Source organism: Chromobacterium sp. INPA-IVC (genome assembly GCF_059047085.1).
In genome coordinates this window covers 225,684-341,026 of record NZ_JBTNLS010000001.1, presented here as the reverse complement: position 1 = coordinate 341,026, position 115,343 = coordinate 225,684, and the positions used below count along the sequence as shown (strand labels likewise).

General features: G+C 61.5%; 63 protein-coding genes and 1 pseudogene (2 of these 64 cut by a window edge). 23 read left to right on the top strand and 41 right to left on the bottom strand.

The window, feature by feature from the left end:
- The 4 genes from ACX17K_RS01340 to ACX17K_RS01325 form a co-directional block, all read right to left on the bottom strand.
- Nucleotides 1–430 carry the 5' portion of a MetQ/NlpA family ABC transporter substrate-binding protein gene (locus tag ACX17K_RS01340; RefSeq protein WP_347752645.1) on the bottom strand. The gene continues 380 nt to the left of window position 1, outside the view, so the window shows 430 of its 810 coding nt (coding positions 1–430); the start codon lies at nucleotides 428–430; its stop codon lies off the left edge, out of view.
- Between the two features lie 24 nt (nucleotides 431–454).
- Nucleotides 455–1,141, bottom strand: a complete 687-nt coding sequence (locus ACX17K_RS01335; protein ID WP_021476763.1) for a methionine ABC transporter permease — start codon at nucleotides 1,139–1,141, stop codon at nucleotides 455–457.
- Nucleotides 1,142–1,879 carry a methionine ABC transporter ATP-binding protein gene (locus tag ACX17K_RS01330; protein ID WP_166439269.1) on the bottom strand — a complete coding sequence of 246 codons (738 nt, stop codon included), beginning with the start codon at nucleotides 1,877–1,879 and terminating at the stop codon, nucleotides 1,142–1,144. It lies immediately after the preceding gene.
- Nucleotides 1,880–2,190: 311 nt separating this feature from the next.
- Nucleotides 2,191–2,940, bottom strand: a complete 750-nt coding sequence (locus ACX17K_RS01325; RefSeq protein ID WP_021476761.1) for an endonuclease/exonuclease/phosphatase family protein — start codon at nucleotides 2,938–2,940, stop codon at nucleotides 2,191–2,193.
- Between the two features lie 309 nt (nucleotides 2,941–3,249).
- Between ACX17K_RS01325 and ACX17K_RS01320 the strand changes: the two genes are divergently transcribed.
- Both ACX17K_RS01320 and ACX17K_RS01315 read left to right on the top strand, forming a co-directional pair.
- The gene (locus ACX17K_RS01320; RefSeq protein WP_493773362.1) at nucleotides 3,250–3,675 is read left to right on the top strand and encodes a LexA family protein; all 426 of its coding nucleotides are present in this window, start codon (nucleotides 3,250–3,252) and stop codon (nucleotides 3,673–3,675) included.
- On the top strand, nucleotides 3,672–4,934 hold the full coding sequence (locus ACX17K_RS01315; protein ID WP_493773361.1) for a Y-family DNA polymerase: 1,263 nt from the start codon (nucleotides 3,672–3,674) through the stop codon (nucleotides 4,932–4,934). The genes ACX17K_RS01320 and ACX17K_RS01315 overlap by 4 nt, the downstream gene beginning before the upstream one ends.
- Before the next feature lie 61 nt (nucleotides 4,935–4,995).
- Here the strand turns inward: ACX17K_RS01315 and ACX17K_RS01310 are convergent, their stop codons facing one another.
- The 10 genes from ACX17K_RS01310 to ACX17K_RS01265 form a co-directional block, all read right to left on the bottom strand.
- Nucleotides 4,996–5,934: an acyltransferase domain-containing protein gene (locus ACX17K_RS01310; protein ID WP_493773600.1), complete on the bottom strand. Its 939-nt coding sequence runs from the start codon at nucleotides 5,932–5,934 to the stop codon at nucleotides 4,996–4,998.
- A 67-nt stretch (nucleotides 5,935–6,001) separates the two neighbouring features.
- A complete protein-coding gene (locus tag ACX17K_RS01305; protein WP_493773360.1) occupies nucleotides 6,002–6,787 on the bottom strand; it encodes a 4'-phosphopantetheinyl transferase family protein in 786 nt (261 codons plus the stop codon).
- Complete coding sequence (gene panP / locus ACX17K_RS01300; protein ID WP_493773359.1) at nucleotides 6,784–8,547, bottom strand: pyridoxal-dependent aspartate 1-decarboxylase PanP; 1,764 nt, start codon at nucleotides 8,545–8,547, stop codon at nucleotides 6,784–6,786. Before panP ends, ACX17K_RS01305 begins: the two co-directional genes overlap by 4 nt.
- A complete protein-coding gene (gene fabD, locus ACX17K_RS01295; protein ID WP_493773358.1) occupies nucleotides 8,430–9,266 on the bottom strand; it encodes an ACP S-malonyltransferase in 837 nt (278 codons plus the stop codon). The genes panP and fabD overlap by 118 nt, the downstream gene beginning before the upstream one ends.
- 44 nt (nucleotides 9,267–9,310) lie before the next feature.
- Nucleotides 9,311–13,960, bottom strand: coding sequence for an SDR family NAD(P)-dependent oxidoreductase (locus tag ACX17K_RS01290; protein ID WP_493773357.1), 4,650 nt, complete (start codon nucleotides 13,958–13,960; stop codon nucleotides 9,311–9,313).
- A gap of 62 nt (nucleotides 13,961–14,022) precedes the next feature.
- Nucleotides 14,023–22,959, bottom strand: a complete 8,937-nt coding sequence (locus ACX17K_RS01285) for an SDR family NAD(P)-dependent oxidoreductase (protein ID WP_493773356.1) — start codon at nucleotides 22,957–22,959, stop codon at nucleotides 14,023–14,025.
- Nucleotides 22,952–37,639, bottom strand: coding sequence for an amino acid adenylation domain-containing protein (locus ACX17K_RS01280; RefSeq protein ID WP_493773355.1), 14,688 nt, complete (start codon nucleotides 37,637–37,639; stop codon nucleotides 22,952–22,954). The genes ACX17K_RS01285 and ACX17K_RS01280 overlap by 8 nt, the downstream gene beginning before the upstream one ends.
- Nucleotides 37,636–48,327: an SDR family NAD(P)-dependent oxidoreductase gene (locus tag ACX17K_RS01275; RefSeq protein WP_493773354.1), complete on the bottom strand. Its 10,692-nt coding sequence runs from the start codon at nucleotides 48,325–48,327 to the stop codon at nucleotides 37,636–37,638. Before ACX17K_RS01275 ends, ACX17K_RS01280 begins: the two co-directional genes overlap by 4 nt.
- A gap of 123 nt (nucleotides 48,328–48,450) precedes the next feature.
- Nucleotides 48,451–50,199 carry a fatty acyl-AMP ligase gene (locus ACX17K_RS01270; protein WP_493773353.1) on the bottom strand — a complete coding sequence of 583 codons (1,749 nt, stop codon included), beginning with the start codon at nucleotides 50,197–50,199 and terminating at the stop codon, nucleotides 48,451–48,453.
- Nucleotides 50,196–51,587, bottom strand: coding sequence for a cytochrome P450 (locus ACX17K_RS01265; protein WP_493773352.1), 1,392 nt, complete (start codon nucleotides 51,585–51,587; stop codon nucleotides 50,196–50,198). Before ACX17K_RS01265 ends, ACX17K_RS01270 begins: the two co-directional genes overlap by 4 nt.
- A 1,246-nt stretch (nucleotides 51,588–52,833) precedes the next feature.
- Between ACX17K_RS01265 and ACX17K_RS01260 the strand changes: the two genes are divergently transcribed.
- The 7 genes from ACX17K_RS01260 to ACX17K_RS01230 all read left to right on the top strand — a co-directional run bounded on the left by ACX17K_RS01260 (nucleotide 52,834) and on the right by ACX17K_RS01230 (nucleotide 60,961).
- Nucleotides 52,834–53,295, top strand: coding sequence for a ricin-type beta-trefoil lectin domain protein (locus tag ACX17K_RS01260; protein ID WP_493773351.1), 462 nt, complete (start codon nucleotides 52,834–52,836; stop codon nucleotides 53,293–53,295).
- An 815-nt stretch (nucleotides 53,296–54,110) separates the two neighbouring features.
- Nucleotides 54,111–56,957, top strand: coding sequence for a ribonucleoside-diphosphate reductase subunit alpha (locus ACX17K_RS01255; protein WP_493773350.1), 2,847 nt, complete (start codon nucleotides 54,111–54,113; stop codon nucleotides 56,955–56,957).
- 320 nt (nucleotides 56,958–57,277) lie between these two features.
- Complete coding sequence (locus ACX17K_RS01250; protein ID WP_493773349.1) at nucleotides 57,278–57,703, top strand: DUF6841 family protein; 426 nt, start codon at nucleotides 57,278–57,280, stop codon at nucleotides 57,701–57,703.
- Nucleotides 57,704–57,764: 61 nt separating this feature from the next.
- Nucleotides 57,765–58,160 carry a hypothetical protein gene (locus ACX17K_RS01245; protein WP_231155151.1) on the top strand — a complete coding sequence of 132 codons (396 nt, stop codon included), beginning with the start codon at nucleotides 57,765–57,767 and terminating at the stop codon, nucleotides 58,158–58,160.
- 14 nt (nucleotides 58,161–58,174) lie between these two features.
- A complete protein-coding gene (locus ACX17K_RS01240; protein WP_021476703.1) occupies nucleotides 58,175–58,396 on the top strand; it encodes a hypothetical protein in 222 nt (73 codons plus the stop codon).
- Nucleotides 58,397–58,441: 45 nt separating this feature from the next.
- A complete protein-coding gene (locus ACX17K_RS01235; protein WP_114062819.1) occupies nucleotides 58,442–59,524 on the top strand; it encodes a ribonucleotide-diphosphate reductase subunit beta in 1,083 nt (360 codons plus the stop codon).
- A 132-nt stretch (nucleotides 59,525–59,656) separates the two neighbouring features.
- Nucleotides 59,657–60,961 carry an ATP-binding protein gene (locus tag ACX17K_RS01230; protein ID WP_493773348.1) on the top strand — a complete coding sequence of 435 codons (1,305 nt, stop codon included), beginning with the start codon at nucleotides 59,657–59,659 and terminating at the stop codon, nucleotides 60,959–60,961.
- 208 nt (nucleotides 60,962–61,169) lie between these two features.
- Here the strand turns inward: ACX17K_RS01230 and ACX17K_RS01225 are convergent, their stop codons facing one another.
- The 12 genes and pseudogenes from ACX17K_RS01225 to ACX17K_RS01170 form a co-directional block, all read right to left on the bottom strand.
- A complete protein-coding gene (locus tag ACX17K_RS01225; RefSeq protein ID WP_493773347.1) occupies nucleotides 61,170–62,936 on the bottom strand; it encodes an ATP-dependent nuclease in 1,767 nt (588 codons plus the stop codon).
- A gap of 93 nt (nucleotides 62,937–63,029) precedes the next feature.
- Nucleotides 63,030–64,169, bottom strand: a complete 1,140-nt coding sequence (locus ACX17K_RS01220) for a protein NO VEIN domain-containing protein (protein ID WP_493773346.1) — start codon at nucleotides 64,167–64,169, stop codon at nucleotides 63,030–63,032.
- A 100-nt stretch (nucleotides 64,170–64,269) separates the two neighbouring features.
- On the bottom strand, nucleotides 64,270–65,340 hold the full coding sequence (locus ACX17K_RS01215; RefSeq protein WP_493773345.1) for a GTP pyrophosphokinase: 1,071 nt from the start codon (nucleotides 65,338–65,340) through the stop codon (nucleotides 64,270–64,272).
- 197 nt (nucleotides 65,341–65,537) lie between these two features.
- Nucleotides 65,538–67,496: a hypothetical protein gene (locus ACX17K_RS01210; protein WP_493773344.1), complete on the bottom strand. Its 1,959-nt coding sequence runs from the start codon at nucleotides 67,494–67,496 to the stop codon at nucleotides 65,538–65,540.
- Between the two features lie 6 nt (nucleotides 67,497–67,502).
- On the bottom strand, nucleotides 67,503–69,449 hold the full coding sequence (locus tag ACX17K_RS01205) for a hypothetical protein (RefSeq protein ID WP_493773343.1): 1,947 nt from the start codon (nucleotides 69,447–69,449) through the stop codon (nucleotides 67,503–67,505).
- Nucleotides 69,446–70,069, bottom strand: coding sequence for a hypothetical protein (locus tag ACX17K_RS01200; protein WP_493773342.1), 624 nt, complete (start codon nucleotides 70,067–70,069; stop codon nucleotides 69,446–69,448). Before ACX17K_RS01200 ends, ACX17K_RS01205 begins: the two co-directional genes overlap by 4 nt.
- Before the next feature lie 797 nt (nucleotides 70,070–70,866).
- The gene (locus tag ACX17K_RS01195) at nucleotides 70,867–71,622 is read right to left on the bottom strand and encodes a DUF1889 family protein (protein WP_493773341.1); all 756 of its coding nucleotides are present in this window, start codon (nucleotides 71,620–71,622) and stop codon (nucleotides 70,867–70,869) included.
- 104 nt (nucleotides 71,623–71,726) lie between these two features.
- Complete coding sequence (locus tag ACX17K_RS01190; protein ID WP_493773340.1) at nucleotides 71,727–72,440, bottom strand: hypothetical protein; 714 nt, start codon at nucleotides 72,438–72,440, stop codon at nucleotides 71,727–71,729.
- An 82-nt stretch (nucleotides 72,441–72,522) separates the two neighbouring features.
- Complete coding sequence (locus ACX17K_RS01185; protein WP_493773339.1) at nucleotides 72,523–73,098, bottom strand: Imm43 family immunity protein; 576 nt, start codon at nucleotides 73,096–73,098, stop codon at nucleotides 72,523–72,525.
- 3 nt (nucleotides 73,099–73,101) lie between these two features.
- Nucleotides 73,102–77,703 (bottom strand): RHS repeat-associated core domain-containing protein, encoded by a 4,602-nt coding sequence (locus ACX17K_RS01180; RefSeq protein ID WP_493773338.1) that lies wholly within the window; start codon nucleotides 77,701–77,703, stop codon nucleotides 73,102–73,104.
- 15 nt (nucleotides 77,704–77,718) lie between these two features.
- A complete protein-coding gene (locus ACX17K_RS01175; protein WP_493773337.1) occupies nucleotides 77,719–80,760 on the bottom strand; it encodes a type VI secretion system Vgr family protein in 3,042 nt (1,013 codons plus the stop codon).
- A gap of 170 nt (nucleotides 80,761–80,930) precedes the next feature.
- A pseudogene (locus ACX17K_RS01170) lies at nucleotides 80,931–81,094 on the bottom strand (IS3 family transposase); the annotation flags it as partial.
- Nucleotides 81,095–81,754: 660 nt separating this feature from the next.
- Here ACX17K_RS01170 and ACX17K_RS01165 point away from each other — a divergent pair.
- Nucleotides 81,755–82,204 (top strand): hypothetical protein, encoded by a 450-nt coding sequence (locus ACX17K_RS01165; protein ID WP_493773336.1) that lies wholly within the window; start codon nucleotides 81,755–81,757, stop codon nucleotides 82,202–82,204.
- Between the two features lie 113 nt (nucleotides 82,205–82,317).
- Here ACX17K_RS01165 and ACX17K_RS01160 read toward each other — a convergent pair whose 3' ends face one another.
- Nucleotides 82,318–82,845, bottom strand: a complete 528-nt coding sequence (locus ACX17K_RS01160) for a hypothetical protein (protein WP_493773335.1) — start codon at nucleotides 82,843–82,845, stop codon at nucleotides 82,318–82,320.
- 550 nt (nucleotides 82,846–83,395) lie between these two features.
- Between ACX17K_RS01160 and ACX17K_RS01155 the strand changes: the two genes are divergently transcribed.
- Nucleotides 83,396–84,064, top strand: a complete 669-nt coding sequence (locus tag ACX17K_RS01155; RefSeq protein ID WP_493773334.1) for a BRO-N domain-containing protein — start codon at nucleotides 83,396–83,398, stop codon at nucleotides 84,062–84,064.
- A 109-nt stretch (nucleotides 84,065–84,173) separates the two neighbouring features.
- Here the strand turns inward: ACX17K_RS01155 and ACX17K_RS01150 are convergent, their stop codons facing one another.
- The 3 genes from ACX17K_RS01150 to ACX17K_RS01140 all read right to left on the bottom strand — a co-directional run bounded on the left by ACX17K_RS01150 (nucleotide 84,174) and on the right by ACX17K_RS01140 (nucleotide 88,708).
- Nucleotides 84,174–85,478 (bottom strand): peroxidase, FMP-type, encoded by a 1,305-nt coding sequence (locus ACX17K_RS01150; RefSeq protein WP_493773333.1) that lies wholly within the window; start codon nucleotides 85,476–85,478, stop codon nucleotides 84,174–84,176.
- A 135-nt stretch (nucleotides 85,479–85,613) separates the two neighbouring features.
- Nucleotides 85,614–87,719 carry a multicopper oxidase family protein gene (locus tag ACX17K_RS01145; protein WP_493773332.1) on the bottom strand — a complete coding sequence of 702 codons (2,106 nt, stop codon included), beginning with the start codon at nucleotides 87,717–87,719 and terminating at the stop codon, nucleotides 85,614–85,616.
- A 509-nt stretch (nucleotides 87,720–88,228) separates the two neighbouring features.
- Nucleotides 88,229–88,708: a MarR family winged helix-turn-helix transcriptional regulator gene (locus ACX17K_RS01140; RefSeq protein ID WP_493773331.1), complete on the bottom strand. Its 480-nt coding sequence runs from the start codon at nucleotides 88,706–88,708 to the stop codon at nucleotides 88,229–88,231.
- Nucleotides 88,709–88,778: 70 nt separating this feature from the next.
- Here ACX17K_RS01140 and ACX17K_RS01135 point away from each other — a divergent pair, with 70 nt between their 5' ends.
- Together ACX17K_RS01135 and ACX17K_RS01130 are read left to right on the top strand one after the other, a co-directional pair.
- Nucleotides 88,779–89,315: a hypothetical protein gene (locus ACX17K_RS01135; RefSeq protein ID WP_493773330.1), complete on the top strand. Its 537-nt coding sequence runs from the start codon at nucleotides 88,779–88,781 to the stop codon at nucleotides 89,313–89,315.
- A 210-nt stretch (nucleotides 89,316–89,525) separates the two neighbouring features.
- Nucleotides 89,526–89,948 carry an SRPBCC domain-containing protein gene (locus ACX17K_RS01130; protein ID WP_463089892.1) on the top strand — a complete coding sequence of 141 codons (423 nt, stop codon included), beginning with the start codon at nucleotides 89,526–89,528 and terminating at the stop codon, nucleotides 89,946–89,948.
- A gap of 73 nt (nucleotides 89,949–90,021) precedes the next feature.
- Here ACX17K_RS01130 and ACX17K_RS01125 read toward each other — a convergent pair whose 3' ends face one another.
- Nucleotides 90,022–90,999: an alpha/beta hydrolase gene (locus tag ACX17K_RS01125; RefSeq protein WP_493773329.1), complete on the bottom strand. Its 978-nt coding sequence runs from the start codon at nucleotides 90,997–90,999 to the stop codon at nucleotides 90,022–90,024.
- A 603-nt stretch (nucleotides 91,000–91,602) separates the two neighbouring features.
- Here ACX17K_RS01125 and ACX17K_RS01120 point away from each other — a divergent pair.
- The 5 genes from ACX17K_RS01120 (at nucleotide 91,603) to ACX17K_RS01100 (ending at nucleotide 97,367) form a co-directional block, all read left to right on the top strand.
- On the top strand, nucleotides 91,603–92,049 hold the full coding sequence (locus ACX17K_RS01120) for a hypothetical protein (RefSeq protein ID WP_493773328.1): 447 nt from the start codon (nucleotides 91,603–91,605) through the stop codon (nucleotides 92,047–92,049).
- A 33-nt stretch (nucleotides 92,050–92,082) separates the two neighbouring features.
- Nucleotides 92,083–93,981, top strand: coding sequence for a GMC family oxidoreductase (locus ACX17K_RS01115; protein WP_493773327.1), 1,899 nt, complete (start codon nucleotides 92,083–92,085; stop codon nucleotides 93,979–93,981).
- A complete protein-coding gene (locus ACX17K_RS01110; protein ID WP_493773326.1) occupies nucleotides 93,974–95,110 on the top strand; it encodes a ferritin-like domain-containing protein in 1,137 nt (378 codons plus the stop codon). The genes ACX17K_RS01115 and ACX17K_RS01110 overlap by 8 nt, the downstream gene beginning before the upstream one ends.
- A 337-nt stretch (nucleotides 95,111–95,447) precedes the next feature.
- Entirely contained in the window at nucleotides 95,448–96,122 is a 675-nt protein-coding gene (locus ACX17K_RS01105; RefSeq protein WP_493773325.1) for a hypothetical protein, read from the top strand.
- 204 nt (nucleotides 96,123–96,326) lie between these two features.
- On the top strand, nucleotides 96,327–97,367 hold the full coding sequence (locus tag ACX17K_RS01100) for an RNA methyltransferase (RefSeq protein ID WP_493773324.1): 1,041 nt from the start codon (nucleotides 96,327–96,329) through the stop codon (nucleotides 97,365–97,367).
- Nucleotides 97,368–97,456: 89 nt separating this feature from the next.
- Here ACX17K_RS01100 and ACX17K_RS01095 read toward each other — a convergent pair whose 3' ends face one another.
- The 5 genes from ACX17K_RS01095 to ACX17K_RS01075 all read right to left on the bottom strand — a co-directional run bounded on the left by ACX17K_RS01095 (nucleotide 97,457) and on the right by ACX17K_RS01075 (nucleotide 102,674).
- Nucleotides 97,457–98,692 carry an aerolysin family beta-barrel pore-forming toxin gene (locus ACX17K_RS01095; RefSeq protein ID WP_493773323.1) on the bottom strand — a complete coding sequence of 412 codons (1,236 nt, stop codon included), beginning with the start codon at nucleotides 98,690–98,692 and terminating at the stop codon, nucleotides 97,457–97,459.
- A gap of 750 nt (nucleotides 98,693–99,442) precedes the next feature.
- Nucleotides 99,443–99,667, bottom strand: a complete 225-nt coding sequence (locus ACX17K_RS01090) for a hypothetical protein (protein WP_046155840.1) — start codon at nucleotides 99,665–99,667, stop codon at nucleotides 99,443–99,445.
- Nucleotides 99,668–99,893: 226 nt separating this feature from the next.
- Nucleotides 99,894–101,120, bottom strand: a complete 1,227-nt coding sequence (locus tag ACX17K_RS01085; protein ID WP_493773322.1) for a sugar MFS transporter — start codon at nucleotides 101,118–101,120, stop codon at nucleotides 99,894–99,896.
- 16 nt (nucleotides 101,121–101,136) lie between these two features.
- Nucleotides 101,137–101,811: a transaldolase family protein gene (locus ACX17K_RS01080; protein ID WP_493773321.1), complete on the bottom strand. Its 675-nt coding sequence runs from the start codon at nucleotides 101,809–101,811 to the stop codon at nucleotides 101,137–101,139.
- Entirely contained in the window at nucleotides 101,808–102,674 is an 867-nt protein-coding gene (locus tag ACX17K_RS01075) for a helix-turn-helix transcriptional regulator (RefSeq protein ID WP_231155130.1), read from the bottom strand. The genes ACX17K_RS01080 and ACX17K_RS01075 overlap by 4 nt, the downstream gene beginning before the upstream one ends.
- 326 nt (nucleotides 102,675–103,000) lie before the next feature.
- Here ACX17K_RS01075 and ACX17K_RS01070 point away from each other — a divergent pair, with 326 nt between their 5' ends.
- From ACX17K_RS01070 to ACX17K_RS01060, 3 genes are all read left to right on the top strand, one after another.
- A complete protein-coding gene (locus tag ACX17K_RS01070) occupies nucleotides 103,001–103,783 on the top strand; it encodes a M949_RS01915 family surface polysaccharide biosynthesis protein (protein ID WP_493773320.1) in 783 nt (260 codons plus the stop codon).
- A 180-nt stretch (nucleotides 103,784–103,963) separates the two neighbouring features.
- Complete coding sequence (gene nfsB, locus ACX17K_RS01065) at nucleotides 103,964–104,617, top strand: oxygen-insensitive NAD(P)H nitroreductase (protein WP_493773319.1); 654 nt, start codon at nucleotides 103,964–103,966, stop codon at nucleotides 104,615–104,617.
- Nucleotides 104,618–104,655: 38 nt separating this feature from the next.
- A complete protein-coding gene (locus ACX17K_RS01060) occupies nucleotides 104,656–105,111 on the top strand; it encodes a VOC family protein (RefSeq protein ID WP_493773318.1) in 456 nt (151 codons plus the stop codon).
- Nucleotides 105,112–105,122: 11 nt separating this feature from the next.
- Here ACX17K_RS01060 and ACX17K_RS01055 read toward each other — a convergent pair whose 3' ends face one another.
- The 3 genes from ACX17K_RS01055 to ACX17K_RS01045 are packed head-to-tail and all read right to left on the bottom strand — an operon-like array spanning nucleotide 105,123 to nucleotide 110,764.
- Nucleotides 105,123–106,511, bottom strand: coding sequence for an efflux transporter outer membrane subunit (locus ACX17K_RS01055; RefSeq protein ID WP_493773317.1), 1,389 nt, complete (start codon nucleotides 106,509–106,511; stop codon nucleotides 105,123–105,125).
- Nucleotides 106,508–109,636 carry an efflux RND transporter permease subunit gene (locus ACX17K_RS01050; protein WP_493773316.1) on the bottom strand — a complete coding sequence of 1,043 codons (3,129 nt, stop codon included), beginning with the start codon at nucleotides 109,634–109,636 and terminating at the stop codon, nucleotides 106,508–106,510. Before ACX17K_RS01050 ends, ACX17K_RS01055 begins: the two co-directional genes overlap by 4 nt.
- Before the next feature lie 3 nt (nucleotides 109,637–109,639).
- Nucleotides 109,640–110,764 (bottom strand): efflux RND transporter periplasmic adaptor subunit, encoded by a 1,125-nt coding sequence (locus tag ACX17K_RS01045; protein ID WP_493773315.1) that lies wholly within the window; start codon nucleotides 110,762–110,764, stop codon nucleotides 109,640–109,642.
- 302 nt (nucleotides 110,765–111,066) lie between these two features.
- Between ACX17K_RS01045 and fepB the strand changes: the two genes are divergently transcribed.
- Nucleotides 111,067–112,068, top strand: coding sequence for a Fe2+-enterobactin ABC transporter substrate-binding protein (fepB, locus tag ACX17K_RS01040; protein ID WP_493773314.1), 1,002 nt, complete (start codon nucleotides 111,067–111,069; stop codon nucleotides 112,066–112,068).
- 60 nt (nucleotides 112,069–112,128) lie between these two features.
- On the opposite strand, the gene ACX17K_RS01035 is transcribed toward fepB, so the two are convergent.
- Nucleotides 112,129–112,824 (bottom strand): hypothetical protein, encoded by a 696-nt coding sequence (locus ACX17K_RS01035; protein WP_493773313.1) that lies wholly within the window; start codon nucleotides 112,822–112,824, stop codon nucleotides 112,129–112,131.
- 163 nt (nucleotides 112,825–112,987) lie between these two features.
- The gene (gene entS, locus ACX17K_RS01030; protein ID WP_493773312.1) at nucleotides 112,988–114,262 is read right to left on the bottom strand and encodes an enterobactin transporter EntS; all 1,275 of its coding nucleotides are present in this window, start codon (nucleotides 114,260–114,262) and stop codon (nucleotides 112,988–112,990) included.
- 178 nt (nucleotides 114,263–114,440) lie between these two features.
- Between entS and fepD the strand changes: the two genes are divergently transcribed.
- Nucleotides 114,441–115,343: the 5' portion of a Fe(3+)-siderophore ABC transporter permease gene (fepD, locus tag ACX17K_RS01025; RefSeq protein WP_493773311.1), read on the top strand. 78 nt of this gene lie beyond the right edge of the window; the window shows 903 of its 981 coding nt (coding positions 1–903); its start codon is at nucleotides 114,441–114,443; the stop codon falls past the right edge of the window.

Genomic DNA, 115,343 nt, shown 5'->3' with positions numbered 1-115,343 from the left:
CGCGGGCGAAGTTGGACGGATCGTTAGGCGCGGCGATGGTCACGCCCGGCTTCACGTCCTTCAGCGACTTCAGCTTGCCCGGGTAAATGCCCAGCGGCGCGGTCGGCACCTGGAACGCCTCTTTCAGCGACAGCTTGTGCTCTTTGGCGAAGTTGTCGAGGTAGGGCTTGTGCTGGAACACGTTCACGTCCAGCGAGCCTTCCTGCAACGCCAGGTTCGGGCGGACATAATCGGTGAACTCCACCAGCTTCACGGCGTAGCCCTGCTTTTCCAGCTGGGGCTTGATCGACTGCTTGACCATGTCGCCGAAGTCGCCGACGGTGGTGCCGATGACGATCTGCTTCTTGGCCGGGTCGGCGGCCAGAACCTGGCCGGACAGCGCCAGGCCCACGATGGATGCGGCAACTGCCTTGATCACGAATCTACGCATTATTCTCTCCTTTAAATTTTGAAATCAGCGCTTGTCGAGTTTTGCCGCCAGGCGGTTGCCCAGCAGCTGGATGATTTGCACCAGCACCACCAGCAGCAGCACCATCGCCACCATCACGTCGGTCTGGAAGCGGTAGTAGCCGTAGCGGATGGCGAGATCGCCGATGCCGCCGCCGCCCACCACGCCCGCCACCGCGGTGTAGCTGAGGAAGCTGATGGTCAGGATGGTGAGGCTGGAGATCAGGCCGGAACGGGCCTCGTTCACCAGCACCTTGAAGATGATCTGGGCCGGACTGGCGCCCATCGCCTCGGCCGCCTCAACCACGCCGCGCGGAATCTCGCGCAGCGTCTGCTCCACCAGGCGGGCGAAGTACGGAATGGCGGCGAAGGACAGCGGCACCGACGCGGCCACCGGCCCGATGGTGCTGCCCACCAGCGCGCGGGTCAGCGGAATCAGCACCACCATCAGAATGATGAAGGGGAAGGAGCGCACCAGATTCACCAGCCAGCTCAGCACGCCGTTGACGGTGCGGTTGGCGAACATCTGGCCGGGCTGGGACAGATACAGGATCACGCCCAGCGGCCCGCCAAGCAGAATGGCGGCGGCCAGGCCTACGCCCAGCATCACGCCGGTCTCCAGAATGGCCTGCCAGATTTCCGGGCCCATGGATTGCAGGTTCTGCAGCGCTTCGTTCAGAGTTGCGGCATCCATTTACGCGGCCTCCAGCAGCGAGCGGGCCAGATCGGAATCGGCCTCCACTTCGCGATTGTTCACATCGACCACCTCCACCACGCGCCCCTGGTCCAGCACGGCGGCGCGATGGCAGATGCTGCGCACCACGTTCATTTCATGGGTGACAATCACTACGGTGACGCCGAAGCGCGCGTTGATATCCTGCAGGCAATCCAGAATGGATTGAGTGGTTTTCGGGTCCAAAGCCGAGGTCGGCTCGTCGGCCAGGATCACGTGCGGCCGCGGCGCCAGGGCGCGGGCGATGCCGACGCGCTGCTTCTGGCCGCCGGACAGCTGGGCCGGATAATGGTTGGCGCGGTCTTCCAGGCCGACCACGGCCAGGCACTCGGCGACGCGCTTTTCAATGTCGGCCTTGCTCCAGCCGGCGATCTCCAGCGGGAAGGCGACATTGCCGGCCACGGTGCGGTTGGCCAGCAGATTGAATTGCTGGAACACCATGCCGATGTTTTGACGAGCCGCGCGCAGCTCCTTGGGAGACAGGCTGGTCAAATCCTGGCCGTCGACGATCACCGCGCCGGCGTCCGGGCGTTCCAGCAGATTGATCAGACGCAGCAAGGTGGATTTGCCGGCGCCGGAGAAACCGATCAGGCCGAAGACTTCGCCAGCCTTGATGGTCAATGAGGTTTCCGCGACGGCGTCGAACCAGCCGCCCTCGGGGCGACGGAACCGTTTACGGATATTTTGCAGATGAATCATTCCAAACACTCCCAAAAGCATAAAGCCCACCGATTGCTGCGGCGGGCTTTGCTGTGGAAGTCTTCGGAATATTCCGGGAGACTTATGTAGACAGGTTTAGGTGTTGCTGGGTCTGTCTACCCACGCTTTAGCTGTTTTACGCCCGCAAGCTGTGTTCAAATCGGCGATAAATTTGATTGAGATTGAACATCTTTTTTCGCTTAGCGTCAACACCCTTTTGAAAAAATATAAGCAATCGTCTCGTTATTGCGAAAAATTCTTTGCAATATAATTGCAAGGAATTTTCATATTTCTCTTGGTTATATTTATCCCTACAACGGACGGATCTCCGCGCACAGCGGCAAATGGTCAGACAAACCGGACCACGGCCGCCCGCCCAACACCCTGGCCGACTCCACCTTCAGGCCGCGCACATAGATGCGGTCCAGCGCCAGCATCGGCATACGCGCCGGAAAGCTTTGCGCATGGCGGCCATGCAGCGTCAAAAACGCCTCCTCCAGACCCAGCTCCTGCCGCAGCAACGCGCTGGCCTCGCCGCGCCAGTCATTGAAGTCCCCGGCCAGGATCAGCGGCAGATGGTCCGCTATCCCCTGCCGCACGTAATCGGCCAGGCCACGGTATTGCCTGCGCCGATCGAAGGCCAGCAAATTGAAATGGCCGCACAGCGCCACCACCGGCTGCGGCCAGCCATCCGGCTGCAGCAAACACTGCAACACGCCGCGGCTCTCGAAACGATTGACCGAGATATCGCGATTGCACCACTCGCGGACATGAAAGCGCGTCAGCAAGGCATTGCCGTGATGGCCGTGCCGGTAGCTGGCGTTCAGCCCGTACACCGCGCGATGCGCCAGCCTGCCGGCCAAATAGTGGTGCTGCGGCTGGACAGGCCAGATCTGGTGGCGCAAAGCCCGCTCCAGGTTCTTGCCCTGCACCTCCTGCAAAAACAGCATGTCCGGCGACAAGTCCGCCAAAGCCTCGGCCATGCCGCCCACCTTCACATGCCGGTTCAGCGGGGACATGCCCTTGTGGATGTTATAAGTGCATATCGTGATACTTTTCATAGTATTATCAATGACTTGAAGCAATCATTCAGAGTTGAGCCTCAGCAAGAAAGCGCCCCATCGATTCATTAAAAATCAAATGCTTGTGCAGCGCTCTCAGCCTAAGCATGTGAACCAGCTTCCTATATTTTACGACACGCCCCGGCCTCCGATGCGAGCCTCTGCCGCGCGCCCGTCATTCGGAATAGACCACCTCGCCATGCAAGCTCAAACCGCGAGCGCATAAAGTCGCCGCTCGTCTAATTCCGCTTGGCAAACAGTCGCCGCCTATAGTAATTTGAATTTGTACAATTTCAAAAAAACAACCGCATGGACATTTCCCGCATGCCGACCATCCATCGCCAGCCATCCGCCATCCCCATGGCCGGGCACCCGGTGCGCGCCGGGTTTCCGTCTCCGGCCAGCGACCACATGGATAACGCCATCAACCTGCACGACTACCTGGTGGCCGACCCGCTGGCCACCTTCATGGTGCGGGTTCGGGGCGACTCGATGCGCGACGCCGGCATCCTGGACAACGACATCCTGGTGGTCGACAAAGGCCTGCCGCCCCGGCATGGCGATATCGTGATCGCCGCGATGGACGGCGAGTTCACCGTCAAGCGGCTGCACCGCAAGGAAGGCCAGTGCCTGCTGCTCGCCGCCAACCCGGCCTACCCTGCCATTGAGCCCGCGGATGGCCAGGAGTTGCAAATCTGGGGCGTGGTGACCGCCTGCGTGAGGAAGCTGAAGTGAGCGTTCTCGCCCTGGTGGACGGCAATAACTTCTACGCCAGCTGCGAGAGGGTGTTTCGGCCAGACCTGGCGGACAAGCCCATCGTGGTGCTCAGCAACAACGACGGCTGCGTGGTGGCCGCCAGCGCCGAAGCCAAAGCATTGGGCTTCCAGATGTTCGGCCCTTATTTCGAAATCGCCGGCCTGTGCCGGAAACACGGCGTCACGGTGTTTTCCAGCAATTACGCGCTGTACGGCGACATGAGCCGGCGCATGATGGCGATACTGGCCCAGCACGCCCCAAGCCAGGAAGTCTATTCGATTGACGAGTGCTTTCTGGATCTGGCCGGCGTGTCCGACACCGATGCGCTGGCTCGGCGGATGCGGGAAGACGTGCGGCGCCGCATCGGCATTCCGGTCAGCGTCGGCATCGGCCCCAGCAAAACGCTGGCCAAGCTGGCCAACCACGTTTCCAAGCGGGTGGCGGGCTGGGACGACGGCGTATTCGACTGGAGCTGGCTCTCCCCGGCCGAAACCGACGCGCTGATGGCGCGGCTGCCGGTCGGCAAGGTCTGGGGTGTCGGCCGCAGGCTGGCGGCCAAGCTGATCGACGAACATATCGATACCGCCCTGAAGCTGAAGCGCGCCGACCCGCGCTGGCTGCAGCGGAATTTCAGCGTGACGCTGGAGCGCACGGCGGCGGAGTTGAACGGCGCCAGCTGCCTCCGCCTGGAAGACGCGGCGCAGCCGCGCCAGCAGATCATCTCCAGCCGCTCTTTCGGCGAAAAAACCGCCGACCTCGCCGTGCTCACCGCCGCCGTCAGCCATCACATCGCCCGCGCCGGCGAAAAGCTGCGCGAGCAAGGCAGCGCGGCGCGGCTGGTCGGCGTCAGTGTGCGCACCAGCCCTTTCGGCGACGATCCCTACCACGGCTACACCATCGTGCCGCTGGTCCACCCCAGCGACGACACCATGGCGCTGGCCGGCGCGGCGCTGGCCGGGCTGCGCGCCGTCTACCGACGTGGCCTGCGTTACCAGAAAGCCGGCGTGGTGCTGATGGAGCTGTCCCCCCGCGAACAAGGGCAGGCCGACTTGTTCGCCGCCGCGCCCGACCCGCGCCGGCAACGGCTGATGCGGACGCTGGACACGATCAACCAAACCTACGGCCACGGTTGCGTCAAGCTGGCGTCGGAGGCGCTGACGCCCAATTGGGAAATGCGCCAGGACGTGCGGTCATCGAGATACACGACGCGGCTGGATGAGCTTTTAAATATCCGCTAAGCCGCGCGCTTCCGTTCTACGCGGCACTCAGCGCCTGATGTTTCCATTCCGGCCCTCTTCGTCAATCCACCCACTCCGCGCGCCAATGCTTGGGATCAAGAGTCTGGTATCTGGAAAACGGCGTGTAGACCGGCGCGGTTCTGGATTCGGTATCGCTGGCGAGCAAGTACTTGCAGTAAGTCGACAGCGAACCCGACGGGCTGACGTCGATATAGTTCCAACTACCCTTTCGCTCCAGCATGGCTATGGTCTCCTGGAAATAGATGGGCTCACGCAACACCGCATCAAAATGATCCTGATCGTAGCTGGCAAGCATGGTCTTTTTCTGACAGGAAATCACCGGCACCACCGGGCACCCCATTCCGCCCGGATCGTAAAGCCGGCGAATGGCCGGGCGCGCCGGATCGATGGCTGAGGAATGAAAACCGTATTCCACCGGCAGGCGGCTGACGATATGCTGGCCGGCGCGCAGATGCTCCTCCGCCAGCTGAATTTGCCGCGCATGCCCGGCAACGACGAAATGTTTATCGAATGCCACCGAGGCCAGTTCGCAGTTGCGGTGCAACACCGGATCCTGGCGATATAGGCTGGGCGACTCGAATACCGACAGCATCGCGCCCCGCTCGCAGCTTTGGGCAAGCGCCCGCGCGCAGGCCGCCAGCACGGCGATGCCTTCCTGAGGACTGATCGCGCCGCTGACCGCCGCGCTCACCAGTTCGCCCAGGCTGGCGCCCAGCAAATAATCCGGATACACGCCTCGCGCCAGCAAGGATTGAGTCATGGCGTATTCGAAACAGAAAATAGCCTGATTGGAGTGCAACGTGGCATCGAACGGCTGCAGCGCGCTGGCCCGCTCATTGAATACATAGGCGATGACGGAGCTGCCGATTTCCGCCTCCACCCAGCGGTCCAGGCGTTTGAGGCTGTCGCGGAACACCTGATCATGCGCATAGAGGTTCTTGCACATGTGAAAGTATTGGGAACCTTGTCCCGGGTACATGAAAACGGTTTTGCGTTGACTCATATAACAGCGGCTCGTGATTAAAAATCCATATTCGTCAAACAGCTCAATCTGAGCGGGCCAACACGGCCGCCTCGCAAGCCTGTTCGAAAACCAGGGGGCGCATGCGCCTGAAGAACAGCTGCGGCGGCCGGCCTTCGTGGCGCTGGCAACAGATGGCGGCAAGCTGGCCGTCGCAAGGTTGGAACAGGGTGAAATGCCAGCCTGTCGCCGCCTCTCCCGACGCCGCATCATGCATTTCGATGCGCCGGTCTCCCTTCATGCGAAATGCGAAGCTGTCCAGCGCCATGCTCAAGCCCAGCCCCATGGCTTTGACATAGGCCTCCTTCAAGGTCCAGCACGCCAAGTAGCCTTGACGCCGCCGGGAGGGCGGCAGCGCGTCGAGTTGCGCGATTTCCCTCGCATGAAAGCTGGATCGGCCAATCTCCACCATGTCCTCGCCGCGCGCCTCTGACTCCGTATCCACCCCCAGACGAACATCGCGCGCCACGGCGATCAGCACCAGGGAGCCGCTATGGGAGATATTGAAGCTCAGGCCCTCGTCATCCTTTTCCGGATCGGCAATGGTTGGCCGACCATGCGGGGTGGCGCCAAAGCGCCAGTCGGCCGGGGCAAGGCCGCTGTAGCGCGACAGCACGCAGCGCGCCAACGCTCGCGTCACCAAATACTGCTGGCGGTCGCGCGCGAAGTAAAACCTCCCCTCTTCCTCCCGCTCGCGCGCGCTGAGGATCTCCGCGCGATAGCGCTGCGACAACCGCGGCTCATCCTGATCGCAGGCCGCCATCCACACATGCACCTGCCCCGGAAGCAGAGCGAGCCGGGACAAGGTCATGATCGCGCCAAAGCCAGCAACGGAGCCAGCCGCGAGCTACTCAGGGCCAGCTCTCGCTGCTCCTTGAGCACTGCCAGCAGGATGTCCTCATTGGTAAGCGGATTGGCCAGCACAACCCTGAACACGCTGACCTGGTCTGGGCTCCAGCGCGTCGATGCCAGCCGCGTGCGCGAAACGAAGGAGCGTCCGGCGGCCCGCTGCCTCTCCTGGATATCGTCAGTCAACGCGTCCAGCGCCTGCTGCAAGCATTCCCGCCTCACTCCGTCCGCCTGTTCCAGCGCCCGCCGCGCGGCCGCAGGCACGTAACGGTAGGTCAACAGGCACAGTTGCGGCTCGCTGATCAATTCGAAATCTTCTTGCCGGCGGATCGCTCCGGCAAAAAATTTCGCCAGGTCGACGCTGCGGTCAATCAGCTGCTCATACCCCCGGCGTCCCAGAATGTGCAAATTGGCATGCAACAGCATCGCCATCGCGCTGCGCGAGCCTTCCAGAGTGTGCCGCCCCAGGTCCTTGGAGCCTTTGCGCACGATGTAGTTGGCATGCTGACTGATGGCTGAGACCAGCGTGGGGCGTTTGAAGAACACCAAGCCCGCGCCCATCGGCGCGTAAAGCTGCTTGTGGGCATCGATCACTACCGAATCCGCCCGCTCGATGCCTTTGAAGATCGGGCGCAGCCGGGTCGACATCAGGCTGGCGCCTCCCCAGGCGGCATCGATGTGGTAATGGCAGCGCTCCTGTTCCGCGATGTCCGCCAGCGCGTCCAGGTCGTCGACGGCCCCGGTTTCAGTCGTCCCCGCAATGCCGACAATGGCCAGCGGTTTGATCTTGCGCGCCCGCAGCCGCTCCAGGCTGGCCTGCAGGGCGTCGAGGCGGATGCGGTCCTCGCTGTCGGTGGGCACGGCGATCAGGTTGTCCTGGCCGATCCCCAGCGCATCGGCGGCTTTGCGCAGAGAATAATGGCCGCGCTCGGACACCAGGATCGCCAGGCCGGCATAGCCGTAATGCAGCAGGCCCGCAGCCAGGCCCGCCCGAGCGACGCCGGCGAAATCGCCGTCGGCAGCCAGCAGATTGTTGCGGCCCGCCCAGAGTCCAGCGATGTTGGCGGTGGTGCCGCCGGAGCAAAAGGCGCCCAGCGCGTGCTCGCCGCTGTGCAGCACCGGCGGGTAGAACGCATCGTCGAAGCCGTAGATCAATTGATGCAGCATGCCGAGCACCTGGCGCTCCATAGGCGTAAACGCGCGCGAGGTCTCCAGCTTCACCTGGTTCTGGTTCAGGGCCGTCATGATCTTCGCCAGCGATGGCAGATACGAGGGCAAAGCCGAAGTCATATGGCCGATGAAGCCAGGCGCGGCGGTTGGCATCGAATGGCCAAGCAAATGCGCTTGCAAACGGCCGACATGCTCGTCCATCGACATCGGCCATTCCGGCAAATTCGCCGAGGAGAACAAAGACTCCAGCGCTTCTGGACCGGTCTCGGGGCTGAACAAGGCCTGCGGGTTCTGGGCGATGAGCTGCTCCAGACCGCTTAACGACGCGTTGGCCATGGCATCCGGCCCAAACCATTGCAAGAAGGACGGCTCTGAGCCTGCCTCCGGCAAGGCTTCCGGCGCGCGGCTTTCCCGATGAAGGCGATCAAAATCGATCATGCGATCTTTTCCCCCAGTTTGGTCAGCACTTCGCCGGGGCCGGCCTCCTCGAATCGCGAGACCCCCGCGGCCCGCATCCATCGCACCGAATCTCGCCATTGCACCGAGCTGCATAGCTGCATCGACAAGCGCTCCACCAGGCTGTCGTCGCTGTAAGGAGAGGCATCGATATTGGACAGCACCGGCACTTTCAGCCGGGAGAAGCGAAATCCGGACAAAAAGTCGGAAAAGGCTGTCTTCAGCGGCGTCATGGCCCGGGAATGAAAGGCGGCGCTGACTTTCAGCGGCACATAGACAATGCCCAGCCGGTCGAAAGCCTGGTAGGCGCGGGCCAGGTCGGCCTGCGGACCGGCAATCACGGTTTGGGCGTCCGAGTTGTAATTGGCGATGTCGATTTCCGACACACCCGCTTCGGCGATGCTGTCGCGCAATTTTTCGATGGGGCAGTTGATCACCGCAGCCATCCCGCCTCCCGCCGCGCCGCTCATCAGCCGGGCGCGCTGGTGGACAATGCGCAAGCCATCCTCAAAGCCGAACGCGCCGCCGACCAGCAAGGCGTTGTATTCCCCCAGGCTATGGCCGGCCAGGTAGGCCGGCGGCGTCGGGTCCGCCTGGATCGCCTTGAGGTAATACAAGGTATTGACCACAAACAACGCCGGCTGGGTATACAGCGTATTGTTCAGTTGGCGTTGCGGGTCCTCCAGGCACAAGGTTTTGATGGAATAGCCGAGGATGTCGTCAGCCTTGCGCGTGTAGAAATCAAACTCATCGAACAGCTCGCCGCCCATGCCCTGCTTCTGGGAGCCTTGCCCCGGGAAAATATACGCTTTCATGTCAGACCATTCCTTTTCGATAGTGTCCGGCCGCCATTGGCGGTTCAAGCTTCCATCAGCGAACGCGCGCTTTTCTTGCCCGTTCGGGGCGCCGCGTCGGCGTACAGGCGTTGACAGTGGCCGATGATCTGGCCAAGCGACGGTTGCGCGGAGAGCATCAGCATGTGGCACAAGGCGTCCACTTCGATGAGCTCCGCATTCGGCATCTGCTTCAACCAGCCGCGCGCATAGTCGGTCTGCCCCAGGTCGCTGCGCTCGCCGCGCGCGAACAGATAAGGCTGCAGCAGGCCAAAGTAATTGCCGCCCCGGTTATGCAGATACAGGCAACGCACGCTTTCCGGCCGGGGCAGCGGCCGGATCTGGAACTGCCCGCCGTCATACGCCCCCTGAACCTCCGCATTGCGCCTGATCCGCTCGGCAAGCGCTTCAGCCGAAACGTCCTGGCTCAGGCGGCAGGCCCTGGCGGACAGGTCCTGCAGGAAAGCCTCGTCGCTGAGTTCGCTGTCGATCTGGTCTTGATGGATCATTTGCGCCAAGGCTTGCTCCATGTCGCCGCCGAAGGATGCGCCGATGGCGATGTTTGCGCTCTGCAGATACAGCGTCTTGGTGGAAACCGCGGCGCCGCTCATCGCCTGATCATCCAGGCTGTCCACCATCACCAGGCTGTCCACCGTCTCGCCCAACTCCTGCAATTGGCGCGTCACTTCGTAAGCCAGCGCGCCGCCAAGCGAATAGCCGCCAAGCGAATAAGGGCCTTGCGGCTGCTGCGCCAGAATCAGGTGGCAATAGTAGGCGGCCATGGCTTGCAAGCCCTGCAGCGGCTCGCGTTCGCTCATGTAGCCGCGGGCCTGGATGCCGTAGAACGGGCGCTCCACCTGCTCGGCCAGAGCCTGGTAAGCCTCCACCCCGCCTATTCCGGCGTGAATCCAGAATACCGGACGCCCGCTGCGGCCATGGTTGAGCGCCACCAGTTCGGGGTAACGCCGGCTTGACGCCGCCAAGGGCTTCGGCGTCGCGGCCACATCCGTCCGCTCGGCCAGCAGGCGAGCCACATCGTTCAGCGTCCGGCATTCCCGCAGCTCGGACAGGGCCAGCGCGCCGGCTTGCTGCTTCAGACGCTGGAAAAACAGCATGAAGGTGGCCGAACCCAAGTTGTAGTCCCCGAGCGAGCGTTCCGGGTCCCAGGTGCCGGGGGGCAGGCCGGTCGCTTCGCAGAGCGCGGCGATCACGCTCTCCAGTCCAGACCGCTCCTCGCGATCCGCCGCAGCGGTTTCCGGCGCGCCGCCCTCATGCGGCGCGGATCTCGGCGCCAGCCAGCATGGCTGTCGCTCGAAAGGATACAGGGGCAATACCAGCGGAGGCGCCGGCTCCGCCCCATCCCGCCGCCGCCAATCCATCTCAACGCCTCGCGCCCACAACTCCGCCAGCGTCGCCCACTGCCCTTGCCGCATGGCCTCGTCGATCCGTTGCGGATCGCCATCCTCAAGAGCCTCTCCGCAGCCGGCGAACGCGCCGATCGCCGCAGCGTCGCCCTGTTCGGCGAAAACCCGCAGCCGCGCCGTCATGTCCGCGAAATCCGCCGCCACCAGCGCCAGACGATGCGACATCGGGTCCCGCTGGCTGCGCAAGGCGCGGGCATATTCCGCCAGAGAAGCCATGCCTTCCGGCGCCTGCGCGTGGGCTGCCGCCAAGGCCCGCAACGACGCCGCGCTATTGGCCGACAGCGCGATCAGTTGCTCTCCGCCGTCAATCGCGCCGCCGCTTGAACGCGCGGGTTCCTGATACTCCTCGATGATGAGGTGGGCGTAGGTGCCGCCAGCGCCAAAGGAATCGATGGCCGCGCGCCGGGGCAGCGACCGCATGCGCCCCGCTTCGCTCAGTTCCGGCTGCGGCCAGTCGCGCAGCTGCGTTTGCAGGGCGAACGGCAATTGCGGCCAATCGATATCGGGATTGATCCGGGAGATGTCCGGAGTCGGCGCCCATTTGCGGTGCTTGAGCTGCAGCAGCACTTTGGTCAGCTGCGACATGCCGGACGCGGCTTCCGCATGTCCGATATTGGATTTGACGCTGCCGATGGCGCAGGCCACTCCCGCCTCGGCGAACACCTTGCCCAAGGCCCGCATTTCCACCGCATCGCTGATCGCCGCGCCATTGGCCGCGGCCTCGATATAGCTGATGCTGTTGGCGGCGATTCCCGCCTTGTCCAGATTTTCCTGAATCAAAGCCGCCTGCGCCTTGATGTTGGGCGCGGCGTACGGTCCGGCTCCGCCGCTGTGGCTGACATGGCTGGAACGGATGACGCCGAGGATGTGGTCCTTATCGCGCAGCGCGTCGGCCAGCGGCCGCAGCAACACCGCCCCGGCCGCCTCGCTTGGGAGATAACCGCTGCCCTGGCTGAAACTGCGGCTATCCGCTGAGTCAGCCAGCATATTGCCGGCGCTCAAACCGATATATTTCTTCGGGTGAAGCGACAGATTCACCCCCGCCACCACCGCGCCCGCGCACTCTCCGCGCAGCAGGCTCTCCCAGGCGTAATGCAAGGCGACCAGCGAGGACGAACACATGGTGTCCAACGCCAGGCTGGGGCCGCTCAGATCGAAAAAATGGGAAATGCGGTTGGCGATTGAGCTGTAAGAGGAGATCGACACCAGCGACTCGCTGAGCACATCGCTCTCGAATGCGCCGTATTGCTGATACATGGCGCCGACGAACACCCCCAGCCGGGATTGGTAGCGCTCAGCAATGCCTTGCCTCGTCAGCCCCGCGCTGTCGAACAGATGCTGCACCGTCTGCAGCAATAGCCGCGCCTCCGGCGCGATGATGGAGGCCTCCTTCGGCGTGAGCTTGAAGAAACCCGGATCGAAAGCGGCCACGTCCTCGAGAAAGCCGCCCCATCGGCATGGGCTTTTCCCCAAGGCGGGTTGCCGCTCGTAGAACGCGTCGGCGTCCCAGCGCTGCTCGGGGATGCCGCCAATGCCGTCATAGCCTTCGGCCAGGCGTTGCCAGAACGCCTCCACCGAGTCGGCGCCCGGATAGCGGCCGGCCATGGCCACGATGGCGATCAGAGGCTCTTGCTCCGCGACCGGCTGGGACGGCATGGCCTCGGGCGGCCCTTGCGGCTCTGCCGGCGGCAAGCATGCGATCCGCGGCTCAGGCTCCGACACAGGCTCCGGGGTCGCTTCGGCCTTGCCTTCGCCTTCCAGCCGGGCCAAACCGGATGCGTGCTCGTTGACGAAATAGGCAGTCAGTTCGTCCAGCGTCTGGTATTCGAAAAACAGCGTCTTGGGCAAGGAGCCGAAATCCTCCTCCAGCTTGGCGATGACCTTCATCATCATCACCGAATCGATGCCGTACTTGCTCAACGTCGCGTCGCGCTTGATCCGCTGCTCGGCCAAGCCCAGCTCGGCCGCCACCAGCTGGGTCAGGCGCTTCAGCATGGAGGATGCGGAAGCGCCGGCATCCGCCGCCGGCAAGCGCGGTTTCTGCGCAGGCGCAGGCACAGGCGACGCCTCGGCGCCGCCGCCCAGCTCGGCAGCCATCTGGCGGATGCGCCGGCCATCGCCGCCCACCACCAGAAGCTGCTCCTCGTCCAACGCCAACGCCCGGTAGAAGGCCTGCATGCCAGCCTCGGTCGGCAAGGCCCGCAGGCCGCTGTCCCGCCACATCCGCTCCACCTGCCGCGGATCCATGCGCATGCCGCCGTCCCGCCAATACGGCCAATTGATGGACACGCTGCGCCCGCTGCCCTCTCCCGCGCGCACGCGCTCGGCCCGCTGCCGCGCATAGCCATCCATGAAGCCATTGCCGGTGGCGTAGTCGGCCTGGCCGGCATTGCCCAAAACGCTGGACAAGGATGAGAACAAGGCGAAGAAGCGAAGCGGCAGATGGCGGGTGGCCTGATCCAGATTCAAGGCTCCGCGCACCTTGGGCTGCAGCACTTGCTCGAACTCGGCGGCGCGCTTGTTCAACAACAGGTTGTCGCGAATCAGTCCGGCGCAGTGGATGACCCCATCCAGCCGTCCGCACTGATCGATGATCCATGAGATCAAGCCCTCCACTTGGGCCGCGTCGGCGATATCGGCTCGGCGATAGCTGACCAGCGCGCCGCCGCGCGCCCAGTCTTCAAGCTGCTGGCGAATTTCATCGTCCATGCTGGAGCGCCCGACGAGGATCACCCGGTTATTCAATCCGCCAGCCCGGATATCCTCCAGCATCAGCCGCGCCAGCCCGCCCAGCCCGCCGCTGATCAGATAGACTTCCCCCGCCCGCCACGGCGCCGGGCTATCGGCCTTCAGGACGCGCTCCCGCCAGTCCAGCGCCAGACGCTGCTCGCCTCGATACAGCAGCTCGACATGCCGGTCGGCGGCGGCGGCGTTTCCTCTCAACTTTTCCGTCAGCGAGGCCGCGCTTTCCTCCTCGTTGACGGCGATCACCTGGCCGCGGAACGACGGATGTTCGCGGGCGATGGAGCGGAACAGGCCGGCGATGCCGGAGCGCAGGGTGAACTGCCGCTCGCTGACTACGACCTGCAGCAAAAGCGCCGGCGCCGGAACGCCGCGCAGAGCTTGCTGAGTCTGCTCCAGCAGGGCTAGCGACAGGCGTTCGAAATTCGCCGCGGCATCCTCCTCGCCCGCCGCGCTGAAATCATGGCAGTCGGCCTCGCTGAAACATGCGGCGAGCGCGGCGAATGGCACCCCCGCTCCATGGCAAACATAAATCTGATGTGTGGCGTGCTGCATTGTGGCTTCCTTGTTTTTCATAGATTGGCAGGCACCCAGCGAGGGCTCAGGACGATGAGCGCGTCGTCCTCATCCGTCGGCGCCGCCTTGGCGACCAGGCCTCGGGTCACCAGGCCCCGCAGCGACAGGCAGAGCCGGCCCTCCGCGTCATAGACGTCGACATCCGTCTTCAGCCCCAGCGCGTTGAACGCGGATTGCCGCCGCAATTGCGCCCACACCGTGCCCCGGCACGGAGCGAAAATGTCTATGCTCTGCACCGCGAACGGCAGGGCCAGCGTCGGCGCGTCCGCCTCTGCGTCGAACAGCGCCAGCGCCTGCAGCACGCCGTCCAGCAAGCCGGGATCGATCATATAGCGGGAATCGGCATAGGCCTGCGGGTCGGCCCGCAGGGACACCAGAACGCTGTCCTCGCGGCGGCCGGCCCAGTTCAGCGTGCGCAGCGAGGGCCCGTACTCCAGGCCATGCCCGGCCAGGCGGCGATAGAACTCGCCGGGGCTGAACGCCGTTTGCTCATAACCGGCGCGCAGCGCGTCCAGATCCAGCGCGGCGCCCTCCGCCCTCCGGGGGAATTCCGCGCTGCACTGGCAATGCACCACCTCCCCCTGCGCCAGCCGCAGTTGCAGCTGCTCGTCGACGCCTCGTTCCAGGTACAACGTCAGCGCCAGCGGCTGCGCGCCGTCTATCGGCGCGACCCAGGCCAGGTCCCGCAAGCGCACCGCTTCGCTCCCGTTCGCGCCGCGCCCCATGGCGGCGACGGCCGCGCAGCGCAGCATCTCCACCTGGGCCGCGGCCGGCAGCAAGGCGCGGCTGCTCACCAGGTGGTCGCGCAGAATGGCTTCGCCGCCGTCGAAATGCCCGCTATAGCGCACCCGGTCCAGACGGCTATGGTTTTCCTGCAGCAGCGGATGCAGCGCCGGCGCCGTAAACGGAGCCGGGATCAACGCGCCCGGCCCGGCGGAAGTCCGCCCGCCCAGGTCCAGCCAGAAAAACTCGCGGGCGAACGGATAACCCGGCAGGCTGACGCGGCGCGCGCCGCCGGAACCCTGCAAACGCTGCCAGTCCACCTGCAGGCCCTTGACCCACAGCGCCAACAATTTGTTGAATTTGCCCTTGGAGAACCAAAGCTCGACCGCGCTCCTCAGGTCTTCATCATCCTGCAACAGGCTGATCGCTCCGCGATGTTCGTCCACCACGCCCTGATGGCAGCCGCCCGCCGCATCCGCCCGTCCATCGACAAAGGCCTGCAGGATGTCCCGCAATTGGGACAGGCTGGCGGCGCAGAATGCCAGCCGGTGCTCCATGGCTTCCCGTCCCACTTGCAGGGTGTAGGCGATGTCCCGCAGGTCGAGACGGCCGCCGTCGGCCTGCAGGCGCGCCAGCAGTCTTTCAGCGCGCTGACGCAACTGCCCCGCCGATTGCGCCGACAGCAGGATCAACGCCGTTCCCGGCTCGGCCGGCCTGGACAATTCCGGAGCCTGGTATTCCTGCAGGATCAGGTGGGCATTGGCTCCCCCGGCGCCAAAGGAGGAAACGCCGGCGCTGCGGGGCACGGGCGACATCCGCCCATCCGCCTGGTCGAAGCCCTGCGCCCAAGGCTCGGCCTGGCGCTGCAAGCGGAACGGCGTGCGGGCGAAGTCGATGCGCGGATTGCTGCGCTCGCAGTGCAGGGAGGGCAGCAAGGTAGCATGCTGGAATTGCAGCAGGACCTTGGTCACGCCGGCGATGCCGGCCGCGCTCTCGCAATGGCCGATATTGCTTTTCACCGAACCGATCGCGCAGTACTGGCGCTCGCCTGCCGCGCCGCCGAACGCTTCGGTCAAGCCCTTGATCTCTATCGGGTCGCCCAGCGGGGTGCCGGTGCCGTGCGCCTCGATGTAGCCGATATGGCGCGGCGCGACGCCGGAGCGGCGCAACGCCTCGCCGACCACCTCGGCCTGGGCCGCCGGGTTGGGCACGGTGAAGCCGCTGGTGCGGCCGCCGGCGTTCAAGGCGCTGCCTTTGATGACCCCGTAGATATGGTCGCCGTCGGCCACCGCCGCCGCCAGAGGCTTCAGCAGCACCGCGCCCACGCCCTCGCCGTCGACGAAGCCGTCGGCATCCGCGCCGAAAGCGCGGCATTGATCGCTGTCGGAGAGCATGCCCATCAGCGACAGGCTCATATAGTGCGCGGGATTCATGATCAGGTTCACCCCGCCGGCGATGGCGCTGTCGCAGGAGCCGCTGAGCAGGCTGTCGATGGCGAGGTGAATCGCGCTCAAGGACGAGGAGCACGCCGTGTCCACCGCCAGGCTGGGGCCCTTGAAATCGAACAGATAGGACACCCGGTTGGCTATGGACCAGTAGCTGGCGCCGTTGACGTAATCGGCGTTCATCGCGCCGACGAATACCCCAACCCGATGTCCGCCGGACAAGGCCGCCGGGGTATAGCCCGCGTCCTCGATGCAGGCATGGGCCTGCTCGAGGAACAGCCTCGCCTGGGGATCCATGCGCTCGGCCTCGGTCGGCGAGATCTGGAAGAACAGCGGATCGAAGGCGGCGATATCCCGGATGAAGCCGCCCCATTTGCTGTAATGCTTGCCCCAGGTGCCGCGGCGCGGATCGAAATGCTGCCGCCAGTCCCAACGCTCGCGCGGAATCTCGCCGATGCAGTTGCGCCCATTCAGCAAGTTCTGCCAGAACTCGTCCAGATCGTCCGCCTGGGCGTAGCGGCCGCTGAGGCCGATGACGGCGATGTCGCAACCGCCGCCGCGCGTCGGTGCGGGCGGCAGAGGCGGAGGCTCAACCGCGAGCGGCGGCGGGCTCGACGGCAGGACAGGCTGCGGCGCCGCCAGGCCCAGCAAAGCCGACAGCTCGGCGCGATGGTTCTGCATGAAATGCCTGACCAGGCCGCGGATATTCTGCACCTCGAAGAACAAGGTATTGCTGACATCGGAGAAAGATTGGCTCAACGTGGCGACCAGCCGCACCGAGTAGATCGAATCGATGCCGTAACCATCCAGCGGCGCATCGACATCCAGGCGCTCGATCGGTATCCGCAGCTCTTCGGCGATCACGCGCTTGAAATAGAGCAAGCCCGCGTCCTGCAGGCGGTCGTCGTCCGCAAGCTCGGCCGCCGGCGCCGCGGCGACGGCGACGGCGACAGTAGGCTGTGGCCCGGCGACGGAAACGACGCTCGCCGCAGCCTGCCGCAAGGCATGGCGCATCATGACATTGCCGGCTTGAACCGTGACCTGTTCATCCGAAGGAATCAGCTGGGGCGGGTTGCTAGCCCGCTCGTTGATCTTGAGCAGGGCCAGCTCGGCCAGGTCATGGCCAAACAAGCGCCTCAGGGCCTCCATTCCGTCCTCGGGCTCGATGGAGGCGATGCCGTTGCGCGCCATCATTTCCCGGTAGCGCGGGGAAGCCGCCACGCCGGTATTGCCCCAATAACCCCAGTCCATGACTTTCACCCGGCTGGGCAGCTCCCGCGCCAGCTGTCTGGCCAACGCATTCTGGAACAGGCAGCCGGCGCTATAGTTGGCCTGCCCGGCCGGCGGGGTGAGGACCACGGACGAGGAGAAGAACAGCAGAAAGCCTGGCGGAGCTTCGCGCAGGGCGATGCCCAGGTTCAGGCTGCTGCGCAGCTTGGCGAAGTAAACCTCGCGCATGCCGGCCTCATCCATATTGGCCAGCGTGCTGTCGTCCAGCGACAAGGCGGAATGAATCACGCCGTCCACGTCGCCGAAGCGCTCGCGCACTTGGCGCAAGCAGCCTTGCAAGGACTCCAGATCGCAAGCGTCGGCCTGATAGTAGACCGGCGCGCGCCCCCATTCGGCGGCGGCGTCGATCTGCCGCTGGATTTTCGCGTCCAATGGCCGTCGTCCCAGCCACACCACCTGGGCGTTGTGCTGGCGGATGGCGTGTTCGCTCCAGGCGCCGCCCAGGCCGCCAGCGCCGCCGATCACGACGTAAGTCCCGTCTCGCCGCAGATAGTCATCCGGCCCCGGTGCCTCGAACTCGGTCTTGAGCCACTGCTTGACATGCCAGCGCCCGGCGCGATGGACCCGTTGCAGGCCGAGGGCATCGATCGGCTGCCGCAGGATATCGTCCAGGCTCGCGGCCCCGCCGCGCTCGATATCCACGCTGCGGACGCGCCAGCGCGGGGCCTCCTTGGCCAAAGCGCCCGCCAGGCCATGCGCCCCGGCCTGGGCGAAGCCGGCCGCCTGCCCGGCGAAATCGCAGCTCTCGAACTGCACCACGGTCAGTTCCAGCGCGGCGGCGGTCTGCGGCAGTTGCTGCAAGGCCTTGATCAGCTTGAACAACAACATGGTCCCGGCTTCCTGCGCGCGCAGCACGGCCGCCTGGTCGAAAACAGACAGCGGCTCGCCAGGTGCCAGCCAGACCAGCTTCCGGAACTCGCGCTCGCCTAGCAGCCCAGCCAGTTGCGCGACGCTGCTGTCGGCGTCGATCCGCAGCGCGCTCGCCTGCGGATGCCCGGCGGCCATCCGTTCCACTTCATCCGCGTCGCAGCCCAGCACCAACACCGGTCCCGAGTCAGCGGCCATGAGCATCGGTTCGGCCGGGGCCGGAGTCCATTGCGGCGTCAGGTAGATCTTTTGCTCCCCCTTGATGTCGGCTTGCCCGCGCGGCGCCGGCGGCGTGGACTTGGGCCTCAGGGAGCTGAACCCTTCAATGGCCACGCAGACCTGGCCCTGGCTGTCGCACAGGTCGATGTCGAACTGGGCGACGGCCTCGCTCGACGCCGGCTGGCGGCGCGCGACAGCCCACATGGTCTGTTCGCAGCGTTCGTACACCTCCAGGCGATCGATGGCGAACGGCAGCGCGGCGGCCAGCCCGTTGTCGACATCGCTCCGAAGCAGTCCGGCGCAGGCTTGCAGCGCGCCATCCAGCAACGCCGGCGGCAGGCTGAACGGCGCGAACTGGGTAGCGCTGCCGGCAGCCGGAAGCTGCAGCTTGGCCACCGCGTAGTCCTCATGGCACCAAAGCGCCGCGATGCTCTGGAACGATGGCCCGTACTCGTAGCCGGCCTGCCGGTAGCGCTGGTACAACTGCGCGCCATCCAGATGGCGGCTGCTGCCGGCCATCAGCGGCTCCAGCTCCAAACGTCGCTCCCGGCGCTCGCAATCACTGGCCCGCGCCTGGCTGAACACCCGCTCCGCCGCGTCGGAATCCACGCAGCGCAATTGCAAAACGCCGTCGTCCCCGGCCAGTATCTCGATGTCCACGCGCCGCTCGGCGCCGGCATGGACAATGGGCTGCAACCAGGCCAGGCGGCTCAGCCGCAACGCGGCCGGCGCGTCGCCCCGGCGGCTCAGCCCGGCCGCCGCGACGAACATTTCGATGGAAACCGCGGCCGGCAGCAATTTTTCGCCGTTTATCCGATGATCCGCGAAGAAGAACTCCTTGCCGTCAAAACGGCTGCTGAAACGCTGCAGGCCGATACGCGACGTATTGCTATGCACCAGCGGGTGCAGCGCCGTCGGCGACAACGGCGCCGGCCCGCCCCGCGCCGCCATCGCCGCCGCCGCTTCGTCCTCTACCCAATAGCGCTCCCGGGCAAAGGGGTAGGTCGGCAGGCTGATCTTGCGCGGATGCGGCGATGGGTGCGCAGCCAGCCAATCCACTTGCTGGCCCGCGACCCAGGCCCGGATCGCCGCATCCACGTCCCGGGGATCCACCGTCGCGCGCGCCTCCCCGCCCCGCGCAGAGCCTTCCAATGCCCCGGAACCGGCCAGGTCTCCGGCGAGGTACGCCGCCAAGCGCGTCCGCAACTCGCTAAGCGAGCCCGCCGCCAGGGCTAGCCGCTCGCTCATCGCCTCCCGGCCCAATTGCAGGGTGAAAGCGATTCGCGCCAGGTCGCCCTCGCCCAGCGCCGGATCCTCCAGCGCCTCCGCCAGCCGTTGCGCCGACTGCCGCAAAGCGTCGGCGGTTTTCGCCGACAACACGATGGCCGCCGGCCCGAAACGCGAGGCGGCTGGCGCATCGGCGGCAGGGACATATTCTTCGATCAAAAGATGGGCGTTGGCCCCGCCCGCGCCGAACGAGGAAATGCCCGCCAAGCGCCGCCGTTCGCGCCCGGCGCCGTCCAGGGCGCTCGGCCAAGGGGCGAGGCGGCGCTGCACGTAGAACGGACCGGCGTCGAAATCGATATTGGGATTGAGCTTTTCCGAATGCAGCGAGGGCGCCAGCTGCCCATGCTTGAGCTGCAGCAGCACCTTGCTGACTCCGGCGATGCCGGCTGCGCTTTCACAGTGGCCGATATTGGATTTGACCGAGCCGATGGCGCAGAACTGGGCATCCTGCGTATGCCGGGCGAAGGCGCGGGACAGCCCTGCGATCTCGATCGGATCGCCCAGCGACGTGCCGGTGCCGTGAGCCTCGATATAGCTCACCGCCCGGGCCGGCGCGCCGGCCTGCTCCAGCGCGGCGGCGATCACTTCGGCCTGCGCCAGCGGATTCGGCACGGTATAGCCGTTGGTCTTGCCGCCGTGATTCAGCGCCGAGGCCTTGATGACGCCGTAGATGTGGTCGCCGTCCGCGATGGCCTGGGACTTGCGCTTGAGCAAGGCCGCGCCCACGCCCTCGCCCGGCACATAGCCCTCGCCGCCTTCGCCGAAGCTCTCGCAGCGCCCCTTGGCCGAGGCGAAGCCGCCCTGGCCCAGCATCAGGTATTTATTGGGATGGATGGAGACATTGACCCCGCCGGCCAGCGCCATCGAGCACTCGCCTGAGCGGATGCTGCGGCAGGCCAGGTGCAAAGTGGTCAACGACGACGAGCACATGGTGTCCAGGGCGATGCTGGGCCCCTGCAGATTGAAGACATAGGACACGCGATTGGCGATGGACGCCGGATGGCCGGGCACCGCGAAGGGGTAGCCGCGCTCGGTGGACTGGGCGCCGAACAGCTGGTACTCCTGGTACATCACGCCGACGAATACCCCGACGTCGCGGCCTTTTCCGCCGCCCGGCGCCGCCGGCAGCGCGGCGCGGGTGTAGCCCGCATCCTGCAGAGTCTCGTAGGCGCACTCCAGAAACAGCCGCTCCTGCGGCTCCATGCCGATGGCTTCCCGCGGAGAAATGCCAAAGAATAGCGGGTCGAATTTGTCGACATCGTCGATGAAGCCGCCATGTTTGCAGTAGGTCTTGCCTATGGTGTTCTTCGCCGGGTCGAAGAAGCGGCTGTGGTCCCAGCGCTCGGCGGGGATTTCGCTGATCATGTCCCGCCCGTCGGCCAGACACTGCCAGAACTCCCGCATATTGCGCGCGCCCGGGTAACGGCCGGCCAATCCGATGATGGCGATCTCGTCGTCATCGTCGGCATGCGGCGGGGCAGGAACCGGGTGAAGTGTGTCCTCCGGCGCTGCCGCCGGCGCATCCTGCGGCAGCGCCTGGATCAGCGGCCGCAAGGTCTGGCCATGCTGCGCCAGGAAGTAGTCGGTGATTTCGCCCAGCGTCTGATATTCGAAGAACAGGGTTTTGGACAGCGGGCCGAACACCTTCTCCAGCTCATCGGTGAGGCGGATGATGATGATGGAGTCGATGCCGTACTGTTCCAGCTGCGCCGCGTCGTCTATCTCCGACGCGTCCAGCCTCAGCGTGGCGGCGAACAGGCCCCGCATATAGGCCAGCGCGGCCTGGCGGACATCGTCCGGCTCCTCCCGGCCGTGGTCGGCCGGCAGCGCCGCGGCCGAACGCGCGACAGACGCCGGGCGACTGGCCGGGCGCGAGGCCAGGCCCCGCAGCAAGGCCACCGCGTTTCCCTGCTCATCGAACAAATCGATGTCCAGGCTCATGGCGCCGGGCGCTTGAGCCCGCAGCCAGCCCCACAGCGATGTCGGCGGCGCGCTCAGCAAGGTGAAGCGCTCCAGCGCGAACGGCAGCGCCGCCTGCCCTTCTCCCTCATGCTCCAGATGAAAGCCCAGCGCCGCCTGCAAGGCGGAGTCGAACAGCCCCGGATGGATCAGGAAATCGGCGGGACCCGGCCTTGTATCCGCCGGCGCATCCAACTTCACCAGCACGCCGAAGTCGCCTATCCACAGCCGCCGCATGCATTGATGGCCCAGGCCGTAAGCCAGTCCCATCTCAGCCAATGCCGGATAGCAATCATCGCCCGCCAGCTCTCGGCTGGCTCTGCGCTGCAGCGCGGCCACATCCAGGCGCTCCGCCTGGCCTTCGGGCGCGCCCAGGCGGGCTTGGCAATGCGCCTGCCGCTGGCCGGCCGGATCCAGCGCGCTCACCTCCAGCAAACCCTGCCGCGAATCCTGAGTTTGCAGGCTGACCTCCAGCTCAAGCGCCCCCCCATCGCCCCATAGCGGCCGCAGCCAGGCCAAGCCCTCCAGTTGAAACGGCGTCGCCGCGTGCCCGGCCGCGCGCAAGGCGCGGCTCATCAGCTCCGGATACATCATGCCGGGCAGGATTGGCCGGCCGCCGAGCTGATGGTCACGCAGGAAGAATTCATCCCCGCTCAATGCCAGTCGGAAACTGGGCGACGGCGGCGCGGCCGGAGCGGCGTCCTCTGCCCAATGACGCTCGCGCTCGAAAGGATAGCCAGGCAGGCTGATGCGCCGCCCCGGGCGGCAGGCGGCCAGCTCGCGCCAAAGCAAGACCGCGCCGTCGGCCCAGGCTCTCGCCAGTTCTTGCGGCGTCGCGCTCCGCGCGCGCTCCAAGTCCCATGCCTCGACAGCCTGGGATGCCCCTCTGAACCCTTGCGGCGGCAGCGCCTCCGGGTTATCCGCATAGGCCTGCAGCGCCTCCAGCAATTGTTCCCGGCTGGCGGCCAGCAAAGCCAGCCGATGCGGCATGGCCTCTCGTCCCACCTGCAGGGTGTAGGCGATATCGGCGAGCGCCAGTTCCGGCCGGCTTTGCAGATGCTCGAGCAATTGCCGGGCCACGAGAACCAGCGAGCGGGGCTGAAGCGCGGACAGCAGAATCAATTGGATATCACGGTCATGCATGGATGAAGTCCTCGGAGAATTCCTCGAATAACAGATGCGCATTGGTGCCGCCGATGCCGAACGAGCTGAGCCCGGCCAGGCGCGGTTTGCCGTCCTGGCTGGGCCAGGGAACGCTGTCCTGCAGCAGATAAAATGGCGAATCGCGCAGATCGATATGCTCGTTGACGGCATCGCCGTGCAGGTTCTTCACCAGGGTCCGGTGCTTGAGGCACAGCAGAGTCTTGATCGCCCCGGCGATCCCGGCGGCGGCTTCCAAATGGCCGATATTGCTTTTCACCGCGCCCAGCGCGCAGCGCATTCCGGCGCCGGGGGTCTGGCCGACGCGCTGCCAAGCCTCTTTGAGGGCGTTGACCTCGATGGGGTCGCCGATCGGGGTGCCGGTGCCGTGGGTCTCGATATAGCTGACCTGATCGGCCTGGATGCCGGCGCGCCGGTACACTTGGCAGATCAAATCGCTCTGGGCCTGGGGATTGGGCGCCGTCATGGAATTGGAGCGGCCACCGTGATTGACGCCGCTGGCGCGGATCACGCCATAAATCTGGTCGCGGTCAGCCAGCGCCTGCTTGAGCGTCTTGAGCACCAGCACCCCGGCCCCTTCGCCGCGCACATAGCCGTCGGCGTCGCCGGAGAAGGTTTTGCATCGTCCTTGGGGGCTGAGCATCCTCGCCTTGCCCATGGCCTGGGTGATGCGAGGCTCAAGCAGGATATTGACGCCGCCGGCCAGCGCCCAGCGGCAGTCGCCGCTGCGAATGGCCTTGATCGCCTCATGGATGGCCACCAGAGAGCTGGAGCAAGCGGTGTCGATGGCCAGGCTAGGCCCGGTCAGGTTCAATAGATAGGAGACGCGGTTGGCCAGCATGCTGTGGCCGTTGCCGAAGTTGGCCAATGGGTCGACATCGGCGCTGAGCATCAGCTTGCCGGCGTAATCCATCGAGCTGACGCCGACGAACACCCCCACGTCCCGCTCCGGCAGGCTGCGCGGAGGGTAGCCCGCGTCTTCCAGCGCATGCCAGGCGGACTCGAGGAACACGCGATGCTGCGGATCCATGAACTCGGCTTCCAGCGGCGACAAGCCGAAGAAGCCAGGCGAGAACTTGTCGATGTCCTTGATGAAGCCGCCCCAGCGCAGCGCCTCGCCACCGGGCTGGCCGGCATAATCCTGCCAGCGCCAGCGTTCCGCCGGAGTTTCGCTGATCAAATCCGCGCCATCCCGCAACAACTGCCAGAAGCTGTCCAGATCGTCTGCGCCCGGAAACACCCCGGCCATCCCCACCACGGCGATAGGCTCGTCCACGGCGGACCGCTCGGTCGGCGCGGCGGAAGGCATGGCGGCCAGCCTCTGGCTGTCCAGCCATTTCCGCGGCGTGGCGTGGCGGTAGAAATCGGCCGGCGACGCCTTGACCGCAAAAGCCTCGCCCAAAGCCTCGGCCAGCCGGACGAAACGGAAGGAATCGAAGCCAAGCTGGAAGAAATCCTGATCCAGGCCAACCGCTCCAGCCGGCAGCTGCGCGATCCGCTCCACTTCGCTCAGCAGACGCTGCTCGCGCTCGCCAGCCAGTCCCGAATCCGCCACGCCCCGCTCAAACGGCAGCAAACGCCCGGCTTCAGCCGTCACCCCGCGGCGATCCAACTTGCCGCTGGCCAGCCGCGGCAAGCGCTCCAATTGATAGAAGCGCTGGGGCAGCAAAGCCTGGGGCAGGCTCCGTCCCAGGTGTTCGCGCAAGGTCCTGGCATCCAGTTCGCCGCGCGCCGTCACGAAAGCTTCCAGCCCATGCTGATCCGCATCCAGTCGAACCAGCGCCTCCGCCACCTGTTCATGGCCGCGCAGCGCCGCTTCGATCTCTCCCGGCTCGACGCGCTGGCCGTTGATCTTGAGCTGCTGGTCATGCCGGCCCGCCAGCGCGATCTCGCCATTGGCCAGCCGATGGCCCAGATCCCCGCTGCGGAAATAACGGCGCGGCCCCTCGCCGTCCGGGTCCAGCCAGGCGAAGCGCCGCTCTTCCTCTTCGCTCTGCCCCAGGTAGCCCAGCGCCAGCGCGTCCCCCGCTACCAGCAATTGACCCGTCACGCCGGCCGCGCAAGCGCGGTCCTGGTCGTCGGCGATGACAATGCGCACATTGTCCAGCGGTCGGCCGATATTGATGGCCTCCTCCTCGCCGGCCGCGACGATCTTGAAGCTGGCGTCGGCGCTCATTTCGCTGGAGCCATAAATATTCACCAGCTCGCCGCCGGGGCAACAGCGCCGGAAAGCCTTGGCCACATCCGCCGGCAGGCTCTCGCCGCTGCTGAAGCAGTAGCGCAGGCCCGCCAGCGCGTCAGCCGCCGCGCGCTCTTGCAACAGCGCCTGCAATAGAGACGGAATCACCAGCAAACGGCTGATCCGGTGGCGGACCAACGCCTGCGCAAAGGCCGACGCGCCGCGCTCGCGGAACAAGCTATCCGCCAGAATCACGCTGGGCACGCCTTGCAGCAAGGGCGCGAACAGCTCGGCCACGTGGTCGACGAAATTCAATGAGGTTTTCTGGCAGCACACCTCGTCTGGCGCATAGGGGAACTGTCGCCAGCCCCAGCGCAGGCGGTTGAGGGTGCCGCGCTGGCTGCCCTGGACACCCTTGGGCCTGCCGCTGGAGCCGGAGGTGTAGATCACATAGCTCAAGGCCTGAAACGCCGCCGGCGCCAGATTGCCCCCGTCTTGCGCGGCCAGCTCCGATGCGCAGACATCCAGATCCAGCAGCGGCACAGCCAGCGCTGCTCGCGCCGCTTGCATGGCCTCCAGGCCGGCGCGATGGCTGAGCACGACCCGGCAAGCGCTATCGGATGCCATATAGGCCAAGCGCTCCGCGGGCAGGCCGGCATCGAGCGCCAGATAGGCCATGCCCAGCTTCCAGCACGCCAGCGTCGAGGCGACGAAATCAAAACCCGGCTCCAGCAGCAGGCCGACGACGCCGCCTTCGGCGGCATGAGCCGACAATTGCCGCGCGATCCGGTTGGCGCGCTGGTTGAGCGCCTCGTAAGACAGAGACTGCTCGCCGCAGATCAAGGCGGTCCGCTCCGGGCTGCGCGCCGCCTGCCTTTCGAACAAGGCGATCAGGCTCTCCTGTCCCGCGGGCTCCTCCACGCGCGCTTCGCTTTCGCCTTTCGCCGCGGCATCCGCGGTCCGCGCCATGTCCGGCAATTGCGCCAGCAACGCCAGGTAATCGCTTTGCAGCTGCCGCATCAGCGGTTCCGGATAAACCGCCGGATCGAAATGGCAGCACAAGACGCTGCCCTCTTCCCCCTCATACACCTCGAATGCCAGCTCGAAATCCATTCTTTGCTGGATATCCGGCAGCGGCCGCCACTGCCGAGCGCTGTCCGCCAGCCGCCGCTGAGCGGCGCGCACCCAGTTCTGGTAGAGGAAGACCGCGTCGTACAAGGGCCGGCCGCCCTGGGACAGCTCCTGCTGCAGCAGCGGATAGGGGTAATGCCCCTGCTCCAGCGCCTCCAGCAGCTGGGTCTGCAGGCGCGGCAGCCAATCCGCGGTTTCTCCAGCCTCCGGCGTCTCCACCGGCATCACCAGCAGATTGACGAAATACCCTGCCAGCTCTTCGAAGCGCGCCTGCGGGCGGCCGAAGAACGGCGTGGCGATATTGACTCGCCGCTGGTTCCCATGCCGGCCGAGCGCCATGCCGAAGGCCGCCAGCATCAGGCTGTAGCTGCTGATCTGGAACCGCCCGGCAAGATTTGCCAAGCCTTCCAGGGTGTCCGCCGGCACCGCCTGCTTGAGCAGTCCATGTTCGCGGGCGCCCCCCTGGGCCGCCTGCTGGCCACGCAGGCGCAAAGGGGCCGCGCGCGGGCTCAGCCGCGCGTGCCAGAAGCGGCGAGCCTGCTCGCCCTCCGCGCCGGCCAGCCATTGCCGCTGCCAGTCGACAAATTCGCTGTAATCGCTTCGCGGAGACGTCTCGGCGCCGGCATCCCCATTTTCATAGCAGGCGAAGAAGGTGCTCAGGAAAATCGGCAGCGAGCTGCCATCGAACACCGCGTGATGGAAAGTCAGCAAAAGAACAGTGCCATCCCGCTCCTCCGCCGGGACAAACACGTCCACCCGCAGCAGCGGGTCGCGGCCCAGATCGAATGGCTCCCGGGCCGCGGCGTTCAGTTGCTCATCCAGGCTGACGCCATCGTCCAGCGCATGGACCCGGCAGCGCGGCTGCGCCTGTTTCCCGCGGCATAGCCACAATTGCTCATCTTCGAGCTGGAAATTCGCGCTCAACAGGGGGTGGCGCTCCACGCTCGCGCGGGCCGCGGCAAACAACCGCTCCGGCTCCGCCCGGCCGCTGGCGCGGAAAGCGTAGGGAATGTTGTAGCCGCTCAGATCCAGATTGAAGCGCTGCTCTATCCACAAGCCTTGCTGGCCCACGCTCGGCAGATGCCGCGCCGGCGCCGGCAACCCGGGCGAAACGGTTTCGCTGGCGGGAAGCGGGCTTGGCAGCAGGCCGGCCAGTTCGGCGAAGCTGCCGCAGCCCAGCAATTGCGCCAGGGAAATGCGCGCACCATAGCGAGCTGCAATGCGGTTCTGCAGCATCACCGCCGTCAGAGAGTCGATGCCGTAGCGAGCCAGCGGCTGCTGAAAATCGATTTCGTCCGGCGCCAGTTGCAGCAAGGACGCCAGCATCGAACGCAACTGCGCCTCGGGCCCCGCATCCGCGCCAGGCATGGATGCTGGCGCCGGCGGCGCCTCGGCCAACTCGTCCGCCAAGGGCGGGAGGGATTGTCGGAAGCCTTCGGCGAGAGCCGGCAGTTTGCAGACGCGCTCATCGAACACATGGGCAGGCAAACGCAGGCGCGGCAAGCCGGCCAAGCGCGGGTCCATCTCCAGATTGACGCCATCGGCCCACAGACTGGCCAGCCTCGGATAATCGCCTTGCTCGCGCAGGCTCTGCAACAGCGCGCCGCCCGCGCTGCTGCCGAGCAAGTCCCCGATGCTGTTCGAGCGCCGGTTCTGATCGCCGTAGTGGCAGCCTTGCGCCGCGCCCGCCTGCCCAGGCTCGCTGTCGATGAAGGATCGCAGCCGGAGAATGGCCTGCTCCGCGTTTTCAGCCACCAGCGCCAGCCGTACCGGCAGCGCGGTCTTGCGCCAGAGGCTGGACGCCAGTTGCGGCAGACTCAACGCAGGCAGGTCTTGCAGATACGCCAGCAGCGCCGCCGCATTGCGGCGCAGCTCCGGCTCCTGGCGAGCGCTGAGCAGCAGCAACTGCGGCTGGCCCGCGTCTTGCGGCAGCGCGGCCGGCGCCGCCGCGTACTCCTCCAATACCGCGAAGCCATTGACCCCGCCGAAGCCGAAGCTGTTGACCCCCGCCCGCCTCGGATGGCCGGCGCTCGACGCCGGCCAGTCCCGCTCCAGCGCCTGTATGCTCAGCCGCCCGAGCTGGGATGGCAGATGCTCGCTGGCGTCGGCGAAGCCTGGCACGCCAGGCCGCCGGCGCCGGCGCAGGGCCAATGCGGTCTTGATCACCGCGGCGATGCCGGAGGCGATTTCGGCATGGCCGATCACCGGCTTGAGGCTGCTCAGCGCGCAGTCATCGCCGCCGCTTCCGCCGAATACGGTGTGCAAGGCCTGCATCTCTATGCTGTCGCCGATCTGCGAGGCGATGCCATGGGTTTCGATATAAGACAGCGACGCAGGCTCTACCCCGGCCCTCTGCAAGGCCTGGCTCATCGCCTCTTTCATGCCGTGGGCGTTGGGGGCGGTCAGCGACAGACCCTTGCCTCCGTGGGCCACCCCGCTGCCCTTGAGCACCGCGTAAATCTCGTCATTGTCGGCCCGCGCCTGGTCCAGCGGCTTGAGGACCAGCACGCCGACGCCTTCCGCGCGCACGAAACCGTCAGAGCCAGCCTGGAAGGAGCGCGATTTGCCGTCGTGGCTGAGGAAGCCGGCGGCGTCGAGATTGATCGCGCCCAGCGGCGACAACACCAATTGCACCCCGCCGACCAGCGCCTGCCGGCATTCGCCGTTCGCCATGGACTGCATCGCCCGATGCAGCGCCACCAGCGAGGAGGAGCAGCCGGTGTCGTAGTGCTCGCTGGGTCCGCGCAGATTGAGCAGATGGGAGATGCGGTTGGCCACCATCGCCGATGAAATCGACGAGGCCACCAGCGGATTGCCCACCGGCAGCTGCGAGGTGAACGCGTATTCCGACGCGCCCACCGCCATGAAAACCCCGGTGCTCTCCTCGGAGAAGCGCTTGTGCGCGATGCCGGCGTCTTCGATCGCCAGCCAGGCATGCTTGAGCAGCAGGCGCTGCTGCGGATCCATCAGCGCGGCTTCATAGGGCGACAGATCGAAAAACAAGGGATCGAAATGGTAAACGTTGTCGATGAAGCCGCCCCAGCGGGACTCGGTGCGAGCCTGGGAGCCGTCGCTTTTGCCGTAATACTGCCGCCAGTCCCAACGCTCGGCGTCGACTTCGACAATGCAATCGACGCCCGCCTCGATATTGCGCCAGAACTCGTCAACCGAGTTGGCGCCGGGGAATTGCGCGCTCATTCCGACAATGGCGATGTCCTGTCCGCCCGAGGGCGCGGCGGCCTCGCGGCTGGAGGCCGCCTGAACGACAGCAGGCTCGGGAACTGGCATCGCGGCCAGCTCCGCGGTTGCCGCGATGACGGTTCGAGCGGCGGAAGCGGCAGTCTCCACCGCCATCCCTGCCTTGCCGCCGCTCAGTCCCGCGATATGCGCCGCCAGGCGGTTCAAGGTGTTGAACTCGAACAGGACGCCGGCCACCAGCTCAAGCCCCAGTTTGGCGTTGATCTGCTGGATCAGCTTGATGCCGATGATGGAGTCCAGGCCGTAATCGCCAAGCGACTCGTCGCCCTCTATCTCGCCAGGCAATCCGCCCAGGTTCTCGGCGAGGATCCGCGCCAGGACATCGCGCACGCCATCCAGCTTGGCAGGCGCGGCCTCCCCGGCGGACGGCGCCGTCTTGACGGGTTCGGCCATGGGCGGTTCCAACGGAGCCGCCGGCAGCGTGAAACGCCGCGGACCTTGCGGGTTCAGGCTGAAGCCGGCGCCGCGCGCCGCCACCACTTGCAGATCGCTGCCGGTCAGCGCGTCGCAGGGAAAGCTCACGCTGGAGAAGCCCTGGTCGAACAACACGCTGCGCCATGCCCCTGCGGACAAGGCCGGACCGAAGGGCATGCGAAGCTCCGGATCGCTGAAGCGCCACCAGCCTTCCAGCAAACCGAAAGTCAGATGGGAAAACAGCGAATTTTCCGTCAGTTCCAGCAGCAGGAAGTTGCCGTTCACGCGCATCAGCGACTGAACATGGCGCGCCGTGACGCGGATGTCCTGGGTGGCGTGGATCACATTGGCGGCGATCACCACATCGAAGGATTCGGCGCTCAGCCCCTGGTCCAGCGGATCTTTTTCGGCGTTGAAGATCTTGGTGGTCAGGTAAGGATGTTCTCCGCGATAGCGCCGCTCGGCGCGCTGCAGGAACAGCTGCGATAGATCGGTGAAGCAATACTCCTCGATATTCGCGGCAAACGGCTTGATGGCGGCCAGCACGTGCTCGCTGCAGCTGCCGGTGCCGGCGCCCACCTCCAGCAAGCGGATGCGCGCCTCCGGCCGCTCGGCCAGGATGGCCCGGATCTGCTCCGCCACCTGGCGGCCCACCACCGCGCCGTAGTAATGGACGACCGGATTTTCCTTGTAGATGGACTCGACCAGCGCCATCGAACTATTGGAGAAAAAGACCTCGGTGGCTTTCTTGCGTCCGCCCAACACATCGGGAATCGCCTGGATCGCCACATCGATGAAACGGCTGACCGAAGACAGGAAAGGATCCTGCGCCAGCTCGTCCTTGACCGTCTGCCAGCGAGGCCAGCAAGTCTGCGCCCGCTCCTCCAGCGCGCTGGACAGAATCAGGCTCTCCCCGCTCAGGGTCACTTCTTCATTCGCCTCGAGAATCCGCAGACTGGCGCGAAGCCAACGCAGCAGGTAATGCCTTTCGCCCAAGGCCTTGTCGAGACTGCTCAGGTCATAACGTCCGCGCCGCTTGGAAGCGCCGAATCCGGCCTCGCCGAGGAAAACGTCGATCTGGCGCCACAGCAAGGCGCGCAGCAAGGAGCCGATCTCGGCCAGCCGGCCGTAGGAAACATCGATCAGGCGCTGCGCCTGCTCCAATTCATGCGGCGGCGGCGCGTCGAACCCAGGCAGCGGCTCCCGCTGTTTGGGGCCAAGGCTGAGGCCGCTGAAATGCAGCGCCTCCAGCGCCTGATCGTGAGTCAGGCGGAAACTGGCCAGATGTTTGAACGGCTGCCGCAGCAAGACCTCCAGCAGCCTCATGCCCTCTTCCGGCTTGACCACCCCAAAGCCGGCGCGCGCCAGGTGGCGGCGCACGCCATGGACATCGCCGCGCAAGGCCTCGGTTTCCCAATGTCCCCAGTACACGACCTTGGCGCAGGCTTGGCCGCGCTGGTTCAACTGGTCGGCCAAGGCGCTGATGAAGCCGCCGCCGGCTGCGTAAGCGGCGCTGTTGGCGGCCAGGTAGCTCATATTGATCGAGGAGAAGAACAGCAGGAAATCCAGCGCCTCGTCCTGATAGATCCGCGCCAGATTGACCGCGATCGCAGCTTTCACCGCCATGCCGCGCCGGAAATCTTCCATCGACTGCCGGTGCAGCGCCTGGTTCTCGCGCGCCATCGCCGAGTGCACCACGCCATGGACCGCCGGAAAGCGTCGGCGAATCTCGTCGCAGGCTCCGCGCAATTGGGCCAGATCGGTCGCGTCAGCCTGAAGATAAAGCGGCGCCGGGCCCTTCTGCCCCAGCCGATCCAGAGCCGGCTTCACCGCATCCGGCGCCTGGCGCCCTATCCACACCAACTGCGCCTGGTAATGGGTCAGCAGGTAGTCGCTCAAATCCTGTCCGATGGCGCCCGCGCCGCCGACGATCACATACACGCCGCCCCGTCGATACGCCGGCGTTCCCGCGCTCGACAGCCCCTCCTCCAGCGGATGCATGGCTGGACGGAACCAGTCGCCGCCGCGGCGCGCCCACAGGCGGCCGCTGCGCTCGAATAGCAGGGCAAGGGCGGCGGGCAATTCGGACAGATCCTCCAGATCCGCCAGCCGCGCCTGCCAATGCGGATGTTCTTTGACCACGGTGCCCACCAGGCCATGCACGCCGCCGTGGGTGGCCGTCAACGGGTCTTGGTCGGCTATCGCCACGCTGCGCCGGGTCGCCACGGTCAAGCGCAGCTCGCGCTCGTGATAGCCGGCCTGGGCCAGCGCCCGCAGCAAGGACGCGCCCCAAAATACGCCGTGTTCTTGCTCGGCGAGCATGGCGGATAAATCGCCGCGCGGCTCCAGCGGCACCAGCCAGATCAACTCCTCCAGATCCTGGCGCTGCCGCAGCGCGTCGGCCAGCGCGGCCTCGTCGGGATAGCGTTCCGGGTCGATGTGCCAGGCCTGGTCCATGCCGGCGGGCATGTCGGCCTCCCTGGCCACCACCGCCAGCCTGCCCGCCGCCGCGCCGGCATCTTGCGGCGCCGCTTCGCGGACCCAGCACGCGACCCCATGCAGGGCATGGCTGGACTCGGCAACGACATCAACGTCGGCCTTCGCGGCATCAGGTTCGACAATGTTCTGCGCAATGTTCTGCATGCTGCGTCTTTCGCGTTCTGTAATGAAGGGGTAGGTGGGAAGATGGATGCGCAATGCCGGCCTTGCCGCGTATAACCCGGTCCAGTCCACCGCCGCGCCCGCCACCCAGGCCCGGGCCAGGCGATGAAGATCGTCGCCTGCCGTCACGGCGGCGTCCGACATATCGCCCCGCCCCGCCTGCCCTTGGTACAGGGCCGCGTCATCCTGTCCATCCAGGCTAAGCCGCAGCAGGCGGCGCAGATCCTCAAGGTCTCGCGCCACCAGCGCCAGGCGCTGGGGCCAGGCTTTGCGGCCGAGTTGCAGGGTATAAGCCAGATCGGCCAGCCGCAGCGATGGGTCGGCGCCGCCCACGAAGTCCAGCAACTGCCGCGCGGCCTCCTTGCGCTTGTCTTCCGTCTTGGCCGACAGCACCACCAGGCAGGACGCGTCGTCGGTTTGGCCGACAGGCTCGGGGCGCGCCGCCGCGCTGCCGAACAAGGCGTGCGCATTGGTTCCGCCCACGCCGAAGGAGCTGACCGCCGCATAGCGCGTCTGGCCCTCCCTGCCCGGCCAAGGCTGCAGCCGGTCCACCAGATAGAACGGCGAATGCTCCAGTTCCAGCTGCGAGTTGGGCGAATCGAGATGCAGGCTGGGCGGAATATGCTGGCGGGACAGGCTGAGAATGGCCTTGATCGACCCCGCCAGCCCGGCGGCGGTGTCGGTATGGCCGATATTGCTCTTGACCGAGCCCAGGCCACAGAACGGCTGCGCCGGGCCATCCTGGCCATACGCTTGATTCAGTGCCGCGAACTCCACTGGATCGCCCAGCGAGGTGCCGGTGCCGTGGGTTTCGATGTAGCCCACCTCGCCAGGCTCGACGCCGGCCTTTTTCAGCGTCTGGCGGATCACCTCCGCCTGCCCCGCCACGCTGGGGGCGAAGAAGCCGGCTTTAAGCGCGCCGTCGTTATTGACCTGCACCTCGCGCAGCATCGCATAGACCGGATCTGCGTCGGCCACCGCCAGGCTGGCGCGCTTGAGCAGCAGCATCGCGACGCCCTCCCCGCCCACCATGCCGTCGGCTTTCGAGTCGAAGGCCCGGCATTGCCCGCTGCTGGAGAAATTCAGCCCCGGCTGATGCAGATAGCCCGCCATGGACACCGGAAACACCGTGGCCGCGCCCACCAGGGCGTAATCCGCGGCGCCGCTGCGTATGCTTTCCAGCCCTGCTTGCAGCGCCACCAGAGACGACGAGCAATTGGTCTGCAGAAAGACGCTGGGCCCGGTCAAGCCTAGCTTGTAGGAGATCATGGTCGGGATGCTGCCGCCCTGGCTCATCAGCCAACGCACATATTCATCGGCGTCTTCGATCAGATAGGCCTGCCCAGCGTCGCCCGCCGCCGCGCCAGCGCTCTGCCCGGCCGACAGATACACCGCCGTGCGCGGCGTTTGCTCGGGAACATAGCCCGCATCCTCGAAGGCTCGCCAGGCATGCATCAGCAATTGCTTGAACGCCGGACTCATGAAGCCGGCGTCGCGTTGCGACAGACCGAAGAACGCCGCGTCGAACGCGTGCTTATCCTCCAGCACAGCCTTGACCGGCACGAACTGCGGGTTGCGGCGGATAGGCTCGGGCACCCCCAAGGCGGCCAGCTCTTGCTCGCTCCAGCGCGTGACGCAAGCCCGGCCTTGGCACAGGTTGTCCCAAAACGCGTCCAGATCGGCGCTCTCGGCAAACTGGCAAGACATGCCGATGACTGCCGCCGAGGCGTCCAGCCCGGAACTGGCCCTGGGCCGCGAATCATGTCGCGGCAAAACGGCGGCGCGCAATCCAAGCTCTCCGTCCACCGGCGAGGACGACTCCAGCGCCGCGGCCAGGCGGTTCACCGTCGGGTGTTCAAACAGCTGGGTCACCGTCACTTTGCGCCGCAACTGCTCGCTCAAGCGCTGCGCCGCCCGCACCGCGCTGACCGAATCGCCGCCCAGGTCGAAAAAGCCGGCGTCATCGTCGTCGACGCTGAGGTTCAAGGCCTCTTGCCAGGCCTCCCGCACCAGCCGGGCCAAGCCGCCTCGCGGCGCGGCCACGGCTGGCGCCGCTGCCGGCAAGTCCCGCAAGGCCAAAGCCTTGCGGTCCACCTTGCCGTTGGCGGTCATCGGCAAGTCGGGCGCGCAGATGAAACGCTGCGGCACCATATAGGGAGGCAGATGCCGGCCCAACTCGGCCTTGACCTTGGCGATCAGCTCAGCCGCCGCGTCCGGCGGCAGATCAAGCTGCAAGTAGGCCGCAAGAACTTGCGCCTCCGGGCGCAGCACCACCACGGCGGCCGGCACCGGACAATGCTTGACGATGCAGGTCTCTATTTCCTCCACATCGATGCGGTAACCACGCAGCTTGACCTGCAAATCCAGGCGGCCGAGGCAGCGGATGTCGCCATCCTCCAGCCGCAACGCGCTGTCGCCGGTCATGAACATCCGTTGTCCCGGCTGAAAGGGATCATCGATGAATTTCTGGGCCGTCAGCTCCGGCATGCGGTGATAGCCCAACGCCAGCCCCGCGCCGGCGATCGCCAACTCCCCGGCTGCGCCCAGCGGCTGCAGCCGCCTGTATTGATTCAGGATGTGCAGCCGGGTATTTCCGATCGGGAAGCCGATGGTGACGCGGGCGGCGTCTTTCTCGATGCGTCTGGCGCTGGACCAGATGGTGGTTTCAGTGGGGCCGTAGAGATTCCACGCTCCGCCCTCCGAAGCGCGGAACCGCTCCAGCAGCGCCATCGGCATCGCTTCGCCGCCGCACAACGCCCGCAGTTGCCGCGGCGGCTCCCAGCCAAGCTGGAACAGCAATTGCCAAGTAGTCGGCGTGGCCTGCATCAGAGTGGGCGCGCTGTCTTCGATCAGCCGCTTCAAGCGTTCGGCGTCGCTGGCCACCGCCCCTTCGCACAGCATGCATTCGGCGCCGCGCGTCAATCCTATGAACAGCTCCAGGCCGGCGATGTCGAAACTGAAGGTGGTAAGCGCCAGCAAGCGGTCGGATGTGGTCAACTGCAACAGTTCCGCCATCGAGAACAGGAAGTTGTTCAGGCTGCCGTGCGTCACCATCACCCCCTTGGGACGCCCGGTGGAGCCAGAGGTGTAAATCAGATACGCCAGATCGCCGGCGTTGCCCGCCGCCAGTTCCGGCACCGGGGTTTCCGCGTAGGCGTCGATTCGCGCCCAGGCGTCGTCCAGACATAAAACATCGCAGGGAGGATCCCAATCGCGGGAAATGCCGCTCTGGGTCAGCAACAGGCTGGCGCCGCTGTCCTCCAGCATGTAGCGCTGCCGCTCGGCGGGATAGCCCGGGTCCAGCGGCACATAGGCTGCGCCGCTATGCAGCACGCCAAGAACCGCCAGCGGCAAGTCCAAGGAACGCTCGACGCAGACCGCCACCTTCGAACCATTGCCTATCCCATGGACGCGCAAATAATTGCCCAGCGCCCTCGCGCCACGCAGCGCGTCCCGATAATTCAGGGACTGGTCTCCATAGCTGAACGCGATCCGCTCGGGATGGCTTTCGGCCTGCAGGCTCAGCCAGGCCAGCAGATTGGCCTGCTCGGGAACGGCCAGCTCGCTGGCGTTGCAGCGCGACAGCAAGGCCCGCTCCCGCTCGCTGACGATGTCGTGGTCCGCCAGGCTGCGCCGGGGATGGAGCAACACCCCTTCCAGCAGGCTCAGATAATGCGCCAGCAGGCGCTCCATCCGCGCGCGTCCGAACAAGGCCGCGGCGTATTTGAGATTGATCGCCGCGCCCTCGGCGCTCTCGATGATTTCCAGCTCCAGCTCGTATTCGCCCTCCTGGCGCAACTGCTCAACCATCGTGATGCCCAGTGGCCGGGCATGGTCCTGTTCTATCTGCCTCAGCCAGTGCCCGTGGGCGAAGTTCTGGTGGGCGAAGGCGATATTGAACAAGGGACGCTGGCGTCCGTCGCGCGGCACTTTGAGCGCCTTGATCAGCGTCGGGAACGGGTAATCGCCGTGGTCGAGCGCATCGACCACCGTCTCCTGCAGGCTCTTCAGATAATCCAGGCCATCGGCGCGCTCGATGTCGAGGCTGCGTATCGGCACCATGTTCATGAAGTAGCCGACGCTCTGCGCAAAACGCTCCTGCGGCCGCCCCAGAGTAGGCATGCCGACAATGATGTCCTGCTGCTGGGTGTAGCGGCTGAGCAAGCCCTTGAACACGCCAAGGAACAGCACCGCGCGGCTCAGGCCGTGGCCGGCGCAGAACGCGTCCAACCTCCGGTTCAGCTCCGCCGGCACCTCATGCCGCAGGCTGGCGCCCTCGAAATCCTGGCCGCCGCCGCGCAGCGAGTCGGTGGGCAGTTCCAGAGGCGGAGGCGCGTTCCGCAGGGCCTCTTGCCAATACGCCAGCAGACTCCCGGCCCGCGCGCTCTCCAGCATCTCGTTCTGCCACAGCACGAATTCGGCGAAATGCGTCGCCGGCTCCGCCGGCGCGATAGGCTCGCGGCGCAGCAGGCCTTGATAGGCCGCCAGCAGGTGGCTGAGGAATAACAGGGCCGAGGTCCCGTCGAACACGATGTGGTGCACCCGGAACAACGCCCACCATTGTTCGCCATCCTGATAGGCGCATCCGTCTATCAGCGCCTCCCCGTCCAGCGGCAAAGGGCGTTTCCCATCGTCTTGCAGGCGCTGCAAGACCTGTTGCTCATCCAGCCCGGCCACCGATTCCAGCCGCAGCTCGAAACGTTCCGCCGGCAGGGGCTGCAGGCGAGGCTCTCCGTCCTCCTCCCGCAACACGCAGCTTAGCAAGGGGTAGCGTTCCAATACTTGGCGGCAGGCCGCCTTCAGCGCCGCGAAATCCAGCGGCTGGGCGCAGCGGAAACACAGGGGAACCTGATAAGCGGTGATCTCCGGCAAAGCCTTGTGCAGCGCCCACAACCCCTTTTGCCCCGCCGACAGCGGCTGCGCCTGACTGGCGAACAATAGATGCTTCAACTGCTCAGTGGACATTTCTCCGGCTTTGTAGGCGGCCAGAAGCTGCTCCTTGGAGACGATTGCATTCATTTCAACAGCTCCTTGACATCGGCGAGGGATTGCTCGCTATTGACGATCCGTTCCAGCATCGCGATGACGCGCTCGTCCTGGAACGTCGCCGTTTCCGCGGCGGGGGCGGCAGCCCGCGGCTGGCGCAGGATATGCTCGGCCAGGGACGCCAGCGAAGGGTTCTCATGGAAGGCCCGCGCCGAAAGGCGCACCTGGAAACGCTGCTCCAGCGCATGGCCCAGCTTCATCGCCAGCACCGAGTCCATGCCGTACTGGCGGAGCGGCTTGTCCGGCAGGATCTGTTCGCCTCGCAAACCCAGGTGTTGTTCGCAGAACGCCCGCAAAAAGACGAGCAGCTCCCTGCGATCCCCGTCGGCGGTCTTCACCCCCTCGCCGTCCGGATGAGCCGCAGACAACGGCCGCGACGGTTCGAGCGGAGCGGATCGGGGCTGGGCCAGCCAGCAAGGCGTGCGCAGAAAACGGGTCTTGGGCAAGCTGACGCGCCTCCCGCCGAGGTTCTCGTCCGCCGGCAACGTCCCGCCATCGGCCCAACGCCGGGCCAGGGTTTCCAGCGCCGCCCGATCCGCCGACGCAGGCCACGCCATCGGCGCCTGCGGCTCCAGGATGGGGTTGTCTCCGTGATAGCACTGGCCGCCAGAGGAAAACCCGGCCAGCGCGGCGCGCAGCGCCGGCAGCGAATCCGCCACCCAGGCGGCGCGGCATTCCAAGGCCTCGCGGCCGGACAGCAAGGTCTGGGCGACATCCGCCAGCCGCAGCGATGGATGCCGTTCCAGATGCAGGGCCAGATCGCTGACCAGCGCATCCAGGCGTTCGGCATCCGGCGCGGACAACAGCACCAGGCGCGGCGCGCCCTCGTCGCCAGCCACGCGCGCCGGCGGCTCCGGCGCTTCCTCCACCACCAGGCAGGCATTGGAGCCATTGATCCCGGTCGTGCTGATCAGCCCGCGGCGGCTCTCGCCGGGAGCGACGGCCCAATCCTGCTCCGCCAGCACCGGACGCAATCCAGTCCGCTCAAAGACGATGTATTCATTGGCTTGGCGATAGCCGTGCAGCGGCGGCAGGCGGCGATGGCGCATCGCCAGCAGCAACGCCAGCAAGTCCACCACCCCCGATGCCGCGAAACTATGCCCCAGCAGCGGCTTGATCGAAGTCAGCGCGCAGGGTGTCGAGCGCGCGCCGGCGAAGCCCTGTTGCAGGGCTTCGATTTCGACCGGATCCCCCAAACGGGTGCCGATGCTGTGCGCCATCGCCAACTGGATCTGGCCGGCGGCCAGGCCCGCGATGCTCAGCGTCCGGGCAAACAACTCGCCCTGGCGCACCGGGTTGGGGGCCAAAATCCCATTGGTCCGGCCATCATGATTGAGCGCGCTGCCGCGAATCACGCCGTACACCTGGTCGCCATCGGCCAGCGCCCGGCTCAATGGCTTGAGCACCACCGCCGCCACCGCCTCCGCAGGCACCAAGCCCGAGGCCTCCTGATCGAATACCCGGCAGGCCGGCTGCGGCGACAGCGGCATGGCGTCGGCCAGCGCGCCCAGCTCGCGCGGGGAAACCATCAAACTGACGCCCCCGGCCAGAGCCATTTCGCATTCGCGCTGCTGCAAGGCGCGGCAAGCCTGGTGTACTGCGGCCAAGCCCGATGAGCAAGACGCGGTAAGGCTGTAGTTGGGGCCATCCAGATTCAGCGCGTAAGCGATGCGCGCCGACAGCGTGGCGTTGCGGTTGGCGTTGATCCGCCCGACCTCGGCCAGCTGCTCCCCGTACAGACTTTCCTCCGCGCCGACGAACACGCCGCATTGGCTGCCGCGTATCGATGCGCCAAGGTAGCCGGCGTCTTCGAAAGCGTGCCAGGCAGCCTGCAGGAACAAGCGCTGCTGCGGATCGATCTGCGCGGCCTCGACAGGCGACAATTCGAAGAACAGCGGATCGAAGGCCTCCACCTCGTCGAGGAAAGCCCCGTACAAGCGTTCCTGCCCCGCAAGGCCGGCGCTTTGCGCGCGCGCGCCGCCGCAAGTTGAAGCCGGCCGAATGGCCGATATCCCCTGCCGCCAGTGGTCCCACAACTGCTCGAGGGATTGCGCGCCCGGCAATTGGGCGCTAACGCCGATAATCGCAATCGGCTCATAGGCCGCCGGGTCGGCCGCGGTCTTGGGCGGTGGCGGCGGGACGGCCTGAAGCGGCGGCCTGCCCGCTTGCTGCTCGTCCAGCCAGCGGATGAGATCATCGGGGCTGGGATTGCCGAAGAAAGTCGCCGGCGTCAAAGCCACCCCCAGTGACTGCGACAACTGCTTGCCCAGCTGGGCCAGCTTTATCGAATCGAATCCCAGCTCATTCCAGTTCAAGCCGGTGCGGATTCGCTCCACCGGCAGCTTGAGCTGCGCCTCTATCCCCGCCAGCACCGCCTCGCGCGCTTGTCCGGCCGCCATCGGCGGCGCGATCTCCGCCGTCGCCGCCGCCTCTTGCGGCGCCGGGCCGGACAAGCGCCGCTGCAGCGGGTTATTGGCCCCGACCAGGACGATGGCCAGGGCCTCGCCCGCCGCCAGAATCCGCTCGAAGACATCCAGGCCGGCATCGGTTTCCAGATAGTCCTGGCCGCTGCCGTCCAGATAGAAGCGCTCTTCCCGGCTGCTGCTCAGCCCCATCCCTCCATCGCGCCAAAGCGGCCACTGGATGACGATGTGTGCGGTGTCGCTATCCTTGTTCAAACTCTGGGCGAAGGCGCTTTGATAGCGATTGGCCACCGCGTAGCTGCATGAGCCGAAATCGCCCAGCGTCGCGGATGACGACGAAAACTGCACATGCCAGAGCAGTCCTTCTGGCTCGAACACCCGCGCCAACACCCGGGTGCCTTCCACCTTGGCCGCCAGCACCCGCTGGAAACCCTCCAGGTCGATGGCCTCCAGCGTGGTCGTCGGCGCGGCGCCGGCGGCATGGATCACGCCGTGGATCTTCCCGTAACGCGCCTTGGCCTGCTGCAGCGCGCGGCGCATGCCGACTTCGTCGCAAACATCCGCCTGGATATAAAGCAAGCGGCCCGCTCCCTTGTCCAGGGACTCCAGCTCTCGGGCTTGCACCGCGCTCAGCGGCGAGCGGCCGGTGAGCACCACATTGGCGCCCTGCTGATGAAGGCGGCGCCACAACAGGCGAGCCAAGGCGCCCAGGCCGCCGCTGATGAACCAGGTCAGCCGCGTCTGCAGAATGGGCGGCGCGTCCTTAAGCGTCAGCGCCTCGATTTCCGCCACATGGCGCCGGCCGTCGCGGTAACAAACGCTGAGATCGTCTAAAGCCGACTCCGGCGCAGCGTGCGCGGCGAACCACTCGCCGAAACCCAAGGCGCTGGCTCTGGCGTTGTCCTGGCAGGCCAACACGCCCACCCGCGTGCCCGGCAGCACCATGGGCAGGGAACGGGCGAAGCCGATCCAGCTTTCCGCCAGCGCGTGCTGGCGGGCGTGCGGATAACGCGCCAGCAGCAACAGGCTCCGCAACGGCAGACCGGAAGCCAGCAGACCTTGCAGGCTGTGCAGCAGGCTCTGGTAACGCTCGGCGTAGTAAAGATCGCAAGCGCCCAACGCGTGGTAGCACAGGTCCGCCTCTCCCCAGCGCTGCCGCACCTCGCTCCAGGCGGAGGTGAACGCCTCCCGTCCTTCGCCATCCAGCTCGATGCACTGCGTCTCCCCTTCCGCCCCGCCGTCGCAAACCAGAAACAGCGTTTCGCTGCCGGGATGCGCCTGAGCCAGCACAGGGACCAGTTCCCGCGCGTGCTCGACACTGTCCACCAGGCACACGATGCGCTTGGCCTGGGCCGGGGCGGCATCGGCCCGCGCCTCCCGCCAGACTTCCCGATAGGTCAGCACCGGCTGGGCGGGCCGCTGGGCCGGCATGCGCGGCGCGGCCGCCGCGGCAGGCGGTTGGCCTGCGGCCTCGGCTGTGGGCGTCAGACGGCGAACATCGTGACTGGGCGACAGCCAGTAGCATTCGCGCCGGAACGGGTAGCTCGGCAGACTCAGACGCCCAGGCTGTTGCTCATAGCCGGCGCGCCAATCCACCGGTTCCCCGTTCGCCCAGCGCTTGGTCTGGGCCTCTAACAGCGGCTCCAGCCAGGGCGCCGGATCAACCGGTTGCGGCTGCTCGGCTTTAAGGCGCGGCGCGCCGTTGCCCGCGCTGAGCCAGCCCAATTCCTCCCACTTGCCGGACAGCAGCTCGCCCAGGCGCTGCCGCAGGTGTTCCATGTCCCGGGCGATGAAACCCATCCGCCATTCAAAGGTTTCGCGCCCGGTCTGCAAGGTAAAGGCCAGACGGCTCAGATGCCGGTCGGACAATTCCTCGCGGAGGATGTGGCGCAATAGCGCATCCGCCTGCTGGCGCAATTGATCCCGGCTTTGAGCCGACAGCAGGATGGCGCAGGGCGCGGCGGAAGTATGATCCGCGGCCGCCTGGTCATCCTCGGCGATCAGCACATGGGCGTTGGCCCCGCCGGCGCCGAACGACGACAGCCCGGCGATGCGGGGCAACTGGCCGCTGCGGCCGTCCCGTTGCCGAACCCGCCGCGTCCAAGGCTCCGCCGTCTGCACCAGGCGCAGCCCCGTCTGGCTGAAATCGATGCGTGGATTGACGGTTTGCGCATGCAGGGTCGGCGCCAGCTCGCCGTGCTTGATCTGCAGCAGCACTTTGCACAGGCCGGCGATCCCGGCCGCGCTTTCCGCATGGCCGATATTGGATTTGACCGAGCCCAGCGCGCGCGGCTCGCCCGCCGCGCCGTAGGCGCCCACCAGGCCCTTGATCTCGATCGGGTCGCCCAAAGACGTGCCGGTGCCGTGAGCTTCGACATAGCTGACGTCCTGCGGCGCGAGCGCCGCGCGCTCCAGGGATTTGGCGATCACCTGGGATTGCGCCCGCGGGCTGGGAACCGTGTAGCCGGAAGTCAGGCCTCCGGCGGCGATCATGCTGCCCTTGAGCACGCCGTAAACATGGTCGCCGTCGCGCCGAGCCTGGCCCAGCGGCTTGAGCAGCACCACCCCCACGCCTTCGCTGGCGACAAAGCCGTCAGCCTGGTCGCCAAAGGCGCGGCAAGCGTCGCCGCGGGACAGCATCTGCATGTACGACAAACTGGATAGATGGACGGGGTCGGTGATCAGATTGACCCCGCCGACCAAGGCGCTGGCGCAACTGCCGGCGCGCAAGCTCTCGATGGCCAGATGCAAGGCGGTCAGCGAGGATGAGCAGGCCGTGTCCACCGCCAGGCTGGGTCCCTTCAGATCAAGAACGTAAGACACCCGGTTGGCGATGGACCAATAGCGCGAGGCCAGCGGGTAGTCGCTGTTCATGACTCCGGCGAAAACCCCGACCTCGCCATGCTGGGACAGGACTTTCGGCGTGTAGCCGGCGTCTTCGACGCAGGCGTAGGCGTGCTGCAGGAACAGACGCTCCTGCGGGTCCATCAGCTCCGCCTCGGCCGGCGAAATGTGGAAGAACACCGGATCAAACTCGTCGTGCCCTTCGATGAAGCCGCCCCAGCGGCTGTAGCACGCGCCCACCTGCTCCGGGTCCTCCGAGAAACCCAGCCGCCAGTCCCAGCGCGCTGCGGGGATTTCTTCGATGCAGTGCTCGCCGCCGCGCAGCTTTTCCCAGAACGCCGCCAGATCGAAAGCCTGCGGATAGCGGCCGGCCATGCCGATCACCGCGATATCGTCGTCGCCATGGATGCGCAGCAGCGGAAGCTCCGCCGGCTCGTCCGCCGCCACAGGCCGCGCAACCGGCTTCGCCGCCGCTGGCGGAGCGACGCCAGCCTCCGCCGATTGGGCGTTGCCGGAGAACAGTTCGGCGCATCGCTGCGGCTCGCTGGCCAGGAAGTGGTCGGCCAATTCATCAATCGTCTGGATATCGAACAGCAGGCTGCTGTCCACCTGGCCGAAATGCTCCGACAGCGCGTTGGTGATGTACACCGCCGAAATCGAATCGACGCCGTAGCGCACCAGCGGCGTGCCGTCGTCCAGATCCTCGGCGGGCACCTCCAGCGCTTCGCTGACCAAGGCGCGCATATGCGCGACGGCGAGCTGGCGCAGGCTAGCCACCGGCAACGCGGCGGCTGGCGCCGGAACGGCGGGAACGGCGGCGGCAGGCGCGGCATCCTGGAAAAAGGCCGCGTAGCTTGCCGGATGCTGGGCCAGGAAGTGCTCGGCCAACTCCTCGATGGTTTGCAGCTCGAACAGCAGCGTCCCATCGACCGGGCCGAAAATTTCGCTCAGCGCATTGGTGATGTAAACCGCTGAAATCGAGTCGACGCCGTAGCGCGCCAAAGGCGCGGCCTCGTCCAGATCCTCGCTGGGCACTTGCAGCGCCTGGCTGACCAGGTCCTTCATATGCTCAATGGCCCGGCCGCGCAAATCCAGCGCCGCCTCGCCGCCCGCCGGCGCGACAGTCGCCCGGGGAACAGAATGGTCGGCTGCGTGCGGCGCGGCGATGCTGGGCGGCGCGCCTTCCCGGCTGTCTGCCCTCTCGTTCGGCAGCAAGCTACGCAACTGGCGTTCGGCGCGCTCCAGAATCGACTCGACCCCATGCGCCAGCTGGAACCCGGCGCCGATGTCCAGCGCCTGATCCAGCTGCATGCCGGGTATGATGCCCAGCGCCTTGAACTGGAGCATGTGGATGAAGCCCATCTGCGACAACGAGCTGCGCAGCAGGAACTCCAACGCCGCCATGCCGCTGGCGCTGTCAAGAGACGCCACGCCATTGCCGGCCATGCGCTGGCGATAATGGTCCGAGGCTCCGGCGCCGAACTCTCCCCAGTATCCCCAATTCATCACCTTCACCGGGAAGCCGCTGCTGCGCCGCAATTGCTGGGCGAAGGCATCCTGAAACACCGAGCCGGCCGCGTAATTGCTTTGCCCGGCTGTTTTGAGGAAGGCCACCAATGAAGAGAAAAACAGCATGAAGTCCAGCGACTCGTCGGCAAAGACCTTGGCGACATTGACACTGCTGGCCACCTTGACATCCAGCACCAGCTGAAACGACGACTCGTCCAGTTTCAGCACGCTCTGATCCTGCAGCACGATCGCGGAATTGATCACGCCGTGAATGCGGCCAAAGCGCTGCTCGATCTGCTGGCGGGCCCTGCGCAATGCCGTCTCGTCAGTCGCGTCCGCCTGGAAATAGGCCGGAACGCGCGGCAGTCCGGCAAAACCGTCCAACTCCTGGCTGATGCCCTGCTCCAGGCCGCGCCGGCCGATCCAGACCACCTGGGCGTCGTAGCGCTCGATCAGGTAGCGGCTCAATGCCTGGCCGATCCCGCCCGCGCCGCCGACAATCACATATACCCCCTGCCGCCGCAGCGCGGAAGGCCTGCCGTCCAGCTCCTCATGGCATGCCAGCAAGCACTGCCGGTGCCACTGTCCCGCGCGCCATGCCCATGCCTCTCCATCGGGGTCGTGGGGCAATCGCAGGAGTTCGGCAGGCGGCAAAGAGCCGGCGTCGTCGTCGTCCACCAGGCGGAAACGCCACTTGCGCATTTCCTTGGCCAGCACCCCGACCAAACCGTGCACCGAGGCGTGGGATGGCCAAACCGGCTCGCCCTCCCGGACCGGCTGAGCCTGGCGCGTCACCACGGTAAAGGATACCGGACGGCTATGCGCGCCCAGAGCCAGCAAAGCCTTCACCAGGCGAAACAAGCCCAGCGCGCCCGCTTGCTGATCCTCAATCAGATCCCCGCCGGGCGCTGGCGCGAACCATAGGATTTCATCAAAAGCCCCAGTCCTCTCCAGCAAGGCCTGGCAAGCCTCCATGCTGTCCAGCGCCTGATGCGGAGCGCGGACACGCTGGCCCGGCAGCGCATCCCACGCGGCTTCCGCCCCCCAGGCCTGGCCGATCTGCAATACCCGGCCCGGCGAAGCGGAGATGCCCGTCGATGCCGGCTGAGCCTGCCACTGAACCGCCAACGACACATAGCGGCTCATCGCGGGCTCCGCGGCCGCCTGTTTCGTCTTGCCCGCCGAGAAATCCTTGATGCGCAGCCCGCTGAACAGGCCGCATAGCTCGCCGTCGAGATCCAGCAACTGGATGTCGAACACCTTGCCGCTTCCGCCGGCTGAACGGGTGGCGACGCACCACATCTCCGCCTGGCAAGGCCGATACAGCTCGGCGCTCTCCAGCGAGAACGGCACCGGCACCCAGTCGTCCTGATCCGCGCCCAGATAAAAGCCGAGGATGGCCTGAAACGCGCCGTCCGCCAGCGACGGATGCAATCCATAGCCATCTTCCATCCGAGGCAGGCTCAGGCGGGCCGCCACGCGCCGCTCGCCGATATGCAGCGATTGGATCGTCTGGTGCCGGGGGCCGTAATTCAGACCGAGGCGGGCGAAACGCCGATAGCACTCCTCCCCGCTCCGCCGTTCCGGGCAATCGGCAGCGATCAACGCCGCCACATCGACGGCCGCCGCCGGCGGCGACAACGCCGGACCCGCCATGCCGGTGGCGCAGACGTGGTAGCGTCCGTCATCATCGGCGGCCTCGACCGAAAAACGCTGGCCGCCGCCCTCCAGGCCGTTGAAAGCGATGCGGGTCTGCAAGGGCTGGGCGCCGACCCGCGCGGGCCTAGACCACATCATCTTGCTCACGCTCAGGCTCCCGTTGCCGGGATGCAAGGCCTGGTAGGCGGCTCGCGCCATTTCCAGATAAGCCACCGCGGGCAGGATGGGGCTGCCTCCCACCTGATGGTCGGCCAAGAAGCTTTCTTGCCCGCTGAAGCGGGAGGAAAACCCTTGCGCCCCCGCGCTTCTCTGCCCCAATAGCGGGTGGGGTCTGAACGGTTGCTCCGAAACGGCGGAATTCGGCAGGAGGGCTTCGCGCTCATCCGTCAGCCGGGTGTCGGTCTTCAGCCAGATTTTGTTGCGAGAGAACGGATAGCCGGGAAGACCGATCCGCGCAGGTTTGGATTCGCCGTAAAAAGCGGCCCAGTCCACCGCCGCGCCGCGAACCCAGCCCGGCAAGGCCTGCTCCGGGCTTCGCCCCGCATCCGGAACGGCCGCGGCCAGGTCTTTTACCCGGCCGTGAAACAATGCGGGCGGCAAATCGTCCGGCGCCGCAAGAAACCGCTCCAAAGCCGCGATCGCGGCGGCGGCGTCGCGGGCGACGAAACCCAGTCGATGCGAGAAGGCCTCCCGCCCGACCTGCAAGGTGTAAGCGCAATCCAGCAAAGCCCGCGCAGTGGGCGCTCCGCCAGACTGGAAAAAGGCCAACAGCCGTTTCGCCAGCGCCTGCAAGGCAGCCGCGTTGGGCGCCGACAGCACCAGCGCCGGCGCGATGTCCCGCGTCGGCTGCGACTCGGGCAGCGCGATGTGCTCGGCGATGATCAAGTGGGCGTTGGAGCCGCCGGCGCCATAGGACGAAAGACTGGCGATGCGTTCCCGCTCGCGGCCCAGCTCGTCCCGCTGGCGGGGCCATGGGCTCAGCTCCGCCTGCAGATAGAACGGCGAGTCGCGGAAGCCGAGTTCGGGATTGATCTGGTCCGCATACAGCGACGGCGCCAATTGTCCATGCCGCATCTGCAGCAGTATCTTGGTCAGAGCGGCAATGCCGGCGGCGCTTTCCGAGTGGCCCAGGTTGGATTTGACGGAACCGATGGCGCAAAACTGCTTGTCCTGCGTATACGCGCCAAATGCCTGGCTCAAGCCCTGCAACTCGATCGGATCGCCCACCGGCGTGCCCGTGCCATGGGCTTCGACATACTGGATTTGCCTGGCGTCGACGCCCGATTTGTCTATCGCCTCGCGAATCAAGCTGGCTTGCTGATCGGCGTTGGGCACGTAATAGCCGCTTGAGTGGCCGCCATGATTGACGGCGCTGGCCTTGATCACGCCATGAATGCGGTCGCCGTCGCGCCGCGCCGCGGCCAACGGTTTCAGGATCAGGGCCCCTACGCCCTCGCTGGGCACATAGCCGTCTCCGCCGCTGGCGAAGCTGCGACAGCGCCCATTGCCGGACAAGAAGCGGTTGTCCTTGAGCAGCCGGTACTTGTTCGGATGCAGCGAAAGATTGACGCCCCCGGCCAGCGCCACCTCGCACTCTTGCAGCTGCAGGCTTTGGCAAGCCAGATGGATGGCAGTGACAGACGAAGAACACATCGTGTCCAAGGTCAGGCTGGGGCCATGAAAACCGCAGAAAAAACTGACCCGGTTGGCGATGGACGCCGCCACGCCGTTGGACGCCACCGCGTCCCCGGCCAGAGAGGCTTCCAGGCCATACAGCTGGTACTCCTGGTACATGGCGCCGACAAACACGCCCACCCGGTTTTGCGTCGGGTCGCGGCTGTCGGCGGAGCGGCCGAGGGTATCGCGCGTATAGCCGGCGTCTTCGATGCAAGCGTAGGCGCACTGCAAGAACAATCTCTCCTGGGGATCCAGTTTGGCGGCTTCCCGCGGAGTGATGTTGAAAAACAAAGCGTCAAAGCTGTCGATATCGTCGAGAAAACCGCCCCAGACCGCATCCATGCGTTCAAATTGCGGGTGCGCCTGCCGCCAGCGCCGCTCCGGCAGGCGGGAAACGCAGTCGCGTCCCGTCGCCAGATTGCTCCAGAACTCATTCAGGTCCGCGGCCATCGGATAGCGGCCGGACAGGCCGATGATCGCGATGTCCTGCCCCGCAGCGAGAGGACGGCTGTCATCGCGGCCCTCAAACGAAAATGTCGATCTATTCATGGCATTCATCCGAAGCGATACAAATTTGAGGCGATTAGCCTTTTCGCAGGCATAGCCTCTCCCTACCCGGCCGACGCATGGAAGGCCGCGGTTCAGAACAGCGTGGTGACTGTGGTTGGAGGCTTAGCGGATGGGTTCGGTGTGGCGGTCCCAGGAATCCAGAACCTTGAGTTCGCCCTCTGCCCAGGCCTGGCGGCAGGCCTTGCGCCGCACCTTGCCGCTGGAAGTTCTGGGCACCTGGCCGGGAGAGACCAGAACGATGGTTTGCGGATTGATTTCGTGCTTCATCCACACTTCCTTCTGGATGCCGATGATGATTTCCTGCAGATTGCCGTGGCGCTCGGTGCGCTCGACTTCCGCCACGATCACCAGGCTTTCCTGGGCGGCGTACTCGGCGGAGAAAGCGGCGCAGCTATTGGCCACCACCTTGGGCTGGCTGCTGACCACCGACTGTTCGATGTCTTCGGAGTAGAAGTTGCGCCCGGAGATGATGATCATGTCCTTCAGGCGCCCGGTGACGTACAGATGGCCTTCATGAATGAAGCCCAGATCGCCGGTCCGCATATAGCTCGCGCCCTCCCGGTCCCGGATCGTATGAAAGATCTGCCGGCTGATGTCGGGCTGCTGCCAATAGCCTCCGGCGACGCTGCCGCCGGAAACGCAGATTTCGCCGACCCGGCGATCCGTCAGCGGCACGCCGGAGGCGGGATCGATGATCAGCAAGCGCTGCCCGCCGATGACCGGCCCCACGCTCACCAGGGTTCGCCACTCGGGGCACTCTGGAGCCAAAGCAGAAAACGGCTGCGGATTGATGACCGCCCGGTGCTCGCTTTGCAACAACTGCCGGTCCACTTTCAAAGCCGCAGCCGGTCGTTTGACCTCATGCCCGGCGACGATCAGCGTGCCCTCGGCCAGGCCATAGCAGGGAGAGAGCGAATCCGCGTTGAAGCCGGAAGGCGCGAATCGCGCGGCGAATTCCGCCAGGGTCCGGGCCCGCACCGGCTCGGCGCCGTTGAAAGCCATCCGCCAGCGGGCCAGATTCAGCCCGGCCAATTGCTCATCGCTGATTTTCTGGCAGCACATGCTGTAAGAAAAATTGGGGCCGCCGCTGATCGTCGCCTGATAGCGGCTGATCGTGTCCAGCCAGACGAAAGGGCTATAGGAGAAGGTCTCCGGCGGCATCAACACGCAGGGATAGCCCCCCATCACCGGAGCCAGCACCCCGGCGATCAGCCCCATGTCATGATATGGCGGCAGCCAGCTCACCATCCGCTCGCCCGGCTGCCCTCCCAGCCAAAGATTCAGCATGCCCAGGTTGTGGGCGATGTTGGCGTTGGAAACCATCACCCCCTTGGGCGTGCCGGTAGTGCCGGAGGTGTATTGGAGAAAGGCTGTGTTTTGCGGCAGTTGTTCCGCGGGGCCGGTCGGCTCCCCCTCTTCCTGTTGGCAGGACTCGACGCTCAGCAGCGCGGAAACCGGCACCTGCAGCTCGGCGAAAAATTCCGCATAACGCTCAATGCCCTTGCCATTGCACAGCAACAGCCGCGCTTGCGCGTCCTGGAGGATGCTGACCACCCGTGCGACGTGCAGACGATTGCGGGGCGGGTATAGCGGCACCGCCACGGCGCCCGCGTACAGACAACCGAAAAACGCGGCGACATACTCCAAACCGGGCTGGCAAATGACCAGCACCCGCTCTCCGGCCGCCACTCCGTTTTCCTGGAGCATGGCGGCCACCTGGCTGGCCGCGCGCTCCAGTTGCGCATAGCTCAGCGTGTGCTCCGGCGTGCCCTTGGAGGACAGAAATTCGAATGCGGTTTGCGACGGCGTGGTCCTGGCGCGCTCGCATAATCTCTCAACGATTGAACTCATACCTTCCCCTCTGCGATTTTTTTCTCAACACAAGACGCCGCAATGGACGGCCTTGCCGCGCGCTCGCGCAGAATCAACTTCAGGCCGCCCGCTGGACGCAAAGCCACCGTGAACGAGATTTCAGGATTTTTTTGCCCAGGCGCCGGGAACAGTTCGAAGCGCTGCAGCAGCATGGCGGCGATCACGGTCAATTCCGTCATCGCGAAGCGGGACCCGACGCAGGTGCGCGGACCCAAGCCGAACGGCAGATAAGCGCCGCTGGGAATCGTTTTGGAGGCCGCGGGACTGAAACGTTCGGGGTCAAACCGCTCCGGATCGGGAAACCAGCGCGGGTCGCGGTGAACGGCATAGTTCTGCATGACAACCAGCGAGCCCTTGGGCAGCCGCCACTCTCCGACTTGCACGTCCTCGATGGCCCTTCGCATCAGCAATGCGGGGGCTGCCGGGTATAAGCGCATGGTTTCTTTAATGAACTGGCCCAGATAAGGCAGCCTGGCAATATCCTCGTACTCCGGCATGCGCCCGCCCAGAACGGCATCCACCTCCGCCCTGGCCTTGGCCGCCGCCTCCCGCTGCGAGGCCAGCATCCATCCCAGCCACTCCAACGTGCTTGAGGTGGTTTCGTGACGGGCGAGAAAGAGCGACTTGGCCTGATCGTGAATATCCTGATCGTCCCAGGACCCGCTGCCGTCAGCCTCCAATAGCAGGCTGACCAGATCATGAAACTGGTCGGGATCGACGCGCCGTTCCTTGATGCAGGAAGCGATCAACCCGTCGATCGCCGCCAGGTTGCGGCGATATCCGGCCATGCCGGGAAACCAGTTGGGTACCGGAAAAGGAATGAACATCTGCCGATACCCTGACTCCGCCAGCTCCGTCACAGCCCGTTCCAATAAAGCGCTGTCCGTTGCCGTCGATGTGCGAAACATGGCGCCCAGAATGACGTCCACGCTCAAAACATTCATCGCATGCTCGTAATCGAGCGGAACGTTCACCGGCAAGGCGCTCAGCGCCGTCTTTGTCGCTTGCGCCAACTGGCGGGTATAGCTGCTGAAGTGGCGGTTTACAAACGAATGCTGCACCAAGCGGCGTTGCCGCTTCCACTCCTCCCCCTCCGTAACAAGAATGCTGTTCCCATGCGCTTTGGCAAATATCCGAACGCCGTGCTCCCACCGAATGAACGAGCTGGCGCGCTCCACCAGAATCGAATGGATCATCTGCGGATGGAAAAAGGCATAGAGCTTTTCAAACAGCACGCGAATATAGACGACATCGCCATATTCACGCCGTGCATCTTGAAAAAACCGCAGAAAGTCACGGTTCATTTTTTGCATTATGAAAAAACCGAACAATTGATCACGCGGACCATTCGGCAGGTGAATATCCATACACATCCCCTTAGATCTGCTTAACGTCCAACCTCCGAGCGAACATATTGACAATGCAATTGGGCATGCCTTATTGGAACGATTAAATCGCTTATCGCCCACGAAGGCCAGATAGTAGCAAACCAACGATGGATTGTTTGAATTTATCTACATGACGAAAACAATGCCTAATGACCTTTATGACAACAAAGAAATATTTGGTTCGAATTTTTTATGTAAATATACATACACATGTGAGCGGTTAGATGACAGAAGATGCCAGGCTTCCCGCTGCCAAAATCACCAACAATGTCATTTGAATTTCACGATTGAAAACGGAGAACCAAGCCAAGATGCTAGAGAAATAAGCCTGATTGGCGACATGCGCCCCAATCGCATTGCTGACTAACGCTTCAGCTTAAAAGCATATATAAGCCCTGGGCTTCGAATTAGTACTAATGTAAACATTTCATATTATTTACAATCAAAAACACATTGTCATTGCCGCATCACTCTTTTCATATCCTTTGCAAAACAATTAACGTGCAGACTATTCACTATCAAACAATTTATTAAATAAGCTCAAGAACTCCCGTCGCATCGAAGAAGCGCCGGCATGGAGAGCGGCGGCAAAATCATGCTAGGCGCGAACAATAAAAGACGGTAGCAATCTCGCAAAAGATAATGCGCTACGAGCAAAAAGAAATGACGATGAATAAATGATGGTGGGCGGTTTTATAAAGCCGCGGCCGTTTCAATGACTATCGAATGTCAAACTGCTCGTCATTTAATTTAATGACTAGACTTTGCAAAACACTAGGCTGCTACAAATAATGTGGAGGGCGGATTTCGGCCGACTTGGAGCACATAAAACCCTCGCCATGCGCTGAATCCGACTCAATGACTTTGGAAATGGCATCGCACTCCCGGCCGCCTGATCGACTGCTCCGCCCAGCTCGCCGACCCATCACGCCGCCGACGCAAATAGCAGGCATGAAACTTCATGCCCTCCGACATCCGAACACAAGGCATTCAGGCGCCCTTCCATATTTAACCATTAACATCAAATATGCATGCCAATCAAAACAAAATCAGAATATATAACTCCACACAGCAAATCCCCTCTCAACATGTAACAAAACTCACAAGCAAGAAGCCCTAAGCGCTACCATTAAGCATTTAAACTTAAGCAATTACTCATATAGATAAAGCGTGAACGTTAACTATCCTTGCTATGGGCACATGCTCATTATTCGAGGAGTCCATCATGGAACAACGCTACGTTCTCCGTTCCACCCAAGACAACCGCTACTGCATCGGCGTCATCGATGACACCAACGGCGGCAAAGTCGTGCTGGCCAAGTATGAAAGAGGCGGCACCACCCGCACCCGCTGGACCTTGGACCCGTTCACCGGCTTGATTCGCCTCGCCTCGTCGGAACAACTGGTTCTGGACGCCACGCCCCAGACCCAAGGCGCGCAGCTTACCGTCACCAATTATCAGTTCGGCAAGAAAAGCCAGACTTGGGATTGGGTGAAAAAGCCGCAAACCATCATCAATAGCGGAAACGGCATGGTGGTGGATAACCAGGGCGCCGTGGTGGAACTGGGCAATCCCATCATTCTGTATACCGATCACAACGGCAACAACCAGCACTGGGAATTCCAAGTGGTGGAAGTCGCGCTGTTCAAGACGGTGGCCGAAGAGGAAACCGCAGGCGCGAAATAATATCGCGCGCCCCTTGCCGGCGGGGTGTACAAGCAATATCAAGGGGATGATGATTTCCAAATAGGAAACGCCTCGGCGCGTTGATGCGCCGGAATAACCGCATTGCCCGCGGAAAACGCCGCCCGTTGCTTAGCTGGCAATAACCAGCCTCAAGCATATTTCGATGGCCGGCGAAGTGATTTCAGTCCCCTGCGAAAAATCAGCCATTCCCTTACCAGGATGTTCGGCAATCCAGAGCGGCGGCCACCCCGCCGCTCATTGCCATTTCAAGCGGACTCCATTCCAGGCCCGCGTCGTCAACACCGCGGCCGCACGCCAGCATTCCGAACGGCGACAGCGCTTCGCTCGATGCCGCCGAACTCAATGCCGCCGAATCAGACGCCTTCCAAAGCGCCTCGCGCCGGCATCGGCGCGCCCGCAACTTTCACGCCATGGTCGTAGCGGCCGCGCAACAGTGCATGTCTACAACATCTTGTGGCCGTCCGATCATGGGCAACAGCTGCTAGCGTATGCGGCGTTTCCTGCAATTTTCTGACAGTCGCATCCACGCGCCATTTTAGCCGCCAAAAATTTTCCCTCCCCGCAAAGCCAATAACGGCGCGGCTTTCCTCCCCGCGGCCAGATTCCCGGCCAAAGTCAAGACTTGAACTACGTCACCCCCACCACTAGAATTTGGGCAGATTTGGCGGTGCTGACGGTACATCTTGTGTTTACCCACAGCCCGCACACAGCTTTTCAACAGAATTGTCCACAAGCTGACCTGTCCTCAAGAACGCAGCGCAGCCGGACGTAAACTTCTCTTTATCGAGGGATACATGCAACTGACCACCTTTGAAGGGCAAACCGCCGCGGAACTCGGCCGCGCAGCAGCGCCGCAAGCCGACTTCAGCCTGTACAAAACCATCCGACGCAATGGCGCGGTGGTGCCGTTCGAACCCGTCAAGATCTCCATCGCCATGACCAAGGCTTTCCTGGCGGTGATGGGGAATCAGGGCGCCACCTCCGCCAGCATCCGTGACAAGGTGGCCCAGCTGACCGAACAGGTGGTCAACGCGCTGATGCGCCGCAAGCCGGAAGGCGGCGCCATCCACATCGAAGACATCCAGGACCAGGTTGAGCTGTCGCTGATGCGCTTTGGCGAGCACGACGTGGCCCGCGCCTACGTGCTGTACCGCGAACAACGCTCGCAAGAGCGCGCCGCCCGCGGCGAAGCGCTGACCAGCGTGCAGATCAACGTGCTGCGCAAGGATGGCCGCAAGCTGCCGCTGGACGTGGCCCGCCTGCGCGCCAACATCGAAGCCGCCAGCAAGAACCTGGCCGGCATCGACGTGGACGCCATCCTGGCCGAAACCCTGAAGAACATCTACGACGGCGTGCCGGAAGAAGAAGTGGGCAAGTCCGCCATCCTGGCCGCCCGCTCGATGATCGAACTGGACCCGGCCTACGATTACGTGACCGCGCGCCTGCTGATGGGCAACATCCGCCTGGAAATCCTGGGCGAGGCCGTGAGCCAGGACGAAATGGGCAAGCAATACGCGCTCTACTTCGCCGACTACATCAAGAAGGGCATCGCCGCCGAGCTGCTGGACGAAAAGCTGGCCGAATACGACCTGAAAAAGCTGGGCGCGGCGCTGGACGCCGAGCGCGACCTGCAATTCGGCTACCTGGGCCTGCAAACCCTGTACGACCGCTACTTCCTGCACGTGGATGGCACCCGCATCGAAATGCCGCAGGCTTTCTACATGCGTGTCGCCATGGGCCTGGCGCTGAACGAAGTGCACCGCGAAGACCGCGCCATCGAGTTCTACAACGTGCTGTCCAGCTTCGACTTCATGTCGTCCACCCCGACGCTGTTCAACTCCGGCACCCGCCGCAGCCAGCTGTCCAGCTGCTACCTGACCACCATCGCGGATGACCTGGACGGCATCTACGAAGGCATCAAGGAAAACGCGCTGCTGTCCAAGTTCGCCGGCGGCCTGGGCAACGACTGGACCCCGGTGCGCGCCATGGGCTCGCACATCAAGGGCACCAACGGCAAATCGCAGGGCGTGGTGCCGTTCCTGAAAGTGGTGAACGACACCGCCGTCGCGGTTAACCAGGGCGGCAAGCGCAAAGGCGCCGTCTGTGCCTACCTGGAAACCTGGCACGCCGACATCGAGGAATTCCTCGAGCTGCGCAAGAACACCGGCGACGACCGCCGCCGCACCCACGACATGAACACCGCCAACTGGATTCCGGACCTGTTCATGAAGCGCGTGATGGAAGGCGGCGAGTGGAGCCTGTTCTCCCCGTCCGAAACTCCGGACCTGCACGACCTGTACGGCCAGGCATTCGAAAAGGCCTACAACGCCTACGAAGCCCGTGGCGCGCGCGGCGAGCTGAAGGTGCACAAGCGCATTCCGGCCCTGAGCCTGTGGCGCAAGATGCTGACCATGCTGTTCGAAACCGGCCACCCGTGGGTCACTTTCAAAGACCCGTGCAACATCCGCAGCCCGCAGCAGCACATGGGCGTGGTTCACAGCTCCAACCTGTGCACCGAGATCACGCTGAACACCAATGACGACGAAATCGCCGTCTGCAACCTGGGTTCCGTGAATCTGTCCGTGCACCTGAAGGCCGATGGCAGCATGGATGCCGACAAGCTGCAGCGCACCGTCCGCACCGCGCTGCGCATGCTGGACAACGTGATCGACATCAACTTCTACCCGGTGAAGAAGGCGCGCAACTCCAACCTGAAGCACCGCCCGGTAGGCATGGGCGTGATGGGCTTCCAGGACTGCCTGCACATCAAGCGCGTGCCGTACGGCTCCAACGCCGCCGTGGAATTCGCCGACGAATCCATGGAAATGGTGGCTTACTTCGCCTACCTGGCCTCCACCGAGCTGGCCGAAGAGCGCGGCCGCTACCCGTCGTACAGCGGCAGCCTGTGGGACCGCGGCGTGCTGCCGCACGACAGCATCAACCTGCTGGCGGCCGAGCGCGGCGGCTACCTGGAAGTGGACCGCACCGAGCGCATGGACTGGAACAAGCTGCGCGAGCGCATCAAGCAGCACGGCATGCGTAACAGCAACTGCCTGGCCATCGCCCCGACCGCGACCATCGCCAACATCATCGGCGTGTCCGCATCCATCGAGCCGACCTACCAGAACCTGTTCGTGAAATCCAACCTGTCCGGCGAATTCACCGTCACCAACGAATACCTGGTGCGCGATCTGAAAGCCGCCGGCCTGTGGGATGAAGTGATGGTCGCCGACCTGAAATACTTCGACGGCAGCCTGGGCCAGATCGACCGCGTGCCGGCCGAACTGAAAGCCATCTACGCTACCGCTTTCGAAGTGGACCCGAAATGGCTGGTGGAAGCGGCTTCCCGCCGCCAGAAGTGGATCGACCAGGCTCAGTCGCTGAACCTGTACATGGCCGGCGCTTCCGGCAAGAAACTGGACGAACTGTACAAGCACGCCTGGCTGCGCGGTCTGAAGACCACCTACTACCTGCGCACCCTGGCCGCCACCAGCGCCGAGAAGTCCACCGGCCGCGGCGGCGAGCTGAACGCCGTGTCCAGCCAGGCGCAAACCGCGCCGGCAGCCGCGGTGGACAACACCCCGGCCACCGACGCCAAGTTCTGCAGCATCGACAACCCCGATTGCGAGAGCTGCCAGTAAGGCAGATCGAGCAAACGGCGGTTGCCGCGAAGCGACAACCCGGATCGGACCAGCAGCTTATCGCTGGTCCACAGGCCCAAAGGGCCAGCGAGAGCTGCCAGTAAGGCGGATTTCGTAGGGTGGAACACCCCGCAAGGGGCGTTCCACCAAATTGGCGAAACCTCTCGCGAGGCTCCGCCAAACCGGGAGGCGCAAGCCTCCCCATCCTCAAGCCGCTTGGCCTCCAGGCGGTTTCGGGATGCAAGCCCCGGCCCCGCGCGGATAGCGGCGGACTGGAAAAATGCAATGCCCCGACGCAATGACGAGACGAAAGCCCCGCAATGAGCCTGGAAGCATTTTTCGCGCAGTACCGAGAAGGTTATTCGCAGCTGGACGTGGATGCCGTGATATCGCACTTCACCGTGCCCTTCACCACCATCCACCACGGCGACCTGGCCTGCTGGCAAGACATGTACTCGTTGCGCGCCACCACCTCGGCCCTGCTGGAGTGGTACCGCGCCCAGGGCTTCTCCGGCGCGACGCACCAAGTGGAAGGCGTGCTGCCGATGGGCAACGACGCCGCCTGCGCCACCCTGATCTGGACCGTGGAACGCAACGGCCAGCCGCCCTGGCGCTACCGCACCGGCTACCACCTGAAACGGACGGCCGGCCAATGGAAAATTTACGGCGTGGTGCAATACGACACCGCGCCGGAACAGCAGACGATGGCCCAGCCGTCGTCACAGCCGCCAGTCGAAGCCGGCTGACGCGAAACGTGCCGGCCGGGTCCGGCTGGCACGGCAACAGGCAGCGCCATGGGAGGGTCAGATGCAGACATTTGAAAACATCGGCATTACCGGATTTTGCGAAGAAAAATCGCACAACCCGGACAAGCAGTTCCTGCTGTTCAACATGTACCTGCACCTGAGCGCCGCGCCGCCCAACGAGTGGAAAGACTTTTTCAGCGAATCCCGCCGCCTGCCCCGCGCCCAGTTGTGGCGCAAGGCCTGGATAGAAGGCGACACCCTGGTGGTGTACTGCCAGCCGGAAGAGCTGCAGCAGGAAATCGAAGAATTGAAGGAAGACCTGTCGGTGGCCAATCAGCAATACCGCCAGCTGCAGACGCTGCGCATCCAGCGCCGGCGGCTGCAGGAGCAAGTGGAGCAGGAAGAGGCCTGTGAACGCAGCCTGATCCGCCAACTGGCCCAGCAACTGCGCTTTTAGCCGCGGGAGACGCCATGAGCACCACCGCCTATTACCTGCTGCGCAAGAGCGTGAGCGGCCGCAGGCCCCTGGTGGCCGACGCCGGCGCCCACACCCTCAGCGTGCAGGCCGCCCCGCCGGACGAAACGCCGTCCGCGCCCGGCAGCATTGAAATCACCCGGCAAAGCCAGCTGCAGCCGGCCCAGGCCATGCAGGCCCAGGCCCCGCAACCGGAAAAAGCCGTAAAATCCGCATAAGCAACCGCCGCGTCCGCGCGGCAAAACCAAGAATCAGGAGCACCCATGCTGAATTTCGAAGACGCCGTCCCCGCCCCGTCCGCCGCCCCCTCCTCCATGGACGCCCATGGCAGCGGCCGCGTAAACGTGGTGGACAAGAAGGTGATCAACGGCACAACCGACGTCAACCAGCTGGTACCGTTCAAGCACAAATGGGCTTGGGAAAAGTACCTGGCGCAGTGCGCCAACCACTGGATGCCGCAGGAAGTGAACATGCAGCGCGACATCGAACAATGGAAAACCGGCCAGCTGACCGAAGACGAAATGCGCGTCGTCAAGCGCAACCTGGGCTTCTTCGTCACCGCAGACTCCCTGGCCGCCAACAACATCGTGCTGGGCACCTACCGCCAGATCACCAGCCCGGAATGCCGCCAGTTCCTGCTGCGCCAGGCCTTTGACGAAGCCATCCACACCCACGCCTACCAATACATCGTGGAAAGCCTGGGCTTGGACGAAGGCGAAGTGTTCAACGCCTATCACGAAGTGAAGTCCATCCGCGACAAGGACGAATTCCTGATTCCGTTCATCGACGTGCTGTGCAACCCGGAATTCAAGACCGGCACCGTCGAAAACGACCAGAAGCTCCTCAAATCCCTGATCGTGTTCGCCTGCATCATGGAAGGCCTGTTCTTCTACGTCGGCTTCGTGCAGATCCTGGCGCTGGGCCGCCAGAACAAGATGACCGGCGCCGCCGAGCAGTACCAGTACATCCTGCGCGACGAGTCCATGCACTGCAACTTCGGCATCGACCTGATCAACACCATCAAGCTGGAAAACCCGCTCTTGTGGACCGACAGCTTCAAGGCCGAGATCGTTGAACTGTTCAAGCAAGCCGTGGAGCTGGAATACGCCTACGCCGAAGACACCATGCCGCGCGGCGTGCTGGGCCTGAACGCCAGCATGTTCAAGGAATACCTGCGCTTCATCGCCAACCGCCGCATGCAGCAAATTGGCCTGGACCCGCTGTTCCCGGGCGTGAACAACCCCTTCCCGTGGATGAGCGAGATGATCGACTTGAAGAAAGAGAAGAACTTCTTTGAGACGCGGGTGACGGAGTATCAGACTGGCGGAGCGTTGAGCTGGGATTGACCCTTTTGTCAGAAATCGGAAAGGTTGAAATTTTGTAGCCAAAATTTGAGGTTTCAAATAGCCAAAGTCTGAAATCCACTTGGCAATAGCGAAAAGGCCCTGCAATTGCAGGGCCTTTGTCAAGGATGATATATGTATATCAGCAAAGTCTCCTTGAAGAACTTTGGCCCCTTTCATAATGCGGCCTTCGAGTTTTCTGGAAAAAGCATCAACATTATTGTGGGTGAGAATGCGTCTGGAAAGACACAACTTTGTGGGGCAATAATCGCTTCCATAGTAGGTAGATCTGCAGTTCAAATTAAAGAGGGTGCAAAAGCCCCTTCTGAAGTGTCTGTTAGTTTTATTGAGGACAACACAGCAGAAGCTGCTACCCTTATAGCTGCTGAAGAGGCACCAGGAAAGATTACTTTCTCGCACAAACATTGTCCGTTGGCCGTAAAAATCCTCGCAACTTTTAGCGACCCACGTGGTCCTCAACTAGTCCTCACAGGCCATTCTGAATTTCCCATAATGCCCAAGTCTGAGCTAAGGACACTCGCAGACTTGTTACCTGATCGTATTAAACACAACAGCCAATGGACTAAGCTGCTCAACAAAGAGAGATATCCCGGTGGCTCAGTATCATATGGCGAAAACGCACTGGCGTACCTCATACGAGAATTTGTGGCAAGGAAAGCTTCAAATTTGAAGCTGCCTTTAATTATTGACAGCATTGAGATGAGGTGGGATCGGGGCACAGTTCTTTTTGCCGTAGAAATTCTGGAAGAAATTGCTAAATCGTCACAGGTGATTGTTCTCACAAACAGCACAAGCCTGCTTGCCGAAGGTAAACCACAGACACTAATTCGGCCAAACCACAATGAGGTTTCGTTAGCCTGGTTCAATTACCGCCAATTTAATCAAAAAAAGCACTCTCTCACGCATAAACTTTCTCACAAATGGGTCAAGGGAGCTACCTTCCCGAACCAAGAAAATCGCAGCTGTGAGCTGAAAGAGGTGAAAGGGAAAAATCCACTAGGTTCGATCAAATCGCTGGTGGACCAATACGTGGTAGCCTTCATGAATGCAGGAAGCCCTCAGGACGGCTCAATTTTTTGGGGTGTTCGAGATGAGGATCTTACCATTGTTGGGGTACATCTTAATCGTTGTGAATGTGATGAGCTCCGACGTATTGTAACTGAAAAGCTACATCAAATTATCCCGACAATTGCACCCACTGCGTACCAGCTGGAATTACATCCCCTTAGTGATGGAAATAAAATTATTGATGACCTCTACCTAATTGAGGTAAGAATTCCTAAGGTACGTCGCACCTTGCTATTCTCAACTGGAAGTCAAGAGGTATACATAAAGACCGACGCTGGAAAGCGAAAGTTATCTGCATTAGAGATTCAGCAAGAGCTACTGCTTCGAGTCGGTGTTGAACCTTCTTTCTAGGGTCTACGGGAGAAAATGTGCTGTCATTTTATTTAACGGGAGTAACGCCCATCCTGTCCATGGAAGCCACAAATAACCGAGCTGCAACCAATAGGCCTGCACTTGACAGGTTTATACAATAAGCTGCCCCCCCTAAATGGCAGGACTACGTCACACTTTATCGTTGAACCTACTATAGAATACCCCAAGAGTTAGAATCGTTACTCAATCAATGAGTTGTTCTATATCGTTCAAGTCCATTTACAAGCTCACATAGATCCTCCGGCACCTCCTCTGGGCAGAAAGCATCTATAATCATAATATCCGTCAGATTCACCCGGTAAGCTTTTTGAATTTCATCACGTAGAGCCCGAAGAACATCTTTGCCCGGAATTATTTCCATGCGGCTTTCCAAGTTGCCCCACGCTTGATCGAACCACTCAATAACATTCTCGGCTATTGTGGCCCCATCCATCCCTGTACTCTTTAAATATTCTTGCTTTCTGGCAATGTATTGACCTTGTACTCGCCCACGAAGCGGCACGCAAACGCGCTCCAGTAATGTGTACACGTTTTCATGACGCGGGATTATCTCTCCTGTTCTATCTTCTCGCTGCTTAATTGCGCTTTCCAAAGCCCTTTCAAGGACAGCAGGGACAAGTAAGTAGTTTTCCATTTCCTTTCGTTGGTGAATATGCGCCAAAGCCACATGTTCCTGTAGCTCTTGAAACATTTCCTTTATTTTTTCATCTGGATAAAAGTCTCTGTCATAAATCACGGCAATATAAAGATCTACATTCATTGCCTGCGCGACGCCAGAGGCTAATGCCTTGATCTTTTCCCACGAAGCAAAACCTCCAGATTCGAATGGAGTGATGTCAGCACCAGCTGCAAGCTCTGAAAAACCAAGCAAAGATGCAAAGCGTCGGATCCGTTTATAGTCTTCAGCTCCCTCGGAAAAAACCATCTTTCTTGTTCGCGCCAGATGCGTAAGCGTTATATTCTGTGCTGAACCCATGATTTCCAAGGCCTTCTGAACCCCTTCAACGTCCTTAAGGCGATGAGCCGACTTCTTCTCTTTGTTAACCAATAAAATCTCAGACGGATCAGATTCAGTTATGATCTCTACAGAGTGTGTAGCAAGAACAATATCAGCTTTAAATTTTCTAAGTATGCTAAGTAGCTGACGCTGCACATCCGGATGAAGATAAATCTCTGGCTCATCTACAACGAGAACTGAAGCTGCTTGGGCACGATAGATATGGGAAAGAAGTTGGCACCATATTTGAAATCCCGAGCCAGCCCAGAAAATTTCGCGAGCAATTCTTTCTTCATTACAAAACATAGCAAGCTTCCCTGTTTTAATGTCGACAACTTCGGGAGGCTGCAACTTCATCCCCGGCCATGTATCCGAAACCAGAGTCGTGTATTCATCCCAACCTTCGGAAAAATAGCGCCAGTAGTTTCGGAAGTGCCTGGATGCTCGGTGTGTATTAAGAGCGGCTCTTACAGTTTCCTCATTCACAATGCGCTCTTCGTGTTCAAGCGGCCCCAGCACAGGGACAACTTGCACATCCAGCGGAAATGCCCGATTAAAATTTGCTGGAGTCAGTGGAACAGGGCCGTCTGTTTCCCAAGACAAGAAGCAACCGCCCGCGCTGGGCAAGAACAAGATTAATTTATTTTTATTGCTAAGCCTAAACTCTATCCAGCTATCTTGTTCATTGTAATTACTGGCAACGTTTTCAAGAGAAATAGGGATTCGATCTTCAGCAACTGTGTGACCGTTGACAGTTGCACCACCTCGGCCTGGCACTCGCTCGGCCTTTCGTGAACGAGGCCTTCTTAGGGCTTCGGCTAGAAGGCGAAAAGCACTGATGATTGTAGACTTTCCCGAGTTATTTGGGCCGACGAAAATATTGACAGACTGTAGGCTAACAGAATAATCGGCAAGAGCCTTGAAATTGTGGAATTTTATAGAAGTAATTCTTGCCATTCCGTACCTCAATTTAAATTTTCGGCAAAACACTTGCAGTCAATTCACGGCAATCAACCTGGCTGCAGCTATTCCTATGCTTGCCCACCCCGTTTAAACTACAGCATCGAAGCGAACAACGTAGGAGGCAGGCAATATTTCTCCGAATTGGTACAATTCATTAGCCCGAACTGGCTTTACCTCAACTGGCATCCCTTGTTGATTGAAAAATACTAAATAAAAATAATAAGCATCTTGATGCGCCTCAGACAATGAAGTCTTGTGTTCGTTATCCGACAGAAAGAAACGATACCCCTCCCCTCTGGGTAGTTTTCCAACAGATTTAACCTCAATAAATCTTTGAAGCCCTGGTGCGGAATACGACAAAAAATCATAACCGTAACTTGGTCGGTCGCGTCGATCATCTATCTTAGAAATCAGTTGCTCAAGGCTAGCTCCAGTCAACCGCTGCTTTTCCCATTGCAGTGCAAACTCTTCTGCAGCTTTTCCGATGGCATTTCTTTGGTCAAATATTTCCTCAAAATTAACTTCCTGAGGCGCCTTCCTTTTGGGACTTTTGATGCCGCCCGCAACCTCCGCTCCCCCACTTATATACTGCTGATACAAGAAGGACATAAACTTCGGATTGCTCCACTTCTTGGACACGGCGTTGGCTATTTTTGTTTTTATTAAAAGGTGTTGATATTCGCTCGCCGGGCGATTATCTCCATGCCCTAGTATCTCGCCAAGCATTTCTAGGTGCTCACGGCTACACACATTTAGGAATCGATCTGGAAAATATAAACTCAAGATCTTTGCCTTGAACATTTGCGAGAGTGGGTTTTCATCGATTGCATTGAAGTCGAGCGAAGAAGCACTTCCCAGTTGTATTAACTCCAGAAGAGATTTCTTCACGGATCGAAACGCCGAACTTGCATCCCGTCCAAACTTTAAAGTGAACCGATATTTCCTTTTGGGATCGCTCTTTGTCTTGCCAAAATAAATGCCAAATTTATTTGACGTGGCTCCTTGGATGTTGGCCCAAGGCCTTGTTTTTACCTCAACAAATGTACAAAACGTAGGCCTCTGAAACCCGATGACATAATCATCCATTCTTATATTGGGCAGATTTTTCAGAGGAAACGCTCTGAGGAACTCTCCTCGCACATGAAGGGCGATATCTTCGTGTGTGACATCGTAAGTCCGTTCCCATTTATTCAGCAGGGCCACATCCAGCGCTATTATTGAATTCACGCCATCCTCTTTCCAATATTTTAGAAGCCACCACCCATCATTGACAGAAAAACATCACCCTATAGTCGTAACATCCACGACAGCTTCCGCCAATGCATTATTAACCGTTTTCCTGTAACCATCCTTCAAAGCCGTCCCGAGCTACATTGTTTAATATACTTGTGAAAATATCTTTATCACCAAGATACAAGCAATGCCTGATTAATGTGTATGGGTTTAGCTTGTCATTTGGGTTACTTGCCTCAAACCATGCTTGATAGCGCTTTACTTTTGATATATTTTCGCGCATGTAAAAATTAAACTTACCCCTACTTATATCTGGTTTTATACTTATAATCTCCTGAGTAAATCCATCCACCTTGTGTGGCTCAAATTCAAATTCATTAAAAAAATGATTGGCGATTTTAAGAAAACTAAAGGCATTTAATTGTGAGTAACGAAAGTTGTTCTGTTCTGTTTGCGCTTGGCTTGCCTCGGTTTCCTGCTGTAGAATTTCTTCTGAAATCGCTTCTTTTTCAATTTCTATTATTGTTGAATCTCTGATTTCTCGAAACTCCCTATCTGCAAGCTCAAATAATGCTGCGAGTGTATTGATTCTTCTTTTTAGATTTGTTGGAATTGATTTCTTGTACTTAATTTTATGATCCAATACACTCCATGAGTCTTGGATAATTGTTCGTATCTGTATTTCAAATTTAAACTCAGAGTATTTGGAATACTCAGGAAGGATTTTTCTTTGCTCATTCAGTTTCAAGTCAAGATGAAGGCCCTTGTAGCCAAATGAGCCTTCTGTGTTTTCAATTTGTGCTATTTTATCTGTTCTTCCAATAACATCAAAATGCGCCTCAAGGCATTTTTCAATTTTCTCAATATCGTCCTCATATAAACATACAACTCTGAGACCAATTAAGTCAGTAATATGATCGAAAATAGAATAAGGCGTTGAGCTTGACTCTAGCCCTGTTCTGTATTTCAAATTAAATTTCTTAATGCACTCCTCTCTATCCTTTACGCGCCCCTCTATCTTTGAAACCGCTATTGCACCAGCGTGAATCAAAAGTGCATTAACGAGGGTAATAAATGAATGCTTTGCATCCTCTAAAAGCTGACTATTTGAAGAGTGAAAATCCCGGAATTGTGCTTTTTCCACCTCAAAATCTAACGAAGGCATCTATTTCCCTTTTGTCTGATCCCATTATGAATGGACGTCTTAAATGGTGTAATTTGGCGCGTTAAAAATATCTGCAGCCAATTAGATCTCTTGCTTACTAGGACATTCGCTAACCATGTGTGGGTTACGTCCGCGGTTGTAGCCAGCAAAGTGCACGCCTTTAGCCAGATAGAATGACCCGAAATTCAATCAGCCGCCTAAGGGACCTTTTTACGCCTTGCATTCCTCTTTTTCGCTGCTACAGTTGCTCCGCTCGGCGTACCCCGGCGCCCTGGTATCTTTACGATTAAGACACCCCGTTCGGTTCCATCTCCAAGAAGATCGCCGCAGCGGGTGGCATACCAAGTGTCCATGTGGCTCAGTTTGCTGTGATCCTTCGACAGATCAAGAACGAGCATCACGCCCAACTTGATGTTGGTTGCTTGATAAATGACCGTCTGATCGCCATAGGCTGACAACAGGCGATCGAACGAGGCATCAATAAGCTCACGTTTCACCTCGATGATGGTGGCGTGGCCATTCGTCTTATACCGAATGTCCGCCCGACCACCAGCGACGCCCTTGACCTCGTCATCGACCGGAAGGCCCGCCGATTTTCCGTGCCGCAGAAAGTCCTGCTGAAGTTCTTTCTCATGAGGTAGTTCCTCCCCCTGTTTGAATAGATAGGCGGAAAAGCGGTCCTGCTCGACAGAACTGTCCAGCTTAAGTTGCAGAAAAGTGGCTACCCTGAACACTAAGGTAATAAAGTCCAATCGTGCGGCCGGACGACGATAGTCTTCCAAGTGGGCGAAATCGCGCTCCACGGTCTCTAGCATCTTCTCGATAGGAGGAACGATGTTCATGAGTTGCTGCTTGGATGAAATCGAGAGAACCTCTTCGATCAGCTCTGAGTGCGCCCTCTCATCAGTGGAACGTACCCTTTCTTGGAGAGCGGGGACCAGTGGGCCGGTGCCCCCCGCAGTCGGAGGGAAATCGCAGCCCCCTTGATAGGCTCGCTCCACCGCGTTCTGCAGATCGCGGGTTAGGTCGGCGTCGAACTTGGCTGCATGGCGTCGGAACCATGCTATGAGATGTTTCAAGTGGTCACGGTTCCCGAACACCCTGGGTTCCAGGACGGGCCGGATTACGCAGTCCAAGCCTCGCCCGGGGACGGCAGCGAAAACTGAGCGATTCGCCTCATAGGCAAACAGCAGATGTTGTTCGATGACGTGGATCGCGTCGAGCCAGACGTCCTCCTGAATGCGCTCGACTAAATAGGATAGGTTCTCCACCAGACTTACAAGAGCGGCGACCTGCGTTGCGATTGAACCAAGGATTGGGTCTTGCCGCGAGGCCATGGAGTATTCGGTATAGGCGAAGGCGTTTTCCTTCAGGCTCCGTAACAATTTATCGAAACTGGTCGGAACCGCACGATCGTAGAAGCCTAAAAGCAACGAGATGGCAGTTTCATACAGGCGGGCGTCATAGCGGGACTCCCGGACCACCGCAGCTCGCTCAAACTGATCACGAGCGAGATGTAGGTTGCGCAACACCACCGAGGTATCTTCGCCCTCGATCGCATCCTGGAGCGATAGTAGCCCCAGTTCGAGATGGACTTGATCCGATGAGCCGTCAATGTCGCTCACCTGCCTCAAGAACTGCCCTATGGCTGGGTTACGGGTCTTTGCAGCTAGAACGCCCGCTACCCTTGCAGCGTGTGAAATGTAGATAGGATCGTCGTTAGGCTCCGTTTCAGTTAGCTCGGAAACCATTCTCGTAAGCCTGATCGCATCGTCACGAGCGAAGGCAAGTGCCCCCTTTAGCGCTGCAGTCCTCAGCGGAGACGGGCGCACGCGTTCTGTGGCGATGGCAAGAAGGCGGCGAAACACCTTCGCTTCGGAAGCAGGATCATGAAGATGAAACGCTAGCAGCTTGTCAGCGATCGTATTAAGTTCCGGTCCCCGCTCAATGACAGCAAGTACTGTGGTTATAAAGTCATCGACTTGGGTGCGGTGTTCTTCACGGTAAGGAAGTACAAGCTCGACGAACATGTCCGGAAACAACGAGACGCCAATCTGTGCACCGTCAGCCAGAACCTGGACAAGGCCACCGAACGCTTCGACGGTCGGCACTTCTTGCCGGAAGAGCAGACCTTCCATGATTTCGTCGTATTGCATGACACCCTACCAAAGGTATCCATCTGGACGGTTCTTCACCACATTCTCAAGAGGAACATGCTGCAGGATAGCGTCGTTCTTGATCCCTGCGATGAAGATCTGGATCGTTGGCAGGGATTCTGAAAGCTTGGCGAGGCCAATCACGATCTGTGAGACATCCTCGTTCACAACTTCATGGCTTCCAACTGAGTCAACTAGTAGTACACCGGGATGCCTGCCAATGCCGCTTTGTTCGGCGACTTGGATCATTGCAAGAGTCGCCGCCAGCTTCAGGCGTGTCTTTTCACCGTCAGTACACCCTCCGAAATTCTTTTTCCCTCCGAGCATAATGACGTCCATATGAGTGTTCCCCTTCAGACGAACGCTCAGAAGATCGGATAGACCAAACGTACGAGCGAACTCCGCGGTCAGGTCGGACACTCGTTTGAGAACGCCACTTTGCTCCTCTTCATACATCTTCTGGGTGGCGATAATGGCTGCGTCGAGAAGTTCAGCGTCCGAGTTGATGGGAGCAGGACCGTTGAGCATCATTTTCTCGAGTTCTTCAATCTGGGCCTCCAACTTAAGAAGCTCCATCTGCCCCTCGGGGCGCGACTGGATCTTTTCGATCTCCTTCTCAAGCTGCTGGGCCTCAGCGCTGGAGCGGTCCCGCTCGCCTTCTGCCTCAACCTTCTTTCTGTTGAAATCGGCAAGACGAGAACGGAGCTTTTTGGCTTCATCCCTTGCAGCGGCGAGGGTCTCTTTGAGTTGCGCCTCTACTCCGACCGTGTCGTCGGACTCATGACGCTCTGCTCTACCGCAAACGATACAGTCATGTTCTTTCTGGCGCGCCTCTCGAAAGTCGTCAGTGTAGACCTCTTCGCAACTCGGGCAGGAGACAGGGTTCAGCCTCCGAAAAATATGACCAGCAGCCTGGCTCTCCAGGAATGCACTGAGCTCACGCGTTGCCGTGGTGACAGCCCCGTCCGCCATTCGGAGAGCTGTCTCGACTTCGTTGAGAACAGTAATGTGCCGCCGCACTTTCTCTGCAGAGGCCGAATATTTGGAGAGGTTTTCCGACAGTTTGGCGAAAAGTTCGGACAGCAGAGGTTCCGTGGTTTGCGTAGCCAGTAGCTCGTCGCGCACCTTCCTGAGCTCATTCAGACGGGCCTGAGCTGCGTCCGAAACCTGCCGGGCTGCTTTCGCCTTCTGGTCACCTTCAATCTTGGCGCGTTTCTTCGCCTCCATCAGCGAAGCCCGAGTCATGATCCACGGCAACCCCAGATACATCTGCATCATACGGGTGGGCTTGTTGTGCTGAATGTCGTCGCCACCAAACACAGTAGTGGGGTCGGGATCGATCCACATCGCACCAAACAGCCAGTTCCAACCATGCCGCTGCTCGACTGCGTTTCCGTCAGCTTTCTCAGCTGTAACTTCTAATGATTCTAGGCCGAGCTCATCAAGGAAAAAGCGGTCCATCGCTCCGGCAAATCCATGCATGTCGCCGAACTCTTCGACTACGAACTCTTTGCCTCGGGCGAATTTGACCAAGCGCCCTTGCCCCTTTTCGGCATCGTCGAGCCGGACCTCGTATGCGTCGTTATCGAGCTGGAATTTCAGCGAGAGTGTCCGGAACCATCTCGCCATGTCAGTGGGTAGTCCGCGAGTCCCCGTTAATACCCAACGGATGATCTTCAGGAGAGAAGTTTTTCCCTTGAGGTTTCTCTCAGAGACGAAAGCATGTAGACCAACACTCATGCCCTGCTTGCAGAAGTTGATATCAGGGTTCTCATAGTCCCCAGCCTTTGTGCCGTCGAACTTAAGGTCAAGGAGCCGCAACCGTTTGGGTACTGCGTGCGTGAGACGGGGTTCAATTCCATGCCGCTTCAAGAGGGCTTCGATCTCTTTCGAGGAGCTCCCGGTCTTTTCAGTGATCTGTGTGATCCACTCTTCGCGAGTCGTCGTACTCATTGAGCAATCTTCTCCAGCTTGGCGCGGACGCGGTCAGCAATCGTCGGGATGAGGTCATGGAGCTGCGCTTCATGATATTCCTTCTGCGCGTGCTGTCGTTCCTTCAACGTGGAGCCGCCTCGCCCATTTGCCACCCTGAGCACGAGCTTTGCCCGTTTCGCGTACCAGTCAAAAATGGAATGATTCCGCACAATATCCGTGCAAAGGTTGAGGCCAGCGTGGCTGAGTAGAAAATGGCGGGGATGAGCGGTCGGATGGTGGATTGTTACCGGGCGTACCAGCCCTGCGACAGCCAGGATCGAGAGGACAGTATCGAGTGGTTCGTAGGCGCCAAAGTACCTGCGTAGCATTGGGATTGCCTTCTCAGATGGCTCATCGTCGTCGAAGATGGCCTTTGCCGTGTCGAGAAGGAAATGGTCGCCAGTCTCTTTGAATTGCGCGAGCAGCTCGTCGGCCAGGTAGTCCGGGTAGCGCACCCAAAAGTCGAGAGCTTGAAGGCGGGTTTCCCCTTCGAAGCGGCGGGGATAATGCGCCTCAGTTCCTTCCTCCCTATTCGGTACCGATCCCTCCACGAGAAGGAAAAGGATTCGAACGGCATCCCGATACTCCGTATTGGCCATACGTACCCCGACAAAGGCTATTGCATCCAATTGATGCTACCAAGTAGGTAAATTCTAAATGCATAGCAGGTAGTGGTAAAGACATGTTACGAGCAACTGACGGGCCTGCAGTGGGGCACGCCCCTCCTCGACAGGCTATCGGTCCACGCAGATCAGGGATCACAACGCAGCGGTGATGATTGAAGCCGCCCCTCCTCACCCATTCTCTTGCACCCCGCATGAAACCTTGTATCTGCAGTTAGGATAGAGAGGACTCGGAGTAACTCATTTGCTGATTAAATAATGCGCACAACAGCACAAAGACCTACATTCTGTAGGCTTACATCATTATTTTAGAAATAGAAAAGGCGCCCGAAAGCGCCTTATCTACAGGGCAGCGACCGTTTGTGCCAATGACCCAGAAACTTCAGACTGACGTGAATCCTTGGGAGGCGCTTCTTCTGTTGTCACGATGTTTTACCGCTCAAGTTAGATTCAAGGCATATGTCATAATTCCGTTCATATAATGACAGAACCGCTCTAAAATCCTGCATCCCCCCAAACTAACCGAGCTGCCTAAGCTGGAGGAAGCCAGACGTCGAATCGTCAAAATGCCGATAAGCAGCTAGTACTAAATTCTCACTAGCATTTCCCCAACAGACTCTCATATCAAGCTATCAATATAGATATTACTGAACAATTAATTGCATTCAAGAACTTATCACCCACCAGAAGAATAACCAGAAACTACTACCCATGCTTGAAGAATCAATACGGCAATATCACAGTTTGCCCTTATTGCAGGAAGAGGCTTGCCGTTATTTAGTCTTGGCACACCAATAATCATACATTCTCTTGGCATCACTAGGATTTGACAATTTTGGCTTTGACTTCAGCGCTTGAACTTTGCAAGCCATTTTTTTAAGCTCATCAGCAGCCTTTGGAAGCCATCCCAACTTGATCGCTAAAGAGCGGATATTCTCGGGCTGCTCCATATGATCATTTACGCGTAAGATTCTTAGAGCTCTATCAACACTATCCTTATCACAAGGATGCAATGAGCTGTGCGACAAATTGATGCTATTTGTTAGCGAAATGATAGCTTGCTCAAAAACTGGGTCAGATATTAGCTTCTGCTCATCCGTCCTCGATACTCCAGGAGTAATTGGAGACCATCTTCTCTCCCACTCAGCAAGTGCATCGGAGGTGCACGGAACGGCAATAATCCCAAAAAGATTCTTTTCCGAATCGATCTGATCAATCATTTTTTGATCTGAATAAACTGCAATTAAAACACTAGGTTTTGTAACCCACCTCAATGTTCTAGCCGTTTCCAATCTCATTGGCACCCCTGATGGAAGAGCAACGACCCCACCATCATGGAGTAATTTTGCATTCACCTCTCCGATAACATCTAAAATAGCGGTGAATTTTACGCTACTTTTTCCCGGTGCAAATAGAATTGCTTCTTGAATCCGACCTTTATTTAGCTGGCAAATCTCGTCCGCATAACTAAGAGCAAGAGCAATTGCATCAACATTGTTGCCATTATTAGAAATCAGAACTCTATCCATCCTCACCACGCTCTCCTATATAATCCAAACAGGCCTACTTGCTTCAATGGCAAAAACTGATTTCACGACCAATGATAAATTATTTACAAAGAAAACAACCCACATTACCCGTTGAAAGCACCTAACACTTGATAGCGCTTCTTTTTTTCAAAATTTCGTGTAATCCTCGATTGAAACCAACAATTAGGGCACCAACTGCCTTTCAAAACAGTGGAGGGTGTAGCTTTCCAAACATGCCCATGGTGGCACAGCCACTCCATTTTAGTTCTGACATTTTTATATTCGGATGATAAACACTGACCACCACGAGATACCGCCAACTGCTGCATATCTTTCAATGAATGACACCGTTCTTCACGGTAACAATGAGGACAACCGCTACCCGAGCGGACTGTTTCCCAGCGTACCTTCCACTCATGGCCTTTTTCACAGCGCCAATGCAAAGGGGTATTACTATGCGTATAGCCTTCAGACAAGCATTCCCAGCCTCTTCCTACCAAAAAATCCTGAATTTCACCCCAAACAAAAGCAGAATGGCTATGACATAGCGGACAGAACTGTCCAGATAGAATGACCGCTGGCGTCGCTTGAAACGTATGCCCAAGCGGACAACAAAACGCCAGATGAGTCAGATAGTTTTTGTAATATGTAGATAGACAACGCCCTCCCCAAGCATGAGCAATCCGCCCCATTGCTTCCAAACAAGCCACTCTTGAAGGGTGACTAGGATTACGATGTGGTTTGATCGGTATCCAGTTTTCAATTTCGTTTCTTACAGCCAACGGAATCGATGAATAGCGAACAGACAGCCTCATCATCACCTCTGCTTATAATGTTTTAGCGATAGATGTTGAAATAAACTCTTCTCAATACTGCCACAGCCTTGCCACTTGCAATATGCTATTCCGACCAAGTAAAATCTTCAGCCGGAACAATCTTAAATCCGGATATTTTCTCCTTCTTCAAAGTATCAGCCAATTGCTTTGAGACAACTGGCTCAAAAAAATCAACATTCAACAAGAAGAACAGGTCATAATCATCCGTTTTTTTGCTATCTATTTGGAGGTAATCGCACTCCACCACTTTGGATTCTTCATCGTCATCTCTGACGAACCTAGAGTTTTCGTAGTCAAAAGCATCGACCCAGCAATCAAACTCCAAGAAGAAAAACTCTCCTTCAGCCTTCTCGCCAGAATGATAGTAGACATCCGCAGGCACTGGCTCGAATTTTGACCTAAATCCACTTTCCAGTATCGTCAGCAGCTTTTTCGAACCGACAAATCCAGCATTGACAGAGAACAAATCTCGACTCAGCTTTTTCACACTTTTAATAAGAGTGATACTAGCAGCTGTCCCAGCTGGTAGCTTTCTATCGTGCCACAAGTTCGAATATACACCCTGATCAATGGGTTGAAATTTGGCATCGCCATATACGAATGGCAGGTCATTATCAGAAGTTAGGACGAAATATTCCATTTTTTATAACATGCACGTAGTGTTTGCAGGACGTGGATCTGTCGTTTGAAGTCTGATTTTATCTTGTTCCAAATCAGATTTCATCTTCATTTCCACCTTACCAATTTTAGACAAAAGCTCATCATCACTCAGCTGCTTCGGATTGCCAATCTTATCCAGCCTCTTTCTAGCCGAGTCATAATAGGCTGACAAGTGGTTACCACTGTGCAATGGCTTACCTGAGCTTAAAGAGTCTGCCTGACGCGTCGGTAGCGCCACACCATTCTCGTTTCGATTGATATCATATATGCCCCGACTGGTTGCCTCTTTAATAACGGGATGATCGCTCAGTTGTTCGGCAATAAGATGGTGGCCCGCATACCACTTTGGACATGGCCGGCCTGCCTTTTTCATATTGCGCTTCACTGCCCGCCCATTTTCCAGCCCCAGAGGATCCGTCCACTCAACAGGGTTAGGGGCATATCCATGGGCATTAAATCCACCCAGCAACCCTAATGGATCCCTCGATATGAATCGCCCGATTTCCGGATCGTAGTAACGATAACGGTTGTAGTGCAGCCCGGACTCGTCGTCATGATACTGCCCCTGGAAGCGGAAGGGGTTGCGGATGCCGGCTTTTGAGGCGGCGTCGGCGATGACTTCGCGCGCCTGGCCCCAGGCCTGGTAGTCCATTTCCAGCGCGAGCAGGCCTTGTTCGTCAGTCAGCGCTTGCGGGGTGCCCAGATGGTCGGTGTGATAGTAGTAGACTGCCTTCGGTGCTTGCGGCTCAGGGCCGGCCTGCCGCAGCGGGTCCTTGTCCGGGTCGTAGGGGTTGTGCTGGCTCCAGGCTGGCACTTTGACGCCGCGAATGGCGTCGGTGTGCACCTGGGCCAGCGGCACGAAGCTGTCCGGCTCGAACAGATAGTGCACCGCTTCTTCGTCGCGGGTTTCGAAGGCCAGCACGTCGCCATCCCAGCCGTACAGCGTGGCCTGGCCCTGGCTGATCTTGGCGATGCGGCGGCCCAGCGGGTCGTAATGGTAGTCGGTGCGCTGGCCGTCCGGCGCGGTGAGGCGGGACAGGCGGTTGTGGCTGTCCCATTCCAGCTGGGTGAGGCTGCCGTTTACGCGTTTCTCTACTAGATTGCCGCGGCTGTCGTAGCGGTAGTGGCGACCGGCATACTGGCTGAGCAGGTTGCCCATCAGGCTGTCGTCCTGATGGCCGTCGGCGGCCGGGGCGTTGTCCAGCAGGTTGCCAGCGGGGTCGAAGCGGAAGCTTTCCACGCCCTTGGGCGTGGCGGCTTCCAGCAAGCGGCCGACCGGATCATAGCGGTAATTCAGCTGGCCGCTGCGATTGTCGGCGATGCCGACGAGTTGGCCGGCGGCGTCGTATTGGTACTGGCGGCTCCACTGCGTCGCGCCCATCAGCCGCTGGCTGGACAGGCGGCCGGCCTTGTCGTAGGCCAGGGTCTGCTGCAGCGCATTGCCCAGCACGCGCTGGGTTTCGCGGTGCAGCTTGTCGCGCTCCAGGTTGAAGATGTCGCGCTGGCCGAACAGCAGGCCGTGCACGTGGCCGCTGCCGTAGTTGAGCACGTCCACGCGGTGGCCGTCCGGACGGATGGTGGCGATGCGGTTGCCCAGCTTGTCATGCTCGTGCTGCCAGCGGTAGGTTTCCTTGACGCCGGCTACGTGGTAGCCGTGGTGCTCCTCTACGACGTTGCCGACGGCGTCGTACACCCAGCGCAGGCTGGCGTAGCGGTTCTTGGCCTGGAACAGGCGTCCGGCTGGGTCGTAGCCGAAGCTTTCCTTGCTGTTCGGCGCACTGCGCTCGATCAGGCGGCCGGCGCGGTCGTAGCGGAAGTCGGTGGCGACATCACCTTCCACTTGCTGCGATAGGCGGCCGGCGTTGTCGTAGACATAGCGGGTGGCGCTGCCGTCGAAGCCGGTTTCGGTCGTCAGACGGCCGCCGTCGTCGTAGTCGAAGCGGTAGTAGCGGTGGTTTTCGTTACGCAGCGCGATGAGGCGGCCCAGCTTGTCGTACTGGTAGCCCAGGCTGTGGCCGTTGGCGTCGGTGCGTTTTTGCAGCCGGCCGGCCTTGTCGTATTCGTAGTGGGTGCCGCGGCCCAGCGGGTCGGTGATTTTCAGCAGGCGGGCTTCGGCGTCATGCTCCAGCTGGGTGGCCTGGCCGTCCGGCTGGACGATGGCCTGCAGCGTGCCGTTGGCGGCGTACTGATAGCGGGTGGCATTGCCCATCGCGTCGACGATCAGCAGCGGGCGGCCGCGTTCGTCGTACTGCCACTGGGTGGCGCTACCGGAGCAGTCGGTATAGCTCTCCAGCAGACCGTCCGGACGATAGGCGATCTTCTTGGCGCCGCCCTTGGCGTCGGTGATGGCCACCGGCAGACCCTGCTTGTTGTACGCGTACTTGGTTTTATGGCCGAGGGGGTCGGTTTCCTCGATCAACTGGCCCTTGTCGTCGTAGGCACGCAGCCATTTCTCACCCATCGGGTCGATGATTTCGACCAGATTGTCCTGCTCATCGTAGGTGAAATGGACTTCACTACCATCCACACGCTCATGCCACATGAGATTACCGTTGACATCATAGGCGAAGCTATCCTGAGTGCCATCAGGATGGAAATGACTGAGCAGCTTCTTGTCGTCATCGAATTCAAACCATTCTTCTTTATGGTCCGGATAGACGATGCGGTAGTTGTAGCCCTTTTCGTCGAAGTAGTACTCGGTGGTGCGGCCATAGGCATCGGTGACATAGGTGAGATCGATGTTCTCGTCCCAGGCCAGGCGTACATCCAGGCTGCCGTCGTCGGCGTATTCGCGGATGGCGCGGGCGTCCAGATGCGTACCATCCCACTCCAGCGTGATACCGCGACCGGTGCGGTCGGTATACCGCGTCAACAAGTGGTGCTGGTATTGGTACGTCCAGCTTTGGCCATTCTCGTCAGTGGCCGACAGCAGATCGCCGGCGTCGCCGGCCAGTTGCGGGATGTCGCTGTAACGGTATTCGGCCAGCGTGCGTTGCGGCAGGCCGGTTTCCAGATTCTGCAGGGTGGCGCGGGTGACGCGGCCAAGGGCGTCGTGGCTCAGGTCCACCACGTAACCGGCGCTGCTGACCAGCTGGCTGAGGCGGCCGTCGCGGAAGTTCATCGCAATGCTGTTGCCGGCGCGGTCCTTGATCAGCGCCAGGCGGAAGCTGTCGCCGTGGCGCTCGTACAGCTGGATCAAGTCATGGCCGAAGGTCTGCGACAGCAGGGTGTCGGATAGGCGGGTGAGAGTGAAGCCCTCGATGCCGTCCTTGTGCGACTCGCCTTCCGGCAATAGCGGATATTCCAGCGTGCGGCCGCTGTCGTCGTGGAGTTTCAACAGCTCACCTTCAACGTCGAAGCGCGCAGTATAGCCAACACTCCAGCGAGCCCCGAAAATCCCCGCTTGATCGTTTCCATCAAAGTTTGAACGATATCGCCTAGTCCAAACGATGGGTAACACACCCGACAAAGCAAAATCCATGTGTTGCAACGACTCTTCGCCAAACGCATAGCCGATAGAGCCCCCGGAGGCAGCACAAGCACATTTAGGTCCAGGTTTAGCCAGCCGCTTAAACTTTGCAGATACTTCATTCGCTATCTGAGCGACCTTCTTCTTAGCGGTATTCGTCACTTTTGTGGCAACCGCTGCGGCCTTTTTCGGTAAGTGCTTGAGGAAGGCTTTCAGCAACTTATCCAGCAGAGGCTTCAGGTGGCTGCTGTACATCTTCATCAGCATGTCCACCAGCATGCCCGCCCACTTGGCCATAGCCGCGCCCAGCCGCTGCATCAAGCGGGCGGAAACCGTGCCTTTCAGGATGGAGTCGATCTGTTTGGCGGCGGCTACCGTCATGCCGGCGGCTACCTCGGTGCCGGCATCGGCAGCGGCCTGATTCAGCGAGTGCAGATGGGCGCTGATCGTGCCCCAAAAGCCCTGGTCATTGGTTTTATTTAGGTTGTACCTGACTGGCGCGTGCTTGACGTTCTTTTGCACATAGGCACCGAACTTGCCGCTGCCCAGACTGGTCAGCAGTTCGCCCATGCCGGCGATGATGGTGGCGCCTTTGGCGCCGCACACCTGTAGCTCGCTTTGAACCTTGCCATCTACATACTTTACCCATTCAGCGGGCGAGTTGCGGTAGCTGGCCGGCAGCATGGTAACCAGCTTGGCCGCCAGGCCCGCTTCGATCTCGCCCTTGGCCCAGTCTTTGCCGGCGCGGCGCAGGCTGGTAGCACACAGCTTCAGCGTGGGCCGCGCGCCCATCTTGAACAGGCCGCCGGCAGCCGGGATCACGCCGATCAGGTCCACACCGAGGAATAGCCAGTCGAAGACATCCACTTCCTGGTTAGCGCGGGATTTTTCCGACATGTCGACGATGTCGACGATGACGTCGCCGATGGAAATCAGGTTGCCCACCACCGGCACAGCAGAGGCGATGGTCTTCAGGCTTTCCACCGATAGGTGGCCGTCGCTGATGCTGCGCAGCCATTGATCGAAGTCTTTGCCCGTCTGCTGCAGCGCCTGGGCTGCGGCTTGAGGCGTGGCGGGAATAACGGCTACGGGACGGGCGAGGGCTGCGGTCGTCATGATGGCGAGTATCTTTTAAAGTATTTTCTTGAGCAGGTCGGCTGCGTTCGGGGCTGTGGCGGCGGAGGAAGCCAGTTGCTTCACGTCACGCGCCTGCTGCAGCATGGCCTGCGCCTGGCCGGCCACTTGCTTGGCCTGGTCCAGCGCATTCTTGGCTTGGGCGAGCTGGCCGGCGGCCGCGGCGACGCCCGGCGGCATGGTCTTGCCCACCAGGCTGGAGAGCTGGCTCATCGCCTGCTTTTTCACCGCATCCCCGCTTGCCAGTTGCTTCACTGCCTCTTCCGGCTGCTCCACGAAGGGGAAGATGTCGGCCTTGTCCTTGTGCGGCCGGCCCAGGAAATCGACCTGGGCCGGCCCCACCGGCAAGCCATGCACCATCGCCTTGCCGGCTTCATCCAGCACGCCACTGTGTTTGACGCCCAGCGCGTCGGTGACGACGAACTTGCCCTGGTTCATCGAGAAGCCATTGGCGAACTCATGGACCACCTGCAGATTGCCGGTGCCAGGCTTGGCAAATGTCGGCGTGGGAGTGCTGAGGCTGGTTGGACCACTCAACTGGTGGCTGGCACCCTTGATGCTGACAGTGCCCGGACAGTGCACCTCGATATTGCCGCCGGCAATGCGGATATAGCCGCCGCCGCTGGTCAGCAGGATTTCCTTGCTGGCGGAGACTTGTATCTTGCCTTTAGCCGAGGTGATGGTCACATCCTGATCAGCGGTCAGCTCCATCATGTCGCTCTGCGCCTGGATCTGAACCTTGCCTTTGGCCGCGATCAGCTTCAGCGCCACCTTGTCCTTCACCCCCGCCACGAACAGACTGATGTGCTGGCCAACGTTGTGCAGCCAGCGCCGGCCAGTGGTGTGGTTGGCGTCGCGCTGGGCGACCAGGTTCAGGTTCTGGCCGGCCGATACGGTCTGGCTTTGCTCGGTTGCGCTTACGATGCCGGCGGGGCCGGACAGGATCAGCAGCGGCTGCTGGCCGACTTGGTCCTTGGCAGTCTTGCCATCCTTATCAGTATTGGAGCCGGCTTCCCAAGCAGCCAATGCGCCCAATTGATGCTGGAGATGACCCTCGGCCTTCTTTCCGGCCTTCGCGTTGTCGTTGCCGATCTCATCCGGCCCGATCTCCATCGCATCCGCCAACTGTCCGGTCGCGACCTCATCCAGCGCCTGGCTCAAAGCAACCGCGGATTGCAACTGGCCTTGGGCGTGCTCCCGAGCTAGTTGTTTGCCGCCGGCGCCGCTTTGCGCTTCGGTGGACAGCAGCAGGCCGTGGGCGGCGCGGATGGCGCCGTGGTTGTCGGTGCGCAGCTCGAAACCGTCGCCGCGCGGCTGGGCTTTGCCGTTGCTGCGCGGGTGGGCCAGGTAGCCCTGGTTCAGCTGGGTCTTGCCCGGTTCGCTCGACAGCTTGGCGCGCACTTCGCCGGGGGTGTCGTCGAACAACAGCTCGTTGTAGCCGCCGCCCTGATGTTCTTTGCTCTTGATGCCGGACAGGGTCTTGTTGGCCGGCAGGCTGCTGGCGCCGCTGAAGTCGGGCGTCGGGTGGCTGCCGTTGTACAACACACCGGTGACCACCGGGCGGTCGATGTCGCCTTCGATGAAGTCAACCAGCACTTCCTGGCCGATTCGCGGGATGAACTGGTGGCCCCAGCCGGCGCCGGCCGACGGCATGGCGACGCGCAGCCAGCAGGACGATTTGTCGTCCATCGCGGCGCCAATGGTCGGATGTTCGTCCGGCCGCTGCCAGTGGAACTGCACCTTGATCCGGCCCTGGGCGTCTGTGTGGACTTCTTCGCCGGCGGGGCCGACCACGGTGGCGGTCTGCACACCTCGAGATTTCGGCTTGGCCAGCTCAGTATCCGCGTAAGCCGGTGTCAGCGGAATGCCGCGACGTTGTGTCTGGATTCGAGTTGTAAACGGTGCCGCCCCCTGCTCTGCTTCGACATGCAGGGCCAGATCCTGAGGTAAATTATTGCGAACCTGGAGGCTTTGGCCAGTGACAACGAACTCTCGGTTTTCCGCCGCATCGCCATCATGAGCCGGATGGTCATCCAGGCGGAACCACTCGCCCGGCAACAGGCCGCGTACCGATCCGCTGCCGCTGAAAGACTTGGCCTGCAGATCGTTGGCTTGCTGCCGCAGTTCGGTGTAATGGCCCAGCTGCTCCTCGTCGCCGGCATAGTACAGGCCCGGCGCGTCGTACTGCGTCAGGCTGCTTTGCAGCAATTGACCAGCCTGGCCCTGCTCGACATGGCTGTCGTCGCGGCTTTGCTGGGTGTAGACCGGTTTGTAGTCGTAGCTGGCCAGCGCCGTGCCGCCCGGCACGATCTGACGCGCGGCCTCCCAGCCGGTGAGGCCATCTTCCTCCTCGGTGGCGTCGCTGCGATGGAAGCGCACTCGTTCCAGCTTGGAGGCGGGCAAGCTGTGGGCATCATCAAAGATGGCCAGTTCCACTTGCGGGCCGTTTTCATCCAGATGAACGAATCGCCAGGCGTAGCCTTCCTCATGCAGCAGCCTGACGATGAAATCGAAATCGCTCTCGCGATATTGCAGCGTATAGCCACGCGGCTGGGCAGGTTTGACTTGGATGTTCAGCGTCTGTACCCGGGCGAAGGCGGGATTGGCTTTCTGGTGTTCTTCTATGATCTGCTTGACGATGTCCGGGACGGACAAGTCCTGGAACACGCGGGAGGTCCTACGATGGCGCAGTAATGCGAACGGAGGCTCAACGGTCAACTCATACTTGGAGAAGCCGCCGTCCGATCCAGCCAGCTTGGCCTGACTGACCACGCCACAGCGTATGATTTCGTCGCCATCCGCATCTGCAATGCCGACTCTCGCCGGCAGACCGAGCAAGGTCTTCAGCTCGATATTGCCATCAGGCGACAGGCAGGTCAGCGTGCAACTGTAAGCGCGGGAAACGCCTTCATCGCCATCCAGGCTGAGCGGCAGCAGCTGCTCGGCAGCGATTTGTCCGGTTCCAAGTTGCAGCGTCAATATCCGGTGATCCTGGCCAAAGGCGGAAGCAAAGCTGGCCAACAATGAATTCAGGTCCATTTGACGCCCCAAACAAAAATACCCTCTGCCGAGGGTATGCTATATAGCATAAATAAGATTGTGATTTTATGGAGTGTTACAAACATCAACAAGACAGCCGCATATCATCAGGCACCAAACCTACACTAAAGAACAGGTGATCATGGCAAGCCTGAATCAGCCCAGCGTCCCTAGGCACTTGCGAGCCGTTGGAAATACTGCGTCTCAAGCTCTGCCCGCGATAGCCCGCTTTCGGAACCATTCAGGCGCTTCGGGTTGTACAACATCTCGATGTATCGCACATGTCGCGCCAGGCCTCCGCCCGATCGTGATGGGTATTTCGCTTGATGCGCTCACAAAAACAACCGCAGGACGAGACCCCTCTAGCCCTCGGGTAACTCATAGCGCTAAGTGACTGCCAGCGCATTCGGAATAGACCCCTAACCTCTGCTGACTGGTGGTATATGGTACAAACAGATCGCAATTGGGCCACCAATCATGCCGATGTACTCTCACGAATTCCCGCCCGTCAGTAGTGGTCAACTAGGCGCATTGGGCTACCACCGCTTCCCAGAGGCGTGGTAACTGAGCCTTGTGTCTGGTGAGCAGACTAAGTTTTCCTGAATCCATAACCAACTACTCTTCATGCAGGAAAACTCTCGCCGCTAACTGTGGCCGTGCCTCCCTCCCCTCCGTAAGAGCAATGCTCGCTCGCGATCATCCTCGGGATACCTTCTAGCTGTTGCACAAAAGCAACTTATACATTTGACATTGCATGAGACAACAACCCATCTCATCAGGCGTTGTGCATAAGGAAAAATACTTTTTTCTTTATCCTCTAGATGAGAAGCCCTCGGAAATGATGTTTTCCATCACTGATTTGGATATTATTTATTCTGACGGATAAATAAAAACACAAGAGATAAAGCGGTTTTACAATAAAAAATAAAGCACAAAAATCTATCCTTTTAGATAGGTTTTTATGCTTTATTTTTTAAGCTAAGGAAATTTTGCTTTGCGTGCTTTTCCTGTTGCACTCACTGCAGGAAGTGAGATTAACTTACAGCCTCACACTGGGATAGATGAAAAACGAGCCGATATTCGCATTTCAATACTGGAAGGTGATCCAAAAGAAATCACTTTCATGATTTCAAACATTGGAAATAGGCCGGCAGGAATATCTGGAATAGAGATTGAATCATCCCTCAAAAGTGGATCAGCAACTTGGTTTCTTCAAAGCGATTTAGATAAAAAGGTTCTGGAACCAGGCAAAGCATACATTATAAAAGCATCAAATGGTTCTTTAATTCCAGAACCAATACCTCATGAAGTAAGAGCCATGCTAGAGAAGAAGAAAATTAGCTTAGATCATCATCAATGCCAACTCGTCATTACCTATATCCAGCTCGATGGTGATAAGTACTATCTACCATATAATTTTCCATGCAATCAAAATAGCGCATGATCGTTAAAATGAATAGCACGACAGACTGGGCAGAGCTTGTACAGTCCAACGTTCACCCCGCAGATGAAGATTGATACAATTCACACAAAAAAATACAGAATAAGTAGCTCGCGCTAATCTCGCCCCTCATTTCTTTCTTTCAGCCGCTCTGCAATTTCGACATCAATGCTTTGATCCAATTCCTTCTGTCTCAGTTTCTCTTTTGCAGTCTTTCGATTTGCCAGCCAGAATAGCGGAAATAATACTCCTATCTTAACCAGAGCAAACAAACAATACTGCCATCCTGCATAACCAAAAACACATATGATTAAGCTAATAAATCCAGACATGCCAACAAAAGGAGCGGCAAAAGAGAATGCCGCCTCTATAAATTTATTCTTATAAAGGATAAATGACAAAAATAAAATTCCAACCAAACAGATAATAGTTTTGATTGGGCTGTAAAAAATACCTGACTCTATAGCACAGTTGATATTCCACTTGCCTACAAAGTAAAAGTCACACATCAAATTAGCCGGCATGCCAGAAGCCCACGCTGCAGGAATAGGCAGAAGCTCCATATTTAGCCACATTCCAAGCAAGGCAATGGCACATGAAATTAACCAAACCAACCAACTTCTACCCTCTATCAATCCAACCATCTTTAAAAGCCTTATTAAACACAATTTTTAACTACCGATTAACGTTAAGCCTCTCCAGATTCTAATTTAGCTGAACCATATAACCAAAATTGCCAACAAAGAAAACAGAATAAACATCCAATAAAGAATCTTTCCATTCCTGCTGCTATTTTTATATTGCTCTTGATCTAAACCTGGCGTCGCCATAGCTTCCTCAATTCTGTTGAACCATATTCTGTCCATTTTACCTGAATGGGTTGCTATAAAGCAGCCTCAATGTTAAATTGACTTTTGGTGCTCAACACACCTCCGTTAGCGGTGGCCCACGCCCGAAAGCCGTGGTTGTTCACGCCCTTGCATTGCATCCCACTCGCGCCCTTGCGCTCGCAATGCTTGGTCGGGCAAAGCCGTTTGGAGACATCGCTATGGATGTTCGTACTGTCGTTTCTCTTTCCCCTCCTCTTACTCCCCCTCCCCACCACGTATCGCGTGCATCGTTGCGCCTGCCCGCTGCGTATCGCCTTGCGTTTTTGACGGCGCAGTTTGCGCGTTTCATCGGGGAGGCTCGGCCATGAGTGCGGCGATGGATCAGCAGGTGAACACGCCGCTGCGGTTGGATTTCGCCAAGGGTTTGACCATGCGGGTGGTGCGGCGGCCGGAGGGGTTCTGGCTGGTGGCGGCGGAAGTGGCCGCGTCCATGAGGCTGGAGGTGAAGGATTTGCTGAAGGCCTTGGGCGAGCCATTGGGGCGGCCTTTGCGGCTGGCGGATGAGGCGGAGCCGGTGTTGTGCCTGTCCGAAGGCGAGCTGGACGAGGTGTTCCGCCGCATCAAGAAACCGGGCGCGCGGCGGCTGCGGCGCTGGTGGCTAGAGGAAACCCGCCCGGCCTTGCTACATGAGGCCGGCGCCGCCAATACGGCGGAAACCCTGCACCTGGCGCTGGCCCTCGCCGCGGAAGCGGCTCAGCAGGTCAGCCGCGCGGTGATGGAGGCAGTGCTGAGCGAACCCGGCCGCTGGCAGCATTCGCGCTGGGTGGTGGCGCTGGACTACGCGCCGCACAACAAGCAGCGCTGGCCGCATGGCAGGCTGATCGGCTTGAACTGCGACGTCTCCACGCTCAGCGGCATGGCGGAGCTCATCGCCCCGCCCGGCAAGATGCCGGCCACCAGCTCGGAGCTGCTCAAGCTGGCCACTGCCTGCCAGCTGCGTTTGGCGGAGCGGATAGACAAGTTCGCCAGCTAAGCGCGCCTCTCAATGAAAAACACCGCTTCAGGGTTGCGAAGCGGTGTTTTTGTTTCCTCTTCCATACTTCATGCTTGAATTCAAGGTGATGACAACAAATCCTAGTGTTTTAGAGGAAATCCTTTTTCTTCCTCAGTGTATTCACCTGAATATGAGGCCAGCGCGTCACCTGGCCATTTGAACCGAACATGAACTCAAAAAACAGCACCTGCTCATATTGCAGTTGCAATACCTCGCAGCCATCGCTGTCTATCACCGTTTCTATCCATAAATTCAGGTTCATTTCGGTAACGCTGGCGAATGTGCTCACAAATGGGATGTTTAAAACCCCGCCTTGTGGTCCGCCATTGTGTTTGCTGGTGAGTTGAATCAGCGTATATTTTTTGATGCGCTGATCTTTGATGGCATCCCGCAATCTTAAATCAGGGCGAACAGAATAAGGGTAATTTGGATGAGCGACAATCCGCTGAAAATACGTCAGATTGCTGTCAGGCTGGGTGGATGGCAATGACTTGTCAAATGCCCAGGCCGGCGCGGGCGCATCAAGATTGAGCGGCGCGGGCGGCGAGCCATCCCCCACGGACAGCAAGGCGGATGCGCCCATGCTGGGTGAAATGGCGAGCGGCGAACCCGCCAAGGGCACGGGGTTGGCGGCAATGGCTGCGGGCGCGATGGTATCGTCTTCCGGCGGCGGCGTGGTCGGCCACGATTGGGTGAAAGGCTGGGTCCAGCAATCGGCGCCGGTAGGATATTCCGGCTTGCCGGGAATGTCTGCCTGAAATCCGCCGGTGATCATGATTGCGCTGCCATGGGGTATGGTCCCGCTGCGCGCAATGGAATAAGGTGGCACATAATTTGGCCCATTGGCGCCGGCTCCAATGGCGATGCCGGGAAAACCGTTATCCGAGATAACGGATTCTTCAGTTGCCGCATGGTTGTACATCTGATTCATCCACAAATACATCCCGTCTTCTTCGTGAATGCCAACGCCGTCACTGACGCGTTGTATGCTTTGATTATATTTCACCGCGCCAGCAAACTGTTCGTTTGCGCCGCCCCGGTTTCTCACGCCGCCGTCCACCAGAGAGAACGTGAGCTCTTCTGTGTAGTTTTCACAAAGAAAGTGGAATATGCCAAAAATCGTTTCTGAATTGGTTCCCGGCGATGGCATACAGGTGGTATGCAATCCCCATCCCACATTCGTCTTGTCCGGGTTGTAGTTGACCCATGTGCCTTCCAACTGTTTCAGCACACCATAGTCAGCCTCCTGATTCAGCACTGCATCCGAATATTCCGGATAAGGAGGAGTTGGTGTTTGAACTATGTTATTTTCAGACATACAAACCTCGCGTGGTGATTGATTTAGACAAGGGCGGCATTGCTGAAAATTCAATAAAGCAAGAACAAACTGCATCAGGCTTCGGAGCCTTGTTGTAAAAATTTAAAAACATGTCAAAGAATGAAGGGCCATGGGCTATTCGTGACTGTGCGGTTTCCAAAGAGCAGCCAATGCAAGTCCTGACGGATGAGTTGGATACCGCACCTACGGCTAATGGTGCCCGCTTGTCGGCTTGCCTTTGCTATCCGGCAGCGCGATGCGGACGTTTTGCATCATGCCCTGGTCTTCATGGTCCAGAATGTGGCAATGCAATACGAAATCGCCGATATAGCGCTCGTAGCGGGTGCGTACGATGAAGGTGTATTTGCCCTTTTGCGGAGTCATGTCGGACTTGGAATCGCCGGAGTACAGGTTCTTGATCCATAGCGTATCTTTCCATACGCCTTTCAGGCCCACGTATTGATCGTCATCCTCATCCATGCCGCGCTGCATCTTGGGGCCGCTGATATCCCGGTTTTGCGGGTCCAGGATTTTGACTATCTGGAATGGATTGACGTGAATATGGAAGGGATGGCTGACAAAATCCGATGTCAGCGTCCATTCATCCACGCCGCCCAATGGCAACACGCGATCCATCCGCGATCCATCGTAAGGTTTGCCGTCCACCTGGAAAAACGCCTCCCCCTTCACCGAGGTATCGATATTGAAGGCTAGGGTCTGCTGGCCTGTCACTTCCGATGGCAGGATGTCGGCATGCGGCACGAAGCGGGTCAGCTTCATGCCCTGCTCCAGATCCGCCACCACCAGGCTGGCCACCTCGCGCGGGTAGTTTTTGCGGGCCGCCTTGATCAATTGCGCTTTCAAATAACGCTCGATCGCAGCGGGCGACGCATCCATTCTTCCCGCGCCGGCCTGGTTGGCGTGAACGATGCCCAGCAGGCGGGTATAGGGCGCCACGCGGTCCACATTGGAGCTTTTCACGCGATTGATCAGGCAGTAATCCCCCTCTTGAGGGAAGACCATCAGCGCATCCCAACGGTAGCCGGGCTGGAAAACCACACGGGTTTTCGCCATGGCCTGCCCCATCGTCTGGCCATCAGCCGCCACCAGCGTCAACGGCAACGGGTCGCCGGTGCACTCCTGCGCGACATAGTCCTGGCTGCCCTCCGCCGTCAAACCGGCAATGTCCCTTGCCGGATGGGACCGGCGCAACCTGAGCTCCAGCGCGATGGTGTCTCTTACCCCGCCATGGATCATGCGCCAGCGTTGCACCCGGCCCACGGTCGCATTCGGCAGCGAGCCCATGATCACGCCGTTGATGCTGGTATAGCGGCCTGACTTTTCCCATTTGCCCGGGCCGAACAGATCATAGCTTTCGATTTTCCCCACATCGTCGGCAGCGCAAAGGTAGCGGCCGTCCGAATCGGTTTTGACCTGGCCATCCTTATCTCGGCACGCATACTGGATTTGCTGGAATACCAACGTGCTCTCCTCGAACTGGCCATCAGCAGTTGGCTTCAGCAGGGTATCCAAATCGCCATGCCCCTTTTCGCTGTCACCCGCCTGGGGTTGCCGGTCGCCGCGAATGATCAAGGCGCCGGCCATGCCGCTGGACACCTGCAAAGCCGTCGATCCATGCAGATGCGTGTGATACCAGTAGGTTCCGGCCGGATGCTCCTGCGGAATGTTGTATTCATACTGGAATGCCACTTGGGGGAGGATGGAGATCAGCACGTTGTCGCTGTTGCCCGCCGGATTCACCCACAAGCCATGCGTGTGCAGATTGGTGCCGTTGAAGCAATGCGGCGTGTTGGCGCTGCCGCCCTGCGACACGCAGCTGGGATCGGGCGGCAGATTATTGTGCAGCGTCACGCGCACGGTCTGGCCCGGCTTGGCATCGATCAAAGGCGCGATGAAAGTCTGAGTCCAGGCTTTCCCATCCGTGCCCGCGCACTTTTGGCGGGAAGCGTCGCACCACTCCCGGTAGCCGCGTAGCTGGACATGGTCTCCCTTGCCCTTGCCTTCGGATGGATTATTGATGAAGCCATCCAGGTAGCGAATTTCCAGCTCCATATTGACGGTCTGCGGCGTCTCGGGCTTCAGCTTGAATTGCCCCGGCAAAGTCATCAGGTTTTGTAGTTGCAACGTCCCCTGCTTGGGTTTTACGCTCGCCGCGCCCGTGGCATTCAACAACGGCGGCTGTGGGATAGTCGGTAAGTCCTCTGCTGCCGCACAGCCGCCCCACACCAGCAACGGCATACCTTGCGCAGCAGCAAACAGAAGGGCGAATGCCCGCCTGCTCATCGGATATCGCATACCATTTCCTTGGCTATAAGTGGCGGCTGGCCAAGCTTCACGCATTCATCCAGAGCCAAAGGCCCATGTCGATGGCCGTCGCGATTAATAAATAGAGACAAACTCACTCGTAACATCTCCTTATCCTAGATGGCATGGGATTTTCATCCCTGCTCCTTTGGACAGGTTTGACTACAGGCAGGAACTTTTCGCGCACAGGCATCGCATTGCCGCATGTGGGAATCAGCAAGAGATGAGGGGCTGGCAGACGCGTTTTCATCAGCGGCAGCCCCCACTGCCAGCACCGCCGAAACCTGTGATCGGCGGTACGGATAGAAAAGCCGGCCAGCTGACAAATCCATCGCGCAAAAAAACACCGCCTCCCTTTCGCGAGGCGGTGTTTTGGCTTCAACATGCAGGAACAATTCAGCCTGAGGAGAACAGCCGCGGTCTGCGCCCGTTGCCATTTCGATGCGCTTCTACCAGCCCATGATTCGCACCGGGCTGAGTTCGCTGGATATCAAGGCGCGCTAGGCCTGGGCATCTCCCATGCCATCTTCCGCCAACCGCGCCTGCAGTATGGACAGCACCCGCCGCAGCGCGGCGATGTCCTCCAGGTCCATGCCCTCCGCCAGCCAGTTGACCCACGGCGCTTGCAGCTTCATCGCGGCGTTGTAGGCCTCCCTGCCCAGATCGGTCAGCACAATCAGCGAGGCGCGGCGATGGTGGGGGTTGTCGGCGAATGCCACCCAGCCTTCCTTGGCCAAATCGTTGACGATGCGCTGCACGTTCTGGCGATTGCCGCCCATGTCGCGCGCCAGCCATGCCACCGGCTGCGGGCGCTCAGCCGCCACTATCGTGCCCAGCACTTGCCAGCGGGCGCTGGTAAGGCCCAGCGGCGCCACCAATCTATCTCCCTGCGTCAGCAAGCCGTTGTTTACCCTGAATAAGTCCAGCACCACATCCGACAACGCCGCGCCCGCGGCCGTTCTTTCGTTTTGCTGTTGCATTTCTCCCACCTTGCAAACAGACAACAAAATGTCTTTTTGACATCATGATGTCAATATGAAAACATGAACCATGTTAGCCGATGCCGCGCTTGTTGTCTGCACGCGCGGCGACATCGCGTTTCGTTTCATTCGCAGCAAGGATTCAAGCATGAACAAGTCTCTTCTTCACGCCATCGCCGCCACTGTCGCGGCCTTGGCCATTGCCATCTTCTGGAGCGCCACCGTCGTCTCCGAGCTGTTTCTAAACCATGGAGACATCGCCGCCGTCAAACATGCCATCGCCTGCATCGGCGTGCCGGTATTGGTCGTGGCCATGGCATTGACAGGCGCCAGCGGGGCCATGCTGGCCAAGGGTCGCAAAGGCACGCTGGTGGAGAACAAAAAGAAGCGGATGCCGCTCATCGCCATGAACGGCCTGCTAGTCATGATTCCCTGCGCGGTGTTTCTCAACCTGCGCGCGCAAGCCGGCGCATTCGACTCGGTGTTCTACGCGATCCAGGCCCTGGAGCTGACAATGGGGCTGGCGCAGCTGACGATGATGGGGAGAAACTTCCGCGACGGCCTCAGGCTGGCCGGCAAACTGCGCGCCCGCCCGCAGGCAATCTGAAACCGCAGCTAAAGCGAAAGCCCCGCCATGGCGGGGCTTTTTTCATAACGGGACGCAGCCGCGGCATGACGCGTGGCCGCTCGACGCTGAGCAGCCCTTCCGCTCTCATCCAATCACGCAGAAAACGGCGCCGCCCGCATGCTGCTAGAATACGATGAAGCCCGAGCAGTAGATGTCTCTCCCTGACTTCCACCAAAGATGGAGCAAACGATGACCACTTTCACCGCTTCCCGCGAAATTCCCGCCAGTCGGGAGCAAGTGTTCTCCGCGATCAGCTCGCCCGAGCGGCTGGCGCGCTGGTGGGGCCCCGCAGGTTTCAGCAATACCTTCGACATATGCGAGCTTCAAACCGGCGGGCGCTGGGTGTTCACCATGCATGGTCCGGATGGCAAGAGCTACCCCAATGAAAGCGTGTTCGCTGAAGTCACCGAGCCGGAAAGAGTCGTGGTGCAGCATGTCTCCAGCCCGGAATTCCGTCTGACGATTGCGCTGGAAGTCCGGCTGGGCGCCACCCGGGTGCTCTGGTCCCAGCAGTTTGAGGATGCCGGCCTGGCCGAGCGCATGTCGTCCATCGTCATCCCCGCCAATGAGCAAAACCTGAAACGGCTGGAAGCGGAGGTCTTGGGCCGCTAACGCGCCAGGCCGTCCGGCGAACCAAGGGGACTTCTCGGGAAGTCCCCTTTGCCTTTTCTTCCTCCTGCCCCGATCAGACTTGCCGCAGCGTCCACGCCCCATCCACCCGCAGCCGCGTCGGGATGACGTGGCTGTCCTGCCCGATCAGCACGCAGAACAGGTCGCGGGCGAAGGTCCGGTTGCCAAAAAACCAGGAATGGCTCTGCACGCCGACAAAGGGCGGCGTGCGCGGCTGATCCGTCGCCGCGACGGCGCTGCCCGGCGCGGCCAGTTGCTGGTAGTAGGCGGTGCAATCCACATTGATCGCCTTTGGCGGCGCATCGGCCGGCAAGCCCTCCCGCCCCACTCTGGGCGCCAGGCCTACGCGCTTCACGTTGGACAGATCCAGCGCCATGTCGTGATGATTGAAATAGTTGGTGAGCTGCACGCAATGGCGATAGACAGACTCGGCGCCGCCGTCGCTCCGCGACATGGACGCGGCGGAAACATCGCCCGCGGCGAAGACCACCTGGCTCACCAGCCAGGCCATGTTCTGGAAGTGGTTGTCGTCCGCGTCGTCAAACGCCTCCCGGATCACCAGCGCGCCGGTGGAGTGCCCGAGCACATGCACGTTGATCGCGCAGTCCTGGCTTTGCTGCGCGGACAGATAGCCGATGCCGTCCGAAACCAGGCGAAAAGCCGACTGCTTGGCGTTGCACCGGTCCGGCAGATAGGCCAGCGCCTGATTGCCGCTGGGCCAATCAAACGACACCAGCGCGCCTTTGAATCCCCAGTGCTCCAGGTCGCCGCGCAGGCGGCGGTGGCGGTCCATGACATCTGCCGCGTCCATATTGTAGCCATGCACCACGAACAACACGTCGCCTCTGGGCTCGTCATTGTTATTGCTCCACATGGCATCCTGTCTGACCCTATCAAACCAGGTAGCCGCGGGAATCGCCTGCGAAGGCGCGGGGCTTTGGCCGTCCGGCACCAGCAGAAATCTCGTCTCTCCCACGCCGTCGGTAAAGGCATCGCCGTCAACCGCCCGCACCGACATGACGTAATCGCTCATTGTCCGCTCCCCCGCGGCGCCTCAAGCTCGCGCCGCAAAATGACAAAAGAATGAATATATTGTCCCAAACCCCTCATCTTCTGTCATCCGCATTACCCGCCTCTCCGCGTGATTTTACAAAACGCCAACATAAGCAAGCAGCGCCGTCGGCAATGTCATTCCGCGCGGCTTTATGAGCGGCTCATATAAGCGCAGCGACGAAACGATAAACCGGCCGGAAAACCAGCGCCGCATAAGCGCGCATGGTTTTCGTTCTCCAAACTCTTTTCAAACTCCACGCCGGCGTTTTAAGGCTTTATTGCTGCGTATTAGTACCAATTGAATTCCCGGCGCGGCGAAATTTATAACCAAGATGTCGTGAAAAGAGAATGCCCGGCAAGCTTGGCCATTCCTAGAACAACAAGAGGGGTCAAATACAAATGAGTCGCATATCTATTTTTGTCACATGGCGGCATCCTTCTCATTCAGCTTCATCCACACCGCGCCGCCCCGGCCGAGTCAGTCCGTAAACATCAGCAATCGCCCGCGCCATGCCCGCCAGAACCGCGCCTGGCGTTTCCAGCGCAGGCATGCCGTCATTCAAGCATCTGGAGGGAAACGCCAATGAACGAGCCTCTGCCTTTGTTTTTGGATATTTCATCTCACCTCACCGGCTTCAGCGCGACGGAGCTGGAAGCCACCGGCATGTCCGGCGTCTATTGGGACACCGTCCAATACCAGAACGCGCCGACAATACTCGACGGTTTCCTGAACTGCTCTAGGCAAATCCTGAAAGACGGCCGCGGCAACGAGGAAGAAATCCATCAGATGATCGCCTCGCAGCTGTTTCCCACCGACAAGTTCGATGGGCTGGCGCAGAACATCATCAATCTCTGGTACTTCGGCCAATGGGTGCCGGCCAACCAGAACCTCAGCCTGCCCATGCAGCACAACGTCAGTCCCGAGGCCTATGTCCAGGGCCTGGTATGGAAAGCGTCGCAGACCCACCCGCCCGGCGCCAAGCAACCCGGCTTCGGCTCCTGGGCGGAAAAACCGCTCTCCGCCGACTGACCTCTCTTTCGATTACCGCCAAGCGAGCACACCATGCGCGACCAACAATACGACGTAGTCATCGTCGGCACGGGCATTGCCGGAGCCGTGCTGGCCAAGAATCTCACCCGGGCAGGCAAACGGGTGCTGATGCTGGAGGCTGGGCTGAAAGCCGGACTGGAGCTGGATGCCGAAGCCGCCTTCGCCAACTACCAGTCCTATCTGGACACCTTCCATTACAAAGCCGCCCCGGCCACCAACGGCCCTTATCCCACGCTGGAGGACGCGCCGGCGCCCAATGTGCTGGACATCACGCTGGACATCCCGGCGAAACAGCCCGGTTATCTGGTGCAGATGGGGCCGCAAGCCTTCGGCAGCGACTGCCTGCGCACCCCCGGCGGCACCACGCTGCACTGGCTGGGCAATGTGCCGCGCATGCTGCCCAACGATTTCCGCATGCGCACCCTGTATGGCCGGGCGGTGGACTGGCCGATCAGCTACGACGACCTCAAGCCCTATTACGAGCTGGCCGAACTGGAGATAGGCGTGTCCGGCGACGTGGCCGCCCAGGTGGGGCCGGACATGAACCGCGCCAATTACGGCGAGCGCTATGTGTTCCCGATGCATGCGATCCCGCAGTCGTACCAGGACCTGGCGTGGATACGGAATGCCGCGGGCGCGACAGTCAGCGTCGACGGGGTGGATTACCAGGTGAGCTTCGTCAGCATGCCGCAGGGCCGCAATTCCAACCCCAATCCTGCATATGGCCAGGGGTCCATCCAGTGGTCGCCGGCGACACAGCGCTTCGTCATCGAAAAAAACCGCGGCGTGTACCAGGTGGTCGGCTCGACATGGTCGCCTTACACCGGCGAACGCTGCGAGGGCAACGCCAGCTGCGTGCCGCTCTGTCCGGTCCAGGCCAAGTACAACGCGCTGAAAACCCTGAAGCAGGCGGACATGAACCGGCTGGTCGTCATCACCCAGGCAGTGGCGTCCAAAGTATTGGTCGACCCCGCCACCAAACAGGTGACCGGCATCGAATACAAGCATTACCGCCACCCGGACGTCGGCGACTACGCCACGCATACCGCGCATGGCGCGCTGTACGTGCTGGCAGCCAACGCGCTGGAAAACGCCAAGCTGCTGCTAATGTCCGGCGTCGCCAACTCCAGCGATCAGGTAGGCCGCAACCTGATGGACCACCTGGTGATGCTGACCTGGGGCCTGTTCAAGCACGAGAAGGTCTACCCCTACCGCGGACCGGGCTGTACCACCTACATCCCCACCTTCCGCGACGGCGCCTTCCGCAGCGATTTCGCGGCCTGGATCTCGCCGGTGGACAACTGGGGCTGGTCGTGGCCGACCAACGCGCCGGGCAGCGATGTGAGCCAGGGCATGACGGAAGGCCTGTTCGGCAAGGAGTTGCGCGCCTATCTGGCGGACCGCGTGCCACGCCAGGCGCTGCTGCACTTCGAGTGCGAGCAGCTGCCGTCGCCGGACAACCGGATCACGATAGACGCTCGCTTCAAGGACAAGCTGGGCAACCCCAGGCCGGTCATCCACTACAGCGTCTCAGACTACGAGCGCAAAGCCTTCGCCGCCGCCAAGCAGGCGTCCAACCAGATCTTCGCCCAGGCGCAAATCCACGACTTCACCCAATACCAGGCGAATCAGCCGGATTCGGTGCAATGGGAAGGCGTGTGGTACGAATTCTGGGGCGCCGGCCACATCGTCGGCACCCATCGCATGGGCAGCGACGCGGCCACCTCGGTGGTGAAGCCGACGCAGCAAACCTGGGACCACGACAATCTATACCTGGTCGGCTGCGGCAACATGCCGACACTGGGCACCTCCAACCCCACCCTTACCCTGACCGCGCTCGCCTTCATGGCCGCGGAGAACATCATCAGGCAGCTGGACGCGCCGGCCTGCCAAGGAGGAAGCCATGAATAACAGCTACGCGACGCAAACCTCCCGCGGCCGCCTCCGCCAGCGCCTGATCCGGCCGCTGGAACCCGCGCTGCAGGCGCTGCTGCTCTCGCCCGCGCCGGAAGGCTTCCGCATCGGCGGCACCATCAAAACCATCGAGCAGCTGCGCGAGCATCTGCAAACCGCCATCGAGCTGGAGCATTCCACCATCCCCGTCTACCTGACCACGCTGTACACGCTGGACGAACGCAGGAACCAGTTCGCCTACCAGGCCATTCAGGGCGTGGCGATGGAAGAGATGCTGCACATGATCCAGGTGTGCAACATCATGAACGCGGTGGGAGGCAGCCCCGCCATCAACAAGCCCGACTTCATCCCGAAATATCCGACGCCCCTGCCGCACAGCGACGACGCCTTCCTGGTGTCGCTGCAGAAATTCTCGCCCGACGCCATCGATACCTTCCTGAAGATAGAAATGCCCGCCGGCAAGTGCGCGCCTCCGGAAGCCAACCACTACGCCACCATCGGCCAGTTCTACCACGCGATCCGGATCGCGCTGGTGGAGCTGGACGCGCACAACCGGCTGCACGGCGGCCCTGGCATTTTCACCGGCGATCCCGTCCGCCAGGTGCTGCCCGAACATTACTACGGCGGCGGCGGCAAGCTGTTGCCAGTGTTCGAGCTGCAGGATGCCTTGCTGGGCATAGAGGAAATCGTCGGCCAGGGCGAAGGGGTGGACGGCACCATCATCGACACCGACAGCGTTCTGTTCGGCCAGGACGTGGAATACGCCCATTACTTCCGCTTCAACGAGGTCAAGCACGGCCGGCGCTACCGGCCCGACGACAACGCCAAATACCCGCCCACCGGGCCGGCAGTCGAGGTGGACTGGCAAGCGGCGGCGGACATGGCGCCCAACCCCAAGATGGCCGACTACCCGGAAGGCTCGCCGGTGTGGAAGCAAACCCGGGAGTTCAACCGTATCTACACCAGCCTGCTCGACCAATTGCACGTCGCCTGCAACGGCCAGCCGGCCAGCCTGGCCGCAGCCATCCCCATCATGTACCAGCTGAAATACCAGGCCCAGGCGCTGCTGAACCTTCCCAACGGCCGCGGCGGGCGCGCCGGACCCAGTTTTGAATACATCGCCTAGGTCTCGGCTGGCCTCGACGGCGCACCAGAATGGGCGCCGCCGAGGCAAGGCCCCAGCGCCAGCCAGGCCATGACTGAATGGACTCAGTAATAACCGCAAGAGGGACGAAACCATCTTTTAGGGCAGGGTCGTTCCCAGCATCCTGATCTACTGTTGATTGGCCATCAGCGCGGGAAACCGGCATGACTCCGAAGAGCGGCCTCCCTTGCGCAGGTCTCGCAGCCCTGGCTGACAGCCATTTCTGCCCCGACTCGCCGCCGTTTCCCGCCATAGGCGCAACACAGCGTTCCGCATCAACGCAATATCCACGTCAACCGCAGATCTCCAGGAGATAATCGTGGCCCCCTTTCCGACACCCGTCACCCAAGTCCGCGTCTACCCCTACATTCCGGATGCGCCCATCATCGTGCCCCCGGTCTTCACCGGCGGAGCCGGCACCTATTCGGTAGGCACGCTGACGACCAACATTTTCTACAACCTGGACCTGACCTCGGGAGAAACCGAAAACGGCGGCCCCCACGCGGGCAACAAGTATTACGCCGTGTGCAAAGACGCCTCCGGCAAGGAATTCACCACGCCGTGGATGACCTGCCTGAAGGCCGGCCCGCAACCCCAGTTCGGCCGCACGACCCATCTGGGACATCCGGTGCAGCAAACCAGCGCCGATTCCGGCTCCGACGCCGCGGTCGCCAGTCCCGATATCGTCTACCAAATCCACCTGTCCGATGTGGCGGTGAATGCCTACGTGCCGCCGACCGAGCCGCTGCTGATCCCGCTGATCGAAGGCGGCAAGGGCATCGCCACTTTCGCCGGCCTGCTGCCGGGAGGCTCGTGGTCGGTCAGCGTGGCCGGCGGCGAACGCGTGAATCCGCTGCATCCGGGCATGACAGCCACCATCAGCGGCATCAACGTCGCCACCGGCAAGCCGTTCCACATCCCGGCCGTCTTCGTCACCAAGGAGGCTGGCGACCCGGCGGTCTTCGTGCAGCTGCGCCACCCGCGCGAAAGCTGAACTAGCCGCTGAAACCTGAAACCAGAGCGCCGCCTCCATCACAGGGGACGGCGCTCTGGCCTTATCCATTCCCATTCTCCAAGCGCGGCCCGCGTCGCGCCGGCAAAATCCCCACCATTCCAAGCCGACTTGCGCTACGCTACGCGCCTTGTGCCGAAACGCGCGCCGCCGCGCGCGGGCAGCAACCGTATTCAGAAGCAGCGCATGCGTATCCAGGAATTCCATCAAGCCCTCGCCGGCATCGGCGCCCGCCCCTGCCATATCGGCCGCATCAATCGCGCCTGGCTCAAGGGGCAGCCTCTGGACGCCGGCACCCGCCACCAGAAGAGCGAAGACTACTTTCCGCTGTCCGTGCGCGATGGCCTGCCGCCCATCGCCGCCCAAGTGGAGGCCTTGGCCCGCATCCACTCCCAGCACACGGCCGAGGATGGCTCGCTGCGGCTGCTGGTGGAATTGAACGATGGCCAGATGGTGGAGAGCGTGCTGCTGCCGCGCGACGGGCTGTGCGTGTCCAGCCAGGTGGGTTGCGCGGTGGGCTGCACCTTCTGCATGACCGGGAAAAGCGGCCTGCTCCGCCAGTTGGGCAGCGCAGAGATCGCCGCGCAGGTGGCGCTGGCGCGGCGCATCCGTCCGGTGAAGAAAGTGGTGTTCATGGGCATGGGCGAGCCGGCCCACAATATGGAAAACGTGCTGGAGGCCATTCAATGGCTGGGCACCGACGGCAATATCGGCCACAAGAACCTGGTGTTCTCCACCGTGGGCGATCCGCGCGTGTTCGAACGCCTGCCCCAGTTGCAGGTGAAGCCGGCATTGGCCCTGTCGCTGCACACCACCCGCGCCGATTTGCGTGAGCAGCTGCTGCCGCGCGCGCCGCGCATCGCGCCGACCGAGCTGGTGGAGCTGGGCGAGGCCTATGCCCGCAACTCGGGCTACCCCATCCAATACCAGTGGACCTTGCTGGCGGGCGTCAACGACAGCCAGGAAGAAATGGACGCCGCGGTTCGCCTGCTCAAGGGCAAGTACGGCGTGCTCAACATCATTCCCTATAACAGCGTGGAGGGCGACGATTACCAGCGCCCCAGCGACGAACGCATCGCCCAGTTCAAACGCTATCTGCACGACAATGGCGTGTTGACCAAGGTGCGCGACTCGGCCGGCCAGGACGTGGACGGCGGTTGCGGCCAGCTGCGCGCGCGGGCGGCCGGCGTCATCGATACCAGCCGGCTGCGAAAACGCCGCGGCTAACCCCGCCCCGACCAATAAAAAAGCCTGCGCCCGGCATGCCAAGCCGGACACAGGCGCTGTTGCGGCAAATCAATCCCTTCTGGGTCTGATCACCTGATCGGCGATGCGGCGGACGGCGCAGCCTGCGGCTTGCCCACCGTGAAGCGCAGGTTCTTCAAGCGGCCCGGCACATCCTTCAGGTCCCCGCTCACCACGCGATACTGGATCCCTCCGGAGGCCGCGGCGCCCAGGCTGGCCGAACGGGCGGTCTGCGCCTGCGCGCTCAGCGGCTCCACCGGACCGGCTGTGATGGTGTAGGCCGTGGAATCCACCGCGCTGAACACCCCGGTGAACTGCTGCTTGAACTTGCGCTTGGAAATCGAGCCGATGTAGTACTCGATGGTGCTGCGCGAGTACTGGTTCACTGCCCACGGCCAATCCCATTTCGACGTCGCCGGGTTCAGGTATTGCGACAGCAGATCCTGCGCGCCGTTCAGGCCGTCCTTGCCGCCGAACTTGCTCAGATAGAACGGACGGTTGGACGGGTGGCCGTTCAGCGCGTTGTCGCTGTAGCGCAGGAAGTTGTACAGCTCCGCCTCGTAAGTCATGAACATCTTGGAGGTGTACGGGATGTTGGCTTTCTGCTCGAACAGCGTCAGCGTGATCAGCCGCTTGCTCTTGGCCGGCAGCACTGCCCGGTACTCCGCGGTTTGCGAAGTGGTGCTGCTGGTGCCGTTGGTGGTGGTCCAGTCCGCGCCGGAGGCGATCTCCACCGCCACCGAGCTTTCCGCCCCGCCGATCAGCGGCAAGCCGGCCGTCCATTTATTGGTAATCGTCACTTTGCCGCTGACGCTGATCTTGTCGGCCTTGGACCAGCTGACCGTGGAGTCGTATTTCAGATTGGCCACGCCGGTGTCGGTCTGGTCGCTGTGGTTTTCCAACACCACGGTCACCACTTTCAGCGGCTTCTTGTTGTACAGCTCCGGCGCGCCTAATTTCATGTCATCCGGTTCCATCATCCACTGGATGTTGGAAAAAGCCATCCGGAACCGCTTGTCGGCCCAATACCCGCCCGGCCCTTTCGGATCGTACTTGGCATTCATCATGTAGCGGTATTTATTGTCCGGGATCGACAGATTGTCCAGCATGGTGTCGATGCGCCGGTATTCAAACTCCTTGCCTACCGTAGTATTGCCGTTGGTATTGCCGCCTACCCAGCCATAACCGAGATAATGCGCCAATGACGCCCATGGTTTGAAAAATGCGTCCGACGTCACGATTTTCTGGATGGTGGACTCGTTATCCGGGGACATCTCCGTATACACCACGTCGCTGAATTGTGGCACGGTATCCGCCGCCCATGCCTGCTGTTGGCAAGCGATGAGCAATATTGAAGCGGGAAGCGTGGCTTTTATCAATTTCATGTTTTATACCCTGCGTAAGAAATGAATCAATGCAAGCGCCGGCCATCCGATCTGCCAATGGAATACTCCGGCCTTTACGCCGCTGCGATGCAGAGCAAATACTTTACTTTGCATGAGGAATCCTAATTAGCGCCGGATATCCATCGCAATATTTCTTAACGCCTCATTTGTAAACATTTACCAGTTTCTATTTACATATTGTCAGAATGAAAAATACTAAGTAAAAATGCTTATGTCCTGACGCTAATTGTGACGGGTTCGAGCGCGCGGAAAATCGGCAATCGCCTGGCTGCGTCTCCATGCGTTGCGCCGCACCAAATCCATCCTTTAGAACAGGTGTCGCATTCGCCACATACATGTCCGACCAAACGCAGCCGAACAACGCCCTCGCTTGGCAACGCAAATGGACGCCAACCTTGGCCGACGCCATGCGCAGTTTGCGGATGCCGTCCAATGGCGGCGGGGATTATTGGCGGGAAAACTGGGCGCAGGCTCGGGACAGCGCACGCGCGGATGGGGCGGGAGTCATGAAGAGCCAGGCTACGCCGGCCGGAGGAACGTCTGCATGGCGGATGGCAAGCTGGCGTTGACCGCCATGCAGACACCCCGTCGCAGCGCTAGGCGCGAGGCAGCCGCCAGTCCGTTCCGGCGGCAATCGGACTGGCTGCGCCGTCACAGGGAGGGAGTATGGATATCGTCCGGATTCAACAGCCGGTGCTTCAGCCCCAGCTGCATCAGGGAAAGCAGGTATTCCTTGGTGAATACCAGCGAGCCTTCCCATTCCGATCCTTTTGCGCCGACGATCACCGGGCTGGTGACCAGCACCTGATCGCCCTGAATCACATCCAGAGCATAATCATCGTCCGCTATTTCCTTGACAAGTCTGCTTGGATTCATCACTGTTGCTCCTGGTGGGATTTTCCTGCATCGTTCAGTACTGAATCAAACTGCCGTGCAGCATGAAAAAAATCTTACGACGCCAAGATATCCCATGCCGCGCCGGCAAATAAGTACAGATTTCTGTAGTCTTTCCTCTTCCTGTCCCAAAAGCCGAGCAACAGCGAAAATTCGCGCGCCAAAACGAATAAAGCCGGCTTTCGCCGGCTTCCTTGCTCCTACTCCCTCAAATCGAGCCAACCGCGACTTGGGCGGTCCTCTCTTTCTCCAGATACACGCTGTACAGGAAAATCACGATGAAGCTGGCCAAGGGGATCGCATACGCCAGCGGCGTGCCGTAATGATCGGACACATAGCCCATCAAATAGGGATAAACGGCCCCGCCGCTCACCGACATCGCCAGGATGGAGCTGGCGCGCTTGGTCTGGCGTTCCAGACCTTTGATCGCCAGCGAGAAAATGGTGGGGAACATGATGGACATGAAGAAGAACATCAAGGTCAGCGCGCCCACCGCGATGACGCCGCCCATGGTCACCACCACCAGCGACAGCAGGATGTCGGCAAAGGCGAACAGCATCAGCAATCGGCCGGCGGACAGGCGGCCGATTGCAAAAGTGCCGACGAAGCGCCCCGCCATGAACAGCATCATCGCCAGCGACAGCAGCCAGGCCGCCGACTGCGCGTTCAGCCGCATGCCGCTCTCCATCGCGTAATTGATGAAGAAGGCCCCGATCCCGACCTGAGCCGCCACGTAGAGGAACTGCGCCAGCACCCCGAACACGAAGCGCCCGTTGCGGATCAGCGGCCGCCCCTCCTCTCTGGCGGCGGCCTCATACCGCCCCACATCCGGCATCGGCGTTCTGGCGATGGCCAGCGCCAGCAGCGCCACGAATGCGGCGATCCATACATAGACCTGCATCACCATGTCGTGCTGCGCGCCTGAGGGCGCGCTATTGCCCAGCTTGAAAAAGAAGGCCCCGCCGATCAGCGGCCCCACCACCGTGCCCAGCCCGCAAAAAGCCTGGGCCATGTTCAGCCGCCGCTCGGAGCGGTTCTCGTCGCCCAGCAGAGAAATATAGGGGTTGGCGGTGGTTTCCAGGAAGCCCGACCCGCAAGCCAGCACGAACAGCGACAGCACGAAGGCCAGGAAGCTGGCGTTCAGCAACGACGGGATAAACAACAGCGCACCGACGGCGAAGAAGCACAAGCCGGCGATCAGCCCGCGTTTGTAGCCGAAGCGCTCGTTGAACAAGGCCGCCGGGATGGCGATCACGAAATAGGCCAGGAAATAAGCGGTCTGCAGCCAGCCTGAATCGGCCTTGGACAACTGCATCGCCTGCTGGAAATGCTTGTTCAGCACATCCAGCAAGCCGTAGGACATGCCCCACAGGAAGAAGGTGCAGGTCACCAGGATGATGGTTTTCTTCAACAGCGCGTCATCACGATTCATCATTTGCTTTCTTGCTTTCTCACGCCTTGAACAGCGCGGCGTCCCGCGTCAGCCCGTTGCTCTGCCATGCCGCGTCGAACTTGCGCAGGCTTTGCTCGATGTCCTCGCTGGACGCGTGGAGCTGCTGGAACACCTCCACCGGCAGCGTGACCGCGGCCACCCCGGTTTGCGCGCAGCGCAGGAACTGATCCACCGTCTTGACCGCCGCCGCCAGGATGGCGGTCTTGTAGCCGTAAGCGTCCAGCAGCCGCTGCGACTGCTCCAGCACCTCGAAGGCGTTGCCGGTGGAAAGCTCGATCCGGTTCACATAGGGCGCCGCGTAGCTGGCGCCGGCCAGCGCCGCCAGCGCCAGCTGCCGGGTTTCGAAAATGGTGGTCGCCAGCGTGGCGATGCCCTCGCGCTCGAGAATGGACATCGCGCGGAAGCCATCCCCCGCCGCCGGAATCTTGACGACCACTCTGGGGCTGAGGTCGGCGATGCGCCGGGCCTGCGCCAGCATGCCGTCCAGCCCGCGCGCCGCCACCTGCACCGCCAGCGGGCCGCTCTGGACGTCCAGTATCTCGCCCAGCACGGCCTCCACATCCCGGTTGGTGGTCGCCAGTATCGACGGATTGGTCGTCACGCCGGCCAGCACGCCCATGGCCTGGGCCTTGCGGATGGCGTCAATGTCTATCGTGTCCAGCCATATCTTCATTTGTTTGCACCACTCGCCACGGAAAAGGGATAAATATTGCGCGCGCTCAGCTTGCCGATCACAAAGCCCAGCTGGCACAGCGACCGGCAATTGAGCCGCTCCTTGATGTTCTTGATGTGCTTGTTGACCGCGTCGCTGGTGATGTCCAGCGAAACGGCCGCTTCGGCGCAGGACGCGCCGCCCACCAGTTCGCGCATCAGCGCCACTTCTTTCTTGGTCAGGTAGGCGTTATGGTCCGCATCGCCCAGATAGATGCGCGACACGTCGCGGCGGTCCATCAGGCTGTAGAAGTCGGAAACCAGCATGTCGTGGTTGATGTCGCTGTCCAGGATCAGCTTGCCCCTGGCCGACTCCGGCAGGTAGATCCGGTCATGGCCGGCGGATTCGATCACGTCGTGCAGCTTGTACTTGAACAGCGAGACGAACTGGTGCAGATAGGCCATCTTGCCGGCCAGATAGTCGTTGTTGACGCTGTTGTCGTAAACCGAGCCGAAGTGGAAGAAGTCGCAGTAGCCCTCGCTGCGCTCGATCAGCGTCACGCCGTTATCAATGCCGAACAGCGCCGCCGCCGAATAAATGGGCTCGCGGTTCAGCCAGTTCCAGAACACGTAGCCGTCGGTGAAATTGTCCGAATCCTTTTCGAACACCGCCAACTGGAACATTTCCTGCCGCCAATAATGCTGAATCCAGTCCGGAGAATTGGTCAGGGCGATGCGGGAGCCATCGGCGTAGTGCCGGTCGAAAGTGAAATAAGCGATTTTCAGGCTGCGCAGCGGCCGGGTGAATTCCATCACCGCGTCGGTGGCGGTGAATGACGCGTTAGTCGCGTAGAACCTGTCGCTTTGGAAATTGATGCCCGTCATCGCCCACCCGGCAGTCTCCCGTCTGCGGGGCGCTTCCTCTGCCGCCTGCGCAGATTCGAGTCGATATAATCAGAAATAAAACTGTTCATATAGCTACAAATTACGCTTCAGGAGGTTTTAAGAAAAACGAATCATATCACCAAACCCCAAACCAGAATCCATCAATAAATTCGCTCTTTCGGCAACCATCCATATACGAACATATATATCGATAAAATAAACCACCGCCGCTTTCCGCTCCCGACATATCCGTTGAAAGAACAGGCTTTTCCCGCCTTCGCGGATTGCGTAATATTCCGGCCTTTCGTTTGCCTACGGATTCGAATATGCGCCGTTTCCCCGCCAGCTCCCTTCTTGCCGCCCTGCTATTGGCCTTGGCCGGCTGCCATGGACAAGGCGGCGCGCAACCTGCCGCCGAGGCCCCGGCGGAGCCCGGCCCGGTCAGCCGCGTGGCGACCGTTCCCAAGGGGGTGGAGATCAAGGGAAAGCTGGTGGCGGCCTATAGCTGGCGGGACAGCGCAGGCGACAATCTGCTGGTGCTGGGCGAAACCCATGAGGACCGGGCCAGCGACGAAACCGAATCGTCGCGCCTGTACGCGGCGCAATACCGCGTGGACGCCGGACGCCCCAAACGCCTGTGGGCGCTGAATGACGGCGTCGATCAATGCCTGTTCGACGCCAGCGCGGAATTCGACCTGCCGGCAGTCAGCTTCCCTATACTGGGCCGGGACGGCGCGCGCGCGGTGGCGCTGGCTTATCGCCAAACCTGCACCAGCGACGTCAGCCCCAACGAGTACAAGCTGATCCTGCACGCCGGCAAGGACAAGTTCGGCCTGCGCGGCGCCGACCGCTACGGCGTGCGCAACCGCGACCAGAAAACAGGAGAGGTGGAAGGCCTGCGCCTTCCAGCAGACTGCAGCGCCGACGCCCAGCGCGACCTGCTGCGCCGCGAAGGCGGCTCGCTGTTCGAACCGCCGCTGCCCGGCTGCTACCAGGATGAAAATGATTTCGCCAAGGCTCCGCCCGCCTACCTGGAATACATGAAGAAACAGTGGTTCAAGCGAATGCGGGAGCTGGACCAGGCATGGCTGGACGGACAAACCGCCTGAGCCCATGAGCCGAAAGATCCGGCGCGTTTTCGGCCATTTTCAAAAAAACCAAGTAAGTGATTCTGGTAAGAACTAGTTTTTCTCTCGCAGTTTGCAAAGGATCATGCGTTAACTGGGCCTTTCCTCCCGCGCGATCGGGAAACGGAGGCCAACCGATCACCGACACCCAAGGCAAACACCATGAACATCGCCCACTACGCCAAAACCCGCTACACCACCAAAGCCTTCGATCCCGACTTCACACTGAGCCCGGACCAGGTGGAGCAGATCGAAACGCTGCTGCGCCACAGCCCCTCGTCCACCAACTCCCAGCCCTGGCATTTCTTCATCGCCGGCAGCGACGAAGGTAAGGCCCGCGTCGCCAAGGCCACCGCCGACGGCTATGCCTTCAACCAGGCCAAGGTGCTCAACGCCTCCCACGTGGTGGTATTCTGCACCCGCATCGCGCTGGACGATGCCTACCTGCAGACGCTGCTGGACCAGGAAGAACGCGACGGCCGCTTCGCCGGCGCCGAAGCCCGCGCAGGCCAGCTCAAGACCCGCTCGCTCTTCGCCGACATGCATCGCTTCGAGCTACGCGATGCCTCGCATTGGCTCGAAAAGCAGGTTTACCTGGCCGTCGGCACCCTTCTGCTGGGCGCCTCGGCGCTGGAAATCGACGCCTGCCCGATAGAAGGCTTTGACCAGCGAGCGCTGAGCGAGGAATTGGGATTGCGGGAAAAGGGATTGGTCGCTTCGGTGATCGTCGCACTGGGCCGCCGCTCGGACAAAGACTTCAACGCCAAGCTGCCAAAGTCCCGTTTGCCGGCCGACGCCGTCATCACCCGGCTGTGACTTTATCGCGCCGCCCCGGCGGCGCAGGAGAGATCGCGATGAACATCCAGGGAATCGACCATTTCACGATACGCGCCGCCAACCTGGAAACCAGCGCGGCCTTCTATCAGCGGGTCCTGGGCCTGAGCGACGGCCCGCGCCCGGGTTTCCGCTTTCCGGGAAAATGGTTGTATGCCGGCGGCAGGCCGGTGCTGCATCTGGTGGCGGCAAGCGCGGACAATGCCGAACTGGAAGCTTATCTGGGCGGTCGCGAAGCCAGGGCCGGCTCCGGCCGCGTCGACCACATCGCGCTGCGCGGACAAAATCTGATGGACATGCAAATGCGGCTGCTGTCGCTGGGCCAGGACTTCCACGAGCGCGTGGTGCCGGAGCTGGGCGAACATCAGTTGTTCATCGACGATCCGGATGGCGTCAGGATAGAGCTGATCTTCCCCTACTTGCCGGAAAACCAGATGGCCGGAGACCCGCTGCCTCGGCTGGACATCCAGAGCTGACGCCCCGGCCCCTATCCTGAACTATCCTCCAGCCCGCCACCCAGCGACCGGTACAACGCCGCCATGTTCTCCGCCTCGGCAAGACTGGCGCTAATCCACTGCTGGCGCGCGGATTGCGCTGTGCGCTGAGCCTCCAGCAGGCTTAGATAGCCATCCAGCCCCTGCCGATAACGCGCTTCCGCCAAGCGCAAGGAGTTTTCCGCGCTGGCAAGCGACGCTTGCCGCGCTTGCTTTTCCTCCGCCAGCGCCTGGCGCTGGCTCAAGGCGTCGGCCACTTCGCGAAACCCGCTCTGCAGGGCTTCCTCGTAAGCGGCCAGCGCCGCCAGCCGCTGCGCGTCCGCCTGGTCCACGCCGGCCCGCGCCGCGCCGCCATCCAATAATGGCAAGCTGGCGTCCAATGCCAGGCTCAAGGCCCGCGCAGGCGCGTTCAGCAGACCGGCCAGCGTCACGCCGCTGAGTCCTGAGCTGGCGCTGAGTCCCAGCCTGGGCCATAAACCCGCCCGCGCGACGTCCACATCCGCATGGGCGGCCCGCAGCAGGTTTTCCGCCTGGCGGACATCCGGCCGGCGCAGCAAGGCATCAGCCGGCGCGTCCACCGGCAGCGCCGCCAGCGTGTACGGTTTGTCTTCCAACGCCGCCGGCAGCTGCTCCTGGTCCAGTTCCGCGCCGACCAGCAATTGCAGCGCCAAACGGTCCCGCTCCGCCAGTCCTTGATAGCGGGCGACATCAGCCCGCGCCTGCTGCGCCACGGTATTCATCGCGCTGACGTCCAGCGCCGAAGCCGCGCCCAAGCGCAGCCGCTCGCGCGTCAGGGCGAGCGAGCGCTCGGCGCTTTGCCGCGTCGCCTGCGCCGCGGCCAGCTGGCTGCGGTCTGCGGCCAAGGTCAAATAAGCATTGGCGGTTTCCGCGATCAGACTGACCCTCGCCGCCTGCGCGCCAGCCTCGCTGGCCAGATAGCGTCGCCACTGCGCGTCGCTCAGGCTCCTCACCCGGCCGAACAGGTCCAGCTCGAACGCGCTGACACCCAGGCCGACGCTGACGCCGCGGCTATCCGCCGCCAACGATGGATCGCCGCTCCGGGTCAACTGCCGATTGGCGTTGCCCTGCAGCTGCACGGTCGGCAAGCGTGCCGCGTCCTGCACCCGATACTGCGCCCGCGCCGCCTGCACATTGGCGACGGCCGCGCGCAAGTCGCGGTTGTTCGCCAGCGCCTGGGCGATGGTTTCGCGCAGGCCCTCGTCGACAAAGAAGCGCCGCCAGGCCACGTCAGCCTGTCCGCTTTCCGCGTCCGACGCCGGCCAATGCGCCGGCACCGGCGCGGCGGGCCGCCGGTAATCCGGCTGCGGCGACGCGCAGCCTGCCAAAGCCGCGCCCATCAATAAGCAGAAAACTCGCTTCATGGCCGCGCCTCCGCCAGTTTCAAACGCCGCTGCGCGACTTGCCGCGCCAGGCCGCGTATCAGCAGATGCGCCAGCGGCACGAAGAACAGCGTCAGCAGCGTGGCCGACACCACGCCGCCCAGCACCGCCGCGCCGATCGCGTTCTGGCTGCCGGCTCCCGGCCCGCCAGCCCAGACCAGCGGCGCGACGCCGACGCCAAAGGCCAGCGAGGTCATCAGGATGGGCCGCAGGCGCTGGCGGGCGGCGGCCAGCGCCGCGTCCAGCGGAGCCGCGCCGCGCCGGATCGCTGCCTCGGCGAACTCGATGATCAGGATGGCGTTCTTGGCCGACAGGCCTATCGTCGTCAGCAGACCCACCTGGAAATAGATGTCGTTGGACAAGCCGCGCGCCATCACCGCCAGCACCGCGCCCAGCACGCCCAGCGGAATCGCCGTCATGGCGGCGCATGGCACCAGCCAGCTTTCGTACAGCGCCGCCAGGCACAGGAAGACGAACAATATCGACACCGCGTACAGCAGCGGCGTCTGGCCGCTGGACAGCCGATCCTGATAAGACAGGCCGCTCCACTCGTACTGCGTGCCCGGCAGCTTGCCGGCTATCGCCTCCACCGCCTTCATCGCCTCGCCGGAACTGACCCCGGCGGCGGCCGAGCCCGACAACGGCAGCGCCGGCAGACCGTTGTAGCGGTTCAATTGCGCCGGGCCGTACTCCCAGCGCGCGCGGGCGAAGGCGGAAAACGGCGTCATCGTGCCGTCAGCGCCACGGACAAACCACAGGCCCAGATCCTCAGGCTTGGAACGATACGGCGCGTCGGCCTGCATCATCACCTTCTTCACCCGGCCGCGGTCGACAAAATCGTTGATGTAGCGCCCGCCCCAGGCGGCGCCCAGCGTATCGGCGACATTGGCCGGGTCCAGCCCCAGCGCGGCGGCCTTGCTCTGGTCCACATCCAGCCGCAATTGCGGCTTGTCGTCTGCGGCGCCGGAGCGCACCGCGCTCAGCCTGTCGTCGCCCTGGGCCGCCTTCAGCAGCTGGTCGCGCGCTTTGGCCAAGCCCTCGCGCCCCATGCCGGAGGCGTCCTGCAACCAGAACTCGAAACCATTGGTCTGTCCCAGCCCGCCTATCGGCGGCAGCACCATGCCGAACACCTCGGCGTCCCGCTGCGAGGCCAGCGCGGCGGTGGCGCGGTCGGCTATCGCCTGGGCACTGTTCTCTTGGCCGCGCCGCTGCGACCAGTCTTTCAGCGCGACGAAGGCCATGCCGGCGTTCTGGCCGGAGCCGCCGAAACTGAAGCCGGACAACATGTACACCGACTCGACATTGGCCTTCTCGGCCTCAAGAAAATGCTGCTCCACCGCGCGCGCCACCTTGTCGGCGCGCTCGTGGGTGGCCCCGGTGGGCAGCGTGAACTGCACCATCACCGTGCCCTGGTCCTCGTCCGGGATGAAAGCAGTGGGCAACCGCGGATACAGCGCCGCCAGGCCAGCCGCCAGCGCCAGATAGACCAGGCCGCCGCGCAAGGGGCGGCGCAGCCAGACCGGCAGCCAGCGGCCGGCATAGGCCGACTGCAGACGCTGAAAACGGCGCTCGAACGCCGCCAGCGGGCCGTGTTCGGACGGCGCATGCGGCCGCAGCAACGTCGCGCACAAAGCCGGCGTCAGGGTCAGCGCGGTCAGCACCGACAAGGCCATCGCCGCGACGATAGTGATCGAGAACTGGCGGTAAATGACGCCGACCGAGCCGCCGAAGAAGGCCATCGGCAGGAACACCGCGCCCAGCACCAGGCCGATGCCGACCAGCGCGCCGCCGATCTCGCCCATCGAGCGGACGGTGGCCGCGCGCGCGTCCAGTCCCTCCTCGCTCATCACCCGCTCGACGTTCTCCACCACCACGATGGCGTCGTCGACCAACAGGCCGATTGCCAGCACCATGCCGAACAAGGTCAGCGTATTGATGCCGAAGCCGGCCGCCGCCAGCACCCCGAAGGTGCCCAGCAGTACCACCGGCACCGTCAACGCCGGAATCAGCGTGGCGCGCCAATTGCGCAAAAACACGAACATCACCAGCACCACCAGCGCCACGGCTTCCAGCAATGTTTCCATCACCGCGCGTATCGACAGCCGGACGAAATGGGTGGTGTCCTCCGGATAAGCGACGCGGATGCCGGGCGGGAAATTGCGCTCGAGCTCGGCGACCCGCGTCTTCACCGCCTCTGCGGTGGCCAGCGCGTTGGCGCCCGGCGCCAGCATCACCGCCAGGCCGGAGGCAGGATGACCATTCAGCCGTGAGCTGCTGCTGTAATCCTCCTGTCCCAGCTCCACCCTCGCCACATCGCCCAACCGCACCGCGCCGCCGTCCGGCAACGCCTTGACCACGATGTCGCGGAACTGCTCCGGCGTGGACAGCCGCGACCAGGCCGTCACCATTGCGTTGAGCTGCTGGCCCGGCGGCGACGGCAAGGCGCCCAGCTCGCCGACCGAGACTTCGGTGTTCTGCTTGGAGATGGCGGCGCTGACGTCTGATGGGATCAGACCGTAGCTGTTGAGCTTGTGCGGGTCCAGCCACACGCGCATCGCGTACGGCGCGCCGAAGGCCCGCACCGAGCCGACGCCGTCCACCCGGCTCAGCGGGTCCTGCACATTGCTGGCCAGCCAGTCGGCGATGTCAGTATCGCTGCGCTGGCCGCTGACATCGTAAAAAGAAGCGATCAGCAGGAAGTCGCCCTGCATCTTCTGCACCGACAGCCCATTCTGCTGCACCTGCTGCGGCAGCCGCGCCAGCATCTGGCTGACCTTGTTCTGCACCTGCACCTGAGCGGTGTCGGCGTTGGCGCCCTGGCGGAAGGTGAGCATGATCTCGGCCTGGCCGGACGAGGAGCTGGTGGAACTGAAATACATCAGATTGTCCAGGCCTTTCAACTCCTGCTCCAGCACCTGGATCACGCTGGTCTCCACCACCTGGGCGGACGCGCCGGGGTAGCTGGCGCTGACCATCACCGTCGGCGGAGCGATGTCCGGATATTGCGACACCGGCAGCGCGCGCAGCGCGGACAGGCCGGCCAGCATGATGACGATGGCCAGCACCCAGGCGAACACCGGGCGGTCTATGAAGAAACGCGCCAGCATCGCTCAGCTCCTCCCGGCCAGGGCCGGCAAGGCCACCGGCGTCGCCGCCTCGCCTGGGCGGGCCCGCTGCAGGCCGTCGACGATCAACCTGTCGCCGGCCTTCAGCCCCGTCGTCACCAGCCAGTAAGCGCCGTGGGTGCCTTCCGTCGTCAGCAACCGCTGCTCCACCTTGTTGCCGGCGCCCAGCACCAGCGCGGTGGCGCGGCCCTTGTCATCGCGCGCCACGCCTTGCTGCGGCGCCAACACCGCCTGACGGCGCACGCCCTGCTCCAGCTCGGCGCGCACATACATGCCAGGCAGCAGCAAGCCTTCGGGATTGGGGAACTCGGCGCGCAAGGTCACCGCGCCGGAGACGCGGTCCACGTTCAACTCGGTGAAGCGCAGCTTGCCGGGATGCCGGTACGGCGCGCCGTCCTCCAATTTCAGTCTGGCAGCCGCGCCGGCGGGCTGAAGCTCGCCGTCGGCCTGACGGCGCTTGAACGCTAAGAGGTCTTGGCTGGATTGGACGATGTCGACATACATCGGGTCCAGCTGCTGGATGGTGGCCAGCGCCGCGCTCTGGCCCGAGGTGACCAGCGCGCCCTCGCTGACAGCCGAGCGGCCGATACGGCCGGAAATCGGCGCCAGCACGCGGGTGCGCGACAGGTCCACCCTGGCCGCCGCCACCGCAGCCTCGCCGGCCTTTACCGCCGCCAGTCCCTTGCGATAATCGGCGTCCGCCTCCTCGCGCTCCTGGCGGCTGACCCCGTCTATCTTGGCCAATTCGGCATAGCGTTCGGCGCGTCCCTTCAGGCTGCCCAACGCGGCGCGGGCGGACGCCAGCGTCGCCTCCGCCTGCTGCAAGGCCGCCTGGTAGCCGGCCGGATCGATCTGGTACAACACATCGCCGGCTTTGACCAAGCCACCCTCGGTGAAAGCCCGCTTCAGCACGATGCCGTTCACCTGCGGCCTGACTTCGGCGCTGCGGTAGGCGACGGTGCGGCCGGCCAGCTCGGTCCGTATCGCCACATCCTTCGCCTCCAGCTTCACCACCCCGACCTCGGGCGGCTTGCCCGCCTCCGGCGCCATTTCCGGCCCCTTGCAGCCGGCCAGGCCCGCCGCGATCGCAACAACCGTCAATATCCGCATATTCCAGTGCATTCCGGCCGCGAAAACGGGAACCATCAAGCCCCCGGAAAAATGCGCGCGCGGACGCATGCTGTCTTCGGCGATTGGACTTGGCGGCTCCCGCTTCGGGCTCAATCGAGTCCAGAAACCGAACGGCGGACAAGCCGGGCGCAGCGCCCGCGCCCATCCGCCGCTCGCAAGAGCTTGCAGGCAAATTCCCGGATTTGAGACGGGAATCTTGGCATCGGCGACAATGTTAATGATAATACTTATCACTTGCAATAAAATCGCCAGACGCTTTACGAATGGAAAGGAAACCCTCCATGCCGCTCCCCCACGCCACGCGCCGCGACGCGCTGCGCCTGGCCGCCGCAGCCGGCCTCGCCGCGCTGCTCGGCGCTTGCGACGCCCCGGCCCAATCCGACGACGCGGCCTCCGCCTCCGCCGGCTGGCCCCGCACCCTGGACACGCCCAAGGGCAAGGTGACGCTGGACAAGATGCCGCAGCGCATCGTCTCCACCAGCGTGACGCTGACCGGCACCCTGCTCGCCATCCACGCGCCGGTGGTCGCCAGCGGCGGCAGCGCCGCCCATTCCAAGGTGACGGACGACCAGGGCTTCTTCACCCAGTGGAGCGCAGTGGCCAAGCAGCGCGGCGTCACTCCGCTCTATCAGGGCGAGCCCAATGCCGAGGCCATCATCGCCGCCCAGCCGGACCTGATCGTGATGGCCGGCACCGGCGGCGACTCCGCGCTGAAGCTGTACGAACAACTGAGCCAGATGGCCCCGACCCTGGTGGTGAATTACGACGACAAGAGCTGGCAGGAACTGGCCACGCTGCTGGGCCAGGCCACAGGGAGAGAAAAAGAAGCCAGCGATGCCATCGCCGGCTTCGACGCCGAAGCCGGCCAGTTGAAGGCAACGCTGAAGCTGCCGCCGCAGCCCACCGCGGCGCTGGTCTATTACGAGGACGGCTCCGGCGCCAACCTCTGGACGCCGCAATCGGCGCAGGGCAAGCTGTTGCAGTCGCTGGGATTTGAGCTGGCCACCGCGCCGGACAGCGTCAAGGGCAATACCAGCATGGGCGTGCGCCACGACATCATCCAGCTGACCGGCGAAAAGTTCGCCGACGGTCTGCAAGGCAACTCGATGATCCTGTTCAACGCCGACCAGGACCAGGTGCCGCAGGTGCTGGCCAATCCCTTCCTGGCCGGCAATCCGGCGGTGAAGGCCAAGCAGGTGTACGCCGCAGGCCTGGACACCTTCCGCCTGGACTACTACAGCGCGCGCAATCTGCTGGCGCGGCTGCGCAAGCAGTTCGGCTGAAAACCGCCTGAGCGGCGACAATAAAAAAGCGGACCAAAGTCCGCTTTTTTGATTAAGGGCTTAGAACTGCCTTAGCAAAAAATCGTATGTCGACTCAAGCGCGACAATATAAGGAGCCTTGCCCTCAGGCACTTTCATCGGAGAAACCCCACGCACAAACACACGTTTGCCATTGATCTCGACATCGAGCCAAACAATGAAAGCAGGCCCATCATTAGGGTTTTCCTGCAAACTCATCACGCCACGTTTCCACTCGTCGTCCCCGGACATACTGTTAAACAGGTTGGGATCCACCACCGCGAATGACCCGTCCAACAGATCTTTGACTGAGCCCATCGCTGCAGCGGCGCCCAGCGGCCCCAATGCCGCGCCGACCGCGCCCGCTCGGAAAGAATGCTGTTGATTCAAATAGACAACGAAATGATGGACCTTAATGCCTACCGGGCCACTTGCATGAAAATGCTCATACACGCGATGTTGTAGCAGACGCATCGCGGATGGACTCATATCCATCTCGCCCAACCGAAATATGCCGTAGCGCTCGCTCGTAATCAAATAGCTGAAAATCTCTCTTTTTTTCTCATCCGCCGGATGTAGATCTTGAAGTACTACCGATTGAGATTTATCTAGGTCGGCCACATTGGCCTTGAGCGGCGGCGCAGACGCGCAGGCAGTTAAAAGAACAGAAAATGCAAGGATAACAAATGATTTCATGAAAATGACGCAGGCAATCGTTTTAGTTAAAAATACATCCACATTGGACTTCGGCTGCTTTAACCGGCCTCAAATGGACGCCAAGCCAAGCTCAACAAACCATATCCTACAGTCGATCAAACCAACCTCAGGCCAGCGATTGTAAAGCGAGACGGCCCACCCTGCCGCAAAAATAAGCCGCAGAGCCAGCTGCCCACGCCAAAGCTCAAGACCCCGCCGCCTGCTCCGCCGGTTCGCCTTCAGCCTGCTCCGGCTTGCCGCCGGAAAGGCGGCGCAAGGAACCAAAGCCCACGCACATCAGCAAACCCGCCGCGGCCGCGCCCGCGCCGAACCAGGCCACCGCCATCAGCGGCGCCAAGGCCCGCGCCAGCGCGCCCAGACCCAGCGCGCCCAGGCTGTCGCCCACCACGTCCTGCGCGTTCCACAGGCTGTTGACGCGGCCCAGAAGGTGGTCCGGCGTCTGACCCTGCACCAGCGTGAACTGCAGCAGCGAGGCGATGGAGCCCAGATAGCCCAGCACCACCAGCGCCGCCAGGCCGTAAGCCAGGTGGGTGAAGGCGCCCAGGGACGCGATGGCCAGCGACGAGGCGGTCACGCAAGCCAGCATCATCGCGCCGGGACGGCTGAGGCCGCCCACCCAGCCGCTGGTGAAGGCCCCCACCATCGCTCCCAGCGGCACCGCCGAATACATCAGGCCCACTTCGAACGCGCCGCCGCCGTAGCCATCCTCGGCCAGCGACGGATACAGCACCCGCACCGCGCTCAGCAGCGTCTGCAGCGTGCCCACCGCCACCACCGCGCCGACCACCTTGTTCTGCCACAGGAACTCGAAGCCTTCCATCAAGGACCGCAGCGGGTGCGACGGTTCGGCGTTTTGCGGCTTCAGCGACGGCAGGCGGGTCAGCGGAATCAGCGTGGCCAAGGTGCCGATGCCTGCCAGCAGGTAGTTCCAGTTGACGCCGGCGGCGGTGATGATCAAACCGCCCAGGAGCGGCGACAACACCGCGCCGAAGCGCACCGTCAACATGCTCAGCGCGCCGGCGGCGGGCAGATTCTCGCGGCCGACGATGACCGGAATCGACGCCATCAGCGAGGTGATGCCGATGCCGCTGAAGAAACCGTCCCAGGTGGATACCACATACAGCGCCGTCACCGACGGGTTGGTCATGAAGCCGTTCAAGGCCAGCGCCAGGAAGCCCAGGCCGCAAGAAGTCCGGCCCAGCAGGATCAGCCGGCGGCGGTCCATGCGGTCGGCCAGCACGCCGCCGCACATCAGGCCGGCGAACATGCCGATGCCGTCCAGCGCCATCGCCGCGCCCACCTGCAGCGTGGAGCCGGTGAGCTGATGGATCTGCACCGGCACCGCCACCATCAGGATGCCGAAAGCGAACACCGAGATCATCCGGGCGATGAAGATGGAGCGGAAATGCGGATTGAGCCTGAGCAGGCTGAAGTCGACGAAGATGGGCGATTTTTTCATGTTATCAACGCAGTGGTTCGAGAAGCGCGGCTCAGTGGCCGCGAACGGGAAAAATTGACGGCGTCACGCCGCAGCGTGGTTTCTTCATGGAGTTTGCATGGTAACATTGCAGATTCGTATTAGGAATCATTTTCATTTAATCATGCCTACTCGCCCACATGCGGCCACGCGCCGACGGATGACGCTCTTGCTCGCCTGCCTGACGCTGCTGGCTGTCGTATCCGTGCTGAGCCTGGCGCTGGGCGCCAAGCCGATTCCGCTCGCCACCGTCTGGGACAGCCTGCTTGGCCGCGCCGCCGGGCCGGACAGCGTGGTCGTATTGCAAGGCCGGCTGCCGCGCACGCTGCTGGGCCTGCTGGCCGGCGCGGCGCTGGGCTTGTCCGGCGCGCTGATCCAGGCGCTGACCCGCAATCCGCTGGCCGACCCCGGCATACTCGGCGTCAACGCCGGCGCCAGCTTCGCGATGGTGCTGGGCGTCGCCTTCCTCGCCGTGGACAGCCAAGGCGGCTACATGGCCTGCGCGGCGGTGGGCGCGCTGTGCGCGACGCTGCTGGTCTACGCCGTGGGCGCGCGCGGCCGCCGCGCCGATCCGCTGCGCATCGTGCTGGCCGGCGTGGCCGTCGGCGCGGTGCTGATGGGCCTGTCCGCCGCCATCACCCTGCTCGACCCCATCGCCTTCAACCGGCTGCGCTACTGGAACGCCGGCACGCTGGACGTGCGCGACATGGCCGCCGTCGGCCTGGCCGCGCCCGCCATCCTGGCCGGCGGCCTGCTGGCGCTGCTGCTGGCTCGCCCGCTGAACGCGATGGGCCTGGGCAACGATCTGGCGGTCAGCCTGGGCGGCCGGCCGCTGCTGATCCAGGGCGGCGCCGTGGCCGCCGTCACCCTGCTGTCCGGCGCCAGCACCGCCGTCGCCGGGCCGATAGGCTTCGTCGGCCTGATGATTCCCCACGTCGCGCGCCGGCTGGGCGGCGCCGACCTTCGTTGGAGCCTGCCCTTCACCGCGCTGCTGGCGCCGATACTGCTGCTGTCGTCCGACATCGCCGGCCGCTTGCTGACGCCGGGCGAGCTGCGCGTGTCC

Excerpts from the sequence above, each read along its gene's own strand:
- ACX17K_RS01335 (WP_021476763.1), bottom strand. The coding sequence starts at position 1,141 with ATGGATGCCGCAACTCTGAACGAAGCGCTGCAGAACCTGCAATCCATG.
- ACX17K_RS01330 (WP_166439269.1), bottom strand. The coding sequence starts at position 1,879 with ATGATTCATCTGCAAAATATCCGTAAACGGTTCCGTCGCCCCGAGGGC.
- ACX17K_RS01325 (WP_021476761.1), bottom strand. The coding sequence starts at position 2,940 with ATGAAAAGTATCACGATATGCACTTATAACATCCACAAGGGCATGTCC.
- ACX17K_RS01320 (WP_493773362.1), top strand. The coding sequence starts at position 3,250 with ATGGACATTTCCCGCATGCCGACCATCCATCGCCAGCCATCCGCCATC.
- ACX17K_RS01310 (WP_493773600.1), bottom strand. The coding sequence starts at position 5,934 with ATGTACCCGGGACAAGGTTCCCAATACTTTCACATGTGCAAGAACCTC.
- ACX17K_RS01305 (WP_493773360.1), bottom strand. The coding sequence starts at position 6,787 with ATGACCTTGTCCCGGCTCGCTCTGCTTCCGGGGCAGGTGCATGTGTGG.
- panP (WP_493773359.1), bottom strand. The coding sequence starts at position 8,547 with ATGCAGCTCGGTGCAATGGCGAGATTCGGTGCGATGGATGCGGGCCGC.
- fabD (WP_493773358.1), bottom strand. The coding sequence starts at position 9,266 with ATGAAAGCGTATATTTTCCCGGGGCAAGGCTCCCAGAAGCAGGGCATG.
- ACX17K_RS01285 (WP_493773356.1), bottom strand. The coding sequence starts at position 22,959 with ATGCATGACCGTGATATCCAATTGATTCTGCTGTCCGCGCTTCAGCCC.
- ACX17K_RS01280 (WP_493773355.1), bottom strand. The coding sequence starts at position 37,639 with ATGAATGCAATCGTCTCCAAGGAGCAGCTTCTGGCCGCCTACAAAGCC.
- ACX17K_RS01275 (WP_493773354.1), bottom strand. The coding sequence starts at position 48,327 with ATGAATAGATCGACATTTTCGTTTGAGGGCCGCGATGACAGCCGTCCT.
- ACX17K_RS01270 (WP_493773353.1), bottom strand. The coding sequence starts at position 50,199 with ATGAGTTCAATCGTTGAGAGATTATGCGAGCGCGCCAGGACCACGCCG.
- ACX17K_RS01265 (WP_493773352.1), bottom strand. The coding sequence starts at position 51,587 with ATGGATATTCACCTGCCGAATGGTCCGCGTGATCAATTGTTCGGTTTT.
- ACX17K_RS01260 (WP_493773351.1), top strand. The coding sequence starts at position 52,834 with ATGGAACAACGCTACGTTCTCCGTTCCACCCAAGACAACCGCTACTGC.
- ACX17K_RS01255 (WP_493773350.1), top strand. The coding sequence starts at position 54,111 with ATGCAACTGACCACCTTTGAAGGGCAAACCGCCGCGGAACTCGGCCGC.
- ACX17K_RS01250 (WP_493773349.1), top strand. The coding sequence starts at position 57,278 with ATGAGCCTGGAAGCATTTTTCGCGCAGTACCGAGAAGGTTATTCGCAG.
- ACX17K_RS01245 (WP_231155151.1), top strand. The coding sequence starts at position 57,765 with ATGCAGACATTTGAAAACATCGGCATTACCGGATTTTGCGAAGAAAAA.
- ACX17K_RS01240 (WP_021476703.1), top strand. The coding sequence starts at position 58,175 with ATGAGCACCACCGCCTATTACCTGCTGCGCAAGAGCGTGAGCGGCCGC.
- ACX17K_RS01235 (WP_114062819.1), top strand. The coding sequence starts at position 58,442 with ATGCTGAATTTCGAAGACGCCGTCCCCGCCCCGTCCGCCGCCCCCTCC.
- ACX17K_RS01230 (WP_493773348.1), top strand. The coding sequence starts at position 59,657 with ATGTATATCAGCAAAGTCTCCTTGAAGAACTTTGGCCCCTTTCATAAT.
- ACX17K_RS01225 (WP_493773347.1), bottom strand. The coding sequence starts at position 62,936 with ATGGCAAGAATTACTTCTATAAAATTCCACAATTTCAAGGCTCTTGCC.
- ACX17K_RS01215 (WP_493773345.1), bottom strand. The coding sequence starts at position 65,340 with ATGCCTTCGTTAGATTTTGAGGTGGAAAAAGCACAATTCCGGGATTTT.
- ACX17K_RS01210 (WP_493773344.1), bottom strand. The coding sequence starts at position 67,496 with ATGCAATACGACGAAATCATGGAAGGTCTGCTCTTCCGGCAAGAAGTG.
- ACX17K_RS01205 (WP_493773343.1), bottom strand. The coding sequence starts at position 69,449 with ATGAGTACGACGACTCGCGAAGAGTGGATCACACAGATCACTGAAAAG.
- ACX17K_RS01200 (WP_493773342.1), bottom strand. The coding sequence starts at position 70,069 with ATGGCCAATACGGAGTATCGGGATGCCGTTCGAATCCTTTTCCTTCTC.
- ACX17K_RS01195 (WP_493773341.1), bottom strand. The coding sequence starts at position 71,622 with ATGGATAGAGTTCTGATTTCTAATAATGGCAACAATGTTGATGCAATT.
- ACX17K_RS01190 (WP_493773340.1), bottom strand. The coding sequence starts at position 72,440 with ATGATGAGGCTGTCTGTTCGCTATTCATCGATTCCGTTGGCTGTAAGA.
- ACX17K_RS01185 (WP_493773339.1), bottom strand. The coding sequence starts at position 73,098 with ATGGAATATTTCGTCCTAACTTCTGATAATGACCTGCCATTCGTATAT.
- ACX17K_RS01180 (WP_493773338.1), bottom strand. The coding sequence starts at position 77,703 with ATGACGACCGCAGCCCTCGCCCGTCCCGTAGCCGTTATTCCCGCCACG.
- ACX17K_RS01175 (WP_493773337.1), bottom strand. The coding sequence starts at position 80,760 with ATGGACCTGAATTCATTGTTGGCCAGCTTTGCTTCCGCCTTTGGCCAG.
- ACX17K_RS01160 (WP_493773335.1), bottom strand. The coding sequence starts at position 82,845 with ATGGTTGGATTGATAGAGGGTAGAAGTTGGTTGGTTTGGTTAATTTCA.
- ACX17K_RS01155 (WP_493773334.1), top strand. The coding sequence starts at position 83,396 with ATGAGTGCGGCGATGGATCAGCAGGTGAACACGCCGCTGCGGTTGGAT.
- ACX17K_RS01150 (WP_493773333.1), bottom strand. The coding sequence starts at position 85,478 with ATGCAGTTTGTTCTTGCTTTATTGAATTTTCAGCAATGCCGCCCTTGT.
- ACX17K_RS01145 (WP_493773332.1), bottom strand. The coding sequence starts at position 87,719 with ATGCGATATCCGATGAGCAGGCGGGCATTCGCCCTTCTGTTTGCTGCT.
- ACX17K_RS01140 (WP_493773331.1), bottom strand. The coding sequence starts at position 88,708 with ATGCAACAGCAAAACGAAAGAACGGCCGCGGGCGCGGCGTTGTCGGAT.
- ACX17K_RS01135 (WP_493773330.1), top strand. The coding sequence starts at position 88,779 with ATGTTAGCCGATGCCGCGCTTGTTGTCTGCACGCGCGGCGACATCGCG.
- ACX17K_RS01130 (WP_463089892.1), top strand. The coding sequence starts at position 89,526 with ATGACCACTTTCACCGCTTCCCGCGAAATTCCCGCCAGTCGGGAGCAA.
- ACX17K_RS01125 (WP_493773329.1), bottom strand. The coding sequence starts at position 90,999 with ATGAGCGATTACGTCATGTCGGTGCGGGCGGTTGACGGCGATGCCTTT.
- ACX17K_RS01120 (WP_493773328.1), top strand. The coding sequence starts at position 91,603 with ATGAACGAGCCTCTGCCTTTGTTTTTGGATATTTCATCTCACCTCACC.
- ACX17K_RS01115 (WP_493773327.1), top strand. The coding sequence starts at position 92,083 with ATGCGCGACCAACAATACGACGTAGTCATCGTCGGCACGGGCATTGCC.
- ACX17K_RS01110 (WP_493773326.1), top strand. The coding sequence starts at position 93,974 with ATGAATAACAGCTACGCGACGCAAACCTCCCGCGGCCGCCTCCGCCAG.
- ACX17K_RS01100 (WP_493773324.1), top strand. The coding sequence starts at position 96,327 with ATGCGTATCCAGGAATTCCATCAAGCCCTCGCCGGCATCGGCGCCCGC.
- ACX17K_RS01090 (WP_046155840.1), bottom strand. The coding sequence starts at position 99,667 with ATGAATCCAAGCAGACTTGTCAAGGAAATAGCGGACGATGATTATGCT.
- ACX17K_RS01085 (WP_493773322.1), bottom strand. The coding sequence starts at position 101,120 with ATGATGAATCGTGATGACGCGCTGTTGAAGAAAACCATCATCCTGGTG.
- ACX17K_RS01080 (WP_493773321.1), bottom strand. The coding sequence starts at position 101,811 with ATGAAGATATGGCTGGACACGATAGACATTGACGCCATCCGCAAGGCC.
- ACX17K_RS01075 (WP_231155130.1), bottom strand. The coding sequence starts at position 102,674 with ATGACGGGCATCAATTTCCAAAGCGACAGGTTCTACGCGACTAACGCG.
- ACX17K_RS01070 (WP_493773320.1), top strand. The coding sequence starts at position 103,001 with ATGCGCCGTTTCCCCGCCAGCTCCCTTCTTGCCGCCCTGCTATTGGCC.
- nfsB (WP_493773319.1), top strand. The coding sequence starts at position 103,964 with ATGAACATCGCCCACTACGCCAAAACCCGCTACACCACCAAAGCCTTC.
- ACX17K_RS01060 (WP_493773318.1), top strand. The coding sequence starts at position 104,656 with ATGAACATCCAGGGAATCGACCATTTCACGATACGCGCCGCCAACCTG.
- ACX17K_RS01055 (WP_493773317.1), bottom strand. The coding sequence starts at position 106,511 with ATGAAGCGAGTTTTCTGCTTATTGATGGGCGCGGCTTTGGCAGGCTGC.
- ACX17K_RS01050 (WP_493773316.1), bottom strand. The coding sequence starts at position 109,636 with ATGCTGGCGCGTTTCTTCATAGACCGCCCGGTGTTCGCCTGGGTGCTG.
- ACX17K_RS01045 (WP_493773315.1), bottom strand. The coding sequence starts at position 110,764 with ATGCGGATATTGACGGTTGTTGCGATCGCGGCGGGCCTGGCCGGCTGC.
- fepB (WP_493773314.1), top strand. The coding sequence starts at position 111,067 with ATGCCGCTCCCCCACGCCACGCGCCGCGACGCGCTGCGCCTGGCCGCC.
- entS (WP_493773312.1), bottom strand. The coding sequence starts at position 114,262 with ATGAAAAAATCGCCCATCTTCGTCGACTTCAGCCTGCTCAGGCTCAAT.